Source organism: Geodermatophilus sp. URMC 65 (assembly GCF_053502545.1).
In genome coordinates, this window is sequence record NZ_CP199954.1 from 1,033,343 (window position 1) to 1,145,077 (window position 111,735).

The following is a 111,735-nucleotide window of genomic DNA, read 5'->3' on the forward strand; positions in this document are numbered from 1 at the left end:
CCCGAGCACCACGATCGCGTCGGAGGGCGGCTTCGAGTCCTGCCGCGCCGTCCACCAGATCGCCGTCGCGGTGGAGACGACCAGCAGGACGACGGCGAGCACGAGGGCGCCCACGACCCGGCCCACCAGGCTCCCCGCGCGCACGCCCATCCGTCATGGGTACCACGCGCGGCTGTCGGTCCGGAGGCGGTGCGACAGGCGTGCCGGACCACCTCCGCGAGCCGGCCCCGGTGCAGGGGCCCTCCGCCTGAGCCTGCGAGAGAAGGGACCTCCCCGCCCCCACCGCTCGCAGGCTCGCGGCGGGCCCCTGCGGGGAGGCCGGAGCTGGGGTCCCCTCTCAGGAGCCGGCGCGCTCCGCCCCCAGCACGGCGCGGCCGGCCTCGAGCCGGGCGACCGGCACGCGGAACGGCGAGCAGGACACGTAGTCCAGCCCCACCTCGTGGAAGAAGTGCACCGAGTCCGGGTCGCCGCCGTGCTCGCCGCAGACGCCGAGCTTGAGCTCCGGCCGCGCCGCCCGGCCCTCCTCGACGGCGATCTCGACCAGCCGGCCGACGCCGGGCCGGTCCAGCGACTCGAACGGCGAGACGCCGAAGATGCCCTTGTCCAGGTAGGCGTGGAAGAACGCGGCCTCGACGTCGTCCCGTGAGAAGCCCCAGGTCATCTGGGTGAGGTCGTTGGTGCCGAAGGAGAAGAACGCGGCCGACCGGGCGATCTCGGCGGCGGTGAGCGCCGCGCGGGGTACCTCGATCATCGTGCCGATGAGGACCTCGAGCTCGACGCCGCACTCCTCGAACACCTGGCTGAGCACCTGCTCGGACTCCTCGCGGATCGCCTCCAGCTCCTGCACCGCCCCGACCAGCGGGATCATGATCTCCGGCCGCGGATCGCCGCCGGCCCGCTTGCGCTCGCAGGCCGCCTCGGCGATCGCCCGCACCTGCATGGCGAACAGCCCCTTGACCACCAGGCCCAGCCGCACGCCGCGCAGGCCGAGCATCGGGTTCTGCTCGTGCAGCCGGCGGACGGCGGCCAGCAGCCGCAGGTTGGCCTCGTCCGGGTGCCCCTGGGCCTCGGCGACCGCGACCCGCACCGAGAGGTCGGTGAGGTCGGGCAGGAACTCGTGCAGCGGCGGGTCGAGCAGCCGCACGGTCACCGGCAGCCCGTCCATCGCCTCGAAGATCTCGAGGAAGTCCTGCTCCTGCAGCGGCGCCAGCGCGTCGAGGGCGGTCTGCTTGCCCTCGTCGTCCTCGGCGAGGATCAGCTTCTCCACCAGCTGCCGCCGGTCGCCGAGGAACATGTGCTCGGTCCGGCACAGGCCGATGCCGCGGGCGCCGAAGCGCCGGGCGCGGGCGGAGTCCTCGGGGGTGTCGGCGTTGGTGCGCACGTCCAGCCGCCGCACCTCGTCGGCGTGGGCGAGGATCCGGTGCACGCTGCGCACGAGGTCGTCTGCCTCGGCGGAGTCCGGGTCGATCTCGCCCTCGAAGTAGCGGACGACGGCGGAGGCCTCGACCGGCACCTCGCCCAGCCACACCCTGCCGGTGGAGCCGTCGATCGAGATGACGTCGCCCTCCTCGACGACCGTCCCGCCGGGCGCGGTGAAGCGGCGGTTCTTCGTGTCGACCTGCAGCTCCTCCGCGCCGCAGACGCAGGTCTTGCCCATGCCGCGGGCGACGACGGCGGCGTGCGAGGTCTTGCCGCCGCGGCTGGTGAGCACGCCCTCGGCGGCGATCATCCCGGAGAGGTCGTCGGGGTTGGTCTCCCGCCGGACGAGGACCACCTTCTCGCCCCGCTCGGCCCACTGGACGGCGGTCTCCGAGGAGAACACCGCCCTGCCGACGGCGGCGCCGGGCGAGGCGTTCATGCCCTGGGTGAGCTGGGTGGCGTCCCCGCCGGAGACGAACCGCGGGAACATCAGCTGGGCCAGCTGGTCGCCGGTGACCCGCCGGACCGCCTCGTCCATGTCGATGAGGCCCTCGTCGACCAGCTGGGTGGCGATCCGGAAGGCGGCCGCCGCCGTCCGCTTGCCGACGCGGGTCTGCAGCATCCAGAGCTTGTTGCGCTCGACGGTGAACTCGATGTCGCACAGGTCGCGGTAGTGCGACTCGAGGGTGCTCATGGTCGACAGCAGCTCGCGGTAGGCGCCCTCGTCGATCCGCTCCAGCTCGGGCAGCGGCACGGTGTTGCGGATGCCGGCGACGACGTCCTCGCCCTGCGCGTTCTGCAGGTAGTCGCCGTACACGCCCTGCTCGCCGGTGCCGGGGTCGCGGGTGAAGGCGACGCCGGTGCCGGAGTCCATGCCCAGGTTGCCGAAGACCATGGCGACGACGTTGACCGCGGTGCCGGCGTCGCTGGGGATGCGCTCGCGGCGGCGGTAGAGGATGGCCCGCTCGGAGTTCCACGAGTCGAAGACGGCGTTGATCGCGAGGTCGAGCTGCTCGCGCGGGTCCTGCGGGAAGTCGCGGCCGCACTGCTCGCGGACGATGGCCTTGAACCGGCCGACGACGTCCTCGAGGTGCTCGGCGTCGAGGTCCAGGTCGGACTCGGTGCCCTGCTCGCGCTTGGCCTCGTCGAGGGCGTGCTCGAACAGCTCGCCGTCGATGTCGAGGACGGTCTTGCCGAACATCTGGATGAGCCGGCGGTAGGAGTCCCAGGCGAAGCGCTCGCTGCCGGACTGGGCGGCCAGCCCGCGGACCGACTCGTCGTTGAGGCCGACGTTGAGGACGGTCTCCATCATCCCGGGCATCGACGCGGCGGCGCCGGAGCGCACGGACACCAGCAGCGGGTCCGTCGGGTCGCCGAGGGTCTTGCCCATCGCCTTCTCCAGCGCCGTCAGGTGCTCGGTCACCTGGTCGGCCAGCTCCGGCGGGGTGCTGCCGTGCTCGAGGTAGAAGCGGCAGGCGTCGGTGGTGATGGTGAACCCGGGGGGCACCGGCAGCCCGAGGTTGGTCATCTCGGCCAGGTTGGCGCCCTTGCCGCCCAGCAGGTCCTTCTGGTCCTTGTTGCCCTCGCTGAAGTCGTAGACCCACGTGGCCGTCCCGGTACCGCTGCCCACCGTGCACCTCCGCGCTCGTCCGCCGGCTGGTCACTGCCTGCCGGGGACGGCGTCCCGGGGTCGCCCGTCGCCGCACCGGCGAGCCCGCTCCCGAGCCGCTGTGGCAGGTAGACGTCTCATACGTCATCTCAGGACCAGACAGTGATCGTGGACCACCGGTCGGGGAGACGCCAGCCCTCCGGACGGCGGCCCCCTTCAGGGTCCCGCCGCGAGCCTGGTGACGGACTGGAACGGCCACCCTTCAGGGACCCACGCCGAGCCTGCGAGGCGTGGGGGAAGGGTGGTCCTTCTTCAGGCGGCCGAGGTCCCGCAGACGCGGGGGCCCTGCTGGCTGACGACGGTGAGGGTGGAGGTGCTGCCGTCGCTCCAGGCGACCTCGACCCGCTGCACCGGTGCGCCGTCCACCTCGTCGGCGGTCGTGCCGGTGACCTCACCGGTGCCGCCGGGGGCGTACTCGGTGGGCACCGCCTGCGGCGCCAGCCGCGCCTGCTCCTCCGCGCAGAGCAGCCCGTAGGCCGTCTCGAGGTCGTCCTGGGCGAGCGCGGCGAGGAAGACCCCGGAGACCTCGCGGGCCTGCTCCTCCGGGCTGCCCTTCACCAGCGGCAGGCCGACGGCCATGCCGACGGCGACGGCGACGGTCCCGCCGATCACCGCGAGGATCAGCGCCCGTGCGGGGCGGGGGGTGCCGGTGTGCAGCGGCGCCGGGTCGTCGTCGTAGAGGTAGGGGCCTGTGCTCACGGCTCGACTCCGGTCTCGATCCGCTCCTCGCTCGACGCAACCAGTCGCCGCCGCGCTCGCTCCGCTGCTCGCTCGCTGGCGCTCGCTGCGATGCCCACTCGCCGTCGGCTCCGGGCATCTCGCTGCGATGCTCCCTCGCCCGTCGTCCTCGCGGAACCCATGGCTCGACCCCGGTCCGTGCGCCCGCTCCACCCGTCGACGCTCATCCGCCGCTCACCAGCAGTTCGGCGCCGGCCGGCGGCCGGGGGTCGTCGCGGTCGGCCAGCCAGCCCTCGGGCAGCGCGACCGGCCGCGGCGGGGTGGTGCGTCCACGCGGACCGCCGAGCACCGCCGTCGGGTAGGGCTGGTCGGGGATGCCGGCCAGCAGCTCGGCCAGCTCGTCCAGCGAGCTGACCATCGCCAGCGCGCGGCGGACGTCGGAGCCGACGGAGAACCCCTTGAGGTACCAGGCGACGTGTTTGCGGAAGTCGGTGCAGCCGTGCAGCTCGCCCTGCTCCTCGGACAGCAGCGCGGCGTGCCGGTGCATCACCGCGGCCACCTCGCGCAGCGTCGGCAGCGCGCGGCGGGTCCGCCCGGCGAAGGCGGCCGCGAGGTCACCGAACAGCCACGGCCGGCCCAGGCAGCCGCGGCCGATGACGACGCCGGCGCAGCCGGTCCCGGCGACCATCCGCAGCGCGTCATCGGCCTCCCAGATGTCGCCGTTGCCGAGCACCGGGATGTCGACGGCCTCGACCAGCCGGGCGATCGGGGCCCAGTCGGCCGTGCCGCTGTAGAGCTGGTCGGCGGTGCGCCCGTGCAGGGTGATCGCCGCCGCGCCCTCGTCCTGGGCGATCCGCCCGGCGTCGAGGTAGGTGACGTGGTCGGCGTCGATGCCGATGCGGGTCTTCACCGTGACCGGGACGTCGCCGGCGGCGCGGACGGCGGCCCGCACGATGTCGCGGAGGAGCACCCGCCGCCACGGCAGCGCCGAGCCGCCGCCCTTGCGGGTCACCTTGGGCACCGGGCAGCCGAAGTTCAGGTCGACGTGCGCCGGGCGGGTGCCGGCCACGCCCTCGTCGACGAGCATCTCCACCGCGCGGCCGACGGTGGCCGGGTCGACGCCGTACAGCTGGACGGAGAAGGCGTCCGCCTCGTCGGGGGTCGCGCGGACCATCTGCAGCGTCTTCTCGTTGCGCTCGACCAGCGCCCGCGTGGTGATCATCTCGCAGACGTAGAGCCCGGCGCCGAACTCGCGGCACAGCGTGCGGAAGGCCGGGTTGGTGATGCCGGCCATCGGGGCGAGCACCACGGCGGGGTCGACGGTGAGCGCGCCCAGGCGCAGCGGAGCCGGGCCCGTCACGGGGGACGACGGCCGCTCGAGGACGCTGCTGCTCACGATCTCCAGGGTAGGTGGCGAGGCACGTCACCCGGCGCTCGACAGGAGGGTGCCCCGTGCGGGGGACCGACTGGGACCACAACGGCTGGTACCACCGCCTGCTCCTCGCCCGGGTCCCCCCGGACGCCACCCGCGTGCTGGACGTCGGCTGTGGCGCCGGGACGCTGGCCCGCCGGCTCGCCTCGCGGGTCCACCACGTCGACGCGGTCGACCGCTCTCCGGCGATGGTGGCCGCTGCCGCACGCGCGGCCCCGCCCAACCTGACGCTGCACCTGGCCGACCTGCGGACGGCGGACCTGCCCGCCGGGCACTACGACGCCGTCGTGAGCTCCGCCCTGCTCCACCACCTGCCGCTGTCCGACGTCCTGCCGCGGATGGCCCGCTGGGTGCGCCCTGGAGGCGTGCTCGCCGCGGTGGCCCTCCCCCGCGCCGACCTGCCCCACGAGCTGGGGGTGGAGCTGGCGGCGGCGGTGACGCATCACGCCCTGGGGCTGGGGTTCGCCGCGCTGCGGCCGCTCACCGGGGCGGACCTGTTCCGGTCCGAGGCCACGCACGCCGCCATGCCGGTGGCCGCGCCCGACCTCACCGTCCGGCAGGTCCGCGCCGAGGCCACCCGTCTCCTGCCCGGCGTCCGGGTGCGGCGGCTGCTGTTCTGGCGGTACCTGCTCCTCTGGCGCAGGCCCGCCGCGTACCTCCCCGCTCCGTGACGGCCCGGCAGCGGCTCGCCGCGCTGGTCCTCGGCTCGGAGCTGGGCAGCGTCAGGCTGCCGGGTCCACCACGCGCAGGTCCGTGTGGGCGGCCAGCACGGTGAAGTCGCGGTCCCGGTGGAGCACCGGGACGCCGTGCCGCAGTGCGACGGCCGCGACGAGGCAGTCGTTGAGCGACCGGGGCGTCTCACCCGCTCGCCGGCACGCGCGGTACAGGGCAGCCGCGTGCTCGGCGTCCACCGGTGACTGCTGGCGGAGCAGCTCTGCGCCGGCCAGGAAGCGGCGGAGTCGCGCCGCGCGCTCCTCGTCCGTCGTGCCGGCCAGCACCTCGAGCAGCACCACGTCGGTCGTCGCCGCCCGCTGCTCGCCGATGAGCTGCTCCAGCAGCTCGAGTTCGGGGCCGCCGGAGTCGCGGAGATAGGCGATCCACACCGAGGAGTCGACGAGGACGCTCACCCCTCGCCCCACTGAGCGGCCACCTCAGCACCCTCGCCGCTCCGGATCCCCTCGAGGTCCGCATCCCACCCGCTGCCCCGCATCGCGTGCATCTCCTGCGTCGTCATCGGGACGACCGAGACCTGGCGGAGGGCGAAGTCGACGGCCTCCTTCTTCGTCGACAACCCGTAGCGGCGCATGACACCGGCGACGAGATCGTCGTCGATGTCGATGTTCGTCCGGCTCACCCCCACACCATACACACGGAGGTGTACGCGATACACCTCTCAACGGCGCGTGCCGGGCTCGGCCGCCGCCTGTGGACCCCGCTTCAGCGCAGCCCGTCGGGCTCGGCGGACGCCGCGGCGGCGAGCAGCCCCGCTGCCACCCGGCACCGTTCGCGGAGCTCCGGCGGTTCCAGCACGGTGAACGGCGTGGCCAGCAGGAGGAGGTGGGCGACGATCACCTCGAGGTGGTCGGCTCCGGTGAGCAGCAGGCACCGCTCGTCGTCCAGGGCCTCCACGACGGCGGCCGTGGCCGGCACCTGCGCGGCGACCACGTCGGCCGGTGCCTGCAGGACGACGCGGGCCCGCCACCGGTAGGGCCCCGCGGCCGTCCCCTCGCTGACGTACCTAGCGGCGTCGGGCGGGTCCGCGGGACGGGACCGCACGCCGGTGGGCAGCGGCTCGGCCAGCCGGTCGACCCGGAAGCTGCGCCAGTCGTCGCGGTCCAGGTCGTGGGCGACGAGGTACCAGCGGCGGCCGGTGCACACCAGGCGGTACGGCTCCACGTGCCGCCGGGTGCCGGTCCCGTCGCGGTCCGTGTAGGAGAAGCGCAGCCGCTCACCGTCACGGCAGGCAAGGGCCAGCACGCCGAGCAGCCCTGCGTCGACGGCGGGCCCGCCGGCCGGCAACGACACCGTGGCCGACTGCAGCGCGACCGCCCGGCGGCGGAGGCGGGCGGGCAGGACCTGCTCGACCGCCGAGGTCGCGCGCACCGCGGCCTCCTCGGCGTCGCCGACCGCGTCGGAGGCCGCCAGGTGCAGCGCGACGGCGACGGTCACGGCGGCCTCGTCGTCCAGCAGCAGGGGCGGCAGGTCGGTGCCCGGGCCGAGCACGTAGCCGCCGGCGGGACCAGGTGCGGCGTCCACCCGGTAGCCGAGCTCGCGCAGCCGCTCCACGTCGCGGCGCACCGTGCGGGCGGTGACCCCGAGCCGGGCCGCGAGGTCCTCACCGCGCCAGCTGCGGGCCGAGGTCAGGAGCGCCAGCAGCCGCAGCACCCGGACGGTCTGGTCGGCCACGGCGACATGATGGCCGACGATGCGGACCGGACCTGACCGCATCCGTCCCTAGCGTCCAGCCATGGAGACGACACGGACGACGACGGTGGACTGGACCTCCGAGCTGGTCGAGCAGCTGGACCTGCACTGGCGCACGCAGCTGCGGCCGCGGCTGGAGGGACTCACCGACGAGGAGTACCGGTGGGAGCCGGTCCGCGGCGCCTGGAACGTCCGCCCGCGCGGCACCGGCTCGGCGCCGATCCAGGCGGGACGGGGCGACTTCACGATCGACTTCGCGCTGCCCGAGCCCGACCCGGCACCGGTCACCACCATCGCCTGGCGGATCGGGCACCTGGTCGTCGGCGTCCTCGGCGCCCGGGCGGCCGGCCACTTCGGCGCACCACCGGTGGACTACGACAGCCACGAGTACCCCGGCGACGCGGCCACCGCGCTGGCCCAGCTCGACGCGACCCACGCCGCCTGGACCGCCGGCGTCCGCGGTCTCGCCGAGGAGGGCCTGCGGCGGCCGTGCGGACCGGCCGAGGGCCCCTGGGCCGACTCGCCCATGGCCACGCTCGTCCTGCACGTCAACCGCGAGGTCCTGCACCACGGCGCCGAGATCGCGCTGCTCCGCGACCTGTACCGCTGGCGCGACTGAGGGTCGGGCGGCCGTCCCCACGGGACGGCCGCCCGGATTCCTCAGCAGACGGGCAGGCGGGTCTTCAGGTAGGTCTCGACCTGGTCCAGGCCGATCCGCTCCTGGCTCATCGAGTCGCGCTCGCGCACGGTCACCGCGTCGTCCTCGAGGGTGTCGAAGTCGACGGTGAGGCAGAACGGCGTCCCGATCTCGTCCTGCCGGCGGTAGCGGCGGCCGATCGCGCCGGCGTCGTCGAAGTCGACGTTCCAGTTCTGCCGCAGCCGAGCGGCCAGGTCACGGGCCTTCGGCGAGAGGTCGGCGTTGCGCGACAGCGGCAGGACGGCGGCCTTGACCGGCGCCAGCCGCGGGTCCAGCCGCAGCACGGTGCGGGTGTCGACGCCGCCCTTGGCGTTGGGCGCCTCGTCCTCGGTGTAGGCCTCGATGAGGAAGGCCATCAGCGAACGGGTCAGGCCGGCTGCCGGCTCGATGACGTACGGCGTCCAGCGGGTGTTGCTGCCCTGGTCGAAGTAGGTGAGGTCGGCGCCGGAGTGCTCCGAGTGCGTCTTCAGGTCGAAGTCGGTGCGGTTGGCGATGCCCTCGAGCTCACCCCACTCCGAGCCCTGGAACCCGAAGCGGTACTCGATGTCGACGGTGCGCGTCGAGTAGTGGGAGAGCTTCTCCTTGGGGTGCTCGTAGTGCCGCAGGTTCTCCGGGGAGATGCCCAGGTCGGTGTACCAGCGGGTGCGCTCGTCGATCCAGTACTGGTGCCACTGCTCGTCGGTGCCGGGCTCGACGAAGAACTCCATCTCCATCTGCTCGAACTCGCGCGTGCGGAAGATGAAGTTGCCGGGGGTGATCTCGTTGCGGAAGGACTTGCCGATCTGGCCGATGCCGAACGGCGGCTTCTTCCGGGCCGCGCCCATCACGTTGGCGAAGTTCACGAAGATGCCCTGCGCGGTCTCCGGGCGCAGGTAGTGCAGGCCGGACTCGTCCTCGACCGGGCCGAGGTACGTCTTGAGCATCATGTTGAAGTCGCGCGGCTCGGTCCACGCGCCCTTCGTGCCGCAGTTCGGGCAGGTGATGTCGGCCAGGCCGTTCTCCGGCGCCCGGCCCTTGCGCGCCTCGAAGTCCTCCTCCAGGTGGTCGGCCCGGAACCGCTTGTGGCAGTTCTGGCACTCGGTCAGCGGGTCGGTGAAGACGCCGACGTGCCCGGAGGCCACCCACACCTGGCGCGGCAGGATCACCGAGGAGTCCAGGCCGACGATGTCGTCACGGCCCTGGACGACGGTGCGCCACCACTGCCGCTTGATGTTCTCCTTGAGCTCGGTGCCCAGGGGTCCGTAGTCCCAGGCGGAGCGGGTGCCGCCGTAGATCTCGCCCGAGGGGAAGACGAACCCCCGGCGCTTGCAGAGGTTCACCACCTTGTCGAGACGTGCGGAGTCGTGCTTGGCGGTGCTGTCGCTCACGGCGAGGGGCTCCATCCGGCTGGCGGTCGGCGGTTGACCCGTCCACGGTAGTTGCCGCCGCTCGCCTGCTCCCCCGCCGCCCGGCCGGGCATCCCGGCGCGAGCCGCAGGTCCTCCGCTGCGGTACCTCGCCCCCTGCCCACGGTGCGGGGCAGCGGTGGAGGTCAGCGCGGGGCCGCCCCGCCGGACCACCCGACGGAGTCGCCGGCCGCCTGCAGCTGCGCACCCAGGAACTGGACGTCGCCCTCCAGCGTCGCGCCCCGCCACAGCATGACCAGCAGGACCGCGCCGAGCACGAGGAGCACGAGCGCGACGGCGAGGATCCACGGCCAGGTGCGCCGGCGTCGTCTCGGCTTGGGCTTCGGCCCCACGGCGACGCCGGTCCGCAGCGTGCCGTCGAGTTCCAGCGTGCGCTCCGGGTCCCTGGGCGCCGGGCCGTCGAGGTGGACGGTCGGCTCGTCGTGGCGCACGGGAGGCGTCGTGAGCTCACCCGCCGCGAGCTGGGCCCGCACCGCGCGACCGGGCACCGGCGGCGGTTCGACCCGCACGGTGGGGTCCGCGGACGGCGGCGGTGCCGCCGACCCGGCGTCGTTCCGCGTGGGCTCGCTCATCGTGCCTCTCCGTGCTCGGGGACCCGGCCTGCACAGGGGGATGCCCACGCGGGCGTGGGATCACCCCTGGGGCAGGTACACGCCCGGCTCGTCCAGCGCGTACACCCACACCGGCGCCCCGGCGAGCTTGACCTCGGCCGCCGACAGCGCCCGGCGGTAAGCGCCGACGCCGTCCCACCGGGTGACCAGCGCCCACAGCCCGTCGTCGTCGGTGCAGCGGCCGAGCTCGCCGTCCCGGAAGCCGGGACGGACGGCGAGCGCGGCCAGCAGGACGTCGACGGCGGCACCGAGACTCTCGACGTCGTCCTCCGGCACCCGCAGCCGGGTCACCGCGAACATCGTCATGCGGTTCCGAAGCGGCGCTGGCGGGAGGCGTACTCCTCGCACGCCGCCCACAGGTGCCGGCGGTCGAAGTCCGGCCAGAGCGTGTCGAGGAAGACGAACTCGGCGTAGGCCGACTGCCACAGCAGGAAGTTGCTGGTGCGGTTCTCCCCCGAGCTGCGCACGAACAGGTCGACGTCGGGCATGTCCGGCTCGTCGAGGAACCGGGCGACGGTGTCCTCGTCGACCTTGCCGGGGTCGAGCCGGCCGGCGGCGACCTCGCGGGCGATGGCCGCGGCGGCGTCGGCGATCTCGGCCCGGCCGCCGTAGTTGACGCACATGGTCAGCGTGAGGACGTCGTTGTCCCGGGTCAGCTCCTCGGCGACCTCGAGCTCCTTGATGACGCTGCGCCACAGCCGCGGACGGCGGCCGGCCCAGCGCACCCGCACCCCGAGCTCGTGCATCTCGTCGCGGCGGCGGCGGATGACGTCGCGGTTGAAGCCCATGAGGAAGCGGACCTCCTCGGGGCTGCGCCGCCAGTTCTCGGTGGAGAACGCGTAGGCGCTGATCGCCTTGACGCCCAGCTCGATGGCGCCCTCGACGCAGTCGAACAGCGAGGACTCCCCCGCCTCGTGCCCGGCGGTGCGCGGCAGCCCGCGCTGCTTGGCCCAGCGGCCGTTGCCGTCCATCACGATGGCGACGTGGCCGGGCACCCGGTCCGGCGGCAGCTGCGGGGGTCGGACGCCCGAGGGATGCGGGTTCGGGGCCTTCACCTCACGCCTCACTCAGCAGACCTGCTTCCCGGCGCGGCGCCGTCGGATCGGACCGGTCGACCAGCGGGAGCGAGCGCAGCCCGCGCTCCAGGTGCCACTGCAGCAGCGCGGCGACCAGCCCGCTGCCCTCACGGCGGTTGGCGTGCTGGCTGGCCTCGGCGGCGTCCCAGTCGCCGGTGAGCAGCGCGTCGAGCAGCTCGACGGTGGCCGGGTTGGGCATCGCCGAGCCGGTCGGGCGGCAGGGCGGGCACACCATGCCGCCGGCGGGCACCGAGAAGTGCCGGTGCGGACCCTCCTCGCCGCAGCGGGCGCAGCCGCCCAGCGCCGGCTCCCACCCGGCGACGGACATGGCGCGCAGCAGGAAGGCGTCGAGCACCAGCGGCGCCGGGTGGGTGCGCTCGGCCAGTGCCCGCAGTGCCCCGATGACGAGGAGGAACAGCCGCAGCGAGGGCTCCTTCTCCTCCGCGGTGAGCCGGTCGGCGGTCTCCAGCACCGCGGTGCCGGCGGTGTAGGCCGGGTAGTCGGCGACGATCGGCTGCCCGTAGGAGCGGATCGACTCGGCCTGGCTGACGATGTCGAGGGTGCGGCCGGTGTAGAGCTGCAGGTCGACGTGGCTGAACGGTTCCAGCCGGGCGCCGAACTTGCTCTTGGTGCGGCGCACGCCCTTGGCCACCGCGCGCACCTTGCCGTGCCGGCGGGTGAGCACCGTGACGATGCGGTCGGCCTCGCCCAGCTTCTGGGCGCGCAGGACGACGCCCTCGTCGCGGTACAGCGACTTCGGTGTGGTGGACACGTCAGTACCCCAGCCGGTTGAGCTTCTTGGGGTCGTCCTGCCACTCGCCGAGCACCGTCACGTGCAGGTCCAGGTGCACCCGGGTGCCGAGCAGCGTCTCCATGCCGTGCCGCGCCTCGGTGCCGATCTGCTTGATGATCGAGCCGCCCTTGCCCAGCAGCATGGGCTTCTGGCTGGGGCGCTCGACGTGGAGCAGCGCGTGGACCTCGACCAGCTCGCCGCCGTCCCGCTTGGGGTCGGGACGGCGGGTCATCTCCTCGACGGTGACCGCCAGCGAGTGCGGCACCTCCTGGAACACCTTCTCCAAAGCGGCCTCGCGGACCAGCTCGGCGATCTGCCGCTCGACGTCCTCGTCGGTGGTCTGCTCCTCCGGGTAGAGCGGCGGGCCCTCGGGCAGCAGGCCGACGAGCAGGTCCTCGAGCAGCTCGACCTGGTCGCCGCGCACGGCGCTCACCGGCACGACCTCGGCGGCCTCGACCAGCTGGCTGGCGGCCAGCAGCTGCTCGGCGACCTGCTCCCTCGACGCGGCGTCGGTCTTGGTCACCACGACCACGACCGGCGCCTCCGCCTCGCGCAGCTGCCGGGCGATGAACCGGTCGCCGGTGCCGACGGGCTGGTCGGCCGGTACGCAGAAGACGACGACGTCGACCTCGGAGAGGGTGTCGCGGACGACGTCGTTGAGCCGGCGGCCCAGCAGGCTCCTGGGCTTGTGCAGGCCGGGGGTGTCGACCAGCACCAGCTGCCCGCCCGGCCGGTGGACGACGCCGCGGATGGCGTGCCGGGTGGTCTGCGGGCGGTTGCTGACGATGCCGACCTTCTCGCCGACCAGGGCGTTGGTCAGCGTGGTCTTGCCCGCGTTGGGGCGGCCCACCAGACAGGCGAAGCCGCTCCGGTACGGCGGCTGGTCCGGCGGTGTCACGTCCTCCATCCTCCCACCCGGGGACGACACCTCCGCGCCGCCCGTGCCGTCCGGGAGGACCGGTGCACACCGGACGGCCACGCCCGTCTCCGCTCCGCTACGGGCAGTGCCGGCGCCCCTCGACGCGGTGCGCGGAATACCGCCGGCCGCCCAGGTCGTCCCGGCGACCTCTTCCCCTGCTTCCACCTGTGAGCAGGGGTGGAGGACAGCGGAGCACACCTGCCCAGCCCGGGGCCGCGCGGGTGGCGGTGAGCAGCCGGTCGCCGGCCGTGGGTCAGGCGGTGGTGCGCAGGGCGCCGTCCGGGCCGGCGAGGTGCACCGGGGCGGACGGGGTGAGGTCGTGGACGGCGGCCAGCCCGGCCTCCTCGACGCCGGCTGCGGCCGAGACGACCGCAGCCGCCTCCAGCCCCTCGACCCCGCTGGAGACGGCGGCGGCGACGGCGGCCTGCAGTGCGGACAGCTGCAGGGACGGCAGCGAGACCGTGGCGGCCAGGTAGGTGCGGCCGTCGGTGTCGCGGACCGCCGCGCCCTCGGGAGCGCCGGTACGGCCGCGTGCGGAGCGGGCCAGGGTGACGAGCTTGGCGTCCTCGGGGTCCAGGTCACTCACGACGAGTCACCCTTCCACGGCGCCGGCGGGCTCCTCGACGCGGGTGGCCCCGGACGCGGTGGCCTCGGACCCGGTGGCGCCGGACGCCGTGGCGGCGGAGGCGGTGGCCCCGGACGCGGTCGCGCCGGAGGCGGTGGCCCCGTCCGACTGCGGCTCCTGCGCCTCGGTGGTCTCGGCCTCCTCCTCGGGCACCCGGCAGACCAGGATGGTGTCGATCCGGTTGCGCCGCCCGCCGGTGCTCTCGGCGACCAGCCGCAGCCCGGCCACCTCGGCCTGCGAGCCCTCGATCGGCACCACGCCGAGCTCGCGGGCGAGCAGCCCACCGACGGTCTCGACGTCGTCGTCCTCGGGCAGCTCGACGTCGAAGAGGGCGGCGAGGTCCTCGACCGGCAGCCGGGCGGTGATCCGCACGGAGCCGTCGGGCAGCTCCTCGACCGGCGGGCGCTGGAAGCGGTCGTGCTCGTCGGCGATCTCGCCGACGATCTCCTCGAGGATGTCCTCGATCGTCACCAGGCCGGCGAAGCCGCCGTACTCGTCGACCACGATCGCGATGTGGATGCGCTGGGCCTGCATGTCCCGCAGCAGCTCGTCGACCGGCTTGGACTCCGGCACGAACGTCGGTGGACGCATGAGGTCCTCGACCTTGACGGTGTTCTTCGGGTCCTGCCCGCCCTGGGTCCGGCGGATGAGGTCCTTGAGGTAAATGACCCCGACGACGTCGTCGACGTTCTCGCCGATGACCGGGATGCGGCTGAACCCGCTGCGCATGGCCAGCGCGAGGGCCTGACGCAGGGTCTTGTTCCGCTCGATCCACACGACGTCGGTGCGCGGGACCATGACCTCGCGGGCGATGGTGTCGCCCAGCTCGAACACCGAGTGGATCATGTTGCGCTCGCCGGACTCGACGACGCCGCGCTCCTCGGCCATGTCGACCAGCTCGCGCAGCTCGACCTCGGAGGAGAACGGCCCGTCGCGGAAGCCACGCCCGGGCGTGATCATGTTGCCGACCAGGATGAGCAGCGTGGCGATCGGCCCGAGCACCCGGCCCAGCAGCCGGACGACGCCCGCGCCGGCCAGCGCGGTGCCGTAGGCGTGCTGACGGCCGAGCGTGCGCGGCCCGACCCCGACCAGCACGTAGCTGACGACGGTCATCACCCCGGCCGCGACCAGCACCGGCTGCCAGCCCCCGCCCCAGATCCGGTAGAGGACCACCGCGACCAGGGTGGCGGCCACCATCTCGCAGGCGATCCGCAGCAGGAGCAGCAGCGCCACGTGCCGGGCCCGCTCGGCGACGACGTCGGAGAGGACACCGGCCCGCTTGACGCCGTCGCGGCGCATCTCGTCGACGCGTGCCTTGGACACCCGCTGCAGCGCGGCGTCCATCGCGCCGAACAGGCCGGCGAGCGGGATCAGGCAGACGGCGATCACCAGCAGGGTGATCTCGCCGGAGGTCATCGGTTGACCGGCCCCCGGTCGACGACCTCACCGGTCATCGGGGCCCGCGGGGCGGCGCGCCAGCCGTCGAGCAGCTTCGTCTGCAGGCCGAACATCTCCTTCTCCTCGTCGGGCTCCATGTGGTCGTAGCCCAGGAGGTGCAGCACGCCGTGCGTGGCGAGCAGGACCAGCTCGTCGTCCATCGTGTGGCCGGCCGCGCGGGCCTGCTTGATGGCCACCGAGGGGCACAGGACCACGTCCCCGAGCAGCGCCGGGCCGGGGTCCGGCTCGTCGGGACGGCCGGTGTCCAGCTCGTCCATCGGGAAGGCGAGGACGTCGGTCGGCCCCTTCTCCCCCATCCAGCGCTCGTGCAGCGTGCTCATGTAGTCCGGGTCGACGCAGAGCACCGACAACTCGGCCATCGGGTTCACGCCCATCTCGCCCAGCACGTACGTGCAGATGGCGGCGAGGGAGGACTCGTCGACGGCGATCTCGGACTCGTTGGCGACCTCGACGGGCACGGCCCTCAGCTCCCTTGGCGGCGCGGCCGCGACGGGCGCACCGGCTGCTGTTGGCTGGGCGCCTGGCGCTGGTTGTTCGCGGCGTCCCAGCGCTCGTAGGCGTCGACGATGTCGCCGACCAGCCGGTGACGGACGACGTCGGAGCTGGTCAGGTTGGCGAAGTGCACGTCCTCGATGCCGTCGAGGATCTCGCGCACGATCCGCAGCCCGCTCTGCGCGCCGCCGGGCAGGTCGACCTGGGTGACGTCACCGGTGACCACGATCTTGGACCCGAAGCCGAGCCGGGTGAGGAACATCTTCATCTGCTCGGCGGTGGTGTTCTGCGCCTCGTCGAGGATGACGAACGCGTCGTTGAGCGTGCGTCCGCGCATGTAGGCCAGCGGGGCGACCTCGATCGTCCCCGACTGCATCAACCGCGGGATCGACTCCGGGTCGACCATGTCGTGCAGCGCGTCGTACAGCGGCCGCAGGTACGGGTCGATCTTCTCGCTGAGCGTGCCGGGCAGGTACCCGAGCCGCTCGCCGGCCTCCACGGCCGGGCGGGTGAGGATGATCCGGTTGACCTGCTTGGTCTGCAGCGCCTGCACGGCCTTGGCCATCGCCAGGTAGGTCTTGCCGGTACCGGCGGGGCCGATGCCGAAGACGACGGTGTGCGCGTCGATGGCGTCGACGTAGCGCTTCTGGTTCAGCGTCTTGGGTCGGATCGTGCGCCCGCGGCGGCTGATGATGTCGAGGCTGAGGACGTCGGCCGGCCGCTCGGAGCCGCCGGCGCGCAGCATCCCGATGACCCGGCGCACCGAGTCCGGGCGCAGCACCTGACCGGTGCCGAGCAGCGCGATCAGTTCGTCGAACACCGCGACGGCGAAGGCGTTGTCGGCCGGCTGGCCGGTCACGGCGATCTCGTTGCCGCGCACGTGGACGTCGGTGTCGACCTCGTTCTCGACCAGGCGCAGCAACTCGTCGCCGGAGCCGAGCAGCGAGACCATCGGGACGGAGTCGGGGACGGTGATGGTGGTCCGGACGGCGGCCGGGGCGGCGTCCCCCAGACCGGGCCGTCCGGGGTGGCCGTCGGCGGCTGCGGCTTGCGCCGAGGCCTCACGGGACGTGGGCGCTCCGGGCACGGGGACGTTCGGGTGCGAGTCGGGCAAGAACCCTCGACCCTGCCTTCCTGCGAGAGGAGGTGTGGACCCGTCGGAGTCTACCCGCGCGCGGAGTCCCGGAACCGCTGTCCGGACCGTCGCCCACCTGCCCAGGTACGTTGCCTCCCCCGGTCCGTCAGCAGGAGCCTCCGCACCACCGCGGGACGTCAGCGCCCCGCGTAGGTCGCCTTCCCCGGTCCGTCGGCGAGGAAGGAACTCACCGCGCCGCGGAGGTCGTCGGTGGCGAAGAGGGCACCGGAGACGTCGGGCACGAGGTCGTCCGCGGCCCGCGCGCCCTGCCGGACGGCGGTGGTGACCAGCTGCTTGGTGGCCGCGTGCGCCACGGTCGGGCCGGCTGCGACCTGGCGGGCGTAGGCGCGGGCGGCCTCGGCGAAGCCCTCGTCGGGCAGCACCCGGTTGACCACGTCCCACCGCTCGAGGACGGCGGCCGGGTAGCGCTCGCCGGTGAACACCAGCTCCTTGGCCCGCGCGGACCCGGCCCGCTCGGCCAGCCGCTGCGGCCCGCCCATCGACGGGGTCAGCCCGACGACGATCTCGACCAGCCCGAACGACGCCCGCTCCGCGGCCAGCAGCACGTCGCAGGCCAGCGCCAGCTCGAACGCGGCGGTGAGGGTCAGTCCGTGCGCGGCGAAGACGGTGGGCACCGGGAGGTCCTCGAACGTCTGCGTCACCCGCAGCAGCCGCCGCCACAGGTCGGCGCCGCCCCCGGCGGGCTCGGGGCCCTCGGCGATGTCGCGGAACACCGTGACGTCGACGCCGCCGGAGACCACCTTGCCGCGCGCCTCGACCAGCACCGCCCGGGCCCGTGCGGGGTCGGCCGGGTCGGTGAGCCGGACCAGCTCGTCGGCGACCGCCTCGATCGCGTCGAACACCGAGGCGTCGAAGAGGTTCAGCGGGGAGTTGTCCAGGACGACGACGGCGACGTCGCCGTCCCGTTCGATGCGCACGGGCATCGTGTCGCTGGTCCTCGTACCGCTGGTCGGGGTGTCGGTCATGCCCGGCAGCCTCGCAGACGCCGGAGCCGGGTACGCGGGGTCGCATGACCGACCGCTCCCCCTACGCCCTCACCTCGGCCGCCGTCACCGCCACCGCCGTCCTCGGCGGGATCGGCACGGCCACCGGCACCCACTGGTACCGCGGGCTGGACAAACCGCCGTGGCAGCCGCCGGCGTCCGCCTTCGGGCCGGTGTGGACGGCGCTGTACGTCCTGCTCGCCCTCGCCGGCGGCCGGTCCCTGGCCGGGTCCGGCGGGCGGGCACGGCGCACCTACCTGTGGGCCTATCTGGTCAACCTGGCGCTCAACACCGGCTGGACCTGGGTCTTCTTCCGCGCCCGGCGACCGGCAGCCGCCACCGCCGAGGCCGTGCTGCTGGCCGCGTCGACCGCCGACCTCGCCCGCCGGTCGTGGGCGGTCGACCGCCGGGCCGGCGCGGCGCTGGTGCCCTACGCGGCGTGGACGTCGTTCGCGGCGGTGCTGAGCGGGGCCATCGCCCGCCGCAACCCGCGCTGAGCGGGGTCGCTGCTCAACGCGGGTGAGCACCGGAGCCTCCGGTCGCCGAGATGACGCCGGCATTGGTCGCGGCGGTCGCGGCGAACGAGGCGGAGCGGACGGCACCCGGCACCACGCTGGTCGACGTGCAGATGATCGGCGGCAACGGTCGCATCTACACGAGCAGGAGTCGCAAGGACGTCGTGACGGTCCGCGACCGGATCACCAGCGTTCTGAAGTCGATCGAGGGGCGGGAGCACTGATGGCGGAGCAGGGGACGACGACCCGGGAGGGCGGGGACGACCGGGTGGCCGCCGTCGCGCTGACCAGGTACGGGCTGTCCGACCAGGCCGGCTGCCGGATGATCAACCTCTCCGAGAACGCGACCTACCTCGTCCACGACCCCGGCACCGGGCGCAGCGGCGTCCTGCGGGTCCACCGGGAGGACTACCACACGCGACCGGCGATCGAGTCCGAGCTGGACTGGGTCACCGCCCTCCGGGAGGAGGCCGGCGTCGCCACGCCGGTCGTGCTCCCCTCCCAGAACGGCGAGCGCGTCGTCACCGCCGAGGTCGACGGTGTGGCGCGCCACGCCGTGCTCTTCGAGGTCGCCCCCGGGATCGAGCGCGACGAGCTCAAGGTCCCGCTGGAGAGCTTCGAGACACTGGGCCGGATCACCGCTCGCATGCACCAGCACGCTCGGTCCTGGCAGCGTCCCGCCGGGTTCAGGAGGTTCTCCTGGGACTGGCCGTCCTCGCTCGGCGAGAACCCGCGCTGGGGCCGCTGGCAGGACGGGATCGGGGTGGGCGGCGAGGAGGAGCGCATCCTCGGCGCGGCCGGGGACCTGGTGCGGCAGCGACTGGAGGCCTACGGGCAGGAGCCGGATCGGTACGGGCTGGCGCACGCCGACCTGCGACTGGCCAACCTCCTCGCGCACGACGACCAGGTGACGGTCATCGACTTCGACGACTGCGGCTTCACCTGGTACCTGTACGACTTCGGCACGGCGGTCTCCTTCCTCGAGGACGACCCCCGTCTGCCGCAGTGGCAGGACGCCTGGCTGCGCGGCTACCGCGACATCGCACCGGTCACCACCGAGGACGAGGACATGCTCGCCACCTTCGTCATGCTCCGACGGCTGCTCCTGGTGGCGTGGATGGGTTCGCACTCCCACTCCCGCGAGTGCCAGGTCAAGGGCCCGGGCTACACGGCGGCGTCCTGCGAACTCGCCCGGCGCTACCTCGCTTCGGGTGGTCACTCGCTGCTCTAGACAGCGTGCTCTGAGAGAACGCAGTCGTCGTGTCCACACCAGTCTCGGGTTGGTCCGTCGTCGTGACGGGGGGAGGCAAGGGCATCGGCCGCGGCATCGGGTTCATCCGCTCTGCGGCCATGGAGCTGGCGGGACGGCGGATCACGATCGACGCGGTCCTGCCGGGAACTTCCGCACGGGGGGTCTGGACCACCTCGGCGAGGACTACCTGCAGCAGATGGCTGCGACGGTCCCCAGGGTCGCCTCGGCCATGCCTGCCAGGGGGCGGGCTCGCACGCCCCGGTCCCCGACCCACCCGTCGTGGGGCCCACGGCAACCCGCGCTGAGCGGGGCTCAGCCGGGCGGCCAGCGCAGGTCGCGACCGCCCAGCACGTGCAGGTGCACGTGGTGCACGGTCTGCCCGGCCGCGGGGCCAGTGTTGGTGACGACGCGGTAGCCGGGCTCGACGCCGTCCGCGGTGGCCAGGCCCTCTTGGAGGGCGACCGCCTCCGCCGCGCGGACGACCGCGCCCAGCAGGTCGGGATCGGTGTGCGCCAGCGCGGCCACCGTCGGGTGGTGCTCCTTGGGCACGACCAGCACGTGGGTCGGCGCCTGCGGGTTGATGTCCCGGAAGGCCAGCGTCCGGTCCGTCTCGTGCACGACGTCGGCCGGGATCTCGCCGGCGACCATGCGGCAGAACAGGCAGTCGGTCACGGGCCGACCCTAGGCGTGTGTGCCGGGCCCATGCCGGAGGGAGCGCCGGGCAGGTGGGTGCTCCGCAGGGCTGAGGGGTCGTCGGACACCGGGGTCGTGTCCGACGACCCCTGGAACGCCGCGAGCGCCGCCTGGGCGCCGCTACCGAGGCTGGAGGCCCGGCACACACGCCCTGTGGGCAGGTCGGCGCGGCGTCGGTCAGGATGGCGGGCACCCGTCCCCCTCCCGCCGGAGGTGTCCCGTGCCCGTCCCCCACCCGCGGACGTAGTGAGCACCCGCCGCGTCGCCCGGTCGGGTGGCCCCGATGCCCTGCTCCCCCCGCTTCCCCGCCGCAGCCTCCTGGCCGGCGCCGGCGTCGCCCTCGCCGCCGCAGTGGTCGGTTGCGGCCGCTCCGCCGCATCACCCCCGTCGGGCCCGCTGCACGTCGGCGCCATCCCCGACCAGGACCCCGAGGTCCTGCAGCGCCTGTACGGCACCGTCTCCGACGCGGTGTCCGCCGCGCTCGACCTCGAGGTCGAGTACACGCCGGTCACCGACTACGCCGCAGCCGTCTCCCTCTTCCGCACCGGCGACCTCGACCTGGTCTGGTTCGGCGGGCTCACCGGCGTCCAGGCCCGGCTGCAGACCCCCGGTACCGAGCCGATCGCCCAGCGCGACATCGACCAGGCCTTCACCTCGGTGTTCGTGGTCAACGCCGCCACCGGGCTCGCGCCGTCCGACGACCTGACCGCGCTGGCCCCGCTGCGCTTCACCTACGGCAGCGAGACCTCGACGTCGGGCCGGCTGATGCCCGCGTGGTTCCTCCGCGAGGCCGGCATCGACCCGCAGGGCTTCCCCGGCGGGCCCAGCTTCTCCGGCTCGCACGACGCGACGCTGGCGCTGGTCGCCTCCGGCAGCTACCAGGCCGGGGTGCTCAACTCCCAGGTCTGGCGCTCTCGCAGCGAGCAGGGTGCGGTCGACCCGGCGGTCGTGCGCTACGCCGAGAGCCCGCCGTACCCCGACTACCACTGGCTGCTCGGCCCGCAGGCCGCCGGGCGGACCGGTGTCCCCGACCTCGCCGACCGGCTGCGGGCCTTCTTCACCGGCCTGCCGCCCGACGACCCGGTGCTGGAGCTCTTCGGCGCGGGGGCCTTCGTGCCGGCGCGGGCGTCGGCCTACGACCGGATCGAGGAGATCGGCCGCGACCTGGGGCTGGTCAGCTGACCGCCGTCCTGCGGCTGGACGACGTCACGGTCCGGTACGGCGGGACGACGGCGCTGGCCGGGGTCGACCTCGAGGTCGGTCCCGGCGAGCGGGTCGCCCTCGTCGGCGCCTCCGGGGCCGGCAAGTCCACGCTGCTCGCGCTGGCCAACGGCTCGGTGCCCCCCACCGCCGGCGCCGTGCGGGTCCTCGGCGCCGACCCCGCCGCGCTGTCCGGGCGGCACCGGCGCCGGCTGTGGGCGCGGGTGGGGACGGTGCACCAGTCGCTGGAGCTGGTCGGGCAGCTGCGCGTGGTGCACAACGTCAACGCCGGCCGGCTGGCGGACTGGCCGGCGGCCCGGGCGGCCTGGTCGCTGGTGCGCCCGCAGGGCCTGCCCGAGGTGCTGGCCGCGCTGGACCGGGTGGGCCTGGCCGACCGCGCGTTCGAGCGCACCGAGCGGCTCTCCGGTGGCCAGCGGCAGCGGGTGGCCATCGCGCGCCTGCTGGTGCAGCGGCCGGACCTCGTGCTGGCCGACGAGCCGGCGTCCGCCCTGGACCCGGTGCTCGCCGACCGGGCGCTGACACTGCTCGGCGAGCTGGCACCGGCCCGTGGCGGCGCGCTGGTCGCAGCGCTGCACGACCCCGGGCTTGTGCGCCGGCACTGCGACCGTGTGGTCGGCCTGGCCGAGGGCCGGGTCGTGCTCGACCGGCCGGTCGCCGCGCTGTCGGACGCCGACCTCGCGGAGTTCTACGGGGTGGCCTCGTGACCGCGGTGCTCGAACGGCCCCTGTCGGCTCCCCCGCGGTTGCGGCGGGACCGGCACCGCTGGGCCTGGGGCCTGGGTGCCGCGTCGGTGCTGGTCTGGTCGCTGGCCGGCGCCGGGCTGTTCGGCGGTGACGTGCTCAACCCCGGCGGGACGGCGCAGTTCGGCCGGTTCGCCGCCGCGGCGCTGGACCCGGCGGTCGACGCGGCGTTCCTCGGCCTGCTCGCCCGGTCGGCGCTGGTCACCGTCGCCTACGCCGCGGCCGGCACCGCGCTGGCGCTGGTGCTCGGCGCCGTCGGGGGACCGCTGGTCTCGCGCACCACGTGGGGACGGCGCCGCGCCGGCTGGCTGGCCGCCCGCGGCGTGCTCGCCGTCCCGCGGGGTCTGCACGAGGCGGTGTGGGGCCTGCTGCTGGTCAACGTGCTCGGCCTGGACCCGTGGGTGGGCGTGCTGGCCATCGGGATCCCCCACGGCGCGGCAACCGCCAAGGTCTTCGCCGACCTGGCCGACGAGGCGCCACGCGCGGCGTACCGGGCGCTGCGAGCTGCGGGAGCCGGGCGGACGGCGGCCGCGCTCTACGGACTGCTGCCGCCGGCCGCGGGCGGGCTGCTCTCCTACGCCCTCTACCGGCTGGAGTGCGCCGTCCGCTCGGCCGTCGTCCTCGGGATGGTCGGCGCCGGCGGGCTGGGCTACCAGCTGGCGCTGTCGTTCGCGTCGCTGCGCTGGGACCAGGTGTGGAGCGCGGTCTACGCCCTGTCGCTGCTCTGCCTGGTCGCCGACGTCGCCGGGCGGGCGGTGCGCCGGCGACTGGCCGCGCCGCCGTCGTCCGCCCGCCGGGACCCGGTGCTCACCGCGGCGGTCGTCGGCACGCTCGTCCTGGTCGGGTGGTCGTTCTGGTACCTGGCGCTGTCGCCGGCGTCGCTGCTGTCGGGGCGCACGGTCACGCAGCTGCACCACGTGGTGGGCGCGGCCTGGCCTCCCGCGACCGACGGCGACCTGCTGCGCACCATCGGTGTGCTGGCGGTGGACACGGTGCAGATGTCGGTGGTCGCGATCGCGGTCGCGCTGCTGGGTGCGGTGCTGCTGGCCGGTCCGGCGGCGCGGCCGGCGGGGAGGTCGTCCCCCGGACGGCGGGTCGCGGGGGCGCTGGTGCGCGGCGGCCTGCTCCTGCTGCGCGCGGTGCCGCCGCCGGTGTGGGCGCTGGTGCTGCTCTTCGTGCTGCTGCCCGGGGTGCTGCCCGGCGCGCTGGCGCTGGGCGTCTACACGCTGGGGGTGCTGGGCCGGCTGGCGGCGGAGGCCACCGAGGAGCTCGACCCGCGGCCGCGGGCGGCGCTCACCGCGCTGGGCGGCCGGCCGGCCGGGGTGTGGCTGTACGGGGTGCTGCCGCGGGCGGCCGGGCCGGTGCTGGCCTACGCGCTGTACCGGTGGGAGGTGGCCATCCGCGACACCGTGCTGGTCGGGCTGCTCGGCGCCGGCGGCCTCGGTGCGCTGCTGGCCTCGGAGCTGGCGACCTTCGACTGGGCCGCGGCGACCACGGTGCTCGCCGCGGTCGTCGTCCTGACCTGGGCGGTCGACGTGGTCAGCGACCGCGCCCGCACCGCCCTGCGCTAGCCAGCGTCCACCAGGGCGTCCAGGTACCGGGCCAGCAGCGCCTCCGCCCGCTCCCCCGGCAGCCGGCCGGGCTCGACGGCGACCGCCCCGGCCAGCCCGTCGAGCAGGGCCAGCAGCAGGGTCGCCTCGTCCCGGGCGGCCTGATCGGTCAGGTCGGGACGGACGGCGGCGATCAGGCCCGCGAGCAGGTCCTCGACCTGCTGCCACCCCCGGCGGTGCACCTCGGCGGTCGGCTCGTGGACGGCAGCGCGGGCCATGCGCACGAGCCAGATGACGCTGGCCGGACGGCGCTCCTCCCCGGCGCTCAGGAGCTCGTCGGCGACCGCGCGCAGCACCTCGGCGGGCCCGGCTCCCGGCGCGAGGCGCCGTTCCAGCCGCTCCTCGAACTGCTGGGAGACCCGGTCCATCGCCGCGGCCAGCAACGCGTCCTTGGTCGGGAAGTGGTGCTGCACCGCCCCGATCGACACCCCGGCCGCCGTCGCGACCCGTCGGATGCTGATGCCCTCGTACCCGTCGGCGACCAGCAGGTCGAGCACGCAGTCGAGGAGGCGGTCGGAGGGCCCATCCACGTCCGGCATGCGTCCATCCTGGACGACCATACGATCGTATGGTTACGCTGCCCGACCATGGCTCCCCATGCGCCGCAGCCCACGATCCCCCGGGACCTCCCGCTGGAGTCCCCGCGCATCGCGTCGCTGGACGTGCTGCGCGGGGTGGCGATCCTGGGCACGCTCGCCACCAACGTGTGGATCTTCACCGACCCCGCGGGCTTCCTCGGGTACCTCGTCGACGACACCGCGGCCACCACCCCGGCCGGGTGGGCGTGGGTCGAGGCCGTGCTGCAGCAGCTCGCCCAGGGCAAGTTCCTCGGACTGCTCACCCTGATGTTCGGCATCGGGCTGGAGATCCAGCGCCGGTCGGCCCTGCGCGCGGGGCGGCGGTGGCCCGGCCGCTACCCCGTCCGCGCCGCGCTGCTGTTCCTGGACGGCGTCCTGCACTACCTGCTCGTCGTCGAGTTCGACGTCCTCATGGGTTACGCGGTCACCGGCGCCGTGGTGGCGTACCTCCTCGCCACGAGCGAGCGCGCCCAGCGCACCTGGATGCTCGCGGCGGCCGGCGTGCACGTCCTGCTGCTCGGCCTGGTCACGGCCGTGCTGACGGCCGCCCCGACGCCGCCCGTCCCCGGCGTGATCGAGCCCAACCCCTACGCCGACGGGTCCTGGTGGGACCTGGTGCTGCTCCGCGTCGACGACGCCGCGCTGTTCCGCCTCGAGCCCGTCTTCATCCAGGCCCTCTCGGTCGCGGTGTTCCTCCTGGGCGCCCGGCTGCTGCGGGCCGGCGTGCTGGGCCCGGACGGTGCCGCCCTGCGCCGCCGGCTGCTCGTCGTCGGCGCCGTGGCGCTGCCGGTGGACCTGGCGCTCGGGGTGTCCGGCGGCGCGGCGGGGCTGCTCGTGGCCCGCTACGGGACGGCGCCGCTGGTCGCCCTCGGCCTGCTGGCCCTCGTGGTGGAGGTGGTCGGCCGCCGCGAGCGACTCGGCGCGCCCGGACGGCGCCTGGCCGAGGTGGGGCGGATGGCGCTGAGCAGCTACGTGCTGCAGAACCTCGTCACCTCGGCGCTCTGCTACGGCTGGGGTCTCGGCCTGGCGTCACGGCTGGATCCCGGCGTCCGGGTGCCGGCGACGGTCGGCGTGTACCTGGTGGTGGTCACCGTCGTCGTCGCCTTCGCCCACCTGTGGCTGCGCCGCTTCGACCGCGGCCCGGTGGAGTGGCTGTGGAACTCCTCGTACCGGGCCCTGACCGGTGGCCGGTGAACCCTGACACTGCGGTCCTCCGGACCGCACCGCGGCCAGGCGCCGTGCCCCGGAGCCGTTGAGCCCTTCCGTGCACCGCGCCGGGAGCCCTGCGGGCCCCGCGTCGCGGCACACCAGGCTCTAGCGCCAGCGGGTGCGGATCGAGAGGGCGGCGAGGGCAGCGGCGCCGGCGGTCGAGGTCCGCAGCACCTCCCGGCCCAGCCGCACCGGGCGCGCACCGGCGGCGTTGAGCGCGATCACCTCGCCGTCGGTGAGCCCGCCCTCGGGACCGACGACGACCGCGATCGAGCCCGACGCCGGCAGGTCGACGCGCGCCATCGGGTGGCGGGCCTGCTCGTGCAGCACCAGCGCCAGGTCGACGTCGGCCAGCGCCCCGCACACCTGGCGGGTGGTCAGCACGTCGGTCACCTCGGGCACGCGCGGACGGCGGGACTGCTTGCTGGCCGCCCGGGCCGCCGCGCGCCACTTGGCGACGCCCTTGGCCGCCCGGTCCTCCCGCCAGCGCGTCACGCAGCGGGAGGCCGCCCACGGCACGATCCGGTCGACGCCGAGCTCGGTGGCCAGCTCGACGGCCAGCGGGCCACGCTCGCCCTTCGGCAGCGCCTGCACGAGCACCAGCTCCAGGGCCGGCGGCGGCACCTCGTGGCGGGCCGAGACCTGCACCCGCAGCCCCTGCGGCCCGGCCGCGACCACCTCCCCCTCGGCGACGGTGCCGCGCCCGTCGCCGACCCGCACCCGCTCGCCCGGCGTCAGCCGCAGCACGTCGACGGCGTGCCGGCCCTCGGCGCCATCGACCAGCAGGTCCGCGGTGTCGGGCAGCTCGTCGAGCAGGAACAGGGGCGCCCCGTCGAGCTCGGGCAGCCGGTCGTCGGTGGGGACGGTGCTCACGCGCCCTCCTCCTCGCCGGCGCTCGTCGGCCGCGTTCGCGGCGCTGCTCCGCCCCCGCGTGAGCTCGCGAGCTCGCTCACGGGATCACTTGAACAGCCGGGAGAAGAGCCCGCCGTGGCCTTCGGCACCGGCGGCGGCCGGGCGGTCCTCGCCGCGCAGCGAGGCCAGCTCGCGCAGCAGCTTCTCCTGCTCGGCGTCCAGGCGGGTCGGCGTCTCGACCTCCACGTGCACCATCAGGTTGCCGCGGCCGGTGGCACGCAGCCGCGGCGCGCCCTTGGCGCGCAGGGTCAGCACGCTGCCCGACTGGGTGCCCGGCCGGATGTCGACCTCCTCCTGGCCGTCGAGCGTCTCGAGGGTGAGGGTGGTGCCCAGCGCGGCGGCGGTCATCGGCAGGGTGACCCGGCAGTGCAGGTCCTCGCCGTCCCGGGTGAAGACGTCGTGCGGCCGCTCGGCGATCTCCACGTACAGGTCGCCGGCGGGCCCGCCGCCGGGGCCGACCTCGCCGTGGCCGGTGAGTCGGATGCGCATGCCGTCCTCGACGCCGGCCGGGACCTTGACCGGGATGGTCCGCCGGGCCCGCACCCGCCCGTCGCCACCGCACTTGGGACAGGGCTCGGGGATGACCTGCCCGGTGCCGGCGCAGGTCGGGCAGGGGCGGGTGGCCACGACCTGGCCGAGGAAGGAGCGCTGCACGCTCTGCACCTCGCCGCGGCCCGAGCAGGTGGTGCAGGTGGTCGGGTGGGTGCCGGGCGCGGTGCCGGCGCCGGTGCACGCGTCGCAGAGGACGGCGGTGTCGACGGTGATGTCCTTGGTGGTGCCGAACACCGTCTCGTCGAGGTCGAGGTCGAGACGGATGAGCGCGTCACCGCCGGCGCGGACCCGGCTGCGCGGGCCGCGCGTGGTGGCCCCGCCGCCGAAGAAGGCGTCCATGATGTCGCCGAGCCCCCCGAAGCCGGCCCCGCCGAACCCGCCGGCCCCGGCGCCCGCGCCGTTGTCGAACGGGTCGCCGCCGAGGTCGACGATGCGACGCTTCTCCGGGTCGGTCAGGGCCTGGTAGGCGCGGCTGACCTCCTGGAAGCGCTCCTTGGCCGCCGGGTCGGGGTTGACGTCCGGGTGCAGGTCCCGGGCCAGCCGCCGGTAGGCCTTCTTGATGTCGGCGTCGGAGGCTCCGCGGGCCAGGCCCAGCACGCCGTAGTAGTCGGTTGCCATCGAGAAGTCTCTTACCTCAGCTCTCGGCCAGGATCTGGCCGACGTAGCGGGCCACGGCACGCACCGCGGCCATGTTGGTCGGGTAGTCCATGCGGGTGGGGCCGACGATGCCCAGCCCGCCGAGGGCGCGGTCACCGGAGCCGTACCCCACGGACACGACCGATGCACCGGAGAGCGCCTCGTGGGCGTTCTCCTCGCCGATCCGCACGAGCACGGCGCCCCCGGTGTCCACCTCGCTGATCAACCGCAGGACGACGACCTGTTCTTCCAAGGCCTCCAGCAGCGGACGCAGGCTGCCGGGGAAGTCGACCGCGACCCGCGCGAGGTTCGCCGTCCCACCGACCACCAGGCGGTCGTCCCCCGGCTCGACCAACGTCTCGACCAGGACGGCGCCGATGGCGGCGACCAGCCGGCGCAGGTGCGGCTGCGCGGAGTCCAGCAGGTCGGGCACCAGGGCGGCCGCGTCGGCGAGCTTGGCCCCGGCGAAGATCTGGTTGAGCAGCGTGCGCAGCTCGGCGACGTCGTCGTGGTCGAAGTCCACCGGGCAGTCGACCAGCCGCTGCTCCACCCGGCCGGTGTCGGTGATCAGCACCAGCAGCAGCCGGGCGGTGGCCACCTGCACCACCTCGAGGTGGCGGACGGCGCTGCGCGAGAGCGTCGGGTACTGCACGACGGCGACCTGGTGGGTCAGCTGGGCCAGCAGCCGCACGGTGCGGCTGAGGATGTCGTGCAGGTCGACCGCGCCGTCGAGGAAGCGCTCGATCGCCCGCTTCTCCGCGACCGACAGCGGCTTGAGCGCCGAGAGCCGGTCGACGAAGAGCCGGTAGCCCTTGTCGGTGGGCACCCGGCCGGCGCTGGTGTGCGGCTGGGTGATGTAGCCCTGCTCCTCGAGCACGGCCATGTCGTTGCGGATGGTGGCCGGCGAGACGCCCAGGTCGTGCCGCTCGGCGAGGGCCTTGCTGCCCACCGGGTCGTTGGTCGAGACGTAGTCCTGGACGATGGCCCGCAGGACCTGCAGGCGGCGTTCGTCGTGCGCCACGGTGACACCTCCCCGTACCGGTCGACGCGTCGGGCGGCGCTCCTCCCGGAGCCCCCGGCACCCGGACGGCGGGTCGCGGGCGCTGGCACTCGCACGATCAGAGTGCCAGATCAGCATACGTCGGGAGGGCGGTCGGCGTCCCGGAGCCGACGAGGGCGGCCGGCACCGTCCGCAGACGGCGGCCGATAGGGTGGACGGCGGTCCAGTGCCCGTGGCAGCGCAGAGCGGAGGTCGGTCCCCTGATCTTCAAGGCGGTCCGCAACGGCCGGCCCTATCCCGACCACGGGCTGTCGACACGGGACTGGGCGATGATCCCGCCGCGGCAGATCCGGCTGGACACGCTCACGACCACCAAGCGCGAGCTGGCCCTGGACACCCTGCTCGCCGACGACTCCACCTTCTACGGCGACCTGTTCCCGCACGCCGTCCAGTGGCAGGGCGAGCTCTACCTCGAGGACGGCCTGCACCGCGCGCTGCGGGCCGCGCTGCAGCAGCGCAACGTCATCCACGTGCGGGTGCTAGACCTCGACACCCTGATCCCGGCCGAGCAGACGGGCCCCACGACCGCGGCGATCCCCGCCCAGCGACCGCTGCCCCACCCCCAGCAGTAGAAGGACCCCGTCCTCCTCGGGAAGGACCCCGTCCTCCTCACCGCTCGCAGGCTCGCGGCGAGCCTCGGGACGGGGCCGTCAGAGCCAGCCCTTGTCGGCGGCCACCCGGGCGGCCTCGACCCGGGTGCGCGCGCCGGTCTTGCCGATCGCCGAGGACAGGTAGTTGCGCACCGTCCCCTCGGAGAGGAACAGCCGGCGGGCGATGTCGGCGACGGTCGCGCCGTCGGCGGCCTCCCGGAGCACGTCGGCCTCGCGGGCCGACAGCGGGGTGGCGCCGATGGCCAGCGCCGCGGCGGCGAGCTCCCGGTCGATCACCCGCTCCCCGGCGACGACGGCGCGGATGGCCGTGGCGAGCTCGGCGACCGGCGCGTCCTTCACCAGGAACCCGGCCGCGCCGACCTCCATGGCGCGGCGCAGGAAGCCCGGCCGGCCGAACGTGGTGAGGACGACGGCGCGCACGCCCGGCAGCTCGGCGGCCAGCTCCCGCGCGGCCTCGATGCCGTCCTGGCCCGGCATCTCGATGTCGAGCAGCGCGACGTCGGGCACGTGTTCGCGCGCCGCCGGGAGCACCTCGTCGCCGCGGCCGACCTCGGCGACGACGGTGATGTCCTCCTCCAGCTCCAGCAGCGCCCGCAGCGCGCCGCGGACCATCGACTGGTCCTCGGCGACGAGCACCCGGATCACCGCGCCGTCCCGGCGGGCACCGGCGCCAGCGGCAGGACCGCGCGCAGCTCGTAGCCGCCGTCCCGCCCGGCGCCGCCGGTGAGCGCGCCGCCCAGCGCGCCCACCCGCTCGGCCAGGCCGGCGAGGCCGGAGCCGGGCTCGGTGTCGTCGGCCGGACCGCGACCGTCGTCGGCGACGGTCAGCACCGCCTCGGCGCCGTCCTCGGTGAGCGTGACGGTCACCGTGCGGGCGCCGCTGTGCCGCAGCACGTTCGTCGTCGCCTCGCGGACCACCCAGCCCAGCGCCGCGTCGACCGGGCCCGGCAGCGTCGGCACCCGGGCGGGCAGCCGGACGGCGACGCCGGCGCCCGACAGCGCCGCGCGGGCCTCGGCCAGCGCCTGGCCGCAGCTGACCTGCCGGTAGCCGCTGACCGCGTCGCGGACCTCGGCCAGCGCCCGGCGGGCCGCGGCCTCGACGTCGGCCATCTCCGCCCGCGCCCGCGCGGGGTCGGCCTCGGCGAGGCGGCCGGCCAGCTCGCTCTTGAGGGCGATGAGCGACAGGCTGTGGCCGAGCAGGTCGTGCAGGTCGCGGGCGAAGCGCAGCCGCTCCTCGGCGACGGCGTTGCGCGCCAGCTCCTCCCGCGCCTCGGCCAGCTCGGCGTTTACCGAGACCAGGTGCCGGGTGCCCCGCAGCGCGAAGGCGGTGAGCAGGCACATCACCGGGAGGATGAGCAGCCCGGGCTCGCCGTCGAGGCTTACCACCGCCGCGCCGACGGCGGCCGCCGCGAGCACGGCCGGCCACACCCAGCGGGTCGGCAGGGCCGCCGCCGCAGCCGCCGACACGTAGATCAGCAGCCCGGCCCACGACGGCCCCATCCAGACGGCGAGCGCGACGCCGAGCGCAGCGACCACCGCCAGCCGGTGGAGGACGGACCCGGTCCAGCAGCCGCCGAAGGCCCGCCGGAAGACGTCGAGGTAGACGACGGTGAAGACGACCAGGCCGGCGCCGGCGACCAGCCGGACGGCGAGCGGTCGCTCGGTGGTCACCAGGTCGGCGGCCGGGAAGAACTGGAACAGCAGCCAGGGCAGCGCCCAGCCGACGCGCTGCCAGCGGGGGCGGGGGTCCACGGAGGCCGACCGTAGCCGCATCAGCCGGCGACGGCGGCCAGCGGACGGCGCCGCGCCACGAGCACCGCGAGCGCACCGAACAGGGCGGCGAACCCGACCAGCGCGGCGACGGCCGGCGCGGGCGGCAGCGCTCCTCCGGCGGCGGCGCGGCCGGTCTCGGCGTACCAGTACGACGGCAGGCCGTGCGCCACCGCGCGCAGGCCGGAGGGGAACAGCTCGACCGGCACCCACAGCCCGCCGAGCGCGGCCAGCACGGTCCCGACGATGCCGATCGCCCCGCCGGCGGCCTTCTCCTCAAGCGCCCAGCCGAGCAGCAGGCCGAGCGCGACGAAGACCGCCGAGCCCAGCCACAGGACGCCGACCAGGCCGGCCCACTCGCCGGGTGCCAGCCGCACGCCGTTGACGAGCCGGCCGGTCAGCGCGACGACGACCAGCGGCGGCAGGGTCAGCAGCATGCCGACGGCGACGTCGACGGCCACCACCGAGGTCTGCGGCACCGGCGTGACGCGCAGCTGCCGCAGCCAGCCCGACGCCCGGTCGAAGGAGAGCCGGACGGTGGCGCCCAGGGCCGCGCCGATCGCGCCGTAGGACATCATCGCGACCATCGTGGCGGCGGCCTGCTCGGGGCTGACGCCACCCGGCGTCCCCGCGAAGACCTGGGTGAAGAACACCGTGAACAGCGCCGGCAGCAGCACGGTGAAGAAGAGGAACTGCCGGTTGCGCGCCACCCGGCGCAGCTGGAAGACGAACAGCGGGCTCATCGCGCGACTCCGGGGGTGGTGAGGGACAGGACGGCGTCCTCGAGGCTGGCGCCGCGTACCTCGAGGTCGGTCAGCGCGACGCCGTCGGTGAGCAACGCGCGCAGGGTGGCCTCGACGTCGGTGGTGGCCAGGGCGACCGTGCCGCCCAGCCGGGTGGCGCCGGTGACGCCTGGCACGCGGTCGAAGGTCGCGCCGTCGGGGGCCGAGAATCGGACGGCGCGCCCGGCGACCGCCGACCTGACCGCCGCGGAGGGCCCGTCGGCGACCACCCGGCCCCCGGCCATGACCACGACCCGGTCGGCGACCGCGTCGGCCTCCTCGAGGTGGTGGGTGGCGAAGACGACGGTGGCGCCGCGGGCGGCGAGGTCGCGCATCGTCGTCCAGAAGGCGCGGCGGCCCTCGACGTCCATCGCCGAGGTCGGCTCGTCGAGCAGCAGCAGCGGCGGCTGACCGGCCAGCGCGAGCGCCAGCAGCACCCGCTGCCGCTGGCCGCCGGAGAGCGCGTCGACGTCGCGGCCGAGCAGCCCGCCGATCCCGGTGGTGGCGACCAGGTCGTCGAGCGGCCACGGGTCGGCGTAGCTGCGGCGGACCAGGTGCAGCACCTCGCCGACGCGCGCCTCGCCGGGCAGGCCGCCGTGCTGCAGCATCGCACCGACGCAGCCCGCGCGGACGGCGTCGGACGGGGCGCGGCCGAGCACCCGGACGGTGCCCGCGTCGGGGTGCAGCAACCCGAGGACGGCGCTGACGGTGGTGGACTTGCCCGCGCCGTTGGGGCCGAGCAGCGCCACGGTCTCGCCGCGGCCGATGTGCAGGTCGAGGCCGTCGACGGCGAGCACGTCACCGTGGCGGACGGTCAGGTCGGTGAGGGCGAGGGCGTCGGGAGGCACGCGACGAGCCTGCTGGTCAGCGCCGCGTCGGCAGTAGTGCGGGACGTCGCCGGTCGGAGCTGACATCTGTCAGTCGTCCGGTCGCGGCGCGACGGTGCCGACCGAGCTGCCGTGTCGGGTCGAGTTGACATGTCGGGGATTCCCGACGCATCCTTGCCGTGTGCCCGGAGACGGAGTGTTCCTCGCGCTGGCCCATCCGGTGCGTCGGCGGCTCCTGCAGATCCTCGCCGGGGGACCGCGGACGGCCGGCGACCTCGCCGAGCAGTTCGACCTGAGCCGCCCCGCGGTCGCCGAACACCTCCAGGTGTTGCGGCGGGCGGCCCTGGTCCGCGACGAGCCGGTGGGGCGTCAGCGGCGCTACCACCTCAACGCCGAGCCGCTGGCCGAGGTCGAGGACTGGCTGCACCCGTTCGAGCACTTCTGGCGTGCGCGTCTGCGCTCGCTCGCTGACATCGCCGAGGAGGACACGTGACCGGAACCGACGCAGGTGCCCGCACGGGCAGCATCGAGGTCGACCAGTTCGTCGACGCCGATCCCGCCCGGGTGTGGCGGACCATCACCGAGCCGGAGCTGCTCGCCCGGTGGTGGGCGCCCGGGGACATCGCCCCGCGCGTGGGTCACCGGTTCCACCTCGACATGCCCGGCTGGGGCGCGGTGCCGTGCGAGGTGCTCGAGGTGCTCGAGGTGGTCGAGCAGGAGCGGCTCGTCCACACGTTCAACGACACGTGGCTGCTCACGTGGCGGCTCGTCCCCGAGGGCAGGGGCACCCGGCTCCTGCTGCAGCACACCGGCTTCGACCTCGAGCAGAAGCGGGACCGTTCCGCGCTCGACCGCATGGGCCCCGGCTGGCGCGACGTGGTCCTGCCGCGTCTGGCCGAGGTCGCGGCGGGACCCTGGACGGAGGCCGACCCCCCTAGTCGGTGAGGTCCCGGACGAGGGCGTCGGCGAGCAGGCGGCCGCGGTCGGTGAGGACGGCACGGCCGGCGGCGTGCGCGGCCGGCTCGAGCAGCCCGCGGACGACCGCGTCGGCGGCGCGGACCCGGCCGACCTCCGACAGCGCGGTCAGCGGCAGCCCCTCGCGCAGCCGCAGGCCGAGCATGACGGTCTCCAGCGCGCGGTCGTCGTCGTCGAGCAGCTCGGTGTCCTGCACCGGGCTCTCCCCGCGCAGCAGCCGGCCGGCGTACGCGGCCGGGTGCTTGACGTTCCACCAGCGCAGCCCGGCGACGTGGCTGTGCGCGCCGGGCCCGACGCCCCACCAGTTGGCGTTGGCCCAGTACAGCTCGTTGTGCCGGCAGCGGGCAGCCGCACCCCGGGCCCAGTTGGAGACCTCGTACCAGTCGAAACCGGCGGCGCGCAGGGTGGCGTCGGCCTGCTCGTAGCGGTCGGCGAGGACGTCGTCGTCGGGCACGGGCAGCTCGCCGCGGTCGATCCGGCGGGCCAGACGGGTGCCCTCCTCGACGATGAGGGCATAGGCGCTGACGTGGTCCACCGGGGCTGCGAGGACGGCGTCGAGCGAGGCGGCCCAGTCGGCGTCGGTCTCCCCCGGCGTCCCGTAGATCAGGTCGAGGTTGACGTGCTCGAAGCCGGCCGCGCGGGCCTCGTGCGCCGCCTCGACGGCGCGACCGGGGGTGTGCCGCCGGTCGAGGACGGCGAGCACGTGTTCGGCCGCGGACTGCATGCCCAGGCTGACCCGGGTGAAGCCGGCCTCGCGCAGCGTGGCGAGGGACGCGGGGGTCACGGTCTCGGGGTTGGCCTCGGTGGTGACCTCGACGTCGGGGGCGACCGGGAACAGCTCGCGGACAGCGGCGAGCACGGCGGCCAGGTCGTCGGCGGCCAGCAGCGTGGGCGTGCCGCCGCCGACGAAGACGGTGGCGACCGTCGGCAGGTCCGGGCCCAGGGTCTCGGCGGCCTGGCGGAGCTCGGCGATCGCGGTGCCGGCGTACTCGCTGCGGTTGGCGCCGGGGCCCAGCTCGTCGGAGGTGTAGGTGTTGAAGTCGCAGTAGCCGCAGCGGGTGGCGCAGAAGGGCACGTGCACGTACAGCCCGAAGGGCGTGCGGGTCACCCCCTCGCGGGCGCGGTCGGGGAGCTGCAGGGTCCGCGGCGGGACCTCGAGCAGCGGCAGGACGGTGTTCATCTGCCCCCAGTGTGCTCCCCCTCGTGTCGTGGCCCGGCAGGATGCCCGGTGGTGAGCGAGCTCGCGAGCTCACCCATGGGCACAGCAGCGCCGCGAACGCGGCCGACGAGCGCCGGCGAGGAGGACACGTGAGCGACGACACCGTGCTGCAGGTCTCGACGTCCCGGGGGGTCGCGACCCTCACCCTGGACTCCCCCACCAACCGCAACGCGCTCTCCCGCGCGATGCGCGCCCAGCTGCGGACGGCGCTGGCCGACGCGCTGGCCGACGACGCGGTGCGGGTGGTCGTGCTCGACCACACCGGCCGGGTCTTCTGCTCGGGGATGGACCTCACCGAGGCGGCCGGCGGCGCGGCCGTCGACCAGGGGGTGCGCGAGCTGCCCGAGCTGCTGGAGACGGTGTGGCGCTCACCCAAGCCGGTGGTCGCCGTCCTCCGCGGGCCGGCGCGGGCCGGCGGACTGGGGCTGGCGGCCGCGTGCGACGTCGTCGTCGCCGCGGCCTCGGCGACCTTCGCCTTCTCCGAGGTGCGCCTGGGCATCGTGCCGGCGGTCATCTCCGCCGTCGTCCTGCCGCGGATGCTGCCGCACTCCGCGCACCGGCTGATGCTGACCGGCGAGGTGTTCGACGCGACGACCGCGGCCGCCGGCGGCCTGGTGGACCTCTGCGTGAGCGACGACGAGGTCGACCCCACCGTGGCTGCCCAGGTGACCGCGCTCGCCGCCGGGGCGCCGGCGGCGCTGGCCGAGACCAAGCGGCTGCTGCGCGCCGGCGGGCTGCGCGGCTCGGCGGAGGAGCTGCTGGAGCTCTCGGCGCGCTTCTTCGCCAGCGAGGAGGGCCAGGAGGGCATCGCGGCGTTCCGGGAGAAGCGCCCGGCACGCTGGGTGCCCGCGGCCCAGTGAGGTCCCCGGACGCTCAGCCGCTGCTCACACGTGTGAGCAGCGGCTGAGCATCGGCGGGGAGGACCTCAGAGCACGTAGCCCGCGATCATCTGCCCGAGGCCGCGGATGTCGGCGTTGCCCTTGTACTCCAGCCGGACCTTGCCCAGCCCGCTGAACCACAGGTCGAGCTCGGCGTCGAGGTCGAAGGTGCCGGCGGTCTCGATCGAGAAGGCCTGCACCTTGCTGTACGGCAGCGAGGTGAAGTCCTTCTTGCGGCCGGTCATGCCCTGCACGTTGACGGCGATCAGCCGCTTGTCGGTGAAGACGACGAAGTCGCGCACCGCCTTGAAGCAGGCGACGACCTGCTCGCCCGGGACGAGCAGCGGCGCCACCTCGGGGCCGAGGTCCTGCGGGGAGGCGGGGTTGAGCTTGAAGACGGAACCGTTGCTGAAGTCTATTACCGCATGACGGTATGTCACCGAGCACGCACTCTGGGCGATCGCAGGGTGTGTCTTGCCCCCGACCTCTCGCCAGGAGGACCCTCCGGGCATGACCGAGCCCGACGAGCGCGAGCGGTTCCGCCACCTCCCGGAGCCCGTGCGGCTGGAGGACACGGTCGAGAGCGTCGACACCGCCCCTGACCCTGCTCCCGACGTCAGCGACGAGCGCGAGGTGTTCCTGCGCCAGGCCGGCGGCTGACGCCAGGTCGGTCGGCGGCAAACCGGGAGGGGGTGCGGCTCAGACCTCGGACCAGACGCCGAGCTCGTTGCCGCTCGTGTCCTGGAAGTGGAACCGCCGTCCGCCGGGGAACGCGTAGGGGCCGTTGACCACCCGTCCACCGGCGGACGTCACCGCCTCGAGGGTCTGGTCGAGATCGGCCGAGTAGAGCAGGACGAGGGGGCCGCCCGGGCGCACCTCCGTGCCGGCCGCGAGACCCCCGACCTCCGGTGCGGACCCTCCGGACCCGTCGCGGATGCCGGCGTACTGCGGCCCGTAGTCGGTGAACTCCCAGCCGAAGGCGTCGGCGTAGAACCGCTTCGCCTCCGCGAGGTCGGTGACGGTGATCTCGATGTGGTCGATGGCGTGGTGACGGTGCTCGGTGGGTTCGGCCATGCCGGTCATCGTGCCCGGGACGGTGTCGAGGACGGGCGGGCTCGGGTCGCGTGCGGAGTCCGGGATCCCTGGAGGGGACGGGTTCAGCGCAGCCGGCGGGTGTTGTCCGGCAGCCGCTCGGTGACGCCGCGCGCGTCCAGCCACTCCATCAGCGGGACGGCGACCCGCCGGCTGGTCCCCCACGCCGAGCGGGCCTGGCTGAGCGTGAACGGCGCGGTGACGGCGGCCAGCCGGGCGCGCGCCTCCTCGGCGACCCCGGGCGCCAGGTAGACGCCGTCGGCGATCCTGACCAGCTGCCCGTCGCGCACGGCCGCGGCCAGCTCGCGCGGCCCCAGCCCGGCGGCGCGGAGCTGGTCGGCGTCCGGCGCGGCGAACGGGTCGGCGGCCAGCGTCGCCCGGATCCCGTCGACGGCCTGCTGCACCCCGGCGGGCAGGCCGGCGGTCGCGGCGACCACCCGGCCCTCGCGCAGGGCCAGCGGCTCGCGGACGACGGCCGGCACCAGCTCGTCGTCGGGCAGCTCCAGGGCCCGGCGGGCGACGGCCACCGGTGGGCCGGGCTCGAGCGGGCGCAGCTGCCGGTAGCGGGCGACGATCCCGGGCAGGGCCGCGGCCAGCTCGTCGACCAGCCCGGGCGCGAGCAGCCAGGGCCCCACGGCCGTCGCCTGCTCGGGCACCGGCCAGCCCATCGCGGCGAAGTCGGCGGCCCGGACGAACCGGCGGCGGGCCAGCTCGGTGGCGGCCCCCGCCGTGCCGGCGGGCCGGGCGGCCAGCTCCTCGGCGCGCCGGCGGGCAGCTCCGCGGCGGCGCAGCTCGGGCGGGTCCACGTCCCGGACGTCGGCGCCGAACACGCGGCGGGCGCCGGGATCGCGCAGCAGCAGCCGGTCGCCGACCCGCAGCGGCAGCGGCGTGGCCAGCCGCAGTCGCACCGCCACCCCCTCCAGCGGGCGCAGCCGCGCGCCGACCGCGGCCGAGCCGACGTGCACGACGACCTCGGCGGGCAGCCGGTCCTCCGGCTCGCGGGCCAGGGTGACGTCGAGCTCGGCGGTGTCGCGGAACGCTCCCGGCGTGAGCAGGGCGTCGCCGCGGGAGAGCTCCTCGACGGCGGTGCCGCGGAGGTTGAGCGCCACCCGGGCGGTGGCCTCGGCCCGCTCGACCGGCTGCCCCAGCGAGTGCACGCCGCGGACGCCGACCTCCCGGTCACCGAGCTGCAGCCGGTCCCCGGCGGCGACGCGCCCCGCGGCGAGCGTGCCGGTGACCACCGTGCCGGCGCCCCTCACCGGGAACGCCCGGTCGATCCACAGCCGCACCGGCGCCTCCCGGTCCGGCGTGGGCAGCCCGGCGAGCAGCGACTCGAGCGCGGCAACGACGTCGGGTACCCCCGTGCCGGTGGCGGCGCTGACCGCCACCCCGGGTACCTCGCCCATCGGCCCGCTCCCCAGGGACGTGGCGGCCAGCCGCTCCCGGACGTCGGCGAGCACCGGTGCGGGATCGGCGAGGTCGGCCTTGGTGACGGCGAGCAGCGCGTGCCGCACGCCGAGGGCGTCGAGGACGGCGACGTGCTCGGCGGTCTGCGCCGACCAGCCGTCGTCCGCCGCGACCACCACCAGCGCGGCGGGCACCGAGCCGACCCCGGCGAGCATGTTGCCCACGAAGCGCTCGTGCCCGGGCACGTCGACGACCGCGAGCCGGCGGCCCGAGGGCAGCGTCGTCCAGGCGAAGCCGAGGTCGATGGTCAGCCCGCGGCGGCGCTCCTCCTCCCACCGGTCGGGCTCCATGCCGGTGAGCGCGCGGACCAGCGTCGACTTGCCGTGGTCCACGTGGCCGGCAGTCGCGATGACGTCCATCCCGGACGTGCCGGGAGCGGTCACCTCCACCGGCGGGCCACCTCCAGCACCGCGGTCGCCAGCGTCCCGTCGTCCGCCGGCGGCAGGCTGCGCACGTCGAGCAGCGTGCGGTCACCCGCGACGTACCCGACCACGGGGGGCGTGCCGGCGCGCAGCGGCACCGCGAACCCCGCGGGCAGCGACACCGCGGCGCTGGGCAGCGGGTGCTCCGGCGCCCCTCCTCCGCCGACGCGGGCCTCGGATTCCACCGCGACCGCGTCCAGCCCGGCGGACGTCAGCCGGGCGGCGAGCGCGGCGGCGCGGCGGCGCAGGCCGTCGACGTCCGCGGCCAGCATCTGCTGCACCGGCGACTGCGGGCCGCGCAGCGTGGCCTCCAGCGCGGCCAGCGTCGTCTTGTCGACGCGGAGCGCCCGGTGGAGCGGGTGCCGCCGCAGCCGCTGCACGAGGTCGGCGCGGCCCAGCACCAGCCCCGCCTGCGGCCCGCCGAGCAGCTTGTCGCCGCTGGCCAGCACCAGGTCGGCGCCGTCGGCGAGGGTGGTCTGCAGGTCCGGCTCCTCGGGCAGCACCGGGTGCGGGTGCAGCAGCCCGGAGCCGACGTCGGCCACGAGCGGGACGCCGCTGCCGGCCAGCCCGGCGGCGAGCTCGGCCACCGGCACCGCCCGCGTGAACCCGCGGACGACGAAGTTGGACGGGTGCACCTTGAGCACCGCGCCGGTGTGCTCGGACAGGGCGCGGCGGTAGTCGTCGAGCGCGACGCGGTTCGTCGTCCCCACCTCGCGGAGCCGGGCACCGGTGGCCTCGAGCAGCTCGGGGATGCGGAAGCCGTCGCCGATCTCGACCAGCTCGCCGCGGGCGATGACCAGCTCCCCGCCGAGCGCGGTGGCCACCAGCGCCAGCGCGGCGGCGCAGTTGTTGACCACCAGCGCCGCCTCCGCGGCCGGGACGGCGTCGACCAGCGCGGCCAGCGCCGCCTCCCCCCGCGGACCGCGCCGGCCGGTGGTCAGGTCGAGCTCGACGTCGGTGGTGCCGCTGGCCGCGACGACCGCCTCCACCGCGGCCGGCGACAGCGGCGCGCGGCCCAGGTTGGTGTGCACGAGGACGCCGGTCGCGTTCAGCACCGGGCGCAGGCTGCCGGCCGTCGTCGGCAGGGCGGCCAGGACGGCGGGGACGGCGTCGGCGGGGGCGAGCGCGCCGGTGCGGACGCGCTGCTGGACGTCCTGGACGGCGGCCTTGACCAGGTCGCGGCCCAGCCGGTCGGCGGCGGCGGCGAGCTGCGGATCGGCCAGCAGCGTGTCGGTGCGGGGCACGCGCCGCCGCGGGTCGGTGCCTGTCGACTGGGAGCTCATCGGCGCCGAGCGTAGGTCGGAGGCGGGCCGGGGCGGCGGGCGTGCGCCCGACCGCCCCGGCGGAGGTGCTCAGCAGGCGTTGCCGGACGCCCCGGAGAAGCCCGGCCCGCCCGTCGACGGGCGGGCCACGGCCCGGTCCCCCAGCTCGGCCCCGCCCCCGGACGCCGACCAGTGCCCGTCGTCGACGGTGACCTCGACCAGCCGCCCGCCGTCGAGCTGGTCCATGCCGCGGGCCGCCGTCCGGCGGGACGGCGGCCCGCGGGGCGGGGGCTCTGGCGGAGGCGGACGGGAATCGAACCCGCCTGACCGAGGTGCTCGGCCACGTCGGCTTTAGAGGCCGCGGGGGCCACCAGGCGCCCTGACGCCTCCGCAGGTCAGCCTACGGTGGAGCGGTGACGACCGCGCCCGCACGCACCCGGCTCACCCAGTACGCGCACGGCGGCGGCTGCGCCTGCAAGATCCCGCCGGGCGAGCTGGAGGCCGTGGTGGCCGGCCTGACCGCGGCCGGCCCGGTCGACCCGGCCGCGGAGCTGGTCATCGGCCTGGACGACGGCGACGACGCGGCCGTCGTCCGGATCGCGGGCGGGCAGGGACTGGTCCTCACGACCGACTTCTTCACCCCGGTCGTCGACGACGCGTACACCTTCGGCCGGATCGCGGCGACCAACGCGCTCTCCGACGTCTACGCCATGGGCGGCACGCCCGTCGTCGCGGTGAACCTGCTCGGCTGGCCGCGCGACGTACTGCCCGCCGAGCTCGCCGCCGAGGTGCTGCGGGGCGGGCTGGAGGCCGCGCAGGAGGCCGGCTGCCACGTCGGCGGCGGGCACTCCATCGACGACCCCGAGCCCAAGTACGGCATGGCGGTGACCGGGGTCGTCGACGTCGACCGGGTCATCACCAACTCCGGCGCGGTCGCCGGGACGCCGCTGTCGCTGACCAAGCCGCTGGGGATCGGCGTCCTCAACAACCGGATGAAGGCCACCGGCGAGGTGTCGGAGGAGGCGGTCGCGGCGATGACCACGCTCAACCGGGACGCCGGCCGGGCCGCGGTGGCCGCCGGGATCCGCGCCGGCACCGACGTCACCGGCTTCGGCCTGCTCGGCCACCTCTACAAGATGGCCCGGGCCAGCGGGGTCACCGCGGTCGTCGACGCCGCCGCCGTCCCCTACCTGGCCGGGGCGCGGGAGGCACTGGCCGCGGGCTTCGTCTCCGGCGGCACCCGGCGCAACCTCGACTGGGTGCGCCCGCACACCGACCTGTCGGCCGTCTCCGAGGACGAGGCGCTGCTCCTGGCCGACGCGCAGACCTCCGGCGGGCTGCTGCTCGGCGGCGAGGTGCCCGGCGCCCCGGTGATCGGCGAGTTCGTCCCGCGCGGGGAGCACGCGGTGGTCATCCGCTGAAGCGGCGGGCGGCGGGCGGCGGGCAGCGGGCAGCGGGCAGGCGGCGCCGCGAGTGGGCAGTCGGGGTCGTCCCGCTCGGCGTGTCCGCGCGTGTCGCCGACGACGACTGCCCACTCGGCCGACGTGGCCCTCTCAGACGACCGCTCGACCCCGGCGGGCGGTGGTCAGCCAGGCGGCCGCACCGAACAGGACCCCGTCCGGGGTGGCGTGCCCGGCCAGGGCGGCCCGCAGCTCGTCGAGGGCGGCCCGCCGGGCGCCGTCGTCGAGCCCGCCGAGGAGGCCCCGGGTCAGGCCCAGCCCGCTGACGAAGTCGAACGCGTCCTCGGCGTCGGCGCCCAGCCGGACCGTCCCCGGCACGTCGGCGAGGTGGACCGACTCGAACCCCGCGGCGGCCAGGACCCGGCGCACGTGGTCGGGGTCGGACAGGCCGAACGGCCCGGGAGCGTCGCCCGGCGGCTCGGGCAGCGGGCGGCCGGCCGCGAGGGTCCGGCGGAGCACGAGCAGCCACTCGTTGCGGGCCAGCGGCTGCCACGACAGCAGGGCCAGCCGCCCGCCGGGGCGCAGGGCGCGGGCGAGGTTGGTGAACGCCGCGACCGGGTCGCCGAAGAACATCGCCCCGAACCGGCTGAGCGCGACGTCGAACGACGCGGACCCGAAGGGGTGCACCTGGGCGTCACCCTGGACGAACGTCGTGTTGGTCAGCCCCGCGGCCGCGCTGCGCCGACAGGCCTCGGCCAGCAGCGGAGCCGATAGGTCGATCCCGGTCGCGTGCCCGTCGGGCGCCGCGCGCGCCGCCGCGCGGGTCGAGACGCCCGCGCCGCAGCCGACGTCGAGCACCCGGTCGGCCGGGCCGATCCCAGCGGCCTCGAGCAGGCCTGGGTCGAACGCCGCCGATGCCGCGTCGAAGCGGTCGGCCCGCGCCGCCCAGTCCTCGCCCTCCTCGCCGTTCCAGGCGCCGGCCATCTCGGCGTTGCGGGCGTCGACGAGCGGGGGCTGCGGTGGCGTCGGCACGGTCATCGCCGTCTCCCGTCGGCGGGGCCTGGACCTCGGATGGTCCCGGACCGCGACGGCTCTGCCCACCCCTGCGGACGCGGCCTGACGTCGCCCCCGCTGGGTCCCTCGGTTAGCGTCCGGGCATGCTCGCTGCCTTCGTCTCGACGCCCGCCCCGAAGGACCCGCTCTCCGTGCTGGAGGTCGCCGAGCGCCCCGAGCCGGAGGTGCCCGACGGCTGGACGACGGTGCAGGTCAGGGCCGTCTCGCTGAACCACCACGACCTGTTCAGCCTGCGCGGGGTCGGGCTGCCGCAGGAGCGGATGCCGATGATCCTGGGCACCGACGCGGCCGGGCTCGACGAGGACGGCAAGGAGGTCGTCGTGCACGGCGTCGTCGCGAGCCCGGGCTGGATCGGCGACGAGACGCTCGACCCCAAGCGCACGCTGTTCTCGGAGCTGTACCAGGGCACGATGGCCGAGCGGGTCGCCGTCCCCCGGCGCAACGTGCTGCCCAAGCCGGCCGAGCTCTCCCTCGCCGAGGCCGCGTGCCTGCCCACCGCCTGGCTGACCGCCTACCGGATGCTCTTCGTGAAGTCCGGCCTGCGGCCGGGCCAGACCGTGCTCGTGCAGGGCGCCAGCGGCGGCGTCGCCACCGCGCTGGTCGTGCTCGGCAAGGCCGCCGGCTTCCGCGTGTGGGTGACCGGCCGCAGCGAGGAGAAGCGACAGGGTGCCCTCGACCTCGGTGCGGACCAGGCGTTCGAGACCGGCGCCCGGCTGCCCGAGCGGGTGGACGGCGTCATGGAGACCGTCGGCGAGGCGACCTGGAGCCATAGCGTCAAGTCGCTCAAGCCCGGCGGCGTCATCGTCATCTCCGGCGCGACCACCGGCCCCAACCCCGGTGCCGAGCTGAACCGGGTCTTCTTCACCCAGCTGTCGGTCATCGGCTCGACGATGGGCACCCGCGAGGAGCTGGAGGCGCTCATGCGGATGTGCACGGCCACCGGCGTGCGCCCGGTCATCGACGTCGAACTGCCGCTGACGCAGGCGCGCGAGGGCTTCGAACGCATGCTCGAGGGCCGGACCGCCGGGAAGATCGTCTTCACGCTCCCGTGAGCCCGGTCGACCGGGTGGTCGCCGCGCTCCGGGAGGCCGGGGTGGACGCCGAGGTGCGCCGCCTCGACCAGCCGGTCCCGACGGCGGCCGCCGCGGCCGAGGCGCTCGGCTGCGAGGTGGGCGCCGTCGCCAACAGCCTCGTGTTCGACGCCGACGGCGCCCCGCTGCTCGTGCTCGCCAGCGGCGCGCACCGGGTGGACACGAGGAAGGTGGCGGCGCTGCTCGGGGTCCGCCGGGTCCGCCGGGCGAGCCCCGAGGCGGTCCTCGCGGCCACCGGCCAGGAGGTCGGCGGGGTGGCGCCGACCGGCCACCCCGCCCCGCTGCGCACGCTGGTGGACGTCGACCTCGCGGCGCACCCACTCCTCTGGGCAGGCGGCGGCGACCACCACACGATGGTGTCGCTCACCTACGCCGACCTGCTGCGGCTGACCGGAGGCGACCAGGCGGCCGTGGCCTGAGCCCTCGAGGAGGGTGGCCGATGATCGCCCGCACCTGGCGCGGCTGGGTCCGCACCGAGGACCGCGACGCCTACGTGGCCTACATCCGGGGAACCGGCATCGCGGAGTACCGCGCCACCCCCGGCAACCTCGAGGCCCACCTGCTCACCCGGGACCTCGACGACGGCCGCACCGAGGTGGTCACCCTCAGCTTCTGGACCTCGCTGGACGCCGTCCGCGCCTTCGCCGGGGACGACGTCTCCGCCGCCGTCTTCTACCCGGAGGACGACCGCTGGCTGGTCGACCGCGAACGCACCGTCACCCACCACGAGGTGCACTGACCCACCCGTGCGTCAACGACGGTTGACAGAGCTCGCTTCGTCAACCACAGTTGACGCATGGCCGACACAGCACGGGTGGCCTCCGCCGCCAGCAGCCGCGACCCCGCGGTCGGGCTGAAGGCGGTCCGCGCACTGCGGGCGCTGGTGGACCGGCTGGAGGCCCTGCAGGTGGAGAACGCGCGCGACGAGGGCTGGACGTGGGAGCAGATCGCCCGGCTGCTCGGCGTCACGCGGCAGGCGGTGCACAAGAAGTACGCAGGCGGCCGCGGGCCGCTCCGGCGGAGGGACTGACCGTGTTCGAGCGCTTCACGTCCGACGCCCGCGAGGTCGTCGTCCTGGCCCAGCAGGAGGCCCGTGCCCTCCGGCACGACCACATCGGCGCCGAGCACCTGCTGCTCGCGCAGCTGCGGCTGGACACCCCGACGACGGCCGTCCTGCGGCGGCACGGGCTCGTGCACGACGAGGTGGCCGTGGCGGTCGCCGCCCACCTCGGCGGTGAGGACCTGGACGCCGAGGCGCTGCGGACCCTGGGCATCGACCTGGACGCCGTCCGGGACGTCGCCGAGGCGACCTTCGGACCGGGGGCGCTGGACACCCCACGCCGCGGCCGGCGGCGGAGCCCGGGGCACCTCCCGTTCACCTCGGACGCGAAGAAGGTCCTGGAGCTCGCACTGCGCGAGGCCCTGGCGATGCGGTCGCGCTCCATCACCGACGGGCACATCGCGCTGGGCCTGCTGCGCGGCGGGGGCACCGCACTGGAGGTGCTGCGGCAGCGGGGCGTGGACCCGGGGGGCCTGCGCGCGGACCTCACCCGGTCGCTGGCCGCCTGAGGAGGACGGGGTCCTTCCACCTGCAGCAGGGCCGCCCTGTCACCCCCCGGTGGGACGGTGCAGGCGTGGAGATCCTCTTCGTCGCCAGCGTCAGCGTCATCGCGCCCGACCCGGTGGAGAGCCGGCGGCTGTACGTGGACGCCCTCGGGTTGCCCCTCGAGCGCCTCGAGGGTGAGTACTTCGCCAGCGAGCACATCGACGGCAGCAGGCACTTCGGCGTGTGGCCGCTCGCCGAGGCGGCGGTCGCCTGCTTCGGCGAGCGCTCCTGGCCGGCCGGCCACCCGGTGCCGCAGGCGAGCATCGAGTTCGAGGTCGCCGACCCGGCTGCGGTGGCCGACGGCGCGGCGGAGCTGCAGGCCGCCGGCCACCGGCTGCTGCACGGGGCGCGGACCGAGCCGTGGGGTCAGACGGTCGTCCGGCTGCAGTCCCCCGAGGGGCTCGTGGTCGGGCTGTCCCACGCGCCCTGGATGCACTGACCGGCCGGCAGCTGGCCGCGGCGTCCCCGACCGCGGTCCCCCGCGCGTCACCCCGACGCGGCGGCGCCCGCGGTCGGCAGCCGGCGCCGCCGGGAACGGGCGGCGACGACCAGGACCACGTCGCCGACCGCGAGCCCCGCGCCGGCGGGCGCGAGCATCGCCCAGCCGGTGCCCCTGCCCGAGACCACACCCCACAGGACCTTGCCGGCGGCCATCGCGTTCAGCAGGACCAGTCCCCAGCCCGGGGAGCGGCGCCAGAACGCCAGGCAGAACGCGCTCAGGCTCAGCGGCACGAGACCCGTCAGCAGCACCTTGCGCCCGGTCCAGTCCCCGCTCAGCCACTCGCGCTCGAAACGGAGGAACTCGGCGACGCGCGGGTCCACCCGGGCCGGGGCCGGGAACCAGGCCATGCTCGTGGCGAGGGCCACCACGGTGACCGCGATGCCCGCCGGACTGCGCCGGTGGGCCGACCACGCCAGCGGCAGGAGGAACAGCGGGCGGACGTACCAGCTCAGGACGTTGTGGTGCCGGGCCCAGGCCCACTCGGCGAGCCTCTCGAGGCGGTCGGTCGCCCTCACGGCGCGCTCCCCGCCGGGGAGGTGGGCGCGGGTCGGAGGTCGGCAGCCACCTGGTCGAGCACCCGCCTCAGGTACCGCACGAGGACCTCCTCCGAGGCCGGCTGGGCGCGCAGGCCGACGTAGCCGTCCGGGCGGACGAGGTACAGGGCCTCGGCGGTCGCGCCGTAGCGCCGGTGCGTCTCGCCGTCCGGGTCGAGGAGCACCCGCCGCCCGGCCAGTTCGGTGGGCGACCGCGGTCCCCACACCACCACCCAGGGGCGGACGTCGGGCCCGAACAGCCGCTCGACGCGGTCGGCGATCCCGGCGAGCGAGGTGTAGCCGTCGTCCGTGCGGGCCTCGCCGTCGAAGAGCAGCAGGGTGGAGTGCGGGCCGCGGAAGGCGTCGAACAGCCGCGTGCGCTGACCGGTGGTCGCGTCCTGGACCGTGCCGTCGGGGGCCCGGTCCCCCGCGTGGACGCCCCGGGCGAAGCGGAGCCGGTCCACCGCGTGCGCGCGCTCGTCGTCGCGACCGGGGCTCCACCGGGTCGCGGTCAGCGGAGCCCGGTGGTCCTCGGTGAGGGAGCTGCCCCGGTGGTCCAGGTCCAGCTCGCTGACGCCCCCGAGGACGGCCCGCTGCACGGCCGGGATCCGCAGCGCGGGGGTCAGGACGTGCTCGCGCAGGAAGGTGGTGAACGGGTCGGCCCCGAAGACCGCGCGGTACCCGAGATCGCTGCCACCGAGGACGGCCTGCGCGATCGGCCGCCGCTCCTCCTCGTAGGTGTCGAGGAGGCGGTCGGATGCGCGGCCCCGGACCACCAGCCCGAGCTTCCAGCCGAGGTCGTAGGCGTCCTGGATGCCGGTGTTCATCCCCTGGCCGCCGACGGGGCTGTGCAGGTGCGCGGCGTCGCCGGCCACCAGCACCCGGCCCACCCGGTACCGGTCGACCAGCCGCACGTTGCTGTGCCAGGTGGAGAGCCAGGTCGGGGAGGAGAGGCGGACGTGCGGCAGCCCGCTGCGCTGGGTGAACAGCCGCTGGAGCAGCTCCAGCGACTCCGGCTCCTCGGTGGCGGCCGGCAGGCTGGCCTGCACCTGCCAGGAGGGCAGGCCCCGGAACGGGCTGGCCGCGAGGTACTCCCCGCCGTCGAACCACACGTACCCGCTGTCGGCCGGCTCCAGCCCCTCGATCTCCACGTCGCCGAACAGGAAGCGCTCCTCGCGCGAGTCCCCCTCCAGCGCCAGCGCCACCAGGTCCCGGACCCGGCTGTGGCCCCCGTCGCAGCCCACGACCCAGGCGGCCCGGATCGTCTCACCGGCACCGTCGGAAGGCCTCGCGAGACGGACGAAGACGCCGTCCTCCTCCTGCTCCAGGGCCAGGAGCTCGCGGTCCCACTCGACCGCCCCGCCCAGCTCCCTCAGGCGCTCGCGCAACACCTGCTCGGTGCGCCACTGCGGGATGAGCACGAGGTTCGGGTGGGGGATGTCGGGCAGCGGGTCACGCCCGGGCAGGTGCAGGTCGACGAGCAGCTCCTGCCGGACGTACCAGCGCACCCGCAGGTCTCGGGACCACCCGGCCTCGAGCACCCGGTCGACGACGCCCAGGTCGTCGAAGACCTCGAGGGTGCGGGGTTGCACGCCCTTGCCGCGCGACTTCACCTCGGGCCCCGGCAGCCGGTCGACCACCCGGACGGCGACGCCACGGCGGCGCAGGTCGCAGGCCAGCGTGAGGCCCGTCGGGCCGGCGCCCACGACCAGGACGTCGACGTCCGGGGACCCGCGTCGCTGCACCGGGACGCCGGAGGGGGACGGTGCTCCTGCCATCGGTACCTCCCGGAGGTGCCGTGTCCGACACCCCTGATGGTGGGGCGGATACCGCGGCACCGGAAGGAGCAGCTCGACGGCCGGGAACCTGCGGCCGCTCCCGGGACCGTGGACGGGGACCCACCGTCCAGGGGTCCGTCAGGCCGTGGCGCCCGTCCGCGCGGCGATCCTGGCGGCCAGCTTCGGCTGGTCCTTGAGCGGGAGGTGTTCGAGGGCCGGTGCGATCTCGGGCAGCCGGCGTCGCTGCGTCGTCGTCGCGCGGAACAGCAGGCCGACGGTGACGCCGTGGTCGGGACGGTGCACCACCTCGACCGTGTCGCCGGCGCCGACGTCCCCGATCTCCCGCACCCGGAGGTAGGCGCCGCTGGCCCCGCGGGCGGTGAACCGCCTGACCAGCTGCGGCACGCCCCAGAACCGCTCGAAGTTGGCGCACGGGATGCGGCAGGCGGTCACCTCGAACAGCGCCGTCCCGACCCGCCAGCGCTCACCGAGCACCGCGCCGGCGAGGTCTAGACCCGTCGTCCGCAGGTTCTCGCCGAACCGGCCGGGCGGCAGCTCGCGGTCCAGCTCGGCGGCCCACCAGTCGGCGTCCTCCTGGGCGTAGGCGTAGACCGCCTGCCCCTCGCCGCCGTGGTACCTGCGGTTGACCTGCACGTCGCCGTCCAGCCCGAGCGGGTGGACGGCGACCCGCCCGGCGACCGGCCGCTTGTCGATGCCGCTGCGGTTCGGACGACGGCCGGGCAGCGGCAGCAGGTCGGAGCCGGAGACGCAGACCGCGTCGAGGCGGCCGCGGGTCACTTCTTGGAGGCGGTGGACTCGTTGGTGGAGAGCGCGGCCACGAAGGCCTCCTGGGGGACCTCGACGCGGCCGACCATCTTCATCCGCTTCTTGCCCTCCTTCTGCTTCTCCAGCAGCTTCCGCTTGCGGGTGATGTCACCGCCGTAGCACTTGGCGAGGACGTCCTTGCGGATGGCGCGGACCGTCTCGCGGGCGATGACCCGCGAGCCGACGGCGGCCTGGATCGGCACCTCGAACTGCTGCCGCGGGATGAGCTCGCGCAGCTTGCCGGCCATCATCACGCCGTAGCTGTAGGCCTTGTCCTTGTGCACGATCGCGCTGAACGCGTCGACGGCCTCGCCCTGCAGCAGGATGTCCACCTTCACCAGCGACGACTCCTGCTCACCGGCCTCGGTGTAGTCGAGGCTCGCGTAGCCGCGGGTGCGCGACTTCAACGCGTCGAAGAAGTCGAAGATGATCTCGCCCAGGGGCAGCGTGTACCGCAGCTCGACCCGGGACTCGCTCAGGTAGTCCATGCCGCCGAGCTGGCCGCGGCGGCTCTGGCAGAGCTCCATGATCGCGCCGGTGTAGTCGCTGGGCGCGATGATCGTCGCCTTGACGACGGGCTCGTAGACCTTGTCGATCTTGCCCTCGGGCCAGTCGCTCGGGTTGGTCACGGTGATCTCCGTGCCGTCCTCCATGACCACCCGGTAGACGACGTTCGGCGCGGTGGAGATGAGGCTGATGCCGGCCTCGCGCTCCAGGCGCTCGCGAACGATCTCCAGGTGCAGCAGGCCGAGGAAGCCGACGCGGAACCCGAAGCCCAGCGCTGCGGAGGTCTCCGGCTCGTAGGTCAGCGCGGCGTCGTTGAGCAGCAGCTTGTCCAGCGCCTCGCGCAGCAACGGGTACTCGCTGCCGTCGATCGGGTAGAGGCCGGAGTAGACCATCGGCTTGGGGTCGCTGTAGCCACCGATCGGCTCGGCGGCCGGCTTGTGCTGCAGCGTGACGGTGTCGCCGACGCGGGACTGGCGGACGTCCTTCACGCCGGTGATGAAGTAGCCGACCTCGCCGACGCCGAGGCCCTCGACCGGCTTGGGCTCCGGGGAGATGACGCCGATCTCGAGCAGCTCGTGGACGGCGCCGGTCGACATCATCTTGATGCGCTCGCGGCTGGAGATGCGCCCGTCGACGACGCGGACGTAGGTGATGACGCCGCGGTAGATGTCGTAGACGCTGTCGAAGATCATCGCCCGGGCGGGGGCCTCCGCGTCGCCGACCGGGGCGGGGATCTGGGCCACGATCTGGTCGAGCAGCTCGGGCACGCCCTCGCCGGTCTTACCGCTGACCCGCAGGACGTCAGAGGGGTCGCAGCCGATGATGTGCGCGATCTCGGCCGCGTACTTCTCCGGCTGCGCGGCCGGCAGGTCGATCTTGTTGAGGACCGGGATGATCGTGAGGTCGTTCTCCAGGGCCAGGTAGAGGTTGGCCAGGGTCTGCGCCTCGATGCCCTGCGCGGCGTCGACCAGCAGGACCGCGCCCTCGCAGGCGGCCAGCGACCGGGACACCTCGTAGGTGAAGTCGACGTGGCCGGGGGTGTCGATCATGTCGAGGACGTACTCGGTGTCCCCGACCCGCCACGGCAGCCGCACGTTCTGCGCCTTGATGGTGATGCCGCGTTCGCGCTCGATGTCCATCCGGTCGAGGTACTGGGCACGCATCTGCCGCGCCTCGATGATCCCGGTGACCTCGAGCATCCGGTCGGCCAGCGTCGACTTGCCGTGGTCGATGTGGGCGATGATGCAGAAGTTCCGGATGCGGGCCGGGTCGGTGGAGGCGGGAGTCGTCACAGTGCCCCCATGGTCCCACGCCCGGCCGCGTCGTCCAGCCACCACCGGGCCCGGGTGCGTACCCGCGGGTTGGGGCCGGGCGGACGACGCTGGTATCTTGGCAGACCGGTCCGCTGACGCACGCCGTCCGGACGCACTGTCCAGAAGTACCCCCCTCCGAGACACCCCCGAGGCTCACGCGTGGCGAACATCAAGTCCCAGATCAAGCGGAACAAGACCAACGAGAAGGCGCGTCAGCGCAACGTTGCCGTCAAGTCCGCCCTGAAGACGGCCGTCCGCCGCTTCCGCGAGGCCACCGCCACCGGGGACGCCGCGGCCGCGACGACCGCGCTGCAGACGGCCAGCAAGGCGCTGGACAAGGCTGCCAGCAAGGGCGTCATCCACAAGAACCAGGCCGCGAACCGCAAGTCGGGCATGGCCAAGCAGCTGTCCGGCCTCTCCCGCTGACCTCCGGTCGCGTCCGCGCGACCGTCCGACGAGCCCCCTCCCCCTGCGGGACGGGGGCTCGTCGCGTTCCCGGGGCCGTGGCCCTCCTGCAGGTGGAAGGACCCCCTCCTCCCCACCGCTCGCACGCTCGCGGCGGGCCCCTGGAGGGGCCGAGTGGCGGGGGGCAGGGGGTCCTCTGTCAGCCGCGGACGCCGCGGCCGGTCTCCCGGCGGATGGTGACGATCCGCCGGATTGCCCGCTCCAGCGCGTAGTCCGCGCTGGCCGCCGCACCCTTGACGTCGGCGTTGAGCTCGGCGGCCACGCCGATCGCCTGCTGCAGGCCGTCGATGCTCCAGCCGCGCGCCTGCGACTGCGCCCGCTTGACCTTCCACGGCGGCATCTTCAGCGTGCGGGCCAGGTCGCCGGGGTTGGAGCTGCGCACCGAGGAGACCCGGGCCGCCGTCCGCACGCCGTCGGCGATCGCGTCGGCGATGAGGACGTGCGCGACACCGCGCTGCAGCGCCCACCGCAGCATCTCCAGGGAGCCCTGCCGGTCGCCGACGAGCACCCGCTCGGCGACGGTGAAGCCGGTGACCTCGGCCTGGCCCCGGTGGAAGCGGGCGACGGCGTCGGCGTCGACCGTGCCGCCGAAGTCCGAGACCAGCTGCGTGGCGGCGGACGACAGCTGCCGCAGGTCCGCGCCGATCGCCTCGACCAGCGCCGAGGCGGCGTCCGGGGTGATCCGGCCGCCGGCCGAGCGCACCTCGTTGCGCACGAAGGCGATCCGGTCGCCCACCGAGCTGACCTTCGGGCAGTCGTCGACGGCCGCACCCGCGGCGGTGAACGCCTTGACCAGGGCCTCGTTGCGCTTGCCCCCCGAGTGCACGATCACCAGCGTCAGGTCCGGGTCCGGGTCCTTGGTGTAGCCGGTGAGCGCGTCGACGAGCGCGCCGGCGGCCTCGTGCACGCCGGTGACGACGACCAGCCGGTGCGTGCCGAACAGCGAGAGCGCCAGGACGTCGGCCAGCTGGCCGACCGGCAACCCCTGCGCCGGCAGGTCGTGCAGCTCGGCGTCGGGGTGGCGCTCGAGCACGGCGGCCCGCACGGCGGAGACGGCGCGCGCACGCAGCAGCTCCTCCTCGCCCACCACGGCGCGCAGGCGGGAGGTCGGTGCAGGGGGTGCTGCGGCCACACCGGCATGGTGTCACGCGGGACCGACGCTCCCGCCGTCCCGCGCGGGGTCCCGGCCGGCCGTCGGCCGTCGCGGCGGCCGGATCCCCCACCGCGCCGGACCGCCCGGCCGCCGTGGCGCCGGTGCCCGGCCCTCGGACCGCCACGCCCCACGCGCCGGCGTCGCCCACCACGGCCAGGTCACCCTCCCGGTCGGTGCGGTGCACCCGCGTCCCCTGCTGCGCCAGCCAGGACAGCACCCGGGCCGTCGGGTGCCCGTAGGTGTTGTCCGCGCCCACCGAGACCAGCGCGACCCGTGCCCCGGTGGCGGTGAGGAAGCCGCGGTCGGCGTCGGCGCTGCCGTGGTGCGGCACCTTGAGCACGTCGGCGCGCAGGTCGACCCCGCGCGCGACGATCCGCGCCTCCATCGCGCCGCCCAGGTCGCCGGTGAGCAGCACCCGGATCCCGCGCTGGGTCACCCGGACCACCAGCGACAGGTCGTTGGCCGGCACCGCGGCGGTGGCGACCTCCGGCGGCGGGGCGAGCACCTCGACGGTCGCCGTCCCCACCGTCCTCCGGTCGCCGGGGACCAGGACGGCGCGCTCGGCACCGGCCCGCCGCGCCGTCGCGTCCAGGGCGCCGGCCCGGTCCTCAGCGGGCGACAGCGTGCCGGTGGCGACGACGCCGACGTCCCGCCCGGACAGCGCCCCGGCCAGGCCTCCCGCGTGGTCGGCGTCCAGGTGGGTGACCAGCACCAGGGGCAGCGTGTCGATGCCCAGCCGGTCCAGGCAGCGGTCCACCGGACCGACGTCGGGCCCGGCGTCCACGAGCAGCCCCTCCCCCGGCGCGGTCGGCACCACCAGCGCGTCACCCTGGCCGACGTCGCAGGCGACGAGGACCGTCCGCTCGGGCGGCCACCCGCGGGTGACCTGCCGCAACGGCCACCCGAGCACCACGACGCCGAGGAGGACCGCGAGCGCCAGCGGCCGGGCGCGGGGGACGCGCCACAGCAGCCAGCCCAGCGCCAGGAGCAGGACCGTCAGCAGCACCGCGCCCCGGGTGCCGGCCGGCCAGCCGGTCGCACCGTCGGGCAGCGCCGCCGCACGCTGGGCCACGATGACCAGCCACCGCACCGGCCACCCGGCCAGCCAGACCAGCGCCTCGCCCAGCGGCGGCACGACCGGGAGCGCGACCGCGGCCAGCAGGCCGAGCACGGTCGCCGGGGCGACGGCCGGAGCGCCGAGCAGGTTGGCCGGCAGCGACACCGGGCTGACCAGCCCGGAGAGGCCCGCCACCAGCGGCGCGGTGGCCAGCCCCGCGGCCGCGGCGACCGCGACCGCGTCGGCCAGGACCGGCGGCCAACCGCGGCCGCGCAGGCGACGGGACCAGCCCGGCGCCAGCAGGACGATGGCCGCGGTGGCCGCGACCGAGAGCGCGAAACCGGCGTCCCGGGCCAGGCCGGGGTCGAGGAGCAGCAGAACGACGACGGCCGTCCCGAGGGCCGGCAGCGCCGCGCGGGACCGCCCGGTGGCCAGCGCCAGCAACGTCACCGCGCCCATGGCCGCCGCCCGGACCACGCTGGCGCTGGGCCGGGCCAGCACCACGAACCCGGCCAGCGCGACCACCGCGACCAGCGCCTGCACCCGCCGGTCGACCGCCCGGCGCCGCAACGGCGCGAGCACCCCGGCCAGCACGATCGCCACGTTCGCGCCCGAGACGGCCGTCAGGTGGGCCAGCCCCGCCCGCCGGAAGTCCTCGACGAGCACCGGGTCCATCGCCTGCGTGTCCCCGACGACCAGGCCCGGCAGGAGCCCACCCGCCTGCGGCCCGAGCACCCGGACGGCGGCCTCGCGCAGCCCCTCCCGCAGCCCCCCGGCGACCCGCTGCACCGCCGACGGTTCCCCGACCGGCACCGGCGGCGCCCGCGCCGACAGCCGCGCCGCCACGCCGTCCTCCGCGGCGGCCGGGGCGACCGCGGCCCGGACCCGGACCACCTGGCCGGGCAGCAGTCCGCGCCACTCGTCGGCGGGGCCGAAGAGCACCACGGCGTCGTCCAGCCGGGTGCGCGTGCCGCCGTCCTCCAGCGCGGCGACGGTGGCCTCGACGACGGCCCGCGGCGGGCCTCCCCCGCGCACCGCCGTCGGGTCGCCGTCGAGCTCCAGGACCAGCTCGACCGTCCGCCGTCCCTCGGCGACCCCGGCGAGCGGGGAGGCCTCCCGGGCCGCCTCCCGCACCGCCGCGGTCGCCGCGGTGACGGCCAGCGCGGCCAGGACGCCCAGCAGCACGACCGCCGCCGGCGACCGGCTGCGGCAGGACAGCGCGACCGCGGTCAGGACGGCCACCGGCACCGCGCCGGCCAGCACCGGAATGGGCAGGAGCGGGGCGAGCAGGGTGGTGGCCCAGACAGTCGCCGCCGCGGGTGCGAGCCGCAGGTCCAGCCACGACCAGCGCTCCCGGGCCGTGCTCACACGGTCACCAGCTCGGCGAGCTCGGCGTAGGTGGCCGGGCCGATGCCGGGGACGTCGTCGAGCTGCTCCACGCTCCGGAAGGGTCCGTTGCGCTCCCGGTGCTCGACGATCCGCTGGGCCAGCACCGGACCGATGCCCGGGAGCGCGTCGAGGTCGGCGGCGGTGGCGGCGTTGAGGTCGACCGGCCCCGCCCCGCCGGCTGCGCCCGAGCCGTCGGCGGCGCCGCCGACCACCCCCGCTCCGGGGACACCGACCGCCACCTGCTGGCCGTCGGAGACGACCGCGGCGAGGTTCACCGAGGCCGGGTCGGCGTCGGGCAGCAGGCCACCGGCGGCCGCCACCGCGTCGGCCACCCGCGCGCCGTCGGGCAGCGTGACCAGCCCCGGGCGGGCCACCGAGCCCACCACCGAGACGACGACCGTGGCCGCGGACTCGGCCGCGACCCCCACCGACGGCGTCGCGGCGGGCTCCTCGCCCACGGGTGGCCCGGTCGGAGCCGGCTCGACGGGTGCCGGCTGCACCTGGGGACGGTCCAGCCACGTGCCGCCGACCACCAGGAGCGCGGCGAGCAGACCGACGACCCACAGCGACCAGGCAGCGCGGCGGCCGGGGGCCAGCCGGACGGCGCTGCCCGGGGCACGATGGCGCCCGATGCCGACCGGCAGCCCGTCCTCCGCCGTGGCGGTGGGGAGCTGCTCCTCCCGCGGCTCGGGGTCGGTCTCGTCGTCGGGCACCCAGCCGGGTGGCCGGCTCTCCTGCAGCAGGGCCCGCAGCCGTTGCCTGATCAGGTCGGCGTCGTCGCTGCGGCGGGGAGGGAGTCGCACCGGCGCGACGCTAGGGAGCGACGCCCCCGATCGGCCGTGTCGCCGACGACCTGTGGACGGCCACCACCACTGTGGATCCGGAGGACGTCGTCACGTGCGCGCCGTCGAGCGCTCGAGCGGCCGAGCCGCCGGTCGTCATCCGCCGCTCGTGACTGCGTCCTCGGGTCTCGGCATGAGGCCCACCTGCTGGAGGTAGTCGGCGAGGTTCCAGTAGTCCCGGTTCTCCACGATCCGGCCGTCGCGCACCCGACCGACCGAGACGCCGGGCACCCGGTAGGAGCGTCCGGTGGCCGGCAGGCCGTGCTCGGGGTCGGCCCGGTCGTTGGTCCCGACCATCGTCCACTCCAGCGCGTAGCCCTCGCCGTCCCCGACGACGGCGCCCGGCTCGAACCGGTAGTCGGTGGAGAAGCCGGTCTCCATGGCATCCACGAAGGCGCGGACGGCGGCCGCGCCCTCGAATCGCTCGCCGAGCGCGAAGTCCTGGTACACCCCGTCGTCGGCCCAGAACGCGGCCACCGCCGCGCTGTCGTGCGCGTTCCACGCGTCCAGGTAGGCCCGGGCCCAGTTCGCCGCCACCCCAGCCGCCGGTCCACCACCGCTCATGTCTCCCCCTCGCGTCGCCTGAGGCGGCCGAAGCTACTGACGGGCGCACAGCGCAGGACAGAGCAGAAAGGCCACCGGCTAGGGACCCTGCGCCTCTCGGGGAGGGGCCGCGACGTCGGACGGCCGCGCGGGCGCAGCCGGTGCCACCACGAGGCCCACCGCACCCGGCCCCACGTGCGCGCCGATCGCCGCGCCGAGCTCGCTGACGTAGAGCTCACGCAGGTCGGGCAGCCGCTCCTCGAGGGCGGCGGCCAGACGCTCGGCCCGCTCCGGTGCGGCCAGGTGGTGGACGGCCACCATCACCGGCCTGCCCGCGGCGGCCTCCACCCCGCGCTGGACGAGGCGGACGAGGGCCCGGGCCGTCGTGCGCACCTTCTCCAGCGGCACCACCCGGCCGTCGGCGACGTGCAGGACCGGCTTGACCGACAGCGCGGTGCCGATCATCGAGGCGGCGTGCCCGATGCGCCCACCCCGGCGCAGGTGCTCGAGGGTGTCGACGACGAACAGGGTGCGGGTGGCGGCCGCGGTGTCCCGGGCGGCCGCGGCCACGGTGGCCATGTCCTCGCCCCGCGCCGCCGACCGGGCCGCGGCGAGCACCGCGAACCCGTTGCCCATCGCCGCGGAACGGGAGTCGACGACGGTCACGATGTGCTCCCCGACCTGGGCGGCGGCCAGCCGGGCGGCGTCCACCGTGCCGGAGAGCTCCGCGGAGAGGTGGACCGAGACGATGCGGTCGGCCCCGGAGTCCAGGCGACGGCGGTAGGCGGCGACGAAGTCGCCGGGTGTCGGCCGGGAGGTCGAGACGCGCTGACCCCGGACACCGAGTGCGCGGGCGACGTCCGCCGGTCCGATGTCGTCGCCCTCGCGGCCCGAGTGACCGGCCATGACGACGTAGAGCGGGACGACCTCGACCGCGTACTGCTCCAGCAGGCGGGCAGGCAGGTACGCCGAGGAGTCGGTGACCACGGCGACGGACACCCGGCGAGGCTAGCCCGCGACCTCCCGCGACCTCCCGCGGCCGACCGGCCACGGCGGGGATCACAGTGCGTCGGCGTCCTGCGGAGGGCCCGGTGCCCCTTCCTCGGGGCTGGCGCCGGCGTCCGGGCGGCGCGCGCCCGGCTGTGGCGCGGGGACCGGACCGTCGGACAGCTCGGGTGCCGTGGTGTTGTGCCGCAGCAGCCGCCACCGGCCGCTCTGCTCGGCCAGCTCGCTCCAGGCGCAGTTGGCCAGGGGGCCCAGCACCCGGTGGTGCTCGGGGCCCAGCCCGAGCAGCGCCTCGATCAGGCGCGCGGAGGTCCCGCCGTGGGTGACGACGACGGCCGCCGGGGCCTCGGGCAGGTCGCGCAACGCGGCCAGCGCCCGCGCCGGCACGTCGGCGGCCTCCTCACCGCCGCGGCCGACGATGGGCCGCCCGGCCAGCCAGTCGGCGTACTGCTCGGGGTGGCGCTCGGCGACCTCCTCGCGGGTGAGCCCCTCCCAGGAGCCCATGCCGACCTCGCGCAGCCGGGGGTCCAGCCGCAGTGACACCCCGAGCACGTCGGTGAGCGCCACCGCGGTCTCGGCGGCCCGGCCGAGGTCGCTGGAGACGACGATCGTGTCGTCGGGCAGCGGTGCGGCCACGTGCGGAGCGGCCCGCCGCGCCTGGCGGCGGCCCACCTCGTCCAGCGGCGGGTCCAGCTGCCCCTGGAAGCGGCCCACGGCGTTCCACTCGGTGCGTCCGTGCCGCCAGAGGACCAGCCGCGGCACGGGCAGCGCCGGGACGCCGCTCACCGGCCGGCCGCCTCCGACGCGGACGGGTCCCCGTCCTCGCGCGGACCGCCGTCCGCGGTGCCCTCCTCCGCCGGCTCGGGTGCCAGCGGGGTCGGGTCGGCGCTGGCCGGGTCGACGTCGTCGGCCGACAGCGTCGCGGTGCCGGTCGCCCCGTCACTCCGGGGGGCGGCGCGGTCGACGAACGGGATCGTCGGGCAGTCCTTCCAGAGCCGCTCGAGGGCGTAGTAGGCGCGCTCCTCGGCGTGCTGCACGTGGACGACGACGTCGATGAAGTCGAGCAGCACCCAGCGCGCCTCGGCCACGCCCTCCCGGCGCACCGGCTTGACGCCGTGCTGCCGCAGCCGCTCCTCCACCTCGTCGACGATCGCCTGCACCTGACGCTCGTTGGGAGCCGACGCCAGCACGAAGGCGTCGGTGATGGCGAGCCGCTCGCTGACGTCGACGATGGCGACGTCGGTCGCCAGCTTGTCGGCGGCGGCCTGGGCGGCCAGCAGTGCGGTCTCCCGCGCCTCGGTCGAGGCGGTCATCGGGGTACCTCCTGGAGATCGGTGGTCGGTGGTTCGGGAGGCGTGCCCTCGGTCCGGGGAGCCGTGGCGGGTGGCCGGTCGTAGGTCGGGCGGTCCCCGGACGGCGGGTCGTCGCCGGGGACGCGGCGGGGGGCGATGCCCTCGCGGGTGAGGGCGCGGGCATCGGCGCCCGTCCGGTACAGCCCGCGCTTCTCGATGTACTGCACGACGCCGTCGGGGACCAGGTACCAGACCGGCATCCCGCGCCCGACCCGGTCGCGACAGTCGCTGGAGCTGATCGCCAGCGCCGGCACCTCGACCAGGCTGACCGCTCCCTCCGGCAGGTGGGACGCGCCCAGGTCGAAGCCGGGGCGGGTGACGCCGATGAAGTGCGCGAGCTCGAAGCAGCGGTCGCTGTCACGCCAGCTGAGGATCTGCGAGAGGGCGTCGGCGCCGGTGATGAAGAACAGCTCGTCGTCGGGCCGCTGCCGCTGCAGGTCGGTGAGCGTGTCGATCGTGTAGGTGGGGCCGCCGCGGTCGACGTCCACCCGGCTCACCGAGAACCGCGGGTTGGAGGCGGTGGCGATGACGGTCATGAGGTACCGGTCCTCGGCCGGCGCCACGTCGCGGTCGCTCTTCTGCCACGGCTGGCCGGTGGGCACGAAGACCACCTCGTCCAGACCGAAGAGGACGGCGACCTCGCTCGCCGCCACGAGGTGCCCGTGGTGGATGGGGTCGAACGTCCCGCCCATCACCCCGACCCGCCGACCTGCCACCGATCGAGCCTAACCGGGTCCGTCCGGGACCGGCCCGCGAGGACCGGCCCCGGACCGCTCCTGGCGTCGGCCTCCTTGCAGCCACGGCCGGCCCCGTCCAGAGGCTCGCGCCGAGCTCGCGAGTGGCGGGGGGCAGGAGGGTCCTCTGTCAGAGCGTGGTGACGAAGTCCGCGAGCTGGGCGGCGTTGCGGCACTCGACCATGTCGACCACCTCGCCGTAGCGGTCGGCCGCGGAGTCGCCGCTGCCCCACAGCCGGCGCGGCTCGGGGTTGAGCCAGTGCGCCGAGCGGGAGCGGCGGACCAGGTCGGCCAGCACCGGCAGCCCCGGCGGGCGGTAGTTGGTGCGGCCGTCCCCGAGCACGAGCAGCGACGTCTTCGGTCCGACCGCCGAGGGCCACCGCTCGGCGAAGACCTCGAACGCCGTCCCGTAGTCGCTGTGCCCGTCGAAGCCGACGACGTCGGCCTCCCGCCCGATCCGGGCGACCGCGTCGGCGACGTCGGCACCGGGGCGGAAGAAGCGGGTCACCTCGTCGGTGGAGTCGACGAAGGCGAACGCCCGCACCCCGGAGAAGTGCTCGCGCAGCGCCTGGGTCAGCATCAGGGTGAAGTGGCTGAAGCCCGCCACCGAGCCGCTGACGTCGCAGAGCACCACCAGCTCGGGCTTGTGCACCTTCCGCGGCCGGTGGTGGGTCACCACCGGCACGCCGCCGGTGCCCAACGACGCCCGGACGGTCTTGCGGAAGTCCAGCCGGCCCTCCCGGCCCAGCCGCCGGCGCGCCGAGAGCCGCACGGCGAGCCGCCGCGCCAGCGGGGCGACCGTCCGGCGCAGCTCGGCGAGGTCCGCGGCCTGGGCGCGCAGGAAGTCGACCTGGTCGGCCAGCGGGCGGACGGCGTTCCGCGCCACCTTGTCCCGGCCGCGCTCGGCCGCCGTCCGCCGCCGGACCTCGGCCTCCACCGCGGCCCGGAAGGCGGCCAGCCGCTCGCGCACCGTCTGGCGGGCCACCTGCTCGGCGAGCCCGCCGCGCCCGGCGTCCCCGAGCAGGCCGGCCAGCAGCTGGGCGACCAGGGTGTCCGGCGAGAGCGCCCGCATCACCCGGTAGCTGAAGAAGGACTGGCCCGACGGCGACGGCGCCGTGCGGCCCAGCTGGTCGACCGCCTCGCGGGCGAAGCGGCGCAGCGCCTCCTCGTCGCCGTCGAGCAGCAGCCGGGACAGCTCCTCGCGCATGAGCTGCGCCAGGTCGGTGCCGTCGGGCAGGTCGAGGGTCGACTCCCCGGACTCCCCCGGCTCCCCGCCGGGCTCGTCGTCGGCCGCGGGGACCGCCGGCCGGTCGGACAGCGGCCACCACAGGTCGAACAGCACGTCGTAGGCCGGCCGCTGCGCCGCCCGCTGCAGCAGCACCGCCGCCAGCCCGTGCCGCAGCTGCTCGCGGTCGAGCAGGTCGACCACGGTGAGGATCTCGGCGGCGTCGACGGCCTGGCTGATGCCGACCGGGATGCCGGCGTCGCGCACCGCGCGGACGAAGCCGTCGAGGTGCCCGGCCAGTCCCCCCGAAGCGGCTGGCGCGGTCATCAGTTCAGCCGCAGTTCGGCCGCGGCCCGGTCCTGGTCGCTGGCGTGCTTGAGCACCACGCCGAGGGTCGACCGCACGGCCTCCTCGTCGAGGGTGTCCAGGCCCAGCTCGAGCAGCGTCTGCGCCCAGTCGAGGCTCTCGGAGATCGACGGCGACTTCTTCAGCTCCAGCGCGCGCAGCGCCCGCACGGTGCGCACCAGCTGCTCGGCCAGGCCCGGGGCGAGGTCGGGCACCCGGGAGAGCACGATCTCCCGCTCGCGCTCGGCCGACGGGTAGTCCAGCGCCAGGTACAGGCAGCGCCGCTTGAGCGCCTCGGACAGCTCGCGGGTGGCGTTGGACGTCAGCACCACCATCGGCCGGCGCGTCGCGGTCACCGTGCCGAGCTCGGGGATGGTCACCTGAAAGTCGCTGAGCACCTCCAGCAGCAGGCCCTCGACCTCGACGTCGGCCTTGTCGGTCTCGTCGATGAGCAGCACGGTCGGCTCGGTGCGCCGGATCGCGGTCAGCAGCGGCCGGGAGAGCAGGAACTCCTCACCGAAGATGTCGTCGTGGACGGTGCCCCAGTCGGCGCCGTCGGTGCCCTGGGCCGCCTGGATGCGCAGCAGCTGCTTCTTGTAGTTCCACTCGTAGAGCGCCCGCGCCTCGTCGAGGCCCTCGTAGCACTGCAGCCGGATGAGCTCCGACCCGGTGGCGGCCGCCAGCGCCTTGGCCAGCTCGGTCTTGCCGGTGCCCGCCGGCCCCTCGACCAGCAAGGGCTTGCCCAACCGGTCGGCGAGGAAGACCGTCGTCGCGATCTGCGCGTCGGGCAGGTAGCCGGCCGCCGCCAGCCGCTTGCCGACGTCGGAGACCGAGGAGAACTGCGGGGACTGCGACGGCGGGCGGGGCATGCGGCTCCTCGGTCGGGTGGCGGGGTGGGCCGGATGTGGGCGTCAGCGGGTGTGGCCGCTGCCGGTGACGACGTAGGTGGTGGAGGTCAGCTCCGGCAGCCCCAGCGGACCGCGGGCGTGCAGCTTCTGGGTGGAGATGCCGATCTCGGCGCCGAAGCCGAACTCCCCGCCGTCGGTGAACCGGGTCGAGGCGTTGACCAGCACCGCGGCGGCGTCCACCCCGGCGGTGAAGTCGGCGATGGCGCGCGCGGAGTCGGCGACGATCGCCTCGGAGTGCCCGCTCCCCCACCGCTCGATGTGGTCCAGCGCCTGCGGCAGGTCGTCGACCACGCGCACCGCCATGTCCATGGACAGGTACTCGGTCGCCCAGTCCTCCTCGGTCGCCGGGACGACGGCGTCGTGCGCCGCCCGGGCCGCGTCGTCCCCGTGCAGCGTCACGCCGGCGTCGGCCAGCGCCGACAGCAACCGGGACAGGAACGCGACGTCGCGGTGCACCAGCAGCGTCTCGGCGGAGTTGCAGACGCTCACCCGGTGGGTCTTGGCGTTGAGCACGATCGCCTCGGCGATCGCCGGGTCGGCCGAGGCGTCGACGTAGACGTGGCAGTTCCCCTCGCCGGTCTCGATGACCGGCACCCGCGCCTCGCGCACCACCCGCTGGATCAGCGACGCCCCGCCGCGGGGGATCACCACGTCGACCAGGCCGCGGGCGTTGAGCAGCTCGCCCACCGAGGCGCGGTCGGCGGGCAGCAGCTCGACCGAGCCGGCCGGGAGCCCGGCCTTCTCCGCCGCCTCGGTGAGGACGGCGACCAGCGCGGTGTTGGTCCGGAACGCCGAGGCCGAGCCGCGCAGCAACGCCGCGTTGCCGCTCTTGAGGCACAGGCCGGCCGCGTCGACGGTCACGTTCGGCCGGGCCTCGTAGACGATGCCGACCACGCCCAGGGGCACCCGGACCTGGCGCAGCTGCAGCCCGTTGGGCAGCGTCGACCCGCGGACGACGTCGCCCACCGGGTCGGGCAGCGCGACCAGCTGGCGCAGCGCGTCGGCCACGCCGGCGATGCGGCCCGCGTCGAGCCGCAGCCGGTCGAGGACCGAGGCCGGGGTGCCGTCGGCCGCGGCCGCCGCCACGTCGGCGGCGTTGGCGGCGAGCACCTCGTCGGCGCGCTCGACCAGCGCGTCGGCCATGGCACGCAGCGCGGCGTCCTTGGTGTCGGTGGGCAGGGTGCGCAGCACCCGGGCAGCGGCGCGGGCGCGCAGCGCCGCGGCCCCGATCAGCGGCAGGCCGGAGACGTCGGACACGCCCGCGAGCCTACGCGGGCGGGCGAGGGCCTCGGGCCGCCTCGAGCGGCACCTATGTGAGAATGATTCCCATGAACACGTGGACCGCGCGCACCGTGACCGCAGCCACCGCCTCGGCCGCCGCTCTGGCGCTGGCCGGGTGCGGGGGCGCCGACGCGACCGCGGGGAGCACCGGCGAGGACGGGCTCACCGTCGTCGCGGGCTTCTACCCGCTGGAGTGGGCGGCGCAGCGCGTCGGCGGCGACCGCGTCGATGTCTCCTCGCTGACGCCGCCGGGCGCCGAGGCCCACGACCTCGAGCTCGCGCCGCAGGACGTCGCTGCGGTCGCCGACGCCGACCTGCTCGTCTACCTCGACGGCTTCCAGCCGGCGCTCGACCAGGCCGCGCAGACCGAGGCCGCCGACACGGCGTGGGACGCCGGCCGGGCCGCCGACCTCGTGCCGACCGCCGAGGAGGACGCCCACGAGGGCGAGACCGCCGAGGAGCACGCGGAGCACGCCCACGAGGACGGGGCGGTCGACCCGCACTTCTGGCTGGACCCGGTCCGGCTGGCCTCCGTCGCTGACGCGCTGGCCGACCGGCTGACCGAGGCCGACCCCGACGGCGCGGCGACCTACGAGCAGAACGCGGCCGCGCTGCGGACCGACCTCGAGGCGCTCGACGCCGAGATGCAGGCGGGCCTGGCCGGCTGCGCGGTGGACACCCTGGTCACCGGCCACGACGCCTTCGGCTACCTCGGTGACCGGTACGGTCTCGAGGTGGTCGGCATCAGCGGGCTCAGCCCCTCCGCCGAGCCCAGCCCGGCCGCCCAGGCCGAGATCGCCGAGCTGGTCCGGGAGCGCGGCATCACCACCGTCTACACCGAGACCCTCGTCGACCCGGCCGTCGCCGAGACCGTCGCGAGCGAAGCTGGCGTGCGGACCGCCGTCCTGGACCCGATCGAGGGGCTGACCGACGAGTCGGCCGGCAGCGACTACCTCGAGGTCATGCGGGCCAACCTGGCCACCCTGCAGGAGGGGCAGTCCTGCTCATGACCGCCGTCCGGCTGCGGGACGCCCGCATCGGCTACGGCGACGTCGCCGTCGTCCAGGGCGTCGACCTGACCGTGGCCGACGGCGAGGCGGTCGCCGTCCTCGGCTCCAACGGGTCGGGCAAGACCACCCTCGCGCGCGGGCTGCTCGGCCTGGCCACCGTGCTCGGCGGCGAGGTGGAGGTCCTCGGCGCCCCGGTCGGACGGCCGCGCGAACGCGGCCGGATCGGCTATGTGCCGCAGCGGCACACGGTCAGCGGCGCGGTCCCGGCGACGGTGCGCGAGGTCGTCGGCGTCGGCCGGCTGGCCCGCCTCGGCCCCTTCGGCCGGCTGCGGCAGGCCGACCGCGCCGCGGTGCAGGACGCCGTCGCCGCGGTCGGGCTGGCCGACCGGCTCGGCGACCCGGTCGCCTCGCTCTCCGGCGGGCAGCAGCGCCGGGTGCTGGTCGCCCGCGCGCTGGCCGCCGAGCCGGAGCTGCTGGTCATGGACGAGCCGACCGCCGGGGTGGACGCCGCGAGCCAGGACGCCCTGGCCGCCGTCCTGGCCGACGTGTCGGCGACCGGAACGACCCTGCTGGTGGTCACGCACGAGACCGCCGCGCTGGCCGGGGTCCTCACCCGCGCGGTCGTCGTCGACCACGGCCGGATCGCCTACGACGGCCCGCTGGCCGGGGCCGCGGCCGACGCCGGGGCCGGCGGGCACCACCACCCCGAGGGCACCGGCCTGCCGCCCTCGCGGGGGTACCGCCAGGACCAGCCCCGGGTGACCACGGACGGAGGGCGCTGAGGTGGAGGTCCTCGACTACGACTTCATGCAGCGGGCGCTGCTGGCCTCGCTGATGGTCGGCCTGGTCGCGCCGGCCGTCGGCGTCTTCCTCGTCCAGCGCCGGCTCTCCCTGCTCGGCGACGGCCTGGGGCACGTGGCGCTCACCGGCGTCGCGATCGGCGTCCTCACCTCCACCGCCCCGATCGGGACGGCGCTCGTGGCCGCCGTGCTGGGCGCGGTCCTCATCGAGCTGGTCCGCGCCCGCGGCCGCACCAGTGGTGACGTCGCCCTCGCCGTCCTGTTCTACGGCGGCATCGCCGGCGGCGTCGTCCTGCTCAGCCTCGCCCCGCGCGGGCAGGCCACGAACCTCGAGGCCTACCTGTTCGGCGCCATCACCACCACGACGACCGCCGACGTCGCGGTCTTCGGCGTCATCACCGTCGTCGTGCTCGGCCTCGTGTGGCTCCTGGGCAGCCGGCTGTACGCGGTCAGCGACGACGAGGAGTACGCCCGTGCGGTGGGTCTGCCGGTCCTGGCGCTCAACGTCGTGCTCGCCGCCCTGGTCGCGGCCACCGTCGTCCTGTCCATGCGGGTGGTCGGCCTGCTGCTGATCAGCGCGCTGATGATCGTGCCGAGCGCGGTCGCCCAGCAGCTGGCCCGCAGCTTCCGCCAGACGGTGTACCTGGCCTGCGCCATCGGCCTGGTCACCAGCGTCGCCGGCACGACCGCCTCCTACTACACCGGCACCCCGTCCGGCGGCACGATCGTGCTGCTGGCGATCGCGCTGTTCCTGCTCGCCACGGCGGCGGTCGCGGTGCGCGAGGCGACCGCCCGCCGCCGGCACCGGCGCCGCGCCGAGGTGCACGCCGCCCACCCGCACGAGCACGGCGCGGGCTGCGGGCACCCGGTGGTGCCGCACGGCGACCACGTCGACTACGACCACGACGGCCACCTGCACGCCCCGCACCGCACCGGCGCGGGCGTGCACTACGACGAGCACGGCGAGCACGCGGCGCCGCCCGCGGGGACGGGGGGACGCCCGTGACCGAGCTCGCGAGGTCACGCATGAGCACAGCACCGTCGGTCACGACGCCGACGAGCGCCAGCGAGGAGGCAGCGTGACCGAGCTCGCGAGGTCACGCATGAGCACAGCACCGTCGGTCACGACGCCGACGAGCGCCAGCGAGGAGGCGGCGTGACCGAGGGTCCCCGCCGGCAGACCCGGCAGCGCAGCGCCGTCCTGGCCCTGCTCGACGACCAGGAGGGCTTCCGCACCGCCCAGGACCTGCACGCCCTGCTGCGCGAGCGCGGCGACGCCGTCGGCCTCGCGACGGTCTACCGGGCGCTGCAGGCCCTGGTGGACGACGGCCTGGTCGACGTGCTCCGGAACGAGGGCGAGGCCGCCTACCGGCGCTGCTCGCCGGTGCACCACCACCACCTGGTGTGCCGCTCGTGCGGTCGCACCGTCGAGGTGGCCGACCCGCCGGTCGAGCGCTGGGCGGCGAAGGTGGCCGCCGAGCACGGCTTCGCCGACGTGCAGCACCAGCTCGAGGTCTTCGGCACCTGCGCGGCCTGCGCGGCCGCCACCCCGGTCCAGCAGTAGGCGCACACCCGCATCCATCGTCGGGCGGAGCCGGGGACCACACACGGCGACCCGCGTCGGGGCCCACGAGTGCCCGGCCGCGTCCCGATCGCTACGGAGTGACCAGTCCGGTCTGGTAGGCGATGACGACCAGTTGGGCGCGGTCCCGGGCACCGAGTTTCCCCATGGCGTGGCTGACGTGGGTGCGGGCGGTGGCCGGGCTGAGGAAGAGGGCGGCGCCGATCTCGTCGTTGCGCATGCCCTGACCCACGAGCGCCAGGACCTCGCGTTCCCGTTCGGTGAGGACCGCGAGCCGGTGTTCGGCGGCCTCGTCAGCTGTTCGTCGTGCGGTGAACTCGGCGATGAGGCGGCGCGTGACGCGCGGCGCGAGCAGGGACTCCCCGGCGGCGACCACGCGGATGCCGTGCAGGAGCTCGGCCGGTCCGGCGTCCTTGAGCAGGAAGCCGCTGGCGCCGGCCTGCAGGCTCTCGAAGACGTGGGCATCGGTGTCGTACGTGGTCAGGATCAGGACGCGGACCCGCTCGAGTCCCTTCGTGGCGGCGATCTGTCTGGTGGCCTGGATGCCGTCCATCCCCGGCATGCGGATGTCCATGAGCACGACGTCCGGGCGCGCAGCGCGGGTCCGGTCCACGGCCTCGGCACCGGTGGCCGCCTCCCCCACGACCGCGATGTCGTCCTCGGTCTCGAGCAGGAGCCTGAAGCCGGACCGCACCAGCTGCTCGTCGTCGGCGATCAGCACCCTGACCGGGGCGTCGTGGTCCGGCGCGCCCGCCGTGGTGGTCACGCGTTCGCCGTTCGATGCGGCGCCACGGGCAGCCGAGCGGTGACCGCGAAGCCCCCGTCGGGGAGGGGGCCGGCGTCGAGCTCCCCGCCCAGGAGCTGACACCGCTCGCGCATGCCGAGGATCCCGCGGCCCGGCTCGTCCGAGCGGGCGGGCCCGTCTCCCGCTCGGTCCTCGCCGGTGTGCCGGGCGGCCTCACCGGTTCCCGGGCCCCTTCGTGGGCCCTGGTCCGTCACGCGGACCGCCACGGTGTCGGCACCGTAGTCCAGTGCGACCGTGACCCGGGTCGGTCCGACATGGCGGATCACGTTGGTGATCGACTCCTGCAGGATCCGGTACACGGCGCTGGCCACAGCGCTGGGCACCGGTGGAGGGGACGAGGTCGCTTCGAGGTCGACCTCGAGCCCGGCCTCGCGTGCCTCCGTGGTGAGCTCGTCGATCTGCCCGAAGCCGGGGTGCGGGACGTGGCCGTCGTCGGTGTCGCGGAGTACCCCGAGGATCGCCCGCATCTCCTGCAGTGCCCGGGCGCTGGTCTGCTCGATGGCCTCCAAGGCCTCGCGTGCTCGTCCCGGTCGCTTGTCGAGCACGTGCGCGGTGACGCCGGACTGGACGTTGATGACGGCGATCGCGTGCGCGACGGTGTCGTGGACCTCGCGCGCGATCCTGAGCCGTTCCTCGTCGACCCGGGCGCGGGCTTCCCGCTCGCGCGTCCGTTCCGCCAGCTCGGCACGCTCCAACGCTTCGGCCGCGATGACCCTCCTCGAGCGGACGCTCTCGCCGAGAGCGGCACTCATCACCGAGGCGCCGATCCGGAAGAACACCCAGCCGATGGCGGCCGGTGGTTCGATGTCGGCGGCGGCGATCAGCCAGCCCGCGGCCAGGACTGCGATCCCCACACCGGCCGCCACCAGCGAACGGCGTCCGTCGCCGAGGGCGGTGAGCGTGTAGATCGCCACGAACAGTCCGAGCCATCCGGGCCCGTCCGGGAAGTCGAGGGCGTAGTAGACCAGGCTGGCGAGCGCGGTCGTGATGAACACCGGAACCGGCCAGCGGCGGCGCACGGCCACGACCGCGCCACCGGCGATCAACAGGACGTAGCCCAGGGGCCCGAGGTCGGCGAGGGGGCGCAGCACTGATCCGGGCTCCGCGTCGGCGCGGGAGACCGTGCCCTGGACCTGCATCACGGTGATGAAGAGCGCCAACACGACGTCCTGCGCCCAGGCCGGCAGGCGGAACGATGCGACGCGGTCCTGCATCTCGCGAACATAGGACTCCCGGCCGGGGAACGACTCCCCCCGGCTGCGCGGCCCCCTACGTCGAGCAGCGCGGTCCCGCGCCGGGCGGCTACGTCCACACGCGTCTCCGCCGCCGCCTGCTGACGGAGGACGCCCCGGTCCCGGGACGCGACGATCGTCCGCGTCCATCCCACGACGGAGGCCGGCACGAGTTCCGGGTCGTCACCCGAGGACGACGCCCCGCGGCCGCGCCGGGACGTGCACCACCGGTCCCCGTCACTCGACCGAAGGGATCCCCGATGTCCGCCCTGCACCTGCTCGCCGCGCACGTCCACGTCGTCGCCGCCGGCTACGACCTCGGCACCGGACGACTCGTGCCCACCGTGGCCGCCGTGGTGGGACTGATCAGCGTGGGCGTCGGTGGGCTGTCCCTGGCCCGCTCCAGCCGTGTCGGCACCGGCAACCGGCGAGCCGGAGCCATCGTGGGCTTGGTTGCGGGGCTGGTCAGCGTGGGCGTCGGTGGGCTGCACGCGGCCAACGCCGCCGGTGGCCTCGGCACCGGCAACGGGCTGGCCGGGGCCATCGTGGCCTCGGTGCTGGGGCTGATCGGCATGGTCGTCGGTGGACTCGCACTGGCCCGCTCCCGTCGCACCGCACAGCTGGAGCCCACCGCGCGCTGATCTCGCGCGGAGCCCGACGAGCAGGCCGCCGGCGTCCGACGGCGCTGGGCGGACCGGGCACCGGCCGCGCCGGGCAGGCGCCCGGCAGGGCTCAGTTGAGTGCGCGGGTGCCAGGAGGCAGGGTGCCGCCGGCGACCATCTCGGCCGCGGCGTCCTGCAGCGCGGTCAGCGCGACCCGCTGCGTGAACGGTCCGGTGGAGACCCGGGCCACGCCGAGCTCCTGCATCTCGCGGGCCGGCAGCGAGGCGCCGGGCACGCTGATCAGCGTCAGCTTGTTGCGGCCCAGGCCCTCGACGACGGCGGCGATCTCGTCGCGGTCGACGAGGCGCGGGACGAAGACGACCGGCGCGCCGGCCTCGAGGTAGGCGCGGCCGCGGCGGATCGCCTCGGCGACGAGCTCACCGCGGTCGGCGCCCTCGGCGGCGCGGACGAAGGTGTCGGTCCGGGCGTTGAGGACGAACTCGATCCCGGCGTCCCGGCCGGCCCGCAGCACCGCCTCGACGGCGGCGACGGCCTCGTCCAGCGGCTTCATCTGGTCCTCGAGGTTGCCGCCGACGACGCCGAGCCCGATGGCGCGGCGCGCGGTCTCGCCGGGGTCCCCGTAGCCGGCCTCCATGTCCATGCTCACCGGCAGGTCCACGGCGGCGGCGATCCGGCCGACCATGTCCAGGTGCAGGTCGAGCGGGATGTTCTCGCCGTCCTCGTAGCCGAACGTCGCGGCGATGCCGTGGCTGGCGGTGGCGAGGGCACGCACGCCGTCGGTGGCGGCCACGACCTGGGCGGAGACGACGTCCCACACGTTGGCGAGGACCAGGATCTCCGGGGCGGTGTGCAGGTCGAGGAGGGTGCGGGCGCGGGTGGCGAGGTCGGTCACGCCGGCCACCGTACGGCCGCGCAGGCGATCAGCCGCGGTCCCGCAGCGCCCGGAGCGCGGCCTTGCGCGCCTCCCCGGTGAGCCGGTCGAGGAAGACCTTGCCGTCGAGGTGGTCGACCTCGTGCTGCAGCGCGCGGGCCATGAGGCCGGTGCCCTCGAGGCGCAGCGGCTCGCCGTGCACGTCGAACCCCTCCACGACGGCGTGCATCGCCCGCACGGTGGGCGCCCAGATGCCGGGGATGGACAGGCAGCCCTCGTCGCCGTCCTGGGTCTCCTCGGACAGCTCGACGATCCGCGGGTTGACCAGGTGCCCGATGCGTCCGTCGACGTTGTAGGAGAAGGCGCGCAGCCCGACGCCGATCTGCGGCGCGGCGACGCCGGCCCGGCCGGGGTCGGCGACGGTGTCCTCCAGGTCGCGCACGAGCGCGGCCAGCTCCTTGTCGAAGCTGCGCACCTCGTCGGCGGGTGTGCGGAGGACCGGGTCACCGAGCTCGCGGATGGGGCGGATCGTCACGGCGCCAGTCTTCCCACCCACCCAGTTTGTCAGCCGGCCACCCCGGGGCGGGCACGGGCGTCGGCCCAGCCGGACGCCACCGAGTCCCGGCACCGGTCGGGCTCGTCCCCGGCCGCGACGAACACCCCGACCGCCATCTCGGGGGCGTGCAGCGCCAGGGCCTCGGCCGGCAGCACGCCGGTCACGACGAGCATGGCCAGCCCGTGTCCCGCCGCCCAGTACCGCGTGGCCACCGCGAGCGGCTCCGCCGTCCCGGCGAAGCGGCCGACCTGCCGCGCCCGGTCCGCGGCGTCCACGAGCAGCGCGAAGGTGCCGTCCGCGACCGCCGGGTCCTCGAGGTCGGCCGCCGCGTCGAACATCGCGCGGTACAGGAAGGGATCGCTCCGGGCGCTGTGGAGGTACGTGGCACCCAGTGCCGCGAGGTCGCGGACCGGGTCACCGCTCCGTGCGACCGCGGCCAACCGCTCGGCCAGCCGGGTGAAGCCCTCGTGGCGCACGGCTCGCCACAGACCCGGCATGCCGCCGAAGTGCGTGTACAGCGCGGTCGTGGAGGTCCCCACTCGATCGGCGAGCGACCGCGCGGTCACCGGCTCCCGGTGCGCCAGCAGTTCGGCCGCCGTCTCCACCAGGGCGAGGCGGACGGCGGGGTCGGCGGTGCGGGGCATGTTGCCCAATATAGCGCAACGGTGTTACATAACACCGTCACGTCTCATCGACCCAGGAGATCGCCATGCCGATCGAGCTGTCCAACCCGCCCGGCATCCCCGCCCCCGAGCACTACCGCCAGATGGCCGTGGCCACCGGCTCCCGCACGGTCTACCTGGCCGGTCAGGTCGCCCGGACGGCAGACGGTGGGCCGGTGGGCGCGGGCGACCTCGCCGCGCAGGTGGAGCAGGTCTACCTCAACGTGGCCACCGCCCTGGAGTCGGTGGGCGGCACCTTCGCCGACGTCGCCAAGCTCACCATCTACGTCGTGGACTGGTCGCCGGAGAAGCTCGCGGACCTCGGTGCGGGGGTGGGCCGCGCCGCCGAGCGCCTCGGCCTCGACCTGGTCAAGCCCGTGACGCTCCTCGAGGTCACCGCCCTCGGCGAGCCCGACCTCCTCGTGGAGGTCGACGCCGTCGCCGTCCTGCCCTGATGGAGAACCCCCTGCCTCCCGGCCTCGGCCCCGGCGAGAGGCTCGCCCCGAGCCCTGACGGCCCGCTTGCAGGGCCTCGCCGCGAGCCTTCGAGTGGCGGGGGGCGAGGGGGTCCTTCGAGAGGAGGCCGGGGTCCTTCCTCAGCCCAGGGACGGGCGTCTCACCAGCACCATCTCGTCGCGGTGGACGATCTCCCGCTGGTACTCCGGGTCCAGCTCGCTGGTCTTGCGGCCCAGCAGCGGCGGCAGCTCCCGGGCGTCGTAGGCGACCAGGCCGCGGGCGACCACGACGCCGTCGGGGCCGACCAGCTCCACGGGGTCGTCGGCGAGGAACTCCCCCGCCACGGCGGTGATGCCGGCCGGCAGCAGCGAGGCGCCGCGCTCGCGCAGCGCCCGGACCGCACCCGCGTCGAGGTGCAGCCGGCCGCGCGGCCGGGTGGCGAAGCGCAGCCAGAACTGGCGGGCGCGGGGCCGCGGCCCCATGACGGCGAAGCGGGTGCCCACCGGCTCCCCGGCGAGCGCGGCGGCGGACTGGGCGGTCGAGGTGACGACGACGGGGACGCCGGCGTGCGCGGCGATCAGCGCGGCCTCGACCTTGGTGGCCATCCCCCCGGTGCCCACGCCGTTGCGGCGGGCGGTGCCGAGGGTGACCTCGCCGAGGTCGGCGGGGTCGCGCACGGTGTCGATCAGCTGCGCCGGACCCTGCCGCGGATCGCCGTCGTAGACGCCGTCGACGTCGCTGAGCAGCAGCAGCGCGTCAGCCCGGGCGACGTGTGCGACGAGCGCGGCCAGCCGGTCGTTGTCGCCGAACCGGATCTCCTCGGTGGCCACCGTGTCGTTCTCGTTGACGATCGGCAGCACGCCGAGGGTGAGCAGCCGCTCCAGCGTGCGCTGGGCGTTGCGGTAGTGGCTGCGCCGGGTGAGGTCGTCGGCGGTCAGCAGCACCTGCCCGACGGTGACGTCGTGCCGGGCGAAGGCGTCGGCGTAGGTCTGCACCAGCCGCAGCTGGCCGACGCTGGCGGCGGCCTGGGCGGTGGCGAGGTCCCGCGGCCGGCCGGCGACCCCGAGCGGGGCCAGGCCGGCGGCGATGGCCCCCGAGGAGACGAGGACGACCTCGCGGCCCTGCGCGTGCACCGCACCGAGGACCTCGACCAGGGCGGTCAGCCGCTGCTGGTCCAGCCCGCCCGGCAGGCTGGTCAGCGACGAGGAGCCGACCTTGACCACGACCCGCCGCGCACCGGCGATCTCCGCGCGCACCGTCATCCGCCGTCCTCGGGCAGGTCGTCGTCGGTCCAGGTCTCGGTGAGCTCGTAGGGCACCCGGCGGGCCCGCTTGGCGGCCAGCCGCTCCTCGGCGCGGACCCGGTGCGGTGCGTCGATGCGGGAGTCGGTGCCGCGGCCGCCGAGCCCGGCGGTCTCCTCGGCGCTCAGCGTGCCGGCCGGCAGCGTCGGCACGAAGTCGAAGGCGACGTCGCCGATCACGATGGTGTCGCCCTCCTGCGCGCCGGCCTCCTGCAGGGCGTCCTCGACACCCAGCCGGTTGAGCCGGTCGGCGAGGAAGCCGACCGCCTCGTCGTTGGTGAAGTCGGTCTGGCGCACCCAGCGCTCGGGCTTGACGCCGCGCACGGTGAACGCGCCCTCGTCCGGGTCGCGCCCGACGGTGAAGCCGCTGTCGTCCACCGCCCGCGGGGTGAGGGTGACCCGCACCGGCTCGGGCTCGGGCAGCGCGGCGCGGTACTCCTCCACGGCCCGGGCCAGGGCGAAGCCGAGCTCGCGCAGCCCCTCGCCGGTCGCCGCGCTCACCGCGAAGACCTCCAGGCCGCGCGCCTCCAGCGGCTCGCGGACCAGGTCGACCAGCTCCCGCGCGTCGGGCACGTCGATCTTGTTGAGGACGGCGACCCGCAGCCGGTCGACGAGGTCCTCCCGGTACTGCGCCAGCTCGTGCTTCAGCGCCTCGATGTCGCTCTCCGGATCGCGGCCGGGCTCCATCGTGGCCATGTCGACCACGTGCACCAGCACCGCGCAGCGCTCGATGTGCCGGAGGAACTCCAGGCCGAGCCCGCGGCCCTCGGAGGCACCGGGGATGAGCCCGGGGACGTCGGCCATCGTGAAGACGGTGTCGCCGGCCCGGACCACGCCGAGGTTGGGCACCAGCGTGGTGAAGGGGTAGTCGGCGATCTTGGGCCGCGCGGCGGACATGGCCGCGATGAGCGAGGACTTGCCCGCCGACGGGAAGCCGACCAGGCCGACGTCGGCGATGCTCTTGAGCTCGATGACGGCGTCGAGGGTCTCGCCCGGCTCACCGAGCAGCGCGAAGCCGGGGGCCTTGCGCCGGGGGTTGGCCAGCGCGGCGTTGCCCAGGCCGCCCTTGCCGCCGTGGGCGAGGACGACGCGGGTGCCGGCGCCGACCAGGTCGGCGATGACCCGGCCGTCGGGCGTGCTGACCACGGTGCCCGGGGGGACCCGCAGCACGCGGTCCTCGCCGCGGGCGCCGTGGCGGTTGCTGCCCGCACCCGGGCGGCCGTTGCCGGCCTTCTGGTGCGGGTGGTGGTGGAAGTCCAGCAGCGTGTGGACGTTGGGGTCGACCTCGAGGACGACGTCCCCGCCGTTGCCGCCGTTGCCCCCGTCGGGACCGCCGAGCGGCTTGAACTTCTCGCGGTGGATCGAGGCGACGCCGTGCCCGCCGTTGCCGGCGGCGACGTGCACGACCACGCGGTCGACGAAAGCGGCCATGTCGATGAGCGGACCGGGTCCGCGCCGCCTCCTGTCTCTGGTCCGTCAAGCGCCACGAGCGCACGGGCCGAGGGCCCGTGCGCTCGTGAGCGTCAGTCGAGTGGTGCTCAGGCCTCGACGGCGGAGATGGAGACGGTCTTGCGTCCCCGCCGCGTGCCGAAGGTCACCGCACCGGGCTGCAGCGCGAACAGCGTGTCGTCGCCGCCGCGGCCGACGCCCAGGCCCGGGTGGAAGTGGGTACCGCGCTGGCGCACGATGATCTCGCCGGCCTTCACGACCTGACCCCCGAAGCGCTTGACGCCGAGGCGCTGCGCGTTGGAGTCGCGGCCGTTGCGGGAGGACGAGGCGCCCTTCTTGTGTGCCATGTCGGCGTCAGCCCTTCGTGATGTCGCGGACCACGACGTCGGTGAGGGGCTGACGGTGCCCCTGACGCTTGTGGTAGCCCGTCTTGCTCTTGAACTTGTGGATGCGGATCTTCGGGCCCTTGCCGTGGCCGACGATCTCGCCGGTCACGGTCACCCCGGCCAGCGTCTCCGCGTCGCTGGTGACGGTGTCGCCGTCGACCAGGAGCAGGGCCGGGAGGGTGACGGTGTCGCCCGCCTCACCCACGAGACGGTTGACCGTGAACCGGTCGCCCACGGCCACCTTGTGCTGCCGGCCACCGGCCTTCACGACTGCGTACACCACTGAACTCCTCGATCGCCTCTGTCATGTCCTGCGTGCGCCCGGACGTCGGACGCCGAGTGCTGGACGGGCTGCCCGCCTCCCAGGCGGCACCGTGAGGTGCGCGGCACCGGGGCGGTGCAACCCGATCAGCGTACCCGAGCCCCGACGGCCCCGCCGCAGGGTCCCACCGCTGGCCCCGTCCAGAGGCTCGTCCCGAGCCTGCGAGGGATGAGGAGGACGGGGCCAGCGGTGGTGGGCGGCGGGGTCCTTCCTCCGGTCGAACGGACGCCCGGCCGCCCGGGCTCCGGCACGGTCCCGGACCTCAGGAGGCGGGCGGGCCCGCCGGGCGGCTGGCGGCCCGGCGGCGGCGCGGGCGGGTGACCGGCGTGGCGGTCCCGCTGCCGTCGTCGGCCACCGGCGGCTGGGACTCCCCCGTGGCATCGCCGGACGGCGGCGCGTCGGCCTCCGCCGGCTCCGCGGGGGGTTCGGCGTCCATCGGGCCGGGGTCGTCGGGACCTGCGCCGGCGGGCACGGCCTCGTCGTCGTCGGACCAGCCGGTGTCCGCGGCCCGGTCCACCGGCTGGGCGAGCGACGGCTCGGCGGGCACCTGGTCGGCCGGGACCGTCTGCTCAGCGGGGGCCGGCTCGGCGGCCGGCTCGGCGGCCGGCTCCTCGGCGACGGGCTCGGGCGCCGCCTCCGGGGTCACGGCGTCGGGCTGGTCCGGCTCGACCGCGCCCACCTCGGCGTCCGGCGCCGCGACCTCCGGGGCTCCCTCGGCCGGGACCTCGGCGTCCGGGGCCCCGTCGTCCAGGGCCTCGGCGTCCGGGGTCCCGGCGTCCGGGGTCCCGGCGTCCTCGGCGGCGGCGAGCACCGCGGCGTCCTCGGCCGCGCGCTCCTCACCGGACTGGCTGCGGTTGCGGCGGCCCCGGTTGCGGCGGCCGCCGCCGGAGCGCTGACCCTCGCCGTCGCCGTCCGGGCTGCCCGCGGCCGGCGCCTCAGCACCGACGGCCACGGCCTCGGCCGGCGCGGCGTCCTTGGCGTCGTCGCGGGCACCGTTGTCCCTGCTGCCACCGCGCTGCTGGTCGCGCCGGCCGTTGCCGCCGCCGGTGCCCCCACCGCCGTTGCCGCGGCGCTTCTCGTCCACCGGGTCGGTGCTGACGATGACGCCCCGGCCGCGGCAGTGCTCGCACGGCTCGGAGAAGACCTCGAGCAGCCCCTGGCCGACCCGCTTGCGGGTCATCTGCACCAGGCCCAGCGAGGTGACCTCGGCGACCTGGTGCTTGGTGCGGTCACGGCCCAGGCACTCGGTCAGCCGCCGCAGCACCAGGTCGCGGTTGCTCTCGAGCACCATGTCGATGAAGTCGATGACGATGATGCCGCCGATGTCGCGCAGCCGGAGCTGGCGGACGATCTCCTCGGCCGCCTCCATGTTGTTGCGCGTGACGGTCTGCTCGAGGTTGCCGCCGGAGCCGGTGAACTTGCCGGTGTTGACGTCGACCACGGTCATCGCCTCGGTGCGGTCGATGACCAGCGACCCACCCGACGGCAGCCACACCTTGCGGTCCAGCGCCTTGGCCAGCTGCTCGTCGATGCGCAGGTCGCGGAAGACGTCACCCTCGCCGGTGTGCCGGGTCAGCCGGCCGACCAGCTCCGGGGAGACGTGTGCGACGTAGGCCTCGACGGTGTCCCAGGCGTCGTCGCCCTGGACGACGAGCTCCTTGAAGTCCTCGTTGAAGACGTCGCGGATGACCCGGATGGCCAGGTCGGGCTCGCCGTAGAGCAGGCTCGGGGCGTTGGAGGAGGACTCCGCCTTCTTCTGGATGACGTCCCACTGCGCCTGCAGGCGGGCGACGTCGCGGGTCAGCTCCTCCTCCGAGGCCCCCTCGGCGGCGGTGCGGATGATCACACCGGCGTCCTCGGGGACGATCTTCTTGAGGATGTCCTTGAGCCGCTGCCGTTCGGTGTCGGGCAACTTGCGGCTGATGCCGGTCATCGAGCCACCGGGCACGTACACCAGGAACCGGCCGGGCAGGTTGACCTGCTGGGTGAGCCGGGCGCCCTTGTGGCCGATCGGGTCCTTGGTGACCTGCACCAGCACCTTGTCGCCGGACTTCAGCGCCTGCTCGATGGAGCGCTGCTTGCCGGTCAGCCCGGCGGCGTCCCAGTTGACCTCACCGGCGTACAGGACGGCGTTGCGGCCCTTCCCGATGTCGACGAACGCCGCCTCCATGCTGGGCAGCACGTTCTGCACCCGGCCGAGGTAGACGTTGCCGGCGAAGGACGTCGCCTGCGCCTGGGTCACGTAGTGCTCGACGAGCACGTCGTCCTCGAGGACGGCGATCTGCGTCCGCTCGCCGCGCTGGCGGATGACCATCTTGCGGTCGACGGCCTCGCGGCGGGCGAGGAACTCGGCCTCGGTGAGGATCGGCGCCCGGCGGCGGCCGTTGTCCCGACCGTCGCGGCGGCGCTGGCGCTTGGCCTCCAGCCGGGTGGAGCCGGTGACGCCCTTGACGTCGTCGTCGCTGGTGGTGCGACCGTTGCGGCCGGCCCGCTCCGGACGGTCGTCGTCGCTCTCCGCGACCGCCTCGCCGGCCTCTCCGCTGCTGCCGCGGCGGCGCCGCCGGCGCCGGCGGCGGGTGCTCGAGCCACCCTCGCCCTCGTCGCCCTCGGCGGTGTCCTCGCCGCTGTCGGCGTCGGGGTCGCCGTCCTCGTCGGTCTCGTCGGCGCCCTGGTCCTCGTCGGCGTCCTCGTCGGAGGAGTCGTCGGCGGTGTCGTCGTCGCCCTCGGTGTCGGCGGCGTCGTCCCCGCTGCGCCCGCGGCCACGACCGCGCCGGCCCCGGCGGCGGCGCCGGCTGCCGGCGGCGCCGTTGTCCTCGCTGTCGTCGGCGCCGGGATCGCCCTCGGCGTCCGCCCGCTCCTCGTCGGAGTCGGTGTCGGCGTCGGTGTCCGTGTCCTCGCCGATCGCGGGGGTCTCGTCCGCGCCGCCGGAGCGGCGGCGGGAGCGGCTGCGGCGCGAGCGCGGCGCGGGGGTCTCGTCCTCGCCGTCCTCGGCCGGCTCGACGTCGGTCTCCTCGACCACCGGCGACTCGGCCAGGGGACGGCGGCTGCGCCGGCGCGGCGGGGGCGGGACGTCGGCCTCGGTGGGCGCGACGAAGCTCACGAACGCCGGGATCGTGGGAGCGGCCGGCGGCGCGGGCGGGTGGTCGCCGGGGTCGGCCGCACCGGCCGGGCGGGTGGCCCGCCGGCGGGGGCGGGCGATGACGGCGGTGGGCTCCGGGGAGCTGAACTGGGCGCCGAAGCGGGAGACCGGGGGCTCCTCGGGCTCGGCGGCCGCCGGCTCGGGGCTCTCGGCCTGCTCCTCGGCGGCGGCTAGCTCCTCCACGGCGGCGGCCTGCTCGCCGGCGTCGTCGTCCTCACCGGCCTCGGCGGCGCGGACGTCGTCCTCGGCCGCGGCGTCCTCCGTGCCCTGCGGCAGGGCGGCGGGGTCGAGGCCCTCGTCGGCCGGGGTGGTCGTGCTGTCGTCTGTCTGGTCGGCCACGTGTGGCTCGCCTCCTGTGTGGTGCTCCCGGGCGCCGATCACAGGGACTGGCGGCCGCGCAGGAGCACGGGGTCGGACGGGTCGGCCCCCGCGCCGGGTGCGGCGGCAGGCGCGACCCGCGAAGTCTGGGGGTCGGTGTCCGGGCGAGGAGTTGCCGCGGCCGGGCGCCGGTGGTGCGGGTCCTTCGGTGGTGCGAGATCTCGGGGTGCGTCACGTCTGGCAGTCGTGCCGCTCGACGGCGTGCGGCCCCGGGGCCCACCGGTCAGACCGTGGCGGGCTCCCCCTGGCAGCGGGTGCTCGCGACGCGATCCGGGCCGAGCGGGTCGGCCACGGTCCCGTTGTCGTCGAGCCGGCCCTGCGCCTCACGCACGGCCCGGGGGGGCGACGGCGGGCGCAGGTCGGCGACGGCAACCAGTGCGGCCAACACGTCGTCGGGTCGAACGGCGGGCGTCACCTGCCGGACGACCATGTGCAGTATGGCACAACCTGCCTCCTCGGCCGCCGACGCGCTGGCCACGGCCGGCCGTGCGTCGATGTCGCGCAGGCCGTTCTTGGTGCGCTTCTCGACGGTGACCACGTCGGCGGCGAGGAACGCCTCGACGGCCTGCGCCAGCTCGGCCGGCGCCACCCCCGGCAGCTCCACGCGCCAGGTCGCTGCGTCGATCCGGTCGGCCAGCGACCCGGCGCCCAGGGCCTCCACGCACTCGAGGACGTCGATGCCCGGCGGCAACGAGGCGTCCAGCGCGGCGCGCACCTCCTCGGGGTCGCACCGCTCGGCCAGGCCGATCTCCACGTACTCGGCCTCGCTGGCCGCGCCGGTGGGCGCCGCGCCGACGTAGGAGATCTTCGGGTGCGGGGAGAAGCCGGCGGAGAAGGCCATAGGCACCCGCGCGCGGCGCAACGCTCGCTCCAGGGCGCGGGCGAGGTCGCGGTGCGAGGCGAAGCGCAGGGGGCCCCGCTTGGCGTAGCGCAGCCGCAGCTTCTGCACGGTGGGCGGCGGGGGCGGCCCCTCGGGCTGGCGGGCCACTAGCGGCCGACCACCGTGAGCGGGAGCAGGGTGCGCCCGGTGGGACCGATCTGGATCTCGGTGCCGTTGGTCGGGCAGACGCCGCAGTCGTAGCAGGGGGTCCACCGGCAGTCGGCGACCTCCTCCTCGCTGAGGGCGTCCTGCCAGTCGTCCCAGAGCCACTCCTTGTCCAGCCCGGAGTCCAGGTGGTCCCAGGGCAGGACCTCGTCCTGGCCGCGCTCGCGGGTGGTGTACCAGTCGAGGTCGACGCCGAGGGGCTCGAGCTCGGCGGCCGCGGCGGCGGTCCAGCGCTCGTAGGAGAAGTGCTCGCTCCAGCCGTCGAAGCGGCCGCCCTCGCGCCACACCCGCTCGATCACCCGGCCGACCCGGCGGTCGCCGCGGGAGAGCAGGCCCTCGACGATGCCCGGCTTGCCGTCGTGGTAGCGCAGGCCGATCGAGCGGCCGACGCGGCGGTCGGCGTTGATGGCCTGCCGCAGCAGCCGCAGCCGGGAGTCGATGGTCTCGGCGCCGGCCTGCGCGGCCCACTGGAACGGCGTGTGCGGCTTGGGCACGAACCCGCCGATCGACACCGTGCAGCGGATGTCCTTGCGGCCGCTGGCCTCCCGGCCGGCGCGGATGACCTCGACCGCGAGCTCGGCGATCTCCAGCACGTCCTCGTCGGTCTCGGTCGGCAGACCGCACATGAAGTAGAGCTTCACCTGCTGCCAGCCGTTGGCGTAGGCGGTGGTGACGGTGCGGACGAGGTCGTCCTTGGAGACCGTCTTGTTGATCACCCGGCGGATCCGCTCGCTACCGCCCTCGGGGGCGAAGGTCAGGCCGGAGCGCCGGCCGTTGCGGGACAGCTCGTTGGCGAGGGTGACGTTGAAGGCGTCGACCCGGGTGGAGGGCAGCGACAGCCCGGTGTTGGTGCCCTCGTAGCGGTCGGCGAGCTGCTTGGCGACCTGGCCGATCTCGGAGTGGTCGGCGCTGGACAGTGACAGCAGCCCGACCTCCTCGTACCCGGTGGCGCGCAGGCCCTGCTCGACCATCGAGCCGATGCCGGTGATGGTCCGCTCGCGCACCGGGCGGGTGATCATCCCGGCCTGGCAGAACCGGCAGCCGCGCGTGCAGCCGCGGAAGATCTCCACGCTCATCCGCTCGTGCACGCTCTCGGCCAGCGGCACCAGCGGCGTCTTCGGGTAGGGCCACTCGTCGAGGTCCATGACGGTGCGCTTGCCGACCCGCGCGGGGACGTCGCCCCGGGTGCGGGTGACCGCCGCGATGGCGCCGTCCGGGCCGTAGGAGACGGCGTAGAACTGCGGCACGTAGACGCCGTCCACGCGGGCGAGGCGGGCCAGCAGCTCGATCCGCCCGCCGGGGCGGCCCTGCTCCTTCCACGCCCGCACCACGTCCGTGATGTCACCGACGGCCTGCTCGCCGTCGCCCAGGACGGCGCAGTCGACGAAGTCGGCGATCGGCTCGGGGTTGAACGCGGCGTGCCCGCCGGCCACCACGACCGGGTGCGTCTCGTCGCGGTCGACCGCGTGCAGCGGCACCCCGGCGAGGTCGAGGGCCTCGAGCAGGTTGGTGTAGCCCAGCTCGGTGGCGAAGCTGACGCCGAGCAGGTCGAAGTCGGCGACCGCCCGGTGCGAGTCGACGGTGAACTGGCCCACGCCGTGCTCGCGCATCAGGGCGGCGAGGTCGGGCCAGACGGCGTAGGTGCGCTCGGCGAGGGCGTCGGGCCGCTCGTTGAGCACCTCGTACAGGATCATCAGGCCCTGGTTGGGCAGCCCGACCTCGTAGGCGTCGGGGTACATCAGCGCCCAGTGGACGGCGACGTCGTCCCACGCCTTGACCTGCGCGTTCAGCTCGCCGCCGACGTACTGGATCGGCTTCTGGACCTGCGCGAGGAGCGGTTCGAGACGGGGGTAGAGCGATGCACCAGTCATGACCCGTCCAGGGTAGACGGGCGCGGGAGCGACTCCACCTCCCTTCGTCGAGATCGCGCCATCTCGCACGTCCGCGGGGGCGGACACGTACGAGATCACGCGCTCTCGACGAGGGAACGTCAGCCCAGCTTCGGGAAGAACAGCGCGATCTCGCGGGCGGCGGACTCGTCGGAGTCCGAGCCGTGGACGATGTTGTTCTGCACCTCGAGGCCGAAGTCGCCGCGGATGGTGCCGGGGGCGGCCTTGACCGGGTCGGTGGCGCCGGCCAGGGCGCGGAACGCCTCGACCGCCCGCGGGCCCTCGACGACGAGCGCGAGCAGCGGGCCGCCGGTGATGAAGTCGACCAGCGGGCCGAAGAACGGCCTCTCGCGGTGCTCGCCGTAGTGCTCCTCCGCGACGTCCCGGGTCAGCGTGCGCAGCTCGGCGGCGACCAGGCGCAGGCCCTTGGCCTCCAGGCGCGAGATCACCTCGCCGACCAGGCCACGGGCGACGCCGTCGGGCTTGACGAGGACGAGGGTGCGGGCGGGGGTGGCTTCAGACACGAGCGCGGAGCCTACGCGGGGCCGGTGCCGGGGTCGTCGTCCGAACGGGCGGCCGGCTCCCCGAACGGCGAGCCCAGCAGCTCCTTGCGCACCTGCAGCAGGTACAGCCAGATGAGCACGAAGACGCCGCCGACGAACCACATGACGCTGTTGAGGAGACCGGTGAGCAGCAGCGGCACCTGCAGCGCGGTGGCGATCACGAGGCCCTGGGGACGGCGCTGCACCCCGCTGGCCAGCACGAGGACGACGGCCAGCACCAGCAGCAGCGTCAGCCGCACGCCGCCGAGGCCCCCCTCGGTCTGCGCGATGCCGCGCGGCACGAAGAGGACCGCGATGCCCTCGAGCACCAGCACGCCGGCCGCCGCACCGCGCAGCGCGCGGGCCGCCCGCACCGGGTCCGCAGCCGTCACGGTGTCTCCTCGCTGGCGCTCGTCGACACCGTGCGGCGCCGTGCTGTGCCCACCCGTGACCTCGCGAGCTCGGTCACGCCTGCGTCCCGCCCATGAGCGTGCGGGCCTCCCCTGCGGTGACCACGCTGCCGGTGACCAGCACGCCGGAGCCGCCCAGCGCGTCGTCCGGGCCGGCCTCGGCCAGCTCGATCGCCTCGGTCAGGGCCTCGGGCAGCCGCGGCGAGACGCTGACCCGGTCGGCGCCGAAGACGTCGACGGCCAGCGCGCCCAGCTCGTCGGCGGGCATCGCGCGCGGCGAGCCGTTCTGGGTGACCACCAGCTCGGCGCAGACGGTCTCCAGCTCGCGCAGCATCCCCTCGACGTCCTTGCCGTGCACCACGCCGACCACGCCGACCAGCCGGGTGAAGTCGAAGGACTCCCGGACCGCCTCGACCGTGGCGGCCATGCCGGCCGGGTTGTGCGCGGCGTCGACCAGCACCGTCGGGCTGGTGCGCACCCGCTCCAGCCGGCCGGGCGAGCGGACGGCGGCGAACGCGGCGCGCACGGTCTCCTGGTCGATCGGCCCGGTCGCCGCACCCGCGCCGAGGAACGCCTCGACGGCGGCGAGCGCGGTCGCCGCGTTCTGCGCCTGGTGGGCGCCGAACAGCGGGAGGTAGACCTCCTCGTACTCGCCGCCGAGGCCCTGCAGCCGCAGCTGCTGACCGCCGACGGCGACCCGCCGGTCGAGGACGCCGAACTCGGTGCCCTCGCGCGCGACCACGGCCTCCACCTCGACCGCCCGGCGGACCAGCGCGTCGAGCGCCGCGGGCTGCTGGCGGGCCAGCACCGCGACCGCGTCGTGCTTGATCACCCCGGCCTTCTCGCCGGCGATCGTGCCGACGTCGGGACCGAGGTACTCGGCGTGGTCGAGCGCGACCGGGGTGACGACGGCGACGCGCGCGTCGACCACGTTGGTCGCGTCCCAGGTGCCGCCCATCCCGACCTCGATGACGGCGACGTCGACCGGCGCGTCGGCGAAGGTCGCGTAGGCCATGCCGACCATGACCTCGAAGAAGCTCATCGGGTGCTCGCCGCCGGCGTCGACCATCTGCACGTAGGGCGCGATGTCGTCGTAGGTCTCGACGAACCGCTCGGCGCTGACCGGCTCGCCGTCGAGGACGATCCGCTCGCGCACCGACTGCAGGTGCGGGCTGGTGAACCGGCCCACCCGCAGGCCGAAGCCGCGCAGCAGCTCGTCGACCATCCGCGCCGTCGTCGTCTTGCCGTTGGTGCCGGCCACCTGGACGACGGGGTAGGCGCGGTGCGGGGACCCCAGGAGGTCGACCAGGGCGGAGATGCGGGCCAGCGAGGGCTGCAGCCGCGTCTCGGGCCAGCGGGCCAGCAGCTCCTTCTCGACGCGCGCGAGATCGGCGGTGCCGCTGCTACTCATCCTCTCCAGGATGCCAGCCACCCACTACCTACGATGAGGGGCATGACCACCGACATCCACACCCCGGAGACCTCCGTCCCCGGAGCGGGCGCCGGTGTACCGGAGAAGCCGTCGCTGGACGGGCTCGAGGAGAAGTGGGCCGCCCGATGGGCGGAGGACGACACCTACGCCTTCGACCGCGCGGCCGCGCTCTCCGCGCCGCGGGAGCAGACCTGGTCGATCGACACGCCCCCGCCGACGGCCAGCGGCTCGCTGCACGTCGGGCACGTGTTCAGCTACACGCACACCGACCTCGTCGCCCGCTACCAGCGGATGCGCGGCAAGCACGTCTACTACCCGATGGGCTGGGACGACAACGGCCTGCCCACCGAGCGCCGGGTGCAGAACTACTACGGCGTCCGCTGCGACCCCTCGCTCCCCTACGACCCGTCCTTCCAGCCCCCGGCCAAGCCGGGCAAGGACCAGGTGCCGGTCTCCCGGCGCAACTTCGTGGAGCTGTGCATGCAGCTCACCGAGGAGGACGAGCGGGCCTTCGAGCAGCTGTGGCGGCGCGTGGGCCTGTCGGTGGACTGGACCAACGTCTACCGGACGATCTCGGAGGCCTCCCGCGCCACCGCGCAGCGCGCCTTCCTGCACAACCTCGCCCGCGGTGAGGCCTACGCCCAGGAGGCGCCGACCCTGTGGGACGTCACGTTCCGCACGGCGGTCGCGCAGGCCGAGCTCGAGGACCGGGAGCGCCCCGGCGCCTACCACCGGATCGCCTTCCACACCGCGAACGGCCCGGTCTTCATCGAGACCACCCGGCCGGAGCTGATCCCCGCCTGCGTCGCGCTGGTCGCCCACCCCGACGACGAGCGCTACCGGCCGCTGTTCGGCCAGACGGTGCGGACGCCGCTGTTCGGCGTCGAGGTGCCCGTGGTCGCGCACCGCCTCGCGGAGCCGGACAAGGGCTCGGGCATCGCGATGATCTGCACCTTCGGCGACCTCAACGACGTCACCTGGTGGCGCGAGCTGCAGCTGCCCACCCGCGCGATCGTCGGCTGGGACGGCCGGCTGCTGCCCGACGCGCCGCCCGGCGTCCCCGCCGGCCCGTACGCCGAGCTGGCCGGCAAGACCGTGTTCAGCGCCCAGCAGCGGATCGTGGAGCTGCTGCGCGAGTCCGGCGACCTGGACGGCGAGCCGCGGCCGATCACCCACCCGGTGAAGTTCTTCGAGAAGGGCGAGCGGCCGCTGGAGATCGTCACCACGCGGCAGTGGTACATCCGCAACGGTGGCCGGGACGCCGACCTGCGGCAGGCGCTGGTCGAGCGCGGCCGGCAGATCCAGTGGGTGCCCGAGCACATGCGGCACCGGTACGAGAACTGGGTCGAGGGGCTCAACGGTGACTGGCTGATCAGCCGCCAGCGGTTCTTCGGTGTCCCGTTCCCGGTCTGGTACCGGCTGGACTCCGCGGGCGAGCCGGTCCACGAGGAGCCTCTGCTCGCGCCCGAGGAGTCGCTGCCGGTCGACCCGTCGTCCGACGTCCCGCCGGGCTTCTCCGAGGACCAGCGGGGCGTGCCGGGCGGCTTCATAGCCGACCCCGACGTCATGGACACCTGGGCGACGTCGTCGCTGTCGCCGCAGGTGGCCTCGGGCTGGGACACCGACCCGGAGCTGTTCGCGCACGTCTTCCCGATGGACCAGCGCCCGCAGGCCCACGACATCATCCGGACCTGGCTGTTCTCCACCGTCGTCCGCTCCCACTTCGAGCACGGCACGGTGCCGTGGACGCACGCCACGATCTCCGGCTTCGTGGTCGACCCCGACCGCAAGAAGATGTCGAAGTCGAAGGGCAACGTCGTCACGCCGATCGACGTGCTGGAGCGCTACGGCACCGACGCGGTGCGCTGGCGGGCCGCCGGTGCCCGGCCGGGGGCGGACTCGCCGTTCGACGAGGCGCAGATGAAGGTCGGCCGCCGGCTGGCCATCAAGATCCTCAACGTCGGGAAGTTCGTGCTGGGGCTGGGGGCGTCCGCTGCGGCTTCTGCCGACCAGGTCACCGAGCCCGTCGACCGCGGCCTGCTGGCCGGGCTGGCGGAGGTCGTCGACGAGGCGACCGCGGCGATGGAGTCCTACAACTACACCCGCGCGCTCGAGGTCACCGAGGCGTTCTTCTGGTCCTTCTGCGACGACTACGTGGAGCTGGTGAAGTCCCGCGCCTACGGGTCGGGGCCGGCCGCCGAGTCCGCCCGGGCCACGCTCGCGCTCGCGCTGTCGGTGCAGCTGCGGCTGTTCGCGCCGGTGCTGCCGTTCGTCACCGAGGAGGTCTGGTCCTGGTGGCAGTCGGGCTCGGTGCACCGCGCCCTGTGGCCGACCGCGACCGAGCTGCCGACCGGCGGGGACCCCGCGGTGGTGTCGGTGGTGGCGACCGCGCTGGCCGGGGTCCGCAAGGCCAAGTCCGACGCGAAGGTCTCGATGCGGGCCGACGTGGAGTCCGCGACGGTGACCGCGCCGGCCGGGCAGGTGGCGCTGGTGGAGGCCGCGCGCGGTGACCTGACCGAGGCCGGCCGGATAGCGTCGCTGGAGGTCGTCGCGGGCGGGGGCCCGCTCGCGGTGGACGTCGTCCTCGCCCCACCCGCCGAGGCCTGACCGCCGCGGAGTGTTGAACGTCCGAGGCCCGGGAGGACGGCTCTCCCGGGCCTCGGAGGTTCAACGATCGGGCTGTCCACAGGGCGTCCGCGCGCAGGCCATGGCACCGGCCACGATCCCGGCCGTGTACGACCTCGCGCAGCTGCTCCCCCACGGTGCCGCACCACGCCACGAGCTCACCCTCGCCACCAGCACGACCTCCGTCGCCCGCTGGACGGCCGACGGCGACCTGGTCCATCTGCACCCGGGCGTCGTCGTGCTGGCCGACCGGCTGGACGAACCTGCGGTCAAGGCGCGGGCCGCCACGCTGTGGGCGCGGGGACCCCTCAGTCACTTCTCCGCGCTGGCCGTCTGGGGTGTCGTTCTCGGTCCGATCTCCCCGATACACGTCACGGTGCCGGCCGACCGGTTTCCTCGCGGGTCGTCCGGAGTGGTCGCGCACCGCACGACGCTCCCGCTCCCGGTGACCCGCATCGGCGGCATCCCTGTCGTGCACCTGACCCGCAGCCTCGTGGACGCGTGGTCCTGGGCGCACTCACCCCGGAGGAACCCCGCGGCCACCCACGACCGGGCAGGCGCACGGCAGGCGGTGATCGAATCGGTGCGCAGCCGTGGCGTGAGCGTCGCCGCACTGCGCGACGAGTCGACCCGGTTGCGCATCCACGGGGGACGGGCCGAGCTCCGCAGGCTCCTCGACCTCCTCGCCGGCGGGTGCGGGAGCGAGCTGGAGATCTGGGCGTCACCCGCGTGCTGCCGGGCCCGCCGCGGCTCCCGGCGTACGTGCAGCAGCACCCGGTCCGCCTGCCGGACGGACGGTGGATCCGCCACGATGCGGCCTACGTGGAGGCGCTCGTCGCGGTGGAGCTCGACGGAGCGGCCTTCCACGGCAGCCGGGCGGCGCGGGAACGCGACCTCTGTCGGGACAGCGCCCTGGCCGCGCTCGGGTGGGTCGTGCTCCGGTTCAGCTACGCGCGGCTCGTCCGCGACCCCGATGGGTGCCGGCGGGAGATCGAGGCCGTCGTCCGGCACCGGCTGGCACTGCGTTGAACGTCTGAGGCCCAGAACCTCGGGGGTTCTGGGCCTCAGACGTTCAGTTCGGGCCCCTGCAGGGTCCGAGCTTGCAAGGGGTGGGGAGACGGGGTCCTCTCTCAGGCGGACTTCTCGCGGGGGGCGCGGCTCGGCTTGCGCGGCACGATCGTCGGGTTGACGTGCTCGAGCACGACCTCCTTGGTGATCACCACGGAGGCGACGTCGTCCCGGCTGGGGACGTCGTACATCACCGACTGCAGGACCTCCTCCATGATCGCCCGGAGGCCGCGGGCACCGGTGCCGCGGAGGATGGCCTGGTCGGCGATCGACTCGAGCGCGTCGTCGGTGAACTCGAGGTCCACCCCGTCGAGCTCGAACAGCCGCCGGTACTGGCGCACCAGGGCGTTCTTGGGCTCGGTCAGGATGTTGATCAGCGCCTCGCGGTCCAGCTTCTCCACGCTGGTGATGACCGGGAGCCGACCGATGAACTCGGGGATCATCCCGAACTTGAGCAGGTCCTCGGGCATGACCTCGGCGAAGGCGTTGGCCTCCTCGATCTCCTTCTTGCCGCGGACCTCGGAGCCGAAGCCGATCCCCTGCTTGCCGGCCCGCTGCTCGATGATCTTCTCCAGCCCGGCGAAGGCGCCGCCCACGATGAACAGCACGTTCGTCGTGTCGATCTGGATGAACTCCTGGTGCGGGTGCTTGCGGCCACCCTGCGGGGGCACCGACGCCGTCGTCCCCTCGAGGATCTTCAGCAGCGCCTGCTGCACGCCCTCACCGGAGACGTCGCGGGTGATCGACGGGTTCTCGCTCTTGCGGGCGATCTTGTCGACCTCGTCGATGTAGATGATCCCGGTCTCGGCCCGCTTGACGTCGTAGTCGGCGGCCTGGATCAGCTTGAGCAGGATGTTCTCGACGTCCTCACCGACATAACCGGCCTCGGTCAGCGCGGTGGCGTCGGCGATGGCGAACGGGACGTTGAGCATCCGGGCCAGGGTCTGCGCCAGGTGCGTCTTGCCGCAGCCGGTCGGGCCCATCAGCAGGATGTTGGACTTGGCCAGCTCGACGGAGTCGTCGCGGCTGCCGGCGCCGCCGGCCTGCACCCGCTTGTAGTGGTTGTAGACCGCGACCGAGAGCGCACGCTTGGCCTTGTCCTGGCCGATGACGTACTGCTCGAGGAAATCGTGGATCTCCTTGGGCTTCGGCAGCTCGTCGAACTTCAGGTCCGACGACTCCGAGAGCTCTTCCTCGATGATCTCGTTGCAGAGGTCGATGCACTCGTCGCAGATGTAGACCCCGGGGCCAGCGATGAGCTTCTTGACCTGCTTCTGGCTCTTCCCGCAGAACGAGCACTTGAGCAGGTCACCGCTCTCACCGATTCGTGCCACCTGCTGACCTCCACCTCGGGGGGGATTTCCAGGCTCCTGGTCTCAGGTGCCCGCCTGTTGATGGTGCTGATGTCCCGTGCTCGGCCCCGCTCGGGCGAGGCTCTCCTCCCAGCACGTGGGGCCGGGGATCGGGTGCTCGCCGACCGTACCTGCCGACACCGGCCCCGGAGGGCGATGACTCGCCCGGCGGGGCCAGCGCTGTGACCACATGCGTCCCGCGTCCTCGACGGTACGGGTCGAGCGCCCGAAACGCGCGCACTCGACCCGTCCCGCTTCGGGAGATCAGCCCGGGAGGGCGTTGAGCTTGCGGCTCTGGATCACCGCGTCGACGATCCCGTACTCCTTGGCCTCCTCGGCCGTGAGGATCTTGTCGCGGTCGATGTCGGAGCGGACCTGCTCGGGGGTGCGGCCGGTGTGCCGCGCCAGGATCTGCTCCATCTGGGTGCGCACCCGCTCGATCTCCGCGGCGTGGATCTCGAGGTCGGAGACCTGACCGCCGGCCTCGCCGGAGGGCTGGTGGATCAGCACGCGGGAGTACGGCAGTGCCAGGCGCTTGCCGGGGGTGCCGGCGGCGAGCAGGACCGCGGCGGCCGAGGCGGCCTGGCCCATGCAGACCGTCTGGATGTCGGGCCGGACGAACATCATCGTGTCGTAGATGGCCATCAGCGAGGTGAAGGAGCCACCGGGCGAGTTGATGTAGATCGTGATGTCGCGGTCGGGGTCGTTGGACTCCAGCGTGATCAGCTGGGCCATCACGTCGTTGGCCGACGCGTCGTCGATCTGCACCCCGAGGAAGATGATGCGCTCCTCGAAGAGCTTGTTGTACGGGTTGGACTCCTTCATGCCGTAGCTCGTGCGCTCCACGAAGGAGGGCAGGATGTAACGGCTGGAGGGCATCTCGAAGCTCATGTCAGTTCTCCTCCGAACCGTCAGTTGTCGGTGACCGGGTTGGCCTGGTCGGTCATGGCGGCACGGCTGACGACGTGGTCGACGAAGCCGTACTCGAGGGCCTCCTGCGCGGTGAACCAGCGGTCGCGGTCGGAGTCCCGCTCGATCTGCTCGATCGGCTGACCGGTGTGGAAGGACTGCAGCTCGTTGAGCTCGCGCTTCGTGCGCCGGAACAGGTCGGCCTGGATCGCGATGTCGGCCGCGGTGCCGCCGACGCCGGCCGAGGGCTGGTGCATCATGATCCGCGCGTGCGGCAGGGCGTAGCGCTTGCCCTTGGCGCCGGCGGTCAGCAGGAACTGGCCCATCGAGGCGGCCAGGCCCATGCCGTAGGTCGCGACGTCGCAGTCGATGAACTGCATCGTGTCGTAGATCGCCATGCCGGCGCTCACCGAGCCACCGGGCGAGTTGATGTAGAGGTGGATGTCGCGCTTGGGGTCCTCGGCGGACAGCAGCAGCATCTGGGCGGCGAGCTGGTTGGCGATGACGTCGTCCACCTGCGTGCCGAGGAAGATGATGCGCTCGCGCAGCAGGCGCTCGTAGACGGAGTCGCCGAGGTTCATCCCTCCGCCGTTGGTGCGCAGCAGCGGCGCACCGGCCGGGTACGGGTTCGTGCTCACGGGTGCGGTGACCTCCGTAGGACTGTGGTGCAGTCGGTCTGTGGCGGGCGGGGTGGTGCGGGGCCCGGGTGAGGCCCTCAGGGGTGTATTTCCCTGGTGCTCGCCAGAGTCTGCGTCGACCCTAACGCGGACCTGCGCGGCGGCAGTCCCGACGCAGGGGGTGTTCGCCGTGGGCGCAGCGCCGGGTGCGCCGGTCGGCCCCGGGACGACCGACGCCGTCCCACCCCGGGCCTCGGGGTGGGACGGCGTCGGTCGTGCGGCGGGGTTGGCGTCAGCCCTTGACGACGTCCTCGGTGTCCTCGGTCGCGCCCTCGGTGGCCTCGACGGCGGCCGCGTCGGCGACCTCGGCGTCGGGCGCCTCGTCGGCGACCTCCGCGTCAGCAGTGTCGCCGTCGGCGTCCTGGCTGTCCGCGGTGTCGGTGCCGGCGGCCGGGGCCTGCACCGTGCGCGGCCGCAGCGCCTCGAGGTCGACCACGTTGCCGGAGGCGTCGGTGATCGTCGTCTCCTCGAGCAGCTGGGCGAGGGTCTTGGTGCGGCGGACGTCGGCGACGAACTCGGCGATGTTGCCGCCCTGCTGCAGCTGCTGGGCGTACTGCTCCGGGCTCATCCGGTTGCGCTGGGCCTGGGCCATGATCTGCGCCGACAGGTCCTCGTTGTCGACGGTGACCTCACGGGCGTCGGCGATGGCGTCGAGGATGAACTGGGTGCGCACCGCCTCCTCGATGTTCTTGCGCTGATCGGCGTCGTAGGCCTCCTGGCTCTCGACACCGGTCATCTGCAGGAAGCTGTCCCAGTCCATGCCGGCCTGCTGCAGCTCGTTCTGCATCGCCTGGTTGCGGAACTCGATCTCGCGGTCGACCAGGTTCTCCGGGATCGGCACCTCGACGGTCTCGATCAGGTGCTCGACCAGCTTGTCGCGAGCCTGGGCGCCCTGCTGCAGCACCTTGGTGCGGGCCAGCCGGGTGCGGATGTCCTCCCGCAGCTCCTCGAGGGTGTCGAACTCGCTGGCGGTGGAGGCGAACTCGTCGTCGAGCTCCGGGAGCTCCTTGGTCTTCACCGAGCGGACGGTGACGGTGACGTCGGCCGTCTCCCCGGCGTTCGGGCCCTGCAGCAGCGCGGTCTGGAAGGTCTTCGACTCGTCGGCCGACAGCCCGCGGACGGCGTCATCGAGGCCCTCCATCAGGTTGCCGGAGCCCACCTCGTAGGACATGCCGGTGGTCGAGCCGTCCTCGAGCACCTCGCCGTTCAGCTTCGCCTCGAGGTCGATGGAGACGAAGTCGCCGTCCTGGGCGGGGCGGTCGACGCCCGTGAGCATGCCGAAGCGCTCGCGCATGACCGAGATCTGCTGGTCGATCTCCTCGTCGGTGACCTCGACGTCGTCGACGGTGACCGCGAGGTCCTCCAGCGGGGGCAGCTCGATCTTGGGGGCGACGTCGACCTCGGCGGTGAAGGCGAGGGTGTCGTTGTCGTCGAGGCGGGTCACCTCGATGTCGGGCTGGCCCAGGACGCGCACCTGGTTCTCGCGCACGACCTCGGAGTAGACCTCCGGGATGGCGTGCTGGACGACCTGCTCGAGCACGAGCGGCCGGCCGATGCGCTGGTCGAGCACCCGGTTGGGCACCTTGCCGGGGCGGAAGCCGGGCACGCGCACCTGCCGGCCGAGCTCCTTGTAGACCTCACCGAAGGCGTGGTCCAGGTCCCCCCACGGCACCTCGATCGCCATCCGGACCCGCGTGGGGCCCAGTTCCTCGATGGTGCTCTTCACAGCGGCAGTGCTCCTCGATAGACAGACGGGGATGGGGCGCCGGGCAGACGGACGACGCCGGGTCGACCCCCGAGTCTAGAGACAGCGGCGCAGGTGCCGGTCCGGCGGACGGGGACGGTCGGGGTGACAGGATTTGAACCTGCGGCCCCCCGCTCCCAAAGCGGGTGCGCTACCAAGCTGCGCCACACCCCGTGGCGGGTCGAGTCTAGGTCCCGCCCGGCCGGGGACGGCGCGGCGCGGACGACCGAGGCCGGGCGACCGGCCGCGGGCCCGGGGCGGCTACGCTATCGGGGCACCGTCGCGGGTGTAGCTCAATGGCAGAGCCCCAGCCTTCCAAGCTGGCCATGCGGGTTCGATTCCCGTCACCCGCTCCACGCGAAACCGCAGTTCAAGCGGCCTGTTAGGTCCTCTGGAGGAGTACTGGAGGACCGTCTGAGAGGCCCGTCTTTGGCCCTTGTAGACCCCTGTTTTCCGCTCCATTGGTCATGAATTGGTCACGCCGGCCGGGCCCAGACGGCCAGGTCGCAGCCCTCCTTCGCCTGTCCCGGGGCTTGCCCGTGACCCACAAGTGGTCACGCGGTGAGCTCGAGGCCCTGCCGAGCGGCAACCCGCCGAACAATCTCCTCCCCCGGGACCGCGAGGCGCGCGGCTGCGGCACGGCTGTAGATGACGACGGCAAAGACGGCGTACTGCCACAGCGGGGTCTGCCACCAGCCGGCATCGCTGAGCAGATCCGGCTGCAGGCCGCCGCGCATGCAGGCGGCGGCGTACAGGGCGTACTGGCTGTTGCGGTGCTCCACACGGCCGCGGACCGTCACCTCCGGCAGGCAGCGCTGCCGTAGCCCCTCGTACTCCAGCGGCTCGGCGCCGGAGGGGCAGGCGAGGTCGAGCGCCGTGACGGCCAGCTCGAGCAGAGCCAAATCCGGCGTGAACCAGCCAGGCACGTGGGTGGGAGCCGCGGCCGCCACGAGGTCGTGGGCATCGTCGCCCCGAGCCAGGCCGGACAGCACCGCAACCTGAGCGCGGCGATGCAGGACGTCCTGGTCAATGCGCTCCCGCTTCGTCACCGCGACATCGTCACCCGAAGGCCTCGTCCTGCACTGCCACCCCGAGGACGCCGCCCAGCCCACTGAACTGGGAGCCCGGTCGGGGAGGCGAAAGCTAGAACGACAGGCGGCGCCTTCGACAGGTCAAAGTAGCGATCAGGACACGTCTAGACCTGGCTGCCCGCCACCGCCCCGGGAACGTTCGTTGCCGCGCGGATCCTGTTCTGCCAGCGCAGGCCGCGGCCGCACAGGCACGGAGTCAACTGAACCGGGGGCAGTCCCACCTGATGGCCGGGTACAGCTAGACCGGGCCTCCCCGTCGCGGCTGGTACCGAGTGGTGCATCCGCCGGCCGCGTTGCGTACGAAGGTGAAACATGTCTGGTCTGCGCCCCGTCGGAGATTCCTCGACGGACAGGGCTGCCTGCGCGGTCCGGGTCGACCTCGTCGGCGGTCGCCTGTCGGTGACCGGACGACTCGACCGCAGGACCGCCCACTTGTTGCATGACGCCGTCTCGACCCTGCTGTTCGCCGACCACGAGCGCTGGGCGGTCGACGTGACCGGGCTGACCGTGGGCGACGCTGCCACGGTGCGGACCATCAGTGGCGCCTATCGGCGGCTGCTGCGGCACGGCCGGCGGATGACATTGCTCGGAGCGTCGCCGCCCCTCCGGCAGGCCCTCACCCGGCTGCGCCTCGACCCGCACCTCCTTGACGAAGCCACCGATCGACCGACCGGAGCCGATGCCGTGTCTGCCTGACCTCCGTTGCGCACCCCGGGGCGCGCCCGGTGGCCTGCCCCTGCCCCCGGCAGGCCAGAGGGGATCGCGGTCACCGTGGCTTGGTGGCGCCGGAGGCAGTTCGGACCGCGACAGCCCCGGGGGGATGGCGGGGCGGCGGCCGAGTCCCTTGGCGTGGTGTTCGGCGGCTACCGCGTCACCTCCGGTCTGGTTAGGCGCTGAGCGCCGGGATGGTCACCTCCTTCTGGTCGGGCGCTGAACGCCGGGTCCAACGCGGCAAGGGCAGCCACGTGTCCCACTCGACATCGGCGGCGCCGTCGCCGCCACACCGAGCACAGCCGCCGGGCACGCGGCAGGTCGACGAGCACGGCGAGTCCGGATGAGCGAGACAACGAGGTCCGACGACCGCACGGCGGTGCTGAGCCGACCGACCGACCGCGACGAGCAGCCTGCCGATGGGAGCCAGGCGGGCGGTGGCGCAGCCGCCGGCGCGCTGGCGGTGGCGGCGCTGGCCGTGGGGGTGCTCGCCTGCAGCTTCTCGGCCTCCCTGGCCGCAGGACCGTCCGCTATCGGCTCAATTGCTCCGGCGACCGCCAGCTCAACCGGGCGCTGCACACCGTGGCCCTCTGCCGGCTGCAACGCGGCGAGCGGACCCGCGCCTTCGCCGACCGCCGCCGCGCTGAGGGCAAGACCGACCCGCGGGATCAAACGCTGCCTCAAGTGCTACATCGTCCGCGTGCTCTACCGACGCCTGGAAACTCCGCCCTCAACGGCTTGACGTGTCAGAGGAACGTCCTCCCGACCACGCCGGGACCGCGCCGACGCACTTCGATGCGTTCGCCCAGGCGCAGAGCCTCGCCGCCGCAGTCGGCTCCCAGGTGACCGCGTTCCTGGCGAACCCGACCAACGCCCTGACCCTCCGGACGATCAAGGAGACCACCGGGTCCGGCAAGCCTCTCCTCGGTCCTGACCCGGCCGTGCCGACCCGGAGCCAGGTCTACGGGGTGCCGCTGCTGGATCCGCCGACGTGCCGGTCGGGACGGTGTGGGCCATGTCCGCCAGCCGGGTCGTGACCGTCGTCAGCCGCGAGGCCGACGTGCAGGCCGATTCCTCGGTGTACTTCACCAGCGACCGGATCGCGGTCCGGGCCACCATGCGCGTCGGATTCGGATTCGTCCACCCGCGCGCCCTCGTGCGTATCCGGCTGGCCGCGACCTGACAGACCCCGGTCCGGTCGGGGTTTCTCGGTTCTCCGGCCGGACCGGGCACCATTCTGCGCGAACGTCACCGGCTTGTCCGACCTGCGTTCGGTCCTAGGACAACGCGCGCCGAATCAAAGATTGCCGGAGGCTGGATGACACTCCCCGGCCGTCGTGGTGTGCGTGAGGCAGTCTGCGCGGACAGCAGCGAGCCCCCGAGTCAATCCCGCGACTCGGAGGCTCGCTTGCAATTGACCACGCCACCGATGGATTCCCATCAGTGCCCTACTCCTCGGGCAGCAGCGGCAGCAGCCGGGCCACCGTTTCCGGGGGCAGCGTGGGCACGTAGACCGGGCCGCCGGTCGTGCCCGCCATCAGCCACCGGGCGAACGCCCACTGGACCCGGTGCTCGGCCTCGATCTCGGCCCTGGCCTCGGTCGCCCGCCGACGGTCGTCCTCGGTGATCCGGATGAGGGTCACCCGGCAAACACTAGGCGCGCTCGGTCAACGCGGGTAAGCCCAGGTCGCTTCGTACGGCGTCTCGGAAGCGAAGACCGGCCCCGTCAGGCCAGTCGGGCAGTCGCAAGGGGAGGACTGCTGGGCCTGCGTGACGATCATGCTCCTCGAACCGCTGATGCCTCGCCGCCAGTTCGGCACACAGCTCGTTCAGCGGGCGCATAACCGACTGGGGGGCAAACAGCGCCACGGTCAACAGGGCACCCCTCAGCTCATCCCGCTTGAGGTTGGCTTCCCGCATCAACTCCCCAGCGCGGTCGAACGCCGCCTTGATTTCTTCCTGATTCAAGTCTTCGGGGCGCGATGCGTTCATTGCCATGCCGCCCCATCGGTTGTGGGCATCCACCGCGTTGACCAACGCCTGCATGTGCGCGTCAACCGCTTCCATCACGCCGACGTAGCGGTCTCGCCGGATGTCGTCGTGCCGGTGGCGGTTCGTCCTGCGGACACCCAGCCACCAGATCAGCGTGTTCACCAACCCGGTCAGACCCGCCCCGCCGACTGCTCCGGTAGCCAGTAGGACCCAGACCGGGGCTGTCGCACTCACGAGGGCATGTTGACTTGCTGCACGGACAACGACACGGACAGGCTGGCTACGCGGCTCTACACAGCCGTCGGGCGCAGGACGACGCAGCGCCCGACGACCGCGAGCCCCTGCGGCGTCTGCTCCGTCCGCGTCACCGTCCAACTGGTGTGACTGCGCGGGTTCTCCGCGACACGACCGTCCACCTGATGCTCCACCGCCTTCCGCGCCCGGGTGACGGCTTCGGCCTCGTGTGACAGCTCAGGGATCGGCTGCGCCCACTTCTCGATGTGGGCCTGCCACGACTCGTGCAGGAACACCGGAGCCGGGTCCTGGCCGTTCCAGGTGCGCCATGCCTCCTCCGGCAACAGCCGGAACGTCCCGGCCGGGCCAGGGAAGTTGCTGGCAGCGTTCGGCGCGATCTCGCCTGCGGCCATGACGCTCTGCTCGACCTCGCCCTCGTACTCGTGCCGCGCGTTCTCCACGTCAATCCACAGCAGCCGTACAGTCGGCATGGGTTCCTCCTCCGTCATCAAATAATGACGCAGCGTAGCGGAGACATGTGACAGTCCCACGACTCGCGGATGGTGACGGCCTTCCCTGTGCCGCAAGGGCGACGTCGCTACGTTGCGCCCCATGACAGGGGGACCCGGCCTGCTCGGGGTCGAACGGTGAGTGCGTGGCCGTGGGCGGCCAAGATCACGACTGGCGTCGTAACGGTGATCAGCGTGGTTGCGAGCCTGATCGCTATCGGTCAAGCCCTAAATCGGCCTTGCTGGGCGTTTGGAGATGACCTTCATGTCAGCTTCTACGATGCGTACAACTCCACCGGCGAAAAGCATCACGTAGCCGAGGTGTGGGGCGGGAAGCCCTGCGACAGCGACGATCAGGTATGGATCGTCGGCAAGACTAATTCGGACACTCCCTGGTACCCCTACGGTGAAGCGAGTTGGGATATCGACCGGGGCATGTACATCTTGGCCGTCGCGGACGAGCAACTTCCCAGCAGTGACACAGAGACGCACCTGGTCATAGCTGACGCGGACGGAGCCAGGGAGTTGCGTGCGACAGTGGCCCGCGGACGGCGACTGGACCACGGGGTTGGAGGAGCTACCTCAGGGGGCGCAGGACAAGGGGAAGGGTCGGCAGTAACTACCTAACTTCGGCTACTCGCTTGTCCTCGCCACAACACGGACGCCGTCACCAGTTCACTGGTGAAGTGCCCTAGAGCGGCTCACGTAGGAACACTGGCCTGAGCGGCGACTGGAGCGGTTGGCAGCCATCGAAGGGCGCTTTTCGCCTGATGTGACGCTTCCGGCGGTTCATCCCTGGCGGCCGCTTCCGGGCCGATGCGCTTAAATTGTGTACGCGGCACTAAGCAGTCTTGGCATGGTACAAAATCACGACATCCGAGAAAGCTACTTTAGGTCCTTGCGGAGGCAGTAACCCGAGGCCAAGGCTAAACTCCAACTTATTGTTAGAACTCACAAATGCGTTGCCAGGCGCAACCTCATGCCATGACCGCGGCTGCGTGAACGATGAGTCCAGTACAAAATTGATGATTTGCCCACCTATTGCCGACATTATTAGCCGCGCACCACTGTCTCCTGATACTTTGACCATGACAATTACGGTCCGACTGGAATCCAAATCGGGCAAGTCCACGGTGAAGGACTTTCTCTCGTTTATGGTACCCGGCGCTAATGTAATGGCGTTATCAGTTCCACCGACGACGATGAACTGGGCGAACTCTGGCATCGTTTCCCCCTCCTGACCCCAGCGACACGGTCGCCCCAGGAATACAGGCGTAGCGACCAGTGTCGCGCACCACCACTTGCTCCGCTAGCTCCGGAGGTTATGAAGTTGGCGGATTAGGCACTTCATGTCTGCCCCTGAGACCGTCTTGGAGGTCACCCGCAACCTCTATGGTGAGCTTGAGTTCGGCTAGGCTGTTGCACTGGTCACCCCGAGCGCGCGGTCGTAGCCGCGCACCGACAGCGCCGCGCTCGAGGGCCCGCTCGACCAGGTGGAGCGCGGACCGCGGCGGCGACCACCGCTCGCGCAGCAGCCGGCCCGGCACCTGGCTGTTGACGTCGAGGCCCGTGCCGGACAGCCGGGCGGCCGCGGCTGCCCGTGCCTGCGCGACCCGGTCGGCGACGACGGCGGTCGGCTCGGGCGCCGTCCCAGCCTCCAGCCAGGCGGCCCTCGTGACCGCCGGCAGGTCCACCCGCAGGTCGATGCAATCGAGCAGGGCCCGGAGAGCCGGGCCTGGTAGCGCCGGCGCTCCAGCGTGCTGCAGCTGCAGGCGGCGTCGCCTGCGGCACTGGCGCACGGGCAGGGGTTGGCCGCCAGCACCAGCTGCGCCCGGCACGGGAAGGTGGCCGCACCGCTGGCCCGGGAGATGGTCACCGAGCCGCGCTCGAGCGGCTGCCGCAGCGTGTCGAGCACCGCGCGAGGGAACTCCGGCGCCTCGTCGTCAGAACAGTGAGCCTTTCCCAGTAGCGAGTGGCTGCGCAGGTCAGGAGGACACGCCGACGACGAGCAGTTGAAGCGAGACGGCGCAGGACCTCGGTAGGAGGCACGTCTTCTCACGGATCGTCTTCCCCACCCGAGGTCCTGCTGTGTCCGATCCTGTCACCTACACCGCCGTGCTCCCCGTCGCCGAGGAGACCGTGCAGTTCGTGTCGCGGCTGCTGGTCGCCGAGCGCCGCCGCCGCGGCACGCGGGGCCGGCGGCGGGCGCTGGGCTGCTACCGGCAGGCGGTGCTGGTGCTGCGCTGGTTTCTCGACGGCACCCGGCTGATCCAGCTGGCCACCGACCACCGGATCGGCCGGTCGACGGCCTACCGGTACCTGCACGAGGGCATCGACGCCCTGGCCGCCGCGGCGCCCGGCCTGCGCGGCGCGCTGCTGGCCGCCCGCGCCGCCGGCCATCCGCACGTCACCGTGGACGGCACGTTAATCCCCACCGACCGCTGCCGAGCCCGGGGTCGGACCGCCCGGGCCGATCGCCCCGAGGCCCGGGTGGACCTGTGGTGGTCGGGCAAGCCTGGTCGACTACGCCCGTACCGGGACGACGATGCTGAGCATGAACCTGCCCGCCGTGGCCCTGCACGGCTCCTAGGCGGCCCGGTTTACGCTGCTGCACCGCATCGACTGGCCGGCGTGTATGGGGCCGAGGGACTGAAGTGCAGAAGGTCATGGACCACGTATCAGCCGCCAGGCCTGCGTGGCTACAGGGGGTTGCCAGACGGAGTCTCGGGAGGTGCCCGGCCAGAGCGGCCGATCGGCGATGTCTTGCCGATTCACCCCGCTGATGCCGTGCTCCACGCGAATTCGCATCGACGCGTGAGCCCTGCGTTCGGCCTCGTGCGCCGGGGCGACCGCGGGAAAGACCGGCAGCTGGTTCTTCCGCCGAGCCGGCCGCGGGGTGATGACCGCACCGGCGGTCTGCGCGCTCAACCCCTGATAGCCGGCGTCGGCCAGCAGCGTGACGCCGGGGGTGAGGGCAAGCGGCTCGACCAGGCCGGCCTGGCGGACCTGGGTCAGATCATGGATGGCGCCCGGCCGGGTGTGTCCGCAGAACAGCAGCCGCCCGGCGGCGTCGGTGATCACCAGCGCCTTGACGGTGTTCGCGCGGGCCTTGCCGGAGACGAACCGGCGCCGACCGGCCCGACCCGCGGCCGGGCGGCGCACCCGCACCTCGGTGGCATCCAGCAGGCCGAGCTGCCCGCGAGCGCCCAGGTGGGCGACCACGTCGGCCAGGGTGCACAGCCGGATCCCGCCCTCCACGGTGCAGCCGCGCTCGGCCAGCAGCGGGCGGACCTCCCCGATCGCCCGGGTGATCGTCGAGCGCGACACTCCGCACCAGCAGGCCAGTACGTCGTGGGTGACGCCGTGGCGCAGGTGCACCAGGGTGGCCAGCAGCCGGTCGAGGAACACCAGCCGGTGCCGGGCACCGGCTCCGACCGCCCGCCGGCGCGGCCGATCGGCCAGCCGCGCGTCCTGACACGCCTGCCAGCGCGGCCCCAGCTCGGCGACCAGCTCAGCCAAGACCTCGCGAGACAGTCCGGTCACATGGCGATCGGCAACCGCGGCAGCTCGAGCCAGAGTCCTCGACACACCCCGACCCTGCGCCGTCCTTCACCGCAGCACGAGCAAGGCGTCCTGCTAACCATGCACGAGGTCGTTAGTCCGAGCACAAGCTGACACAGCCGACAAGGACGTCTCCCGCTTGATCTCCCGGACAGGGCCTGGCCATATCCCGAGTTATCAGCCCCACGTCGGCACGGGCCCCGCCCCGACTCGCACCGCACCGCGCACTCGCTGCACTGGTCTCAGTGCAGCGTACTGAACGCGAACGTCGTCATACACATCGAAATCAGCAGCGTCGCCAATCAAAGTCAGCAAGATGGCGAAGGGCACCTTGGTCGGGGCGTTGTCCAGGGCGCCACCCCTGCGCGCAACGTAGGTCACCTCGAGTCGAGGCTCCGAGGCCTCCCCGGCCTTAAGGCTCAACCGCGAGTGACGCAGCGTCTCCCACTTCCCTGCGTTGCGCAATTCATGTTCAGGGGATACCTTAGCCCCGCTAAGCGACGCCGTCACCGGCTCTTGACCGATATCCCAGCCTTGATCCAGAAGCTCCTGTGCCTCCGGGCTTGCAATATTCAGGACCACCGATCCTCTTGATGAGCCCACTGGCGGCCGAAGGCGGTACATTAGGTGATGCGGCCGAAACGCCAACTCTAGTGATGCGTTCGTGTATTCCGTCGGCTGGCTGGGCTCGACGGACGACGCGTAGGCCAAGGTTAGTCGAACATCAAGACTCCTCGAGATGTTGGGAATAGGAACACGGTAGCCAAGTATCTCGCCGCGTTCAATTTCATCAACATACAGCACGTGAGCTTCGTTGGGTTCGCAGACCAGCTCATCCAACAAATCGAGAGGGAGGCGGCCATAGCCAACCTCTGAGCTCATCTTCCTATGGAAGCGATGCCTCTCCGAGAAGTGGACTGCGAAACAGCGGAGAACACTTGGGTTAGCGCCGCGCCCGGTACCTCGGCCCTGATGGTCGGCGCCACACCAAAATCTTTGGCACCAAGGCCGACGCCTGGGCGTGGCTGGCAAGTCAGCAGACCGACCTCCTGCGGAAGAGCTGGCGAGCGCCGAACGCCAGCAGCCGCGCCGTCGGCGAGTACGCCGAGGACTACCTCGCCCGCAATGACCTCCGCGAGGGCACCCGCGTCCTCTACGCCGGCCTGTGGCGTCACCACCTCGCCGAGCCATGGGCGGACGTTCCCGTCGGCGAGGTCACCCCCGCCGCCGTCCGCTCCTGGCACGCCAAGGCCGGCCGGACGACGGGCCCGACAGCACTGGCGCAGTCGTATCGGCTCCTGCGCGCCATCCTCAACGTCGCGGTTGCCGACGAAGCCATCGCGTCCAATCCATGCCGGTTGCGGGGCGCCGGCACGCCCAAGGCCACCCGGCCGTCTCGCGCACTCACCGCCGCAGAAGCACTGCAGCTTGCCGACCAACTGGGGCGGGACCGGAGGACCGCTTGCTACCGCGCCCTGCTGCTCGTCCTCGCCTTCGGCGGGCTCCGGTTCGGTGAAGCCACGGCCCTGCGCCGATCCGACGTCCTGTCTGGCGGCCGGCTGCGCGTCGAGCGTTCGGTGCGACGCGTTGGCGGCCGGTGGGCGCTCGGCGAACCGAAGACCGACGCCGGACACCGGACGGTGACCCTCCCCGCCGCGGTCGCGGCGGTACTGGAGGAGCACCTGGAGAAGCACGTCCCGACTCCTCCGGACGCCCTCCTGTTTGGCACCAGTACCGGCGGCTACCTCGCCCGCAGCAACTGGAACTCGACCTTCCGGCGAGCCGCCGACGCGATCGGGTTACCGCCGGTCCGGCCGCATGAGCTGCGCCACACCGGCGCCACCCTGGCCGCTGCCACGGGCGCGACCACGAAAGAGCTGATGCGCCGGCTCGGCCACTCCTCCCCTGCCGCCGCGCTGCTCTACCAGCACGCCGCAGACGACCGCGACGCCGACATCGCCCGCGCCCTCGACGCCATGCTGAGCGGGCTCGGCGAGGCGCCGGACGACAACGTCGACGAGCGGCCGGAGTGACGCCGACCGAGCGGCGATTGGTCACATGGTGGCCATGCGCGCCCTATCGGACGGTGAAACGAGTTGTTGACCAGCGCAGACGCTTCCTTAGCGTCCTACCTTCCAAGCTCGTGCAGCGCGGCGGCACCGCGCTGACCGTCATCTACGGCGTCCGTGTGCTCGTCGCCGCCCGAATCCTGGCCGAGGTCGTCGACGTGCGCTGCTACCCGACTCAGCACACCTTCGCCGCCGCGAATGGCTCCGCGCCGATCCCGGCCTCCTCCGTGCGCACCGGTTGCCACCGGCTCGACCGCGGTGGCAACCGGCAGCTCATCCGGGCGCTCTACACGATCGCGATCACCGAAATTCGCGCCGACACCGAAGGCCGGGCCGACTACGAACGCAAACGCGCCGAGGGCAAGACCAGCCGCGAGGCGCTGCGCTGTCTCAAGCACCCGCTCTCCGACGTCGTCTACCGCAGCCTGCCCGCCGACCAAGCCGCCTGCCAGCCAACGCCGCTGGCCCCAGCCGCCTGAGGCGGTGAACGTGAGGTCGGCAAACGGAACACGGCTCTACGCTTCGGCCAGCTCCGTGACCGGACTTGCAGTCCCCGGTCCTGCTCTTCGCTCGAGCCTGACTCCCACGCCCACCGCAGCCTCCAACGTAAGCCCGGAGCCGGGCCGGACCTTGAGGCCCATCTGCGGTGAATATGGGACGCACGCTTCGGCCGGACTCGTTCATGCGCTCACCGGCCGGACCTACGCCGGAAGTCTTCGCGCCACTGTCATACGGCGTCATACGGCCGAGGTCCAGCTGTGGGGTAGCCCTCCGCGGCCTAGCGCGGGCACTAAGCGGTGGCTCCCGGGCTCGGCCGCGCTCGGACGCTGGCGAGGAGTAACGGCCGCACCCCCGCACTCCGGGGACCGGTTGTTCCTGAAGACCCCGCACGCCACGATGGGTCATGTCAACGAGCGGGTCGGTACGGCAGGCAGCGCATCGCGCGGGGAGTTGCGAGGTCGGCGGAGCGTGGTTTCGGAGGACCCGCCGAGAGCCCAAGCGCTGCAAGGCGTGGCCGACGCCGACATGAGCCGCGGATGCACCTAAGGGGTGGGGTTCCGCTTGGATCGGCTGCCTCAAGCTCCGATGCGAAACCTTCACCGGACCGCCGACCGCGCTGCCCGGCCACTGCAGTCACGACCGCCACACTGAGCCCGGTGGTGAGGAAGCCTGGAGGGACCCGGGTGTTAGCTTCGCTGTCGTATCAACCAGACGAGCTCGGTCTTGACCGCAGCGCAACGGCATGGGGGGCCTGTGGCCGGCAGTCGGCTGGTATCGAGCGTCTGCGATGGAAGTGCAGCCCCCGAGGGGCCCAGGGCGCACGTCGATCTCGCTACGACTCCGGCCACGGTGAACACGCGCCTCCCCCCAGGCGATCACCAGCTTCGAACATGACCACGCCGCGGCTTGGCGACGGCGCATCCCTCTGCGCGGCTGCGTCTTCGCCTCGGCACGCGCCTGTCCTGAAGTCAGAACTGTCGGACCTGTCCGAACACTTGTTCCCATGACTGGTCGGAGGTACCCACGGGTGGTCAGCTCGCCACTGGCGCACTGGGCGCTCCGCTCAGGCCACCAGCGGGCTCGACGGGGATGCCGGCATGGGCAGCCATTCGTGAGGACCCGAGCTGCGCCAGACGCAACAGCATCGGCTCACTCACTGGAGTGAGCGTCGACGCTTGCAGTCGTCCGAGCACGAAGCCTCCGACCGCGGTCAGGAGCCACCTCCCGTCGCTCGTCCCGCTGACCTCCACACCTCCAAAGCTTGAGGAGTTTCTGGTGACTATCAGCCCGGATGACCGAGGGGCAGGCAACTTTGAGCATGAACGGCGCTATCTCGTCGCAGATCTCGCCGTCCTGGACGGCCTCGAAGGAGATGAAATTGAGCAGGGATATCTCTTCTCTGCAGGCGGTTGGGCGGTCCGCGTTAGGCGCACATATCGACATGCGGCGGACGGTGCAATTGAGCACATCTCCGCGCAGCTAACGGCCAAAGGCCCACGTTTGGGCTACTCCAGGCCGGAGTATGAAGTCCCATTGGCGCCCGAACATGCCGAATCTCTCATTGCAACCGCGCCACACTTGGTGCGCAAGACTCGATACCCGAAGGTCTCGGAAGGGGAGACGTGGGTAATCGATCGGTTCTGGGAGCAGAACGAGGGCCTAGTGATTGCAGAGCTCGAGGCCAGTCCACGTGTTTTGAATCGACTGAAACGCCCGTGGTGGGCTGGCGATGAGATCACTACTGACCGTCGCTATCAAAATGAGAATTTGGCCGAGAGACCGTGGTTGGCCTGGGAAGCACCGGAACCCAGGTGACGTATGACGCCCTTAGAGCTAGCCCGCACACCCGAATTCGCAGCCGTACTACCTGGAGAAGGAATCAAGTGACCGTCCTCGACATGACCCCCGGTAACCGTGAGCGATTTCTCAGTGAGCTTGCTGCGGATCTTCACAGGCGCTTGTCGGAGGCGCCAAAGGGCTTGCGTCTTCCGGACCTGCTACGAGAAGTAAGCGAGGCCCACGGCACCTACGAGGATGATGTACTCCTCGCTCTCTCAAAGCTCGATATAGCCATCTCGGGCGTTGACACCGTTACGCTGGCCGAGTAGATAGCGCAGTGACGGACGGGGAGCCCCGGGTCTCGCTGCAATCGCGGCTTCATGGGGTTAGCAGTGATGTGCCGTTGCGTCTCGCCAGGCCAAGCGGTCGACAAAAGCCGGCCGACGATCGAAGGTCCGAAGGGCAACGCGACTGCGACCGGATAACGTACTCAACGGCATGGCGACGCCTGCAGGGTGTTACGCAGGTCATCACCCCGTTCGACGACACGCCCCTGATGCACAACCGCCTCACGCACTCCGAGAAGGTGGCGCAGGTGGCGCGAAGCATCGCCGAGAGGCTCATCAGCAGTAAAGACAACCACACCGGCATGGCGCTCTTGGGTGGGTTTGACGTCGACGTCTGTGTTGCTGCGGCGTTAGCGCACGACTTGGGTCACCCACCCTTCGGCCATATCGGCGAAGAGGTCCTGGATGAACTAGCGCTCACGCAGTTCGGGTTAGACGGGTTCGAGGGCAACGCTCAAAGCGTGCGCATCCTGACAATCGGTAAGGCTCGAAGCCCCAAATATGAAGGCCTCGACGTGACCAATGCCACGCTCGCCGCGGTTGCCAAGTATCCGTGGGTGAGAATTGAGCAGAAGAGGGATGCGGCCCACAAGGCCGCCCTGAAGGATGACGCGGCCTATCGACGATATTGGAGAAAGTTCAACTTCTATGAAACGGAGGCGGGCCGCCTTGGAAAGTGTCGGGAGTTTGCAACGGCCATCCCGGAGAAGACTCAAACGCTAGAGGCCTCCGTCATGGATGTCGCCGACGATATCACGTATGCGATACATGACTTAGAGGACTTCTACATCGGCGGAATTCTCAACATTTCTCATGTACGAGAAGATCTCGACGCGTTCACTAGCAGTGGGCCCGATGCGGGAGTGACGGCTAAGACCATCTTCCATCAGCTCTCAGAGCGACTGGCGATCGATTATCCAGGATGGTTCAACTCGGAAGCGCTCGTCGAGGCGGCTCAGGTCGTCGACAGTCGTCTGAAGTATGGGTTCTCGCGGCGAAACCCAGAGGTCCCAGCCGTGCAAGCTGATGCTCGAGCGACTGGGTCTAGGTTGGTGGGCGAGTACACCGACTCCGTCCTGCTTAGCGACCGACCTCTCTGGGAAGGCGGCCCGTATATTGGCCTGCCCCAGAGCCGCTGGCACGAAGTGCAGATTTACAAAGAGATCACCAGGTCATACATCATCCAGCGCCCGGATATCGCCCTGCTGCAGCGCGGCCAGCAGACGGCACTGCGCAATCTAACGTTGATGCTGTCAGACTGGGCGAAGACGGACAAGGAGCGACTGCCCCCTCGCCTACGGGAGGAGATTGGCATTGTCGACGACCTTGAGTCGGGTACCCTGAGAGAGGGATATGGTTCCGCGCAGGCGGCGCCAAGGGGTCCTTACGGTCGTGTAATCCTAGACTATATCTGCAGCCTCACTGACGCTCAGTGCCTAGGTCTATATTCTCGCCTTTCAGGCCACTCCGTTCACCGTATTGCTCTAACGGGGACTTTCTAGCGCCCAGCAAGGACAGCCGCTATTACCCGTCAGCTCGCGACGGACATCGGCCGCCTTGGGGGGTCGAACGGCTGCCAAGACCGGTCCTGCGAAGATAGTGAGGTGATCCGGCTTGCGTCGGCCCCCACCACAGGCACGGGCTCCGCCACCCTGGCCGCGGTGCCCGGCGCAACCACCAAGGAGCTGATGCGCCGGCTCGGCCACTCCTTCCCTGCCGCCGCGCTGCTCTACCAGCACGCTGCCGATGACCGCGACGCCGACATCGCCCGCGCCCTCAACGCCATGCTCGGCGCAGCTAACGCGCCAAACGACGACAATCCGGAGCAGCTCGATCAGCAGTCGCCCTGGAGTCGTGGGTCCATGTGTCATGGGAGCCCAGCGCTCCAGCAACACTGGGAAAATCGAGTCGGTGCGCAGCTTCGGGATCCGCAGTTCCAGATCCCCGACCGTGGTCGTGAGGGTCCGCGGCCGCGAGCCGTTGCGCTAGACAGTGCGGTGATCGGTCGATCGGAAAGGGTTGCACACCAAAAGCTTGCAGCAGGTTGTAGCGCGCGACGATGTCGTCCTGATACTGCGGCTACATACGAGCGAGCCCAGGCGGATTAATGAGCAGCGATGAGATGTAGCAGCCGCAGCAGCAAATCCCCGTACTCGCTCCAGACCGCCGATGCAACCAGATTCAGCAGCACGGCCCACAGGGCGGCCAGGGCGAAGAAGGCGGCACGGCGCAGGGCGCCCTGCCGGAGCTCAGCGTGGATATCGCCCAGCCGCCTGATGACCTCCTCTTCAAAGACGCCTGCCCCTTGTGCGTATTGGGTCAGATGGACGCTAGTGGTCGCCGCCTCGACCCACTGCTGCTCTGACGGCAACAACAGCGGCTGCGGGTGGTCAGCCTCGCTGTAGCGCGCTCCGCCAGTTCCGAGTACTTGAACGATGTCGTGCTTGGTGAGCGGCTCGAGACTGTCCAGCTGCGTCCGGCTGGGCTCAATTGTCGCGAAGGACCAGCGACCGACTAGGTACAAGTCCTGGCCGGGGACTAGGCCTAGACGCTGAAGATCATCGCCTGGAAGCTCGATCGCCGGCGGGTCCTCTCGCACTGAGGTCCACAGCCCTCCGCGGCGCCCCATGTCGAGCAACTTGTCCCTGTACTGCTCATAGGCGTCAAGTGGGAATCTGTACTCCTGGCCTGTTCTACGCCTGTGCCACGTTTCGCTCGCTTGGTCCAGGGGGTCCTCGGGCAGCACGGTCACGACGTTGGGCTGTTCAGGCAGCAGCGCGACGCCCCGACGGTCGGACGGGATCAGCCTTGCGAGAAGACCGCCGCTCCATTCCGCGGGAAAGGTCAGCGTCGCACCCGTGCCCTCATCGGGCGCGAGCGTCGCGATGTGCACGTCGGTGAGCGCTTCCAGCCTGTCGACTCGGCGAGGGTCGTATACGCCAGGGAGCGTCATGTACCAGGGTCTGACACTTGGCGCATCCACACTCGGGAAGCTAGTTGTCCTTCAACTCGCCTGCACCCGACGTCTGCCGAGCCGCGCCCCAGCGCCGAGGCCTCGGGCCTTCCGGCGGTCCGGTCGCATGAGCTTCGCCACACCGGCGCCGTCCTGGCTGCGGCGACGGGTGCCACGACCAATCAGCTGATGCGCCGGCTCGGCCACTCCTTCCCTGCCGCCGCGCTGCTCCACCAGCAAGCCGCCGACGACCGCGACGCCAACATCACCCGGGCCCTCGACGCCATGCTTGGTGCGGTCACCGAAACATGCGACGGCGACGAGCGGCCCGAGCGACACCAACCGAGACGCGATTGGTCACATAGTGGTCACGCGGAGCCCCTAGGAGAGGGAAACAAGTCGTTGACCAGCAGAAACGGGTCTACAGGGTCCCGCCTTCCAAGCTGGCCATGCGGGTTCGATTCCCGTCACCCGCTCCACGTCTTGGCCGGCGTTTGTGCCCATCCGTGCAGCTCAGCGGGGCGCCGATGCTCCTTTCATGCCTCAGTGATGCCGACCCCTGTTGACCGCTGATCACTAAACTTGACCGGTGCTTGTGGCACGGGTGAGGCACGACCTCAACCGGCGCAATCCGTCGACACAGCTTGAGTGCGTCCCCGGAGACGACGATCCTCAGCCGCAGCTCGACCGACAAGGTGACCTCGCTGCGACCTGCGCACCAGAGCAGCCCCCCAAGATGACGCCGCGCGGCGCGTAGCTGAGGTTGGAGATGGCATGGCCCAGACGTCAGATGCGGAACCAGAGTCGTCGGCGGTTCGGCCGGGCAGCAAGGTGGCCGCACGATCGGCCGTCGACGCCCGCATCACGGCATGGCGGTCTTCGAGGAACGCCGTGGCGCTGGGCAATCTCGCCGAACATGTGGCAGTACGGCTCCTCCCCCGTCTCGACTACCAAGTGCTGGCGACACAGAGGGATCTTCAGGGCGGTGTCCCGAACATCGTGGGGCACCAGACGCGAAGTAACCCCGAGGATTTTGTCGTCATCACTCCCGATGGCCGGCTCGCTACTGTCAACAGCAAGGCCGCCTACACGAACAGGTCCGCCCGTGTCACCGCGGACGGAAACTTGTCGGCTCCCCGGATGGGAAAGGGACAACGCGACGTCGCGTACTCAACATCACGGGCGGAGCTGCTCAGCCCCCTCGACGGCGACTCATTTGCTCAGGTCCTCAAGGTCGATCTGGTGCACAAGCTGGCGCAGGTCTTTGAGATTGACGAGGACGGACGCTTGACCCCGGTCCACCAGCCCATTGACGTTTTGGACGACATCCAGGCGGTTTGCGAAGCTCATCCTGAGCGAATGCCGGCTCCCATTGGACCAAACAGCGCCGAGGAATACGACCAACTGAGCTATCCCGTCACGTACGGAAAGAACGGCATGGGCCCCCGCCTGGCTAGGGCGTGTCTCCCAAACGGCCGTGCGGTGAGGGTCGATCGTTCGTAGATGGCGCGGTCAGGTGTGCTGTCCGACGAAGCCTGGGATCCTCTGGAGCCGTTGCTGCCCAGCTCCGCGGGTGGGCGGGGCCGGCCGTTTCGTGATCACCGGCAGGTGCTCGAGGGCATCGTGCTCCGCTACCGCACCGGCTGCGCGTGGCGGGACCTGCCCGAGGAGTTCGGCCCCTGGCAGACGGTGTGGAAGCGGCACCACCGGTTCAGCTTCGACGGCACTTGGGACCGGATCCTCACGGCGCTGCAGGCGCAGGCCGACGCCGCCGGTGAGCTGGACTGGGTGGTGAGCGTGGACTCCTCGATCAGTCGGGTGTACCAGCACGGTGCCACCGCCGCCCGGGCCGGCGACCATCCGGGGGACGGCGCCGCCAGGTCAGAAGGCTGAACCGGCTGACCACGGCGTGGGCCGCTCCCGCGGCGGCCTGTCGACCAAGACCCATCTGGCCGTCGACGGCCGTGGTCGGCCGCTGGCCGTGCTGATCGGTCCCGGTCAGAGCGGGGACTCGCCAATGCTGGCTCCGCTGCTGGCCGCCATCCGGGTTCCTCGGCCGGGACCGGGCCGGCCGCGCACCCGGCCGGGGGCGGTGCTCGCCGACAAGGCCTACTCCGACCGCGGCCACCGCGCCGGACCGTCGGGCAGAACCACCCAGAAGCATCACCGGGAAGCACTCGGTGCGCGGCTGTTGGGGCAGCCTCACCGGCGGATGACCTACTCGGTACCGACCACGGGGACTCTCTCGGCGAGACCGCCGCGATGTCTGTCGGCAGCAAGTGAGCGTCAGCGCCCATGGCGCCTACGTCGTGGCCTACAGGGTGGTCTCCAGCGATGGTCACCCCGTCAGCGACCAGGTTGGCTTCACCTACACAGGACCGGGCGTCGAGGCTGTTGAGCCTAGCGCCGCTGGTTCCACCGGCCCGACTCCGGAGGCTGCTGCTTCGCAGGACGCCGACAGCGGGAGCAACCTGGCTCTGTGGTGGCCCCTTATCGCCGAGGTCGCAGTCATCACCGCGCTGGCACTGGGCCTACAACTGCTGGTGCTGCTGGTGCTTCGCAGAAAGAGAGGGGTGACTGAGACTCCGGTCGCCGCAGGCCCACAGGCCACCAGGGCCGCGTGGCGCTGGGCCATCGTGCCGCCGCAGGAGCGCTCGCGGTCCTTGCCTGTGCGCTCACGCTGGTAGCCACCTGTGCGACCGACGTTGTGGCCCTGCCGGGAACCCCCGTCCCTGAGTGCAGACCTCGCCTGGCTGATTCCCGTACTGCGGCTGATTGCCGATGCAGCAGCAGCGGTGGCCGTGGGCTGCCTACTCGGAGCAGTCGTTCGGGCTTCGGGCGAACGGCCCTGGCATCGCGGAGGGGGGTGGGAGGGGTGTCAAGTCGTCGATGGGCGCTGGGGCAGTCTTCGACACGCTGCCGAGCACGGCGGCTGAGCATCGGCCGACCGGCTGGTATCTGTCCGTCGACCGGTGGATCGTCTATCCCCGCCGAGTGGGTCCATAATCGCCGCGCCACTCCACGCTTGCATCGTTGCTTCGGCGTCCTTCGACGTGTTAGGGCCCGGGACGGTAGCGCCCCGCTCGGCATCAGCCGCGGACGGTCGGTGCGCTGCTCGGGAGGGGGAGGTCCATGGTCCGCGTCATGATCGTTGATGACGAGGCTCTCGTCCGGTCGGGTCTGAAGCTGATCCTGGGCTCGGCCGACGACATCGAGGTGGTGGCCACGTGCGATGGAGTTCAAGCGATCGAGGAGGCGCGGCGTCACCGGCCCGACGTGATCCTGCTGGATCTGCGGATGCCCGAGGTCGACGGCCTTGCCGTGCTGCGCCAGCTCGCACGGTGGCCCCATCACCCCGCGGTGGCGATGCTGACCACCTTCGACTCCGACGAGTTCATCGCCCAGGCACTCAGCCTGGGGGCTGCGGGTTTCCTGCTCAAGGACACTGAGCCCGAACAACTGGTACACGCGGTGCGGATGCTCGCGGCTGGGGGGAGCGTGCTGTCCCCGACCGTCACGCGCACGGTGATCAGTGGATATGTCGAGGGCAGCGCCCGACCGGCCGACGTGGCCCGGATCGAGGCGATGAGCCGGATCGAGGCGATGAGTCAGCGGGAACGCGACGTGCTGGGCCTGATCGGGCAGGGCCTGTCCAACGCCGAGATCGGTCGGCGTCTC

At 73.5% G+C, this 111,735-nt stretch carries 115 protein-coding genes, 3 tRNA genes and 6 pseudogenes (2 of these 124 only partly in view); 44 read left to right on the forward strand and 80 right to left on the reverse strand.

The window, feature by feature from the left end; genetic code table 11:
- The 4 genes from ACWIX7_RS04780 to dusB all read right to left on the reverse strand — a co-directional run.
- On the reverse strand, positions 1–150 hold the beginning of the coding sequence (locus tag ACWIX7_RS04780) for a YdcF family protein (RefSeq protein ID WP_448620419.1). The gene continues 480 nt to the left of window position 1, outside the view; only the first 150 of its 630 coding nucleotides appear in the window; the start codon lies at positions 148–150; its stop codon lies off the left edge, out of view.
- Between the two features lie 187 nt (positions 151–337).
- Entirely contained in the window at positions 338–3,049 is a 2,712-nt protein-coding gene (ppdK, locus tag ACWIX7_RS04785; RefSeq protein ID WP_448620420.1) for a pyruvate, phosphate dikinase, read from the reverse strand.
- Between the two features lie 291 nt (positions 3,050–3,340).
- On the reverse strand, positions 3,341–3,787 hold the full coding sequence (locus ACWIX7_RS04790; protein WP_448620421.1) for a hypothetical protein: 447 nt from the start codon (positions 3,785–3,787) through the stop codon (positions 3,341–3,343).
- A 202-nt stretch (positions 3,788–3,989) separates the two neighbouring features.
- Positions 3,990–5,162 carry a tRNA dihydrouridine synthase DusB gene (dusB, locus tag ACWIX7_RS04795; RefSeq protein WP_448620422.1) on the reverse strand — a complete coding sequence of 391 codons (1,173 nt, stop codon included), beginning with the start codon at positions 5,160–5,162 and terminating at the stop codon, positions 3,990–3,992.
- Between the two features lie 56 nt (positions 5,163–5,218).
- On the opposite strand from dusB, the gene ACWIX7_RS04800 reads away from it, so the two are divergent.
- Entirely contained in the window at positions 5,219–5,869 is a 651-nt protein-coding gene (locus tag ACWIX7_RS04800; protein ID WP_448620423.1) for a class I SAM-dependent methyltransferase, read from the forward strand.
- Between the two features lie 51 nt (positions 5,870–5,920).
- On the opposite strand, the gene vapC is transcribed toward ACWIX7_RS04800, so the two are convergent.
- The 3 genes from vapC to ACWIX7_RS04815 form a co-directional block, all read right to left on the reverse strand.
- On the reverse strand, positions 5,921–6,325 hold the full coding sequence (gene vapC / locus ACWIX7_RS04805; RefSeq protein ID WP_448620424.1) for a type II toxin-antitoxin system VapC family toxin: 405 nt from the start codon (positions 6,323–6,325) through the stop codon (positions 5,921–5,923).
- The gene (locus ACWIX7_RS04810; RefSeq protein ID WP_448620425.1) at positions 6,322–6,552 is read right to left on the reverse strand and encodes a type II toxin-antitoxin system VapB family antitoxin; all 231 of its coding nucleotides are present in this window, start codon (positions 6,550–6,552) and stop codon (positions 6,322–6,324) included. Before ACWIX7_RS04810 ends, vapC begins: the two co-directional genes overlap by 4 nt.
- Positions 6,553–6,635: 83 nt before the next feature.
- Positions 6,636–7,604: a helix-turn-helix transcriptional regulator gene (locus ACWIX7_RS04815; RefSeq protein ID WP_448620426.1), complete on the reverse strand. Its 969-nt coding sequence runs from the start codon at positions 7,602–7,604 to the stop codon at positions 6,636–6,638.
- A gap of 61 nt (positions 7,605–7,665) precedes the next feature.
- Here ACWIX7_RS04815 and ACWIX7_RS04820 point away from each other — a divergent pair, with 61 nt between their 5' ends.
- Positions 7,666–8,241 (forward strand): DinB family protein, encoded by a 576-nt coding sequence (locus ACWIX7_RS04820; RefSeq protein ID WP_448620427.1) that lies wholly within the window; start codon positions 7,666–7,668, stop codon positions 8,239–8,241.
- Between the two features lie 41 nt (positions 8,242–8,282).
- Here ACWIX7_RS04820 and ACWIX7_RS04825 read toward each other — a convergent pair whose 3' ends face one another.
- The 11 genes from ACWIX7_RS04825 to ACWIX7_RS04875 all read right to left on the reverse strand — a co-directional run bounded on the left by ACWIX7_RS04825 (position 8,283) and on the right by ACWIX7_RS04875 (position 17,819).
- On the reverse strand, positions 8,283–9,686 hold the full coding sequence (locus tag ACWIX7_RS04825) for a glycine--tRNA ligase (protein ID WP_448620428.1): 1,404 nt from the start codon (positions 9,684–9,686) through the stop codon (positions 8,283–8,285).
- A gap of 163 nt (positions 9,687–9,849) precedes the next feature.
- Positions 9,850–10,296, reverse strand: a complete 447-nt coding sequence (locus tag ACWIX7_RS04830) for a hypothetical protein (protein WP_448620429.1) — start codon at positions 10,294–10,296, stop codon at positions 9,850–9,852.
- Positions 10,297–10,356: 60 nt separating this feature from the next.
- The gene (locus tag ACWIX7_RS04835) at positions 10,357–10,641 is read right to left on the reverse strand and encodes an antibiotic biosynthesis monooxygenase family protein (RefSeq protein ID WP_448620430.1); all 285 of its coding nucleotides are present in this window, start codon (positions 10,639–10,641) and stop codon (positions 10,357–10,359) included.
- Complete coding sequence (locus ACWIX7_RS04840) at positions 10,638–11,390, reverse strand: isoprenyl transferase (RefSeq protein ID WP_448620431.1); 753 nt, start codon at positions 11,388–11,390, stop codon at positions 10,638–10,640. The genes ACWIX7_RS04835 and ACWIX7_RS04840 overlap by 4 nt, the downstream gene beginning before the upstream one ends.
- 1 nt (position 11,391) lies before the next feature.
- Positions 11,392–12,183, reverse strand: coding sequence for a DNA repair protein RecO (recO, locus tag ACWIX7_RS04845; protein WP_448620432.1), 792 nt, complete (start codon positions 12,181–12,183; stop codon positions 11,392–11,394).
- 1 nt (position 12,184) lies between these two features.
- Positions 12,185–13,102, reverse strand: coding sequence for a GTPase Era (era, locus tag ACWIX7_RS04850; RefSeq protein ID WP_448620433.1), 918 nt, complete (start codon positions 13,100–13,102; stop codon positions 12,185–12,187).
- 274 nt (positions 13,103–13,376) lie between these two features.
- Entirely contained in the window at positions 13,377–13,709 is a 333-nt protein-coding gene (locus tag ACWIX7_RS04855; RefSeq protein WP_448620434.1) for a cytidine deaminase, read from the reverse strand.
- Between the two features lie 6 nt (positions 13,710–13,715).
- Entirely contained in the window at positions 13,716–15,164 is a 1,449-nt protein-coding gene (locus tag ACWIX7_RS04860; protein ID WP_448620435.1) for a hemolysin family protein, read from the reverse strand.
- On the reverse strand, positions 15,161–15,664 hold the full coding sequence (ybeY, locus tag ACWIX7_RS04865; protein WP_448620436.1) for an rRNA maturation RNase YbeY: 504 nt from the start codon (positions 15,662–15,664) through the stop codon (positions 15,161–15,163). The genes ACWIX7_RS04860 and ybeY overlap by 4 nt, the downstream gene beginning before the upstream one ends.
- Before the next feature lie 5 nt (positions 15,665–15,669).
- On the reverse strand, positions 15,670–16,785 hold the full coding sequence (locus ACWIX7_RS04870; RefSeq protein ID WP_448620437.1) for a PhoH family protein: 1,116 nt from the start codon (positions 16,783–16,785) through the stop codon (positions 15,670–15,672).
- A gap of 185 nt (positions 16,786–16,970) precedes the next feature.
- Entirely contained in the window at positions 16,971–17,819 is an 849-nt protein-coding gene (locus ACWIX7_RS04875; RefSeq protein ID WP_448620438.1) for an enoyl-CoA hydratase/isomerase family protein, read from the reverse strand.
- A gap of 44 nt (positions 17,820–17,863) precedes the next feature.
- On the opposite strand from ACWIX7_RS04875, the gene ACWIX7_RS04880 reads away from it, so the two are divergent.
- The 3 genes from ACWIX7_RS04880 to ACWIX7_RS04890 are packed head-to-tail and all read left to right on the forward strand — an operon-like array spanning position 17,864 to position 19,583.
- A complete protein-coding gene (locus tag ACWIX7_RS04880; RefSeq protein ID WP_448620439.1) occupies positions 17,864–18,334 on the forward strand; it encodes a TspO/MBR family protein in 471 nt (156 codons plus the stop codon).
- Positions 18,335–18,384: 50 nt separating this feature from the next.
- A complete protein-coding gene (locus ACWIX7_RS04885) occupies positions 18,385–18,576 on the forward strand; it encodes a hypothetical protein (protein ID WP_448620440.1) in 192 nt (63 codons plus the stop codon).
- Positions 18,576–19,583 (forward strand): phosphotransferase enzyme family protein, encoded by a 1,008-nt coding sequence (locus ACWIX7_RS04890; protein ID WP_448620441.1) that lies wholly within the window; start codon positions 18,576–18,578, stop codon positions 19,581–19,583. The genes ACWIX7_RS04885 and ACWIX7_RS04890 overlap by 1 nt, the downstream gene beginning before the upstream one ends.
- Positions 19,584–19,916: 333 nt before the next feature.
- On the opposite strand, the gene ACWIX7_RS04895 is transcribed toward ACWIX7_RS04890, so the two are convergent.
- Positions 19,917–20,276, reverse strand: a complete 360-nt coding sequence (locus ACWIX7_RS04895; protein WP_448620442.1) for a histidine triad nucleotide-binding protein — start codon at positions 20,274–20,276, stop codon at positions 19,917–19,919.
- Positions 20,277–20,543: 267 nt separating this feature from the next.
- Between ACWIX7_RS04895 and ACWIX7_RS04900 the strand changes: the two genes are divergently transcribed.
- The 3 genes from ACWIX7_RS04900 to ACWIX7_RS04910 are packed head-to-tail and all read left to right on the forward strand — an operon-like array spanning position 20,544 to position 23,829.
- Positions 20,544–21,479, forward strand: a complete 936-nt coding sequence (locus ACWIX7_RS04900; protein ID WP_448620443.1) for a putative selenate ABC transporter substrate-binding protein — start codon at positions 20,544–20,546, stop codon at positions 21,477–21,479.
- A 53-nt stretch (positions 21,480–21,532) separates the two neighbouring features.
- Complete coding sequence (locus ACWIX7_RS04905; RefSeq protein WP_448622132.1) at positions 21,533–22,222, forward strand: phosphonate ABC transporter ATP-binding protein; 690 nt, start codon at positions 21,533–21,535, stop codon at positions 22,220–22,222.
- Positions 22,219–23,829, forward strand: a complete 1,611-nt coding sequence (locus tag ACWIX7_RS04910; protein WP_448620444.1) for a PhnE/PtxC family ABC transporter permease — start codon at positions 22,219–22,221, stop codon at positions 23,827–23,829. Before ACWIX7_RS04905 ends, ACWIX7_RS04910 begins: the two co-directional genes overlap by 4 nt.
- Here ACWIX7_RS04910 and ACWIX7_RS04915 read toward each other — a convergent pair.
- Positions 23,826–24,407, reverse strand: coding sequence for a TetR/AcrR family transcriptional regulator (locus ACWIX7_RS04915; RefSeq protein WP_448620445.1), 582 nt, complete (start codon positions 24,405–24,407; stop codon positions 23,826–23,828). The two genes, ACWIX7_RS04910 and ACWIX7_RS04915, sit on opposite strands and share 4 nt — an antisense overlap.
- A 48-nt stretch (positions 24,408–24,455) precedes the next feature.
- Between ACWIX7_RS04915 and ACWIX7_RS04920 the strand changes: the two genes are divergently transcribed.
- Positions 24,456–25,640, forward strand: a complete 1,185-nt coding sequence (locus ACWIX7_RS04920; RefSeq protein WP_448620446.1) for a DUF418 domain-containing protein — start codon at positions 24,456–24,458, stop codon at positions 25,638–25,640.
- Positions 25,641–25,760: 120 nt separating this feature from the next.
- Here ACWIX7_RS04920 and ACWIX7_RS04925 read toward each other — a convergent pair whose 3' ends face one another.
- The 3 genes from ACWIX7_RS04925 to hrcA form a co-directional block, all read right to left on the reverse strand.
- The gene (locus tag ACWIX7_RS04925) at positions 25,761–26,528 is read right to left on the reverse strand and encodes a 16S rRNA (uracil(1498)-N(3))-methyltransferase (protein WP_448620447.1); all 768 of its coding nucleotides are present in this window, start codon (positions 26,526–26,528) and stop codon (positions 25,761–25,763) included.
- Between the two features lie 84 nt (positions 26,529–26,612).
- Positions 26,613–27,737, reverse strand: coding sequence for a molecular chaperone DnaJ (gene dnaJ, locus ACWIX7_RS04930; RefSeq protein ID WP_448620448.1), 1,125 nt, complete (start codon positions 27,735–27,737; stop codon positions 26,613–26,615).
- 16 nt (positions 27,738–27,753) lie between these two features.
- A complete protein-coding gene (hrcA, locus tag ACWIX7_RS04935; RefSeq protein ID WP_448620449.1) occupies positions 27,754–28,776 on the reverse strand; it encodes a heat-inducible transcriptional repressor HrcA in 1,023 nt (340 codons plus the stop codon).
- A 242-nt stretch (positions 28,777–29,018) separates the two neighbouring features.
- Between hrcA and ACWIX7_RS04940 the strand changes: the two genes are divergently transcribed.
- The gene (locus ACWIX7_RS04940; protein WP_448622133.1) at positions 29,019–29,387 is read left to right on the forward strand and encodes a type II toxin-antitoxin system VapB family antitoxin; all 369 of its coding nucleotides are present in this window, start codon (positions 29,019–29,021) and stop codon (positions 29,385–29,387) included.
- 78 nt (positions 29,388–29,465) lie between these two features.
- On the opposite strand, the gene ACWIX7_RS04945 is transcribed toward ACWIX7_RS04940, so the two are convergent.
- Genes ACWIX7_RS04945 through ACWIX7_RS04960 form a run of 4 tightly spaced genes read right to left on the reverse strand, consistent with a single transcriptional unit; the run spans position 29,466 to position 32,825 of the window.
- Positions 29,466–30,071 (reverse strand): response regulator transcription factor, encoded by a 606-nt coding sequence (locus tag ACWIX7_RS04945; protein ID WP_448620450.1) that lies wholly within the window; start codon positions 30,069–30,071, stop codon positions 29,466–29,468.
- Positions 30,068–31,177 carry a sensor histidine kinase gene (locus tag ACWIX7_RS04950; RefSeq protein ID WP_448620451.1) on the reverse strand — a complete coding sequence of 370 codons (1,110 nt, stop codon included), beginning with the start codon at positions 31,175–31,177 and terminating at the stop codon, positions 30,068–30,070. The genes ACWIX7_RS04945 and ACWIX7_RS04950 overlap by 4 nt, the downstream gene beginning before the upstream one ends.
- Before the next feature lie 20 nt (positions 31,178–31,197).
- Positions 31,198–31,938, reverse strand: a complete 741-nt coding sequence (locus ACWIX7_RS04955) for an ABC transporter permease (protein ID WP_448620452.1) — start codon at positions 31,936–31,938, stop codon at positions 31,198–31,200.
- Positions 31,935–32,825, reverse strand: coding sequence for an ABC transporter ATP-binding protein (locus ACWIX7_RS04960; RefSeq protein WP_448620453.1), 891 nt, complete (start codon positions 32,823–32,825; stop codon positions 31,935–31,937). The genes ACWIX7_RS04955 and ACWIX7_RS04960 overlap by 4 nt, the downstream gene beginning before the upstream one ends.
- Before the next feature lie 160 nt (positions 32,826–32,985).
- Between ACWIX7_RS04960 and ACWIX7_RS04965 the strand changes: the two genes are divergently transcribed.
- The gene (locus ACWIX7_RS04965; RefSeq protein ID WP_448620454.1) at positions 32,986–33,297 is read left to right on the forward strand and encodes an ArsR/SmtB family transcription factor; all 312 of its coding nucleotides are present in this window, start codon (positions 32,986–32,988) and stop codon (positions 33,295–33,297) included.
- A complete protein-coding gene (locus tag ACWIX7_RS04970; protein WP_448620455.1) occupies positions 33,294–33,749 on the forward strand; it encodes an SRPBCC family protein in 456 nt (151 codons plus the stop codon). The genes ACWIX7_RS04965 and ACWIX7_RS04970 overlap by 4 nt, the downstream gene beginning before the upstream one ends.
- On the opposite strand, the gene hemW is transcribed toward ACWIX7_RS04970, so the two are convergent.
- A complete protein-coding gene (gene hemW / locus ACWIX7_RS04975; RefSeq protein ID WP_448620456.1) occupies positions 33,739–34,959 on the reverse strand; it encodes a radical SAM family heme chaperone HemW in 1,221 nt (406 codons plus the stop codon). The genes ACWIX7_RS04970 and hemW overlap by 11 nt on opposite strands.
- 128 nt (positions 34,960–35,087) lie before the next feature.
- On the opposite strand from hemW, the gene ACWIX7_RS04980 reads away from it, so the two are divergent.
- Positions 35,088–35,858, forward strand: a complete 771-nt coding sequence (locus ACWIX7_RS04980) for an enoyl-CoA hydratase-related protein (protein ID WP_448620457.1) — start codon at positions 35,088–35,090, stop codon at positions 35,856–35,858.
- Positions 35,859–35,923: 65 nt separating this feature from the next.
- Here the strand turns inward: ACWIX7_RS04980 and ACWIX7_RS04985 are convergent, their stop codons facing one another.
- Positions 35,924–36,316, reverse strand: coding sequence for a PH domain-containing protein (locus tag ACWIX7_RS04985; RefSeq protein WP_448620458.1), 393 nt, complete (start codon positions 36,314–36,316; stop codon positions 35,924–35,926).
- 70 nt (positions 36,317–36,386) lie between these two features.
- Between ACWIX7_RS04985 and ACWIX7_RS04990 the strand changes: the two genes are divergently transcribed.
- Positions 36,387–36,536, forward strand: a complete 150-nt coding sequence (locus ACWIX7_RS04990) for a hypothetical protein (RefSeq protein WP_448620459.1) — start codon at positions 36,387–36,389, stop codon at positions 36,534–36,536.
- A gap of 39 nt (positions 36,537–36,575) precedes the next feature.
- Here ACWIX7_RS04990 and ACWIX7_RS04995 read toward each other — a convergent pair whose 3' ends face one another.
- The 5 genes from ACWIX7_RS04995 to ACWIX7_RS05015 all read right to left on the reverse strand — a co-directional run bounded on the left by ACWIX7_RS04995 (position 36,576) and on the right by ACWIX7_RS05015 (position 40,509).
- Positions 36,576–36,950: a VOC family protein gene (locus tag ACWIX7_RS04995; RefSeq protein WP_448620460.1), complete on the reverse strand. Its 375-nt coding sequence runs from the start codon at positions 36,948–36,950 to the stop codon at positions 36,576–36,578.
- An 83-nt stretch (positions 36,951–37,033) separates the two neighbouring features.
- Positions 37,034–38,824 carry a selenocysteine-specific translation elongation factor gene (gene selB, locus ACWIX7_RS05000; protein ID WP_448620461.1) on the reverse strand — a complete coding sequence of 597 codons (1,791 nt, stop codon included), beginning with the start codon at positions 38,822–38,824 and terminating at the stop codon, positions 37,034–37,036.
- Positions 38,815–40,140 carry an L-seryl-tRNA(Sec) selenium transferase gene (gene selA, locus ACWIX7_RS05005; protein WP_448620462.1) on the reverse strand — a complete coding sequence of 442 codons (1,326 nt, stop codon included), beginning with the start codon at positions 40,138–40,140 and terminating at the stop codon, positions 38,815–38,817. The genes selB and selA overlap by 10 nt, the downstream gene beginning before the upstream one ends.
- A 69-nt stretch (positions 40,141–40,209) precedes the next feature.
- Positions 40,210–40,365 carry a hypothetical protein gene (locus tag ACWIX7_RS05010; protein ID WP_448620463.1) on the reverse strand — a complete coding sequence of 52 codons (156 nt, stop codon included), beginning with the start codon at positions 40,363–40,365 and terminating at the stop codon, positions 40,210–40,212.
- 48 nt (positions 40,366–40,413) lie between these two features.
- Positions 40,414–40,509 (reverse strand) — tRNA-OTHER (locus ACWIX7_RS05015).
- 23 nt (positions 40,510–40,532) lie between these two features.
- On the opposite strand from ACWIX7_RS05015, the gene selD reads away from it, so the two are divergent.
- Positions 40,533–41,540, forward strand: a complete 1,008-nt coding sequence (selD, locus tag ACWIX7_RS05020) for a selenide, water dikinase SelD (RefSeq protein ID WP_448620464.1) — start codon at positions 40,533–40,535, stop codon at positions 41,538–41,540.
- A 132-nt stretch (positions 41,541–41,672) separates the two neighbouring features.
- Here selD and ACWIX7_RS05025 read toward each other — a convergent pair whose 3' ends face one another.
- Positions 41,673–42,557 carry a class I SAM-dependent methyltransferase gene (locus ACWIX7_RS05025; protein ID WP_448620465.1) on the reverse strand — a complete coding sequence of 295 codons (885 nt, stop codon included), beginning with the start codon at positions 42,555–42,557 and terminating at the stop codon, positions 41,673–41,675.
- A 119-nt stretch (positions 42,558–42,676) separates the two neighbouring features.
- Here ACWIX7_RS05025 and ACWIX7_RS05030 point away from each other — a divergent pair, with 119 nt between their 5' ends.
- From ACWIX7_RS05030 to ACWIX7_RS05055, 6 genes are all read left to right on the forward strand, one after another.
- Entirely contained in the window at positions 42,677–43,645 is a 969-nt protein-coding gene (locus ACWIX7_RS05030) for a zinc-binding dehydrogenase (protein WP_448620466.1), read from the forward strand.
- Positions 43,642–44,103 (forward strand): YbaK/EbsC family protein, encoded by a 462-nt coding sequence (locus ACWIX7_RS05035; RefSeq protein ID WP_448620467.1) that lies wholly within the window; start codon positions 43,642–43,644, stop codon positions 44,101–44,103. The genes ACWIX7_RS05030 and ACWIX7_RS05035 overlap by 4 nt, the downstream gene beginning before the upstream one ends.
- Positions 44,104–44,123: 20 nt before the next feature.
- A complete protein-coding gene (locus tag ACWIX7_RS05040; protein WP_448620468.1) occupies positions 44,124–44,423 on the forward strand; it encodes an antibiotic biosynthesis monooxygenase in 300 nt (99 codons plus the stop codon).
- 57 nt (positions 44,424–44,480) lie between these two features.
- Positions 44,481–44,714 carry a helix-turn-helix domain-containing protein gene (locus ACWIX7_RS05045; protein ID WP_448620469.1) on the forward strand — a complete coding sequence of 78 codons (234 nt, stop codon included), beginning with the start codon at positions 44,481–44,483 and terminating at the stop codon, positions 44,712–44,714.
- A 2-nt stretch (positions 44,715–44,716) separates the two neighbouring features.
- Complete coding sequence (locus ACWIX7_RS05050; RefSeq protein ID WP_448620470.1) at positions 44,717–45,253, forward strand: Clp protease N-terminal domain-containing protein; 537 nt, start codon at positions 44,717–44,719, stop codon at positions 45,251–45,253.
- Between the two features lie 65 nt (positions 45,254–45,318).
- The gene (locus ACWIX7_RS05055) at positions 45,319–45,729 is read left to right on the forward strand and encodes a VOC family protein (RefSeq protein ID WP_448620471.1); all 411 of its coding nucleotides are present in this window, start codon (positions 45,319–45,321) and stop codon (positions 45,727–45,729) included.
- A 47-nt stretch (positions 45,730–45,776) separates the two neighbouring features.
- On the opposite strand, the gene ACWIX7_RS05060 is transcribed toward ACWIX7_RS05055, so the two are convergent.
- The 4 genes from ACWIX7_RS05060 to lepA form a co-directional block, all read right to left on the reverse strand.
- Positions 45,777–46,307, reverse strand: coding sequence for a hypothetical protein (locus ACWIX7_RS05060; protein ID WP_448620472.1), 531 nt, complete (start codon positions 46,305–46,307; stop codon positions 45,777–45,779).
- A complete protein-coding gene (locus ACWIX7_RS05065) occupies positions 46,304–48,103 on the reverse strand; it encodes an FAD-dependent monooxygenase (RefSeq protein ID WP_448620473.1) in 1,800 nt (599 codons plus the stop codon). The genes ACWIX7_RS05060 and ACWIX7_RS05065 overlap by 4 nt, the downstream gene beginning before the upstream one ends.
- 138 nt (positions 48,104–48,241) lie before the next feature.
- The gene (locus tag ACWIX7_RS05070) at positions 48,242–48,901 is read right to left on the reverse strand and encodes an MOSC domain-containing protein (protein WP_448620474.1); all 660 of its coding nucleotides are present in this window, start codon (positions 48,899–48,901) and stop codon (positions 48,242–48,244) included.
- Positions 48,898–50,727, reverse strand: a complete 1,830-nt coding sequence (lepA, locus tag ACWIX7_RS05075; RefSeq protein WP_448620475.1) for a translation elongation factor 4 — start codon at positions 50,725–50,727, stop codon at positions 48,898–48,900. Before lepA ends, ACWIX7_RS05070 begins: the two co-directional genes overlap by 4 nt.
- Positions 50,728–50,907: 180 nt before the next feature.
- Between lepA and rpsT the strand changes: the two genes are divergently transcribed.
- Positions 50,908–51,174 (forward strand): 30S ribosomal protein S20, encoded by a 267-nt coding sequence (gene rpsT, locus ACWIX7_RS05080; RefSeq protein WP_448620476.1) that lies wholly within the window; start codon positions 50,908–50,910, stop codon positions 51,172–51,174.
- Positions 51,175–51,352: 178 nt separating this feature from the next.
- On the opposite strand, the gene holA is transcribed toward rpsT, so the two are convergent.
- From holA to ACWIX7_RS05135, 11 genes and pseudogenes are all read right to left on the reverse strand, one after another.
- Complete coding sequence (gene holA / locus ACWIX7_RS05085; protein ID WP_448620477.1) at positions 51,353–52,345, reverse strand: DNA polymerase III subunit delta; 993 nt, start codon at positions 52,343–52,345, stop codon at positions 51,353–51,355.
- Between the two features lie 331 nt (positions 52,346–52,676).
- Positions 52,677–54,791, reverse strand: a pseudogene (locus ACWIX7_RS05090) (ComEC/Rec2 family competence protein); the annotation flags it as partial.
- Complete coding sequence (locus ACWIX7_RS05095) at positions 54,788–55,615, reverse strand: ComEA family DNA-binding protein (protein WP_448620478.1); 828 nt, start codon at positions 55,613–55,615, stop codon at positions 54,788–54,790. The pseudogene ACWIX7_RS05090 and the gene ACWIX7_RS05095, both read right to left, overlap by 4 nt.
- 135 nt (positions 55,616–55,750) lie before the next feature.
- The gene (locus ACWIX7_RS05100) at positions 55,751–56,218 is read right to left on the reverse strand and encodes an ester cyclase (protein WP_448620479.1); all 468 of its coding nucleotides are present in this window, start codon (positions 56,216–56,218) and stop codon (positions 55,751–55,753) included.
- Positions 56,219–56,296: 78 nt separating this feature from the next.
- Positions 56,297–57,196, reverse strand: a complete 900-nt coding sequence (locus ACWIX7_RS05105; RefSeq protein WP_448620480.1) for a DegV family protein — start codon at positions 57,194–57,196, stop codon at positions 56,297–56,299.
- A gap of 60 nt (positions 57,197–57,256) precedes the next feature.
- Positions 57,257–57,988 carry a histidine phosphatase family protein gene (locus ACWIX7_RS05110; RefSeq protein ID WP_448620481.1) on the reverse strand — a complete coding sequence of 244 codons (732 nt, stop codon included), beginning with the start codon at positions 57,986–57,988 and terminating at the stop codon, positions 57,257–57,259.
- Complete coding sequence (gene rsfS / locus ACWIX7_RS05115) at positions 57,985–58,515, reverse strand: ribosome silencing factor (RefSeq protein ID WP_448620482.1); 531 nt, start codon at positions 58,513–58,515, stop codon at positions 57,985–57,987. The genes ACWIX7_RS05110 and rsfS overlap by 4 nt, the downstream gene beginning before the upstream one ends.
- Entirely contained in the window at positions 58,512–59,270 is a 759-nt protein-coding gene (gene nadD, locus ACWIX7_RS05120) for a nicotinate-nucleotide adenylyltransferase (RefSeq protein ID WP_448620483.1), read from the reverse strand. Before nadD ends, rsfS begins: the two co-directional genes overlap by 4 nt.
- Before the next feature lie 148 nt (positions 59,271–59,418).
- Positions 59,419–60,840 (reverse strand): vWA domain-containing protein, encoded by a 1,422-nt coding sequence (locus tag ACWIX7_RS05125; RefSeq protein ID WP_448620484.1) that lies wholly within the window; start codon positions 60,838–60,840, stop codon positions 59,419–59,421.
- Complete coding sequence (locus ACWIX7_RS05130) at positions 60,840–61,727, reverse strand: AAA family ATPase (protein ID WP_448620485.1); 888 nt, start codon at positions 61,725–61,727, stop codon at positions 60,840–60,842. The genes ACWIX7_RS05125 and ACWIX7_RS05130 overlap by 1 nt, the downstream gene beginning before the upstream one ends.
- Positions 61,728–61,769: 42 nt before the next feature.
- Positions 61,770–63,023, reverse strand: coding sequence for a glutamate-5-semialdehyde dehydrogenase (locus tag ACWIX7_RS05135; protein ID WP_448620486.1), 1,254 nt, complete (start codon positions 63,021–63,023; stop codon positions 61,770–61,772).
- A 71-nt stretch (positions 63,024–63,094) separates the two neighbouring features.
- Here ACWIX7_RS05135 and ACWIX7_RS05140 point away from each other — a divergent pair, with 71 nt between their 5' ends.
- The 4 genes from ACWIX7_RS05140 (at position 63,095) to ACWIX7_RS05155 (ending at position 66,421) form a co-directional block, all read left to right on the forward strand.
- On the forward strand, positions 63,095–64,057 hold the full coding sequence (locus tag ACWIX7_RS05140) for a metal ABC transporter substrate-binding protein (protein ID WP_448620487.1): 963 nt from the start codon (positions 63,095–63,097) through the stop codon (positions 64,055–64,057).
- The gene (locus tag ACWIX7_RS05145) at positions 64,054–64,839 is read left to right on the forward strand and encodes a metal ABC transporter ATP-binding protein (protein WP_448620488.1); all 786 of its coding nucleotides are present in this window, start codon (positions 64,054–64,056) and stop codon (positions 64,837–64,839) included. The genes ACWIX7_RS05140 and ACWIX7_RS05145 overlap by 4 nt, the downstream gene beginning before the upstream one ends.
- A gap of 1 nt (position 64,840) precedes the next feature.
- The gene (locus ACWIX7_RS05150; RefSeq protein ID WP_448620489.1) at positions 64,841–65,863 is read left to right on the forward strand and encodes a metal ABC transporter permease; all 1,023 of its coding nucleotides are present in this window, start codon (positions 64,841–64,843) and stop codon (positions 65,861–65,863) included.
- Between the two features lie 150 nt (positions 65,864–66,013).
- Positions 66,014–66,421 carry a Fur family transcriptional regulator gene (locus tag ACWIX7_RS05155; RefSeq protein ID WP_448620490.1) on the forward strand — a complete coding sequence of 136 codons (408 nt, stop codon included), beginning with the start codon at positions 66,014–66,016 and terminating at the stop codon, positions 66,419–66,421.
- Between the two features lie 91 nt (positions 66,422–66,512).
- Here ACWIX7_RS05155 and ACWIX7_RS05160 read toward each other — a convergent pair whose 3' ends face one another.
- Entirely contained in the window at positions 66,513–67,205 is a 693-nt protein-coding gene (locus ACWIX7_RS05160) for a response regulator transcription factor (protein ID WP_448620491.1), read from the reverse strand.
- A complete protein-coding gene (locus ACWIX7_RS05165; RefSeq protein ID WP_448620492.1) occupies positions 67,202–68,458 on the reverse strand; it encodes a sensor histidine kinase in 1,257 nt (418 codons plus the stop codon). Before ACWIX7_RS05165 ends, ACWIX7_RS05160 begins: the two co-directional genes overlap by 4 nt.
- Positions 68,459–68,736: 278 nt before the next feature.
- Here ACWIX7_RS05165 and ACWIX7_RS05170 point away from each other — a divergent pair, with 278 nt between their 5' ends.
- Positions 68,737–69,117, forward strand: coding sequence for a DUF6223 family protein (locus ACWIX7_RS05170; protein WP_448620493.1), 381 nt, complete (start codon positions 68,737–68,739; stop codon positions 69,115–69,117).
- 91 nt (positions 69,118–69,208) lie between these two features.
- On the opposite strand, the gene ACWIX7_RS05175 is transcribed toward ACWIX7_RS05170, so the two are convergent.
- From ACWIX7_RS05175 to ACWIX7_RS05185, 3 genes are read right to left on the reverse strand one after another with little or no spacing between them, the layout of a single operon-like run.
- Positions 69,209–69,991: an isocitrate lyase/PEP mutase family protein gene (locus ACWIX7_RS05175; RefSeq protein ID WP_448620494.1), complete on the reverse strand. Its 783-nt coding sequence runs from the start codon at positions 69,989–69,991 to the stop codon at positions 69,209–69,211.
- 28 nt (positions 69,992–70,019) lie between these two features.
- Complete coding sequence (gene def, locus ACWIX7_RS05180; RefSeq protein ID WP_448620495.1) at positions 70,020–70,505, reverse strand: peptide deformylase; 486 nt, start codon at positions 70,503–70,505, stop codon at positions 70,020–70,022.
- 29 nt (positions 70,506–70,534) lie between these two features.
- A complete protein-coding gene (locus ACWIX7_RS05185) occupies positions 70,535–71,170 on the reverse strand; it encodes a TetR/AcrR family transcriptional regulator (protein WP_448620496.1) in 636 nt (211 codons plus the stop codon).
- A 65-nt stretch (positions 71,171–71,235) separates the two neighbouring features.
- Here ACWIX7_RS05185 and ACWIX7_RS05190 point away from each other — a divergent pair, with 65 nt between their 5' ends.
- Positions 71,236–71,643, forward strand: coding sequence for a RidA family protein (locus ACWIX7_RS05190; RefSeq protein ID WP_448620497.1), 408 nt, complete (start codon positions 71,236–71,238; stop codon positions 71,641–71,643).
- 140 nt (positions 71,644–71,783) lie between these two features.
- On the opposite strand, the gene proB is transcribed toward ACWIX7_RS05190, so the two are convergent.
- From proB to folC, 10 genes are all read right to left on the reverse strand, one after another.
- The gene (gene proB / locus ACWIX7_RS05195; protein WP_448620498.1) at positions 71,784–72,905 is read right to left on the reverse strand and encodes a glutamate 5-kinase; all 1,122 of its coding nucleotides are present in this window, start codon (positions 72,903–72,905) and stop codon (positions 71,784–71,786) included.
- Positions 72,902–74,374 (reverse strand): GTPase ObgE, encoded by a 1,473-nt coding sequence (gene obgE / locus ACWIX7_RS05200; RefSeq protein WP_448620499.1) that lies wholly within the window; start codon positions 74,372–74,374, stop codon positions 72,902–72,904. Before obgE ends, proB begins: the two co-directional genes overlap by 4 nt.
- 107 nt (positions 74,375–74,481) lie before the next feature.
- Positions 74,482–74,739 (reverse strand): 50S ribosomal protein L27, encoded by a 258-nt coding sequence (gene rpmA / locus ACWIX7_RS05205; protein WP_012947748.1) that lies wholly within the window; start codon positions 74,737–74,739, stop codon positions 74,482–74,484.
- 7 nt (positions 74,740–74,746) lie between these two features.
- Entirely contained in the window at positions 74,747–75,058 is a 312-nt protein-coding gene (rplU, locus tag ACWIX7_RS05210) for a 50S ribosomal protein L21 (protein WP_448620500.1), read from the reverse strand.
- Between the two features lie 304 nt (positions 75,059–75,362).
- A complete protein-coding gene (locus tag ACWIX7_RS05215; protein WP_448620501.1) occupies positions 75,363–78,578 on the reverse strand; it encodes an Rne/Rng family ribonuclease in 3,216 nt (1,071 codons plus the stop codon).
- A gap of 262 nt (positions 78,579–78,840) precedes the next feature.
- Positions 78,841–79,605: a TIGR03936 family radical SAM-associated protein gene (locus tag ACWIX7_RS05220; protein ID WP_448620502.1), complete on the reverse strand. Its 765-nt coding sequence runs from the start codon at positions 79,603–79,605 to the stop codon at positions 78,841–78,843.
- Entirely contained in the window at positions 79,605–81,533 is a 1,929-nt protein-coding gene (locus tag ACWIX7_RS05225) for a TIGR03960 family B12-binding radical SAM protein (RefSeq protein WP_448620503.1), read from the reverse strand. Before ACWIX7_RS05225 ends, ACWIX7_RS05220 begins: the two co-directional genes overlap by 1 nt.
- A 119-nt stretch (positions 81,534–81,652) precedes the next feature.
- Positions 81,653–82,075 (reverse strand): nucleoside-diphosphate kinase, encoded by a 423-nt coding sequence (ndk, locus tag ACWIX7_RS05230; RefSeq protein ID WP_448620504.1) that lies wholly within the window; start codon positions 82,073–82,075, stop codon positions 81,653–81,655.
- An 11-nt stretch (positions 82,076–82,086) separates the two neighbouring features.
- On the reverse strand, positions 82,087–82,485 hold the full coding sequence (locus ACWIX7_RS05235) for a DUF4233 domain-containing protein (protein ID WP_448620505.1): 399 nt from the start codon (positions 82,483–82,485) through the stop codon (positions 82,087–82,089).
- Between the two features lie 73 nt (positions 82,486–82,558).
- A complete protein-coding gene (gene folC / locus ACWIX7_RS05240) occupies positions 82,559–83,914 on the reverse strand; it encodes a bifunctional tetrahydrofolate synthase/dihydrofolate synthase (protein ID WP_448620506.1) in 1,356 nt (451 codons plus the stop codon).
- Positions 83,915–83,956: 42 nt separating this feature from the next.
- Between folC and valS the strand changes: the two genes are divergently transcribed.
- Both valS and ACWIX7_RS05250 read left to right on the forward strand, forming a co-directional pair.
- Positions 83,957–86,542 (forward strand): valine--tRNA ligase, encoded by a 2,586-nt coding sequence (valS, locus tag ACWIX7_RS05245; RefSeq protein WP_448620507.1) that lies wholly within the window; start codon positions 83,957–83,959, stop codon positions 86,540–86,542.
- A gap of 711 nt (positions 86,543–87,253) precedes the next feature.
- Entirely contained in the window at positions 87,254–87,589 is a 336-nt protein-coding gene (locus ACWIX7_RS05250) for an endonuclease domain-containing protein (protein ID WP_448620508.1), read from the forward strand.
- A gap of 101 nt (positions 87,590–87,690) precedes the next feature.
- Here ACWIX7_RS05250 and clpX read toward each other — a convergent pair whose 3' ends face one another.
- From clpX to ACWIX7_RS05275, 5 genes are all read right to left on the reverse strand, one after another.
- Positions 87,691–88,962, reverse strand: a complete 1,272-nt coding sequence (gene clpX / locus ACWIX7_RS05255; RefSeq protein WP_448620509.1) for an ATP-dependent Clp protease ATP-binding subunit ClpX — start codon at positions 88,960–88,962, stop codon at positions 87,691–87,693.
- Positions 88,963–89,244: 282 nt separating this feature from the next.
- Positions 89,245–89,871, reverse strand: coding sequence for an ATP-dependent Clp protease proteolytic subunit (locus ACWIX7_RS05260; protein ID WP_448620510.1), 627 nt, complete (start codon positions 89,869–89,871; stop codon positions 89,245–89,247).
- A gap of 20 nt (positions 89,872–89,891) precedes the next feature.
- Positions 89,892–90,527: an ATP-dependent Clp protease proteolytic subunit gene (locus ACWIX7_RS05265; protein ID WP_448620511.1), complete on the reverse strand. Its 636-nt coding sequence runs from the start codon at positions 90,525–90,527 to the stop codon at positions 89,892–89,894.
- Positions 90,528–90,798: 271 nt separating this feature from the next.
- Positions 90,799–92,292, reverse strand: coding sequence for a trigger factor (gene tig / locus ACWIX7_RS05270; protein ID WP_448620512.1), 1,494 nt, complete (start codon positions 92,290–92,292; stop codon positions 90,799–90,801).
- A gap of 118 nt (positions 92,293–92,410) precedes the next feature.
- A tRNA-Pro gene (locus ACWIX7_RS05275) sits at positions 92,411–92,484 on the reverse strand.
- Between the two features lie 108 nt (positions 92,485–92,592).
- On the opposite strand from ACWIX7_RS05275, the gene ACWIX7_RS05280 reads away from it, so the two are divergent.
- Positions 92,593–92,666 (forward strand) — tRNA-Gly (locus tag ACWIX7_RS05280).
- Positions 92,667–92,864: 198 nt separating this feature from the next.
- On the opposite strand, the gene ACWIX7_RS05285 is transcribed toward ACWIX7_RS05280, so the two are convergent.
- Entirely contained in the window at positions 92,865–93,359 is a 495-nt protein-coding gene (locus tag ACWIX7_RS05285; protein WP_448620513.1) for a hypothetical protein, read from the reverse strand.
- A gap of 354 nt (positions 93,360–93,713) precedes the next feature.
- Between ACWIX7_RS05285 and ACWIX7_RS05290 the strand changes: the two genes are divergently transcribed.
- Together ACWIX7_RS05290 and ACWIX7_RS05295 are read left to right on the forward strand one after the other, a co-directional pair.
- Positions 93,714–94,097 carry an STAS domain-containing protein gene (locus tag ACWIX7_RS05290; protein WP_448620514.1) on the forward strand — a complete coding sequence of 128 codons (384 nt, stop codon included), beginning with the start codon at positions 93,714–93,716 and terminating at the stop codon, positions 94,095–94,097.
- Positions 94,098–95,127: 1,030 nt separating this feature from the next.
- Complete coding sequence (locus tag ACWIX7_RS05295; RefSeq protein WP_448620515.1) at positions 95,128–95,295, forward strand: hypothetical protein; 168 nt, start codon at positions 95,128–95,130, stop codon at positions 95,293–95,295.
- A 265-nt stretch (positions 95,296–95,560) separates the two neighbouring features.
- Here ACWIX7_RS05295 and ACWIX7_RS05300 read toward each other — a convergent pair whose 3' ends face one another.
- The 5 genes and pseudogenes from ACWIX7_RS05300 to ACWIX7_RS05320 form a co-directional block, all read right to left on the reverse strand.
- Entirely contained in the window at positions 95,561–95,755 is a 195-nt protein-coding gene (locus ACWIX7_RS05300; RefSeq protein ID WP_448620516.1) for a hypothetical protein, read from the reverse strand.
- A 10-nt stretch (positions 95,756–95,765) separates the two neighbouring features.
- Entirely contained in the window at positions 95,766–96,266 is a 501-nt protein-coding gene (locus ACWIX7_RS05305) for a hypothetical protein (RefSeq protein ID WP_448620517.1), read from the reverse strand.
- Between the two features lie 128 nt (positions 96,267–96,394).
- Positions 96,395–96,847, reverse strand: coding sequence for a hypothetical protein (locus ACWIX7_RS05310; RefSeq protein WP_448620518.1), 453 nt, complete (start codon positions 96,845–96,847; stop codon positions 96,395–96,397).
- Positions 96,848–98,169: 1,322 nt separating this feature from the next.
- Positions 98,170–98,685, reverse strand: coding sequence for a magnesium chelatase subunit ChlI family protein (locus tag ACWIX7_RS05315; RefSeq protein ID WP_448620519.1), 516 nt, complete (start codon positions 98,683–98,685; stop codon positions 98,170–98,172).
- Positions 98,625–98,906 (reverse strand): annotated as a pseudogene (locus ACWIX7_RS05320) (ATP-binding protein); the annotation flags it as partial. The pseudogene ACWIX7_RS05320 and the gene ACWIX7_RS05315, both read right to left, overlap by 61 nt.
- A 56-nt stretch (positions 98,907–98,962) precedes the next feature.
- On the opposite strand from ACWIX7_RS05320, the pseudogene ACWIX7_RS05325 reads away from it, so the two are divergent.
- A pseudogene (locus ACWIX7_RS05325) lies at positions 98,963–99,361 on the forward strand (IS5/IS1182 family transposase); the annotation flags it as partial.
- Positions 99,362–99,511: 150 nt separating this feature from the next.
- Here the strand turns inward: ACWIX7_RS05325 and ACWIX7_RS05330 are convergent.
- Both ACWIX7_RS05330 and ACWIX7_RS05335 read right to left on the reverse strand, forming a co-directional pair.
- Entirely contained in the window at positions 99,512–100,366 is an 855-nt protein-coding gene (locus ACWIX7_RS05330; RefSeq protein ID WP_448620520.1) for a transposase family protein, read from the reverse strand.
- Between the two features lie 219 nt (positions 100,367–100,585).
- Positions 100,586–101,290, reverse strand: a complete 705-nt coding sequence (locus ACWIX7_RS05335) for a hypothetical protein (protein WP_448620521.1) — start codon at positions 101,288–101,290, stop codon at positions 100,586–100,588.
- A 476-nt stretch (positions 101,291–101,766) separates the two neighbouring features.
- Here ACWIX7_RS05335 and ACWIX7_RS05340 point away from each other — a divergent pair, with 476 nt between their 5' ends.
- From ACWIX7_RS05340 to ACWIX7_RS05360, 5 genes are all read left to right on the forward strand, one after another.
- Positions 101,767–102,441 carry a tyrosine-type recombinase/integrase gene (locus tag ACWIX7_RS05340; RefSeq protein WP_448620522.1) on the forward strand — a complete coding sequence of 225 codons (675 nt, stop codon included), beginning with the start codon at positions 101,767–101,769 and terminating at the stop codon, positions 102,439–102,441.
- Between the two features lie 110 nt (positions 102,442–102,551).
- Positions 102,552–102,956, forward strand: coding sequence for a transposase (locus ACWIX7_RS05345; protein WP_448620523.1), 405 nt, complete (start codon positions 102,552–102,554; stop codon positions 102,954–102,956).
- Positions 102,957–104,253: 1,297 nt separating this feature from the next.
- Positions 104,254–104,793 (forward strand): hypothetical protein, encoded by a 540-nt coding sequence (locus ACWIX7_RS05350; RefSeq protein ID WP_448620524.1) that lies wholly within the window; start codon positions 104,254–104,256, stop codon positions 104,791–104,793.
- A 68-nt stretch (positions 104,794–104,861) separates the two neighbouring features.
- The gene (locus ACWIX7_RS05355) at positions 104,862–105,086 is read left to right on the forward strand and encodes a hypothetical protein (protein WP_448620525.1); all 225 of its coding nucleotides are present in this window, start codon (positions 104,862–104,864) and stop codon (positions 105,084–105,086) included.
- Positions 105,087–105,154: 68 nt separating this feature from the next.
- Positions 105,155–106,606 (forward strand): deoxyguanosinetriphosphate triphosphohydrolase family protein, encoded by a 1,452-nt coding sequence (locus ACWIX7_RS05360; protein ID WP_448622134.1) that lies wholly within the window; start codon positions 105,155–105,157, stop codon positions 106,604–106,606.
- A gap of 378 nt (positions 106,607–106,984) precedes the next feature.
- Here ACWIX7_RS05360 and ACWIX7_RS05365 read toward each other — a convergent pair.
- Positions 106,985–107,089: pseudogene (locus ACWIX7_RS05365) on the reverse strand (transposase); the annotation flags it as partial.
- A 119-nt stretch (positions 107,090–107,208) separates the two neighbouring features.
- On the reverse strand, positions 107,209–108,057 hold the full coding sequence (locus tag ACWIX7_RS05370) for a hypothetical protein (RefSeq protein WP_448620526.1): 849 nt from the start codon (positions 108,055–108,057) through the stop codon (positions 107,209–107,211).
- A gap of 774 nt (positions 108,058–108,831) precedes the next feature.
- Here ACWIX7_RS05370 and ACWIX7_RS05375 point away from each other — a divergent pair.
- From ACWIX7_RS05375 to ACWIX7_RS05395, 5 genes and pseudogenes are all read left to right on the forward strand, one after another.
- A complete protein-coding gene (locus ACWIX7_RS05375; RefSeq protein WP_448620527.1) occupies positions 108,832–109,560 on the forward strand; it encodes a hypothetical protein in 729 nt (242 codons plus the stop codon).
- The gene (locus ACWIX7_RS05380; protein WP_448620528.1) at positions 109,561–109,950 is read left to right on the forward strand and encodes an IS5 family transposase; all 390 of its coding nucleotides are present in this window, start codon (positions 109,561–109,563) and stop codon (positions 109,948–109,950) included.
- 16 nt (positions 109,951–109,966) lie between these two features.
- A pseudogene (locus ACWIX7_RS05385) lies at positions 109,967–110,122 on the forward strand (transposase); the annotation flags it as partial.
- Positions 110,123–110,330: 208 nt separating this feature from the next.
- A pseudogene (locus ACWIX7_RS05390) lies at positions 110,331–110,744 on the forward strand (copper resistance protein CopC); the annotation flags it as partial.
- Positions 110,745–111,201: 457 nt separating this feature from the next.
- Positions 111,202–111,735, forward strand: partial view of a response regulator gene (locus ACWIX7_RS05395; protein WP_448620529.1) — the 5' portion only. It continues 135 nt past the right edge of the window; 534 of the gene's 669 nt are visible here — the first part of the coding sequence; it begins with the start codon at positions 111,202–111,204; the stop codon falls past the right edge of the window.

Excerpts from the sequence above, each read along its gene's own strand:
- ACWIX7_RS04955 (WP_448620452.1), bottom strand. The coding sequence starts at position 31,938 with ATGAGCCCGCTGTTCGTCTTCCAGCTGCGCCGGGTGGCGCGCAACCGG.
- ACWIX7_RS05260 (WP_448620510.1), bottom strand. The coding sequence starts at position 89,871 with ATGAGCTTCGAGATGCCCTCCAGCCGTTACATCCTGCCCTCCTTCGTG.
- ACWIX7_RS05165 (WP_448620492.1), bottom strand. The coding sequence starts at position 68,458 with ATGCAGGACCGCGTCGCATCGTTCCGCCTGCCGGCCTGGGCGCAGGAC.
- ACWIX7_RS04915 (WP_448620445.1), bottom strand. The coding sequence starts at position 24,407 with ATGCCGGACGTGGATGGGCCCTCCGACCGCCTCCTCGACTGCGTGCTC.
- ACWIX7_RS05100 (WP_448620479.1), bottom strand. The coding sequence starts at position 56,218 with ATGAGCGGTGGTGGACCGGCGGCTGGGGTGGCGGCGAACTGGGCCCGG.
- ACWIX7_RS04835 (WP_448620430.1), bottom strand. The coding sequence starts at position 10,641 with ATGACGATGTTCGCGGTGACCCGGCTGCGGGTGCCGGAGGACGACGTC.
- ACWIX7_RS05130 (WP_448620485.1), bottom strand. The coding sequence starts at position 61,727 with ATGCCCCGCCCGCCGTCGCAGTCCCCGCAGTTCTCCTCGGTCTCCGAC.
- ACWIX7_RS05010 (WP_448620463.1), bottom strand. The coding sequence starts at position 40,365 with ATGGACCAGCTCGACGGCGGGCGGCTGGTCGAGGTCACCGTCGACGAC.
- ACWIX7_RS05045 (WP_448620469.1), top strand. The coding sequence starts at position 44,481 with ATGGCCGACACAGCACGGGTGGCCTCCGCCGCCAGCAGCCGCGACCCC.
- ACWIX7_RS04860 (WP_448620435.1), bottom strand. The coding sequence starts at position 15,164 with ATGACCTCCGGCGAGATCACCCTGCTGGTGATCGCCGTCTGCCTGATC.
- ACWIX7_RS05125 (WP_448620484.1), bottom strand. The coding sequence starts at position 60,840 with ATGACCGCGCCAGCCGCTTCGGGGGGACTGGCCGGGCACCTCGACGGC.
- ACWIX7_RS05375 (WP_448620527.1), top strand. The coding sequence starts at position 108,832 with ATGGCCCAGACGTCAGATGCGGAACCAGAGTCGTCGGCGGTTCGGCCG.
- proB (WP_448620498.1), bottom strand. The coding sequence starts at position 72,905 with ATGACGGTGCGCGCGGAGATCGCCGGTGCGCGGCGGGTCGTGGTCAAG.
- ACWIX7_RS05140 (WP_448620487.1), top strand. The coding sequence starts at position 63,095 with ATGAACACGTGGACCGCGCGCACCGTGACCGCAGCCACCGCCTCGGCC.
- ACWIX7_RS05335 (WP_448620521.1), bottom strand. The coding sequence starts at position 101,290 with ATGAGCTCAGAGGTTGGCTATGGCCGCCTCCCTCTCGATTTGTTGGAT.
- rsfS (WP_448620482.1), bottom strand. The coding sequence starts at position 58,515 with ATGACCGCCTCGACCGAGGCGCGGGAGACCGCACTGCTGGCCGCCCAG.
- ACWIX7_RS04890 (WP_448620441.1), top strand. The coding sequence starts at position 18,576 with ATGGCGGAGCAGGGGACGACGACCCGGGAGGGCGGGGACGACCGGGTG.
- ACWIX7_RS05295 (WP_448620515.1), top strand. The coding sequence starts at position 95,128 with ATGTCCGCCAGCCGGGTCGTGACCGTCGTCAGCCGCGAGGCCGACGTG.
- dnaJ (WP_448620448.1), bottom strand. The coding sequence starts at position 27,737 with ATGGCAACCGACTACTACGGCGTGCTGGGCCTGGCCCGCGGAGCCTCC.
- ACWIX7_RS04885 (WP_448620440.1), top strand. The coding sequence starts at position 18,385 with ATGACGCCGGCATTGGTCGCGGCGGTCGCGGCGAACGAGGCGGAGCGG.
- ACWIX7_RS05025 (WP_448620465.1), bottom strand. The coding sequence starts at position 42,557 with ATGACCGTGCCGACGCCACCGCAGCCCCCGCTCGTCGACGCCCGCAAC.
- ACWIX7_RS04920 (WP_448620446.1), top strand. The coding sequence starts at position 24,456 with ATGGCTCCCCATGCGCCGCAGCCCACGATCCCCCGGGACCTCCCGCTG.
- ACWIX7_RS05225 (WP_448620503.1), bottom strand. The coding sequence starts at position 81,533 with ATGACTGGTGCATCGCTCTACCCCCGTCTCGAACCGCTCCTCGCGCAG.
- rpmA (WP_012947748.1), bottom strand. The coding sequence starts at position 74,739 with ATGGCACACAAGAAGGGCGCCTCGTCCTCCCGCAACGGCCGCGACTCC.
- ACWIX7_RS05190 (WP_448620497.1), top strand. The coding sequence starts at position 71,236 with ATGCCGATCGAGCTGTCCAACCCGCCCGGCATCCCCGCCCCCGAGCAC.
- ACWIX7_RS05380 (WP_448620528.1), top strand. The coding sequence starts at position 109,561 with ATGGCGCGGTCAGGTGTGCTGTCCGACGAAGCCTGGGATCCTCTGGAG.
- ACWIX7_RS04880 (WP_448620439.1), top strand. The coding sequence starts at position 17,864 with ATGACCGACCGCTCCCCCTACGCCCTCACCTCGGCCGCCGTCACCGCC.
- ACWIX7_RS05170 (WP_448620493.1), top strand. The coding sequence starts at position 68,737 with ATGTCCGCCCTGCACCTGCTCGCCGCGCACGTCCACGTCGTCGCCGCC.
- ACWIX7_RS05145 (WP_448620488.1), top strand. The coding sequence starts at position 64,054 with ATGACCGCCGTCCGGCTGCGGGACGCCCGCATCGGCTACGGCGACGTC.
- hemW (WP_448620456.1), bottom strand. The coding sequence starts at position 34,959 with ATGAACACCGTCCTGCCGCTGCTCGAGGTCCCGCCGCGGACCCTGCAG.
- ACWIX7_RS05370 (WP_448620526.1), bottom strand. The coding sequence starts at position 108,057 with ATGACGCTCCCTGGCGTATACGACCCTCGCCGAGTCGACAGGCTGGAA.
- ACWIX7_RS05310 (WP_448620518.1), bottom strand. The coding sequence starts at position 96,847 with ATGACGGAGGAGGAACCCATGCCGACTGTACGGCTGCTGTGGATTGAC.
- ACWIX7_RS05040 (WP_448620468.1), top strand. The coding sequence starts at position 44,124 with ATGATCGCCCGCACCTGGCGCGGCTGGGTCCGCACCGAGGACCGCGAC.
- ACWIX7_RS04875 (WP_448620438.1), bottom strand. The coding sequence starts at position 17,819 with ATGACCGACACCCCGACCAGCGGTACGAGGACCAGCGACACGATGCCC.
- ACWIX7_RS05185 (WP_448620496.1), bottom strand. The coding sequence starts at position 71,170 with ATGCCCCGCACCGCCGACCCCGCCGTCCGCCTCGCCCTGGTGGAGACG.
- selA (WP_448620462.1), bottom strand. The coding sequence starts at position 40,140 with ATGAGCTCCCAGTCGACAGGCACCGACCCGCGGCGGCGCGTGCCCCGC.
- ACWIX7_RS04830 (WP_448620429.1), bottom strand. The coding sequence starts at position 10,296 with ATGAGCGAGCCCACGCGGAACGACGCCGGGTCGGCGGCACCGCCGCCG.
- ACWIX7_RS05290 (WP_448620514.1), top strand. The coding sequence starts at position 93,714 with ATGTCTGGTCTGCGCCCCGTCGGAGATTCCTCGACGGACAGGGCTGCC.
- valS (WP_448620507.1), top strand. The coding sequence starts at position 83,957 with ATGACCACCGACATCCACACCCCGGAGACCTCCGTCCCCGGAGCGGGC.
- ACWIX7_RS04820 (WP_448620427.1), top strand. The coding sequence starts at position 7,666 with ATGGAGACGACACGGACGACGACGGTGGACTGGACCTCCGAGCTGGTC.
- ACWIX7_RS05030 (WP_448620466.1), top strand. The coding sequence starts at position 42,677 with ATGCTCGCTGCCTTCGTCTCGACGCCCGCCCCGAAGGACCCGCTCTCC.
- ACWIX7_RS04995 (WP_448620460.1), bottom strand. The coding sequence starts at position 36,950 with ATGGCCGAACCCACCGAGCACCGTCACCACGCCATCGACCACATCGAG.
- ACWIX7_RS05065 (WP_448620473.1), bottom strand. The coding sequence starts at position 48,103 with ATGGCAGGAGCACCGTCCCCCTCCGGCGTCCCGGTGCAGCGACGCGGG.
- obgE (WP_448620499.1), bottom strand. The coding sequence starts at position 74,374 with ATGGCCGCTTTCGTCGACCGCGTGGTCGTGCACGTCGCCGCCGGCAAC.
- ACWIX7_RS04990 (WP_448620459.1), top strand. The coding sequence starts at position 36,387 with ATGACCGAGCCCGACGAGCGCGAGCGGTTCCGCCACCTCCCGGAGCCC.
- folC (WP_448620506.1), bottom strand. The coding sequence starts at position 83,914 with ATGAGTAGCAGCGGCACCGCCGATCTCGCGCGCGTCGAGAAGGAGCTG.